Origin of the sequence: Campylobacter rectus (genome assembly GCF_004803795.1) — a bacterium.
GTDB lineage: Bacteria > Campylobacterota > Campylobacteria > Campylobacterales > Campylobacteraceae > Campylobacter_A > Campylobacter_A rectus.
The window spans coordinates 1,609,237-1,723,994 of the sequence record NZ_CP012543.1 but is presented as its reverse complement, the minus strand read 5'-3'; the positions used below and the strand labels follow the sequence as shown (position 1 = coordinate 1,723,994).

General features: G+C 45.7%; 107 protein-coding genes, 10 tRNA genes and 9 pseudogenes (2 of these 126 only partly in view). 76 read left to right on the top strand and 50 right to left on the bottom strand.

What is annotated here, in order from left to right:
• The 3 genes from CRECT_RS08230 to CRECT_RS08220 all read left to right on the top strand — a co-directional run.
• Nucleotides 1-687, top strand: the 3' portion of a protein-coding gene (locus CRECT_RS08230; protein WP_004319533.1) for a hypothetical protein. It extends 354 nt beyond the left edge of the window; the window shows 687 of its 1,041 coding nt (coding positions 355-1,041); the start codon falls outside the window, past its left edge; the stop codon is at nt 685-687.
• 71 nt (nt 688-758) lie between these two features.
• Nucleotides 759-1,157 carry a hypothetical protein gene (locus CRECT_RS08225; RefSeq protein WP_004319637.1) on the top strand — a complete coding sequence of 133 codons (399 nt, stop codon included), beginning with the start codon at nt 759-761 and terminating at the stop codon, nt 1,155-1,157.
• Nucleotides 1,158-1,371: 214 nt separating this feature from the next.
• On the top strand, nt 1,372-2,853 hold the full coding sequence (locus tag CRECT_RS08220; RefSeq protein WP_004319585.1) for a type IV secretory system conjugative DNA transfer family protein: 1,482 nt from the start codon (nt 1,372-1,374) through the stop codon (nt 2,851-2,853).
• A gap of 51 nt (nt 2,854-2,904) precedes the next feature.
• Here the strand turns inward: CRECT_RS08220 and CRECT_RS08215 are convergent, their stop codons facing one another.
• Complete coding sequence (locus tag CRECT_RS08215) at nt 2,905-3,351, bottom strand: helix-turn-helix domain-containing protein (protein WP_004319632.1); 447 nt, start codon at nt 3,349-3,351, stop codon at nt 2,905-2,907.
• A 157-nt stretch (nt 3,352-3,508) separates the two neighbouring features.
• Here CRECT_RS08215 and CRECT_RS08210 point away from each other — a divergent pair, with 157 nt between their 5' ends.
• The gene (locus CRECT_RS08210; RefSeq protein ID WP_039888181.1) at nt 3,509-3,928 is read left to right on the top strand and encodes a hypothetical protein; all 420 of its coding nucleotides are present in this window, start codon (nt 3,509-3,511) and stop codon (nt 3,926-3,928) included.
• Between the two features lie 172 nt (nt 3,929-4,100).
• Nucleotides 4,101-4,469 carry a hypothetical protein gene (locus tag CRECT_RS08205; RefSeq protein WP_039888179.1) on the top strand — a complete coding sequence of 123 codons (369 nt, stop codon included), beginning with the start codon at nt 4,101-4,103 and terminating at the stop codon, nt 4,467-4,469.
• Nucleotides 4,470-4,697: 228 nt separating this feature from the next.
• Here CRECT_RS08205 and CRECT_RS08200 read toward each other — a convergent pair whose 3' ends face one another.
• From CRECT_RS08200 to CRECT_RS08190, 3 genes are all read right to left on the bottom strand, one after another.
• Complete coding sequence (locus CRECT_RS08200) at nt 4,698-5,351, bottom strand: metallophosphoesterase family protein (protein ID WP_004319653.1); 654 nt, start codon at nt 5,349-5,351, stop codon at nt 4,698-4,700.
• Nucleotides 5,348-6,037, bottom strand: coding sequence for a metallophosphoesterase (locus tag CRECT_RS08195; RefSeq protein ID WP_004319563.1), 690 nt, complete (start codon nt 6,035-6,037; stop codon nt 5,348-5,350). Before CRECT_RS08195 ends, CRECT_RS08200 begins: the two co-directional genes overlap by 4 nt.
• A 130-nt stretch (nt 6,038-6,167) precedes the next feature.
• Entirely contained in the window at nt 6,168-6,464 is a 297-nt protein-coding gene (locus CRECT_RS08190) for a hypothetical protein (RefSeq protein ID WP_157752382.1), read from the bottom strand.
• Between the two features lie 287 nt (nt 6,465-6,751).
• On the opposite strand from CRECT_RS08190, the pseudogene CRECT_RS08185 reads away from it, so the two are divergent.
• A pseudogene (locus CRECT_RS08185) lies at nt 6,752-7,561 on the top strand (IS1595 family transposase).
• A 386-nt stretch (nt 7,562-7,947) separates the two neighbouring features.
• Here the strand turns inward: CRECT_RS08185 and CRECT_RS08180 are convergent.
• The 3 genes from CRECT_RS08180 to CRECT_RS08170 all read right to left on the bottom strand — a co-directional run bounded on the left by CRECT_RS08180 (nt 7,948) and on the right by CRECT_RS08170 (nt 13,004).
• Complete coding sequence (locus CRECT_RS08180) at nt 7,948-9,711, bottom strand: ABC transporter ATP-binding protein (RefSeq protein ID WP_004319629.1); 1,764 nt, start codon at nt 9,709-9,711, stop codon at nt 7,948-7,950.
• 2 nt (nt 9,712-9,713) lie between these two features.
• Nucleotides 9,714-11,450: an ABC transporter ATP-binding protein gene (locus CRECT_RS08175; RefSeq protein ID WP_004319587.1), complete on the bottom strand. Its 1,737-nt coding sequence runs from the start codon at nt 11,448-11,450 to the stop codon at nt 9,714-9,716.
• A 447-nt stretch (nt 11,451-11,897) separates the two neighbouring features.
• The gene (locus CRECT_RS08170; RefSeq protein ID WP_004319534.1) at nt 11,898-13,004 is read right to left on the bottom strand and encodes an FtsW/RodA/SpoVE family cell cycle protein; all 1,107 of its coding nucleotides are present in this window, start codon (nt 13,002-13,004) and stop codon (nt 11,898-11,900) included.
• A gap of 52 nt (nt 13,005-13,056) precedes the next feature.
• On the opposite strand from CRECT_RS08170, the gene CRECT_RS08165 reads away from it, so the two are divergent.
• From CRECT_RS08165 to mnmC, 13 genes are all read left to right on the top strand, one after another.
• Nucleotides 13,057-14,073: an RluA family pseudouridine synthase gene (locus CRECT_RS08165; protein ID WP_039888177.1), complete on the top strand. Its 1,017-nt coding sequence runs from the start codon at nt 13,057-13,059 to the stop codon at nt 14,071-14,073.
• Nucleotides 14,003-15,220, top strand: a complete 1,218-nt coding sequence (locus CRECT_RS08160) for a fibronectin type III domain-containing protein (protein WP_227932253.1) — start codon at nt 14,003-14,005, stop codon at nt 15,218-15,220. Before CRECT_RS08165 ends, CRECT_RS08160 begins: the two co-directional genes overlap by 71 nt.
• Nucleotides 15,220-16,398: a tRNA (guanosine(46)-N7)-methyltransferase TrmB gene (trmB, locus tag CRECT_RS08155; RefSeq protein WP_004319602.1), complete on the top strand. Its 1,179-nt coding sequence runs from the start codon at nt 15,220-15,222 to the stop codon at nt 16,396-16,398. Before CRECT_RS08160 ends, trmB begins: the two co-directional genes overlap by 1 nt.
• Nucleotides 16,382-17,053, top strand: coding sequence for a cell division ATP-binding protein FtsE (locus tag CRECT_RS08150; RefSeq protein WP_004319642.1), 672 nt, complete (start codon nt 16,382-16,384; stop codon nt 17,051-17,053). Before trmB ends, CRECT_RS08150 begins: the two co-directional genes overlap by 17 nt.
• Entirely contained in the window at nt 17,040-17,849 is an 810-nt protein-coding gene (locus CRECT_RS08145; RefSeq protein WP_004319542.1) for a cell division protein FtsX, read from the top strand. The genes CRECT_RS08150 and CRECT_RS08145 overlap by 14 nt, the downstream gene beginning before the upstream one ends.
• Nucleotides 17,846-19,096 (top strand): murein hydrolase activator EnvC family protein, encoded by a 1,251-nt coding sequence (locus tag CRECT_RS08140; RefSeq protein WP_004319612.1) that lies wholly within the window; start codon nt 17,846-17,848, stop codon nt 19,094-19,096. Before CRECT_RS08145 ends, CRECT_RS08140 begins: the two co-directional genes overlap by 4 nt.
• A 71-nt stretch (nt 19,097-19,167) precedes the next feature.
• Nucleotides 19,168-19,887, top strand: a complete 720-nt coding sequence (gene pyrH / locus CRECT_RS08135; RefSeq protein ID WP_004319625.1) for a UMP kinase — start codon at nt 19,168-19,170, stop codon at nt 19,885-19,887.
• A 14-nt stretch (nt 19,888-19,901) separates the two neighbouring features.
• A complete protein-coding gene (locus CRECT_RS08130; protein WP_004319634.1) occupies nt 19,902-20,120 on the top strand; it encodes a DNA-directed RNA polymerase subunit omega in 219 nt (72 codons plus the stop codon).
• Nucleotides 20,104-22,305 carry a RelA/SpoT family protein gene (locus CRECT_RS08125; protein ID WP_004319613.1) on the top strand — a complete coding sequence of 734 codons (2,202 nt, stop codon included), beginning with the start codon at nt 20,104-20,106 and terminating at the stop codon, nt 22,303-22,305. Before CRECT_RS08130 ends, CRECT_RS08125 begins: the two co-directional genes overlap by 17 nt.
• 33 nt (nt 22,306-22,338) lie before the next feature.
• Nucleotides 22,339-23,523, top strand: a complete 1,185-nt coding sequence (gene tyrS, locus CRECT_RS08120) for a tyrosine--tRNA ligase (RefSeq protein WP_039888190.1) — start codon at nt 22,339-22,341, stop codon at nt 23,521-23,523.
• Entirely contained in the window at nt 23,523-24,614 is a 1,092-nt protein-coding gene (locus tag CRECT_RS08115) for a nitronate monooxygenase (RefSeq protein ID WP_004319566.1), read from the top strand. The genes tyrS and CRECT_RS08115 overlap by 1 nt, the downstream gene beginning before the upstream one ends.
• Nucleotides 24,598-26,433 carry an N-acetylmuramoyl-L-alanine amidase gene (locus tag CRECT_RS08110; protein WP_004319544.1) on the top strand — a complete coding sequence of 612 codons (1,836 nt, stop codon included), beginning with the start codon at nt 24,598-24,600 and terminating at the stop codon, nt 26,431-26,433. Before CRECT_RS08115 ends, CRECT_RS08110 begins: the two co-directional genes overlap by 17 nt.
• Nucleotides 26,430-29,051 (top strand): bifunctional tRNA (5-methylaminomethyl-2-thiouridine)(34)-methyltransferase MnmC2/FAD-dependent 5-carboxymethylaminomethyl-2-thiouridine(34) oxidoreductase MnmC1, encoded by a 2,622-nt coding sequence (mnmC, locus tag CRECT_RS12695; protein WP_004319605.1) that lies wholly within the window; start codon nt 26,430-26,432, stop codon nt 29,049-29,051. The genes CRECT_RS08110 and mnmC overlap by 4 nt, the downstream gene beginning before the upstream one ends.
• A 931-nt stretch (nt 29,052-29,982) precedes the next feature.
• Here the strand turns inward: mnmC and CRECT_RS13245 are convergent.
• From CRECT_RS13245 to aspS, 6 genes and pseudogenes are all read right to left on the bottom strand, one after another.
• Nucleotides 29,983-30,078, bottom strand: a pseudogene (locus tag CRECT_RS13245) (IS1595 family transposase); the annotation flags it as partial.
• 24 nt (nt 30,079-30,102) lie between these two features.
• A pseudogene (locus CRECT_RS13240) lies at nt 30,103-30,243 on the bottom strand (IS1595 family transposase); the annotation flags it as partial.
• Between the two features lie 362 nt (nt 30,244-30,605).
• Nucleotides 30,606-31,139, bottom strand: coding sequence for a DUF937 domain-containing protein (locus CRECT_RS08090; RefSeq protein ID WP_004319578.1), 534 nt, complete (start codon nt 31,137-31,139; stop codon nt 30,606-30,608).
• Between the two features lie 84 nt (nt 31,140-31,223).
• Entirely contained in the window at nt 31,224-31,742 is a 519-nt protein-coding gene (gene ppa / locus CRECT_RS08085) for an inorganic diphosphatase (RefSeq protein WP_004319576.1), read from the bottom strand.
• A 1,005-nt stretch (nt 31,743-32,747) separates the two neighbouring features.
• A complete protein-coding gene (locus CRECT_RS08080) occupies nt 32,748-33,314 on the bottom strand; it encodes an adenylate kinase (RefSeq protein WP_004319594.1) in 567 nt (188 codons plus the stop codon).
• A gap of 420 nt (nt 33,315-33,734) precedes the next feature.
• Complete coding sequence (gene aspS, locus CRECT_RS08075; protein WP_004319559.1) at nt 33,735-35,486, bottom strand: aspartate--tRNA ligase; 1,752 nt, start codon at nt 35,484-35,486, stop codon at nt 33,735-33,737.
• Nucleotides 35,487-35,578: 92 nt separating this feature from the next.
• Here aspS and CRECT_RS08070 point away from each other — a divergent pair, with 92 nt between their 5' ends.
• The 13 genes from CRECT_RS08070 (at nt 35,579) to mrdA (ending at nt 47,287) form a co-directional block, all read left to right on the top strand.
• Nucleotides 35,579-36,454 (top strand): NAD(+) kinase, encoded by an 876-nt coding sequence (locus CRECT_RS08070; protein ID WP_039888186.1) that lies wholly within the window; start codon nt 35,579-35,581, stop codon nt 36,452-36,454.
• Entirely contained in the window at nt 36,447-37,970 is a 1,524-nt protein-coding gene (locus CRECT_RS08065) for an AAA family ATPase (RefSeq protein WP_004319583.1), read from the top strand. The genes CRECT_RS08070 and CRECT_RS08065 overlap by 8 nt, the downstream gene beginning before the upstream one ends.
• Nucleotides 37,971-38,042: 72 nt before the next feature.
• A complete protein-coding gene (locus tag CRECT_RS08060) occupies nt 38,043-39,296 on the top strand; it encodes a GGDEF domain-containing response regulator (protein ID WP_004319610.1) in 1,254 nt (417 codons plus the stop codon).
• A complete protein-coding gene (locus tag CRECT_RS08055) occupies nt 39,296-40,081 on the top strand; it encodes a TatD family hydrolase (RefSeq protein ID WP_004319571.1) in 786 nt (261 codons plus the stop codon). Before CRECT_RS08060 ends, CRECT_RS08055 begins: the two co-directional genes overlap by 1 nt.
• A 14-nt stretch (nt 40,082-40,095) precedes the next feature.
• Nucleotides 40,096-41,307, top strand: coding sequence for a transglycosylase SLT domain-containing protein (locus CRECT_RS08050; RefSeq protein WP_004319558.1), 1,212 nt, complete (start codon nt 40,096-40,098; stop codon nt 41,305-41,307).
• Nucleotides 41,308-41,347: 40 nt separating this feature from the next.
• Nucleotides 41,348-42,151, top strand: a complete 804-nt coding sequence (locus CRECT_RS08045) for a septal ring lytic transglycosylase RlpA family protein (protein ID WP_050771496.1) — start codon at nt 41,348-41,350, stop codon at nt 42,149-42,151.
• A 1-nt stretch (nt 42,152) separates the two neighbouring features.
• Nucleotides 42,153-42,716, top strand: a complete 564-nt coding sequence (gene hisB / locus CRECT_RS08040; RefSeq protein ID WP_004319572.1) for an imidazoleglycerol-phosphate dehydratase HisB — start codon at nt 42,153-42,155, stop codon at nt 42,714-42,716.
• Complete coding sequence (locus CRECT_RS08035; RefSeq protein WP_004319604.1) at nt 42,713-43,201, top strand: KdsC family phosphatase; 489 nt, start codon at nt 42,713-42,715, stop codon at nt 43,199-43,201. The genes hisB and CRECT_RS08035 overlap by 4 nt, the downstream gene beginning before the upstream one ends.
• Complete coding sequence (gene lptC, locus CRECT_RS08030) at nt 43,192-43,731, top strand: LPS export ABC transporter periplasmic protein LptC (RefSeq protein ID WP_004319598.1); 540 nt, start codon at nt 43,192-43,194, stop codon at nt 43,729-43,731. The genes CRECT_RS08035 and lptC overlap by 10 nt, the downstream gene beginning before the upstream one ends.
• On the top strand, nt 43,728-44,204 hold the full coding sequence (lptA, locus tag CRECT_RS08025) for a lipopolysaccharide transport periplasmic protein LptA (protein ID WP_004319615.1): 477 nt from the start codon (nt 43,728-43,730) through the stop codon (nt 44,202-44,204). Before lptC ends, lptA begins: the two co-directional genes overlap by 4 nt.
• Entirely contained in the window at nt 44,201-44,827 is a 627-nt protein-coding gene (gene yihA / locus CRECT_RS08020) for a ribosome biogenesis GTP-binding protein YihA/YsxC (RefSeq protein ID WP_004319627.1), read from the top strand. The genes lptA and yihA overlap by 4 nt, the downstream gene beginning before the upstream one ends.
• Before the next feature lie 133 nt (nt 44,828-44,960).
• Nucleotides 44,961-45,446 carry a hypothetical protein gene (locus CRECT_RS08015; protein WP_004319609.1) on the top strand — a complete coding sequence of 162 codons (486 nt, stop codon included), beginning with the start codon at nt 44,961-44,963 and terminating at the stop codon, nt 45,444-45,446.
• A complete protein-coding gene (gene mrdA / locus CRECT_RS08010; protein WP_171992706.1) occupies nt 45,443-47,287 on the top strand; it encodes a penicillin-binding protein 2 in 1,845 nt (614 codons plus the stop codon). The genes CRECT_RS08015 and mrdA overlap by 4 nt, the downstream gene beginning before the upstream one ends.
• Before the next feature lie 529 nt (nt 47,288-47,816).
• Here the strand turns inward: mrdA and CRECT_RS08005 are convergent.
• A complete protein-coding gene (locus CRECT_RS08005; RefSeq protein WP_004319517.1) occupies nt 47,817-48,455 on the bottom strand; it encodes a Crp/Fnr family transcriptional regulator in 639 nt (212 codons plus the stop codon).
• A gap of 9 nt (nt 48,456-48,464) precedes the next feature.
• Nucleotides 48,465-48,872, bottom strand: coding sequence for a large-conductance mechanosensitive channel protein MscL (gene mscL / locus CRECT_RS08000; RefSeq protein ID WP_004319525.1), 408 nt, complete (start codon nt 48,870-48,872; stop codon nt 48,465-48,467).
• 122 nt (nt 48,873-48,994) lie between these two features.
• Here mscL and gltX point away from each other — a divergent pair, with 122 nt between their 5' ends.
• Genes gltX through CRECT_RS07985 form a run of 3 tightly spaced genes read left to right on the top strand, consistent with a single transcriptional unit; the run spans nt 48,995 to nt 52,201 of the window.
• Complete coding sequence (gene gltX / locus CRECT_RS07995) at nt 48,995-50,296, top strand: glutamate--tRNA ligase (protein ID WP_004319646.1); 1,302 nt, start codon at nt 48,995-48,997, stop codon at nt 50,294-50,296.
• The gene (locus CRECT_RS07990) at nt 50,293-50,580 is read left to right on the top strand and encodes a YggT family protein (RefSeq protein ID WP_004319535.1); all 288 of its coding nucleotides are present in this window, start codon (nt 50,293-50,295) and stop codon (nt 50,578-50,580) included. The genes gltX and CRECT_RS07990 overlap by 4 nt, the downstream gene beginning before the upstream one ends.
• Complete coding sequence (locus CRECT_RS07985; protein ID WP_039888172.1) at nt 50,564-52,201, top strand: lytic transglycosylase domain-containing protein; 1,638 nt, start codon at nt 50,564-50,566, stop codon at nt 52,199-52,201. Before CRECT_RS07990 ends, CRECT_RS07985 begins: the two co-directional genes overlap by 17 nt.
• Here CRECT_RS07985 and CRECT_RS07980 read toward each other — a convergent pair.
• Entirely contained in the window at nt 52,101-52,595 is a 495-nt protein-coding gene (locus CRECT_RS07980) for a membrane lipoprotein lipid attachment site-containing protein (RefSeq protein ID WP_039888171.1), read from the bottom strand. The two genes, CRECT_RS07985 and CRECT_RS07980, sit on opposite strands and share 101 nt — an antisense overlap.
• A gap of 100 nt (nt 52,596-52,695) precedes the next feature.
• Here CRECT_RS07980 and mobB point away from each other — a divergent pair, with 100 nt between their 5' ends.
• The 5 genes from mobB to CRECT_RS07955 are packed head-to-tail and all read left to right on the top strand — an operon-like array spanning nt 52,696 to nt 57,189.
• On the top strand, nt 52,696-53,178 hold the full coding sequence (gene mobB / locus CRECT_RS07975) for a molybdopterin-guanine dinucleotide biosynthesis protein B (protein WP_039888170.1): 483 nt from the start codon (nt 52,696-52,698) through the stop codon (nt 53,176-53,178).
• Nucleotides 53,175-54,029 (top strand): class 1 fructose-bisphosphatase, encoded by an 855-nt coding sequence (locus CRECT_RS07970; RefSeq protein WP_004319556.1) that lies wholly within the window; start codon nt 53,175-53,177, stop codon nt 54,027-54,029. Before mobB ends, CRECT_RS07970 begins: the two co-directional genes overlap by 4 nt.
• A complete protein-coding gene (locus CRECT_RS07965; RefSeq protein WP_004319561.1) occupies nt 54,026-54,238 on the top strand; it encodes a hypothetical protein in 213 nt (70 codons plus the stop codon). The genes CRECT_RS07970 and CRECT_RS07965 overlap by 4 nt, the downstream gene beginning before the upstream one ends.
• A 17-nt stretch (nt 54,239-54,255) precedes the next feature.
• Complete coding sequence (gene metG / locus CRECT_RS07960) at nt 54,256-56,175, top strand: methionine--tRNA ligase (protein ID WP_004319567.1); 1,920 nt, start codon at nt 54,256-54,258, stop codon at nt 56,173-56,175.
• Between the two features lie 6 nt (nt 56,176-56,181).
• Entirely contained in the window at nt 56,182-57,189 is a 1,008-nt protein-coding gene (locus CRECT_RS07955) for a hypothetical protein (protein ID WP_004319579.1), read from the top strand.
• Between the two features lie 929 nt (nt 57,190-58,118).
• Here the strand turns inward: CRECT_RS07955 and queC are convergent.
• Entirely contained in the window at nt 58,119-58,790 is a 672-nt protein-coding gene (gene queC / locus CRECT_RS07950) for a 7-cyano-7-deazaguanine synthase QueC (protein WP_004319590.1), read from the bottom strand.
• A gap of 487 nt (nt 58,791-59,277) precedes the next feature.
• Between queC and ybeY the strand changes: the two genes are divergently transcribed.
• Together ybeY and CRECT_RS07940 are read left to right on the top strand one after the other, a co-directional pair.
• Nucleotides 59,278-59,694 (top strand): rRNA maturation RNase YbeY, encoded by a 417-nt coding sequence (gene ybeY, locus CRECT_RS07945; RefSeq protein WP_039888044.1) that lies wholly within the window; start codon nt 59,278-59,280, stop codon nt 59,692-59,694.
• Between the two features lie 190 nt (nt 59,695-59,884).
• Nucleotides 59,885-60,259 carry a hypothetical protein gene (locus CRECT_RS07940; RefSeq protein WP_171992705.1) on the top strand — a complete coding sequence of 125 codons (375 nt, stop codon included), beginning with the start codon at nt 59,885-59,887 and terminating at the stop codon, nt 60,257-60,259.
• 38 nt (nt 60,260-60,297) lie between these two features.
• On the opposite strand, the gene CRECT_RS07935 is transcribed toward CRECT_RS07940, so the two are convergent.
• A complete protein-coding gene (locus CRECT_RS07935) occupies nt 60,298-60,453 on the bottom strand; it encodes a hypothetical protein (protein ID WP_157752376.1) in 156 nt (51 codons plus the stop codon).
• Between the two features lie 390 nt (nt 60,454-60,843).
• Here CRECT_RS07935 and CRECT_RS07930 point away from each other — a divergent pair, with 390 nt between their 5' ends.
• Genes CRECT_RS07930 through CRECT_RS07920 form a run of 3 tightly spaced genes read left to right on the top strand, consistent with a single transcriptional unit; the run spans nt 60,844 to nt 63,104 of the window.
• A complete protein-coding gene (locus CRECT_RS07930) occupies nt 60,844-61,935 on the top strand; it encodes a metallophosphoesterase (protein WP_004318895.1) in 1,092 nt (363 codons plus the stop codon).
• A complete protein-coding gene (locus CRECT_RS07925) occupies nt 61,932-62,732 on the top strand; it encodes a phosphatidylserine decarboxylase (RefSeq protein ID WP_004319049.1) in 801 nt (266 codons plus the stop codon). Before CRECT_RS07930 ends, CRECT_RS07925 begins: the two co-directional genes overlap by 4 nt.
• A gap of 9 nt (nt 62,733-62,741) precedes the next feature.
• On the top strand, nt 62,742-63,104 hold the full coding sequence (locus CRECT_RS07920) for a hypothetical protein (RefSeq protein ID WP_004318989.1): 363 nt from the start codon (nt 62,742-62,744) through the stop codon (nt 63,102-63,104).
• Nucleotides 63,105-64,567: 1,463 nt separating this feature from the next.
• Here CRECT_RS07920 and CRECT_RS12690 read toward each other — a convergent pair.
• From CRECT_RS12690 to folD, 14 genes and pseudogenes are all read right to left on the bottom strand, one after another.
• A complete protein-coding gene (locus CRECT_RS12690; RefSeq protein ID WP_227932248.1) occupies nt 64,568-64,705 on the bottom strand; it encodes a hypothetical protein in 138 nt (45 codons plus the stop codon).
• Between the two features lie 696 nt (nt 64,706-65,401).
• Nucleotides 65,402-66,007 carry an HI_0983 family protein gene (locus CRECT_RS07910; protein WP_004318890.1) on the bottom strand — a complete coding sequence of 202 codons (606 nt, stop codon included), beginning with the start codon at nt 66,005-66,007 and terminating at the stop codon, nt 65,402-65,404.
• A gap of 145 nt (nt 66,008-66,152) precedes the next feature.
• Nucleotides 66,153-67,415: a tetratricopeptide repeat protein gene (locus CRECT_RS07905; protein ID WP_227932246.1), complete on the bottom strand. Its 1,263-nt coding sequence runs from the start codon at nt 67,413-67,415 to the stop codon at nt 66,153-66,155.
• Between the two features lie 48 nt (nt 67,416-67,463).
• Nucleotides 67,464-67,730 carry a tetratricopeptide repeat protein gene (locus tag CRECT_RS13235; RefSeq protein WP_081451658.1) on the bottom strand — a complete coding sequence of 89 codons (267 nt, stop codon included), beginning with the start codon at nt 67,728-67,730 and terminating at the stop codon, nt 67,464-67,466.
• Nucleotides 67,727-68,092 (bottom strand): annotated as a pseudogene (locus CRECT_RS12685) (tetratricopeptide repeat protein); the annotation flags it as partial. The gene CRECT_RS13235 and the pseudogene CRECT_RS12685, both read right to left, overlap by 4 nt.
• Before the next feature lie 606 nt (nt 68,093-68,698).
• Complete coding sequence (ychF, locus tag CRECT_RS07885; protein WP_004319073.1) at nt 68,699-69,802, bottom strand: redox-regulated ATPase YchF; 1,104 nt, start codon at nt 69,800-69,802, stop codon at nt 68,699-68,701.
• Nucleotides 69,802-71,259: a leucyl aminopeptidase gene (locus CRECT_RS07880; protein WP_004319001.1), complete on the bottom strand. Its 1,458-nt coding sequence runs from the start codon at nt 71,257-71,259 to the stop codon at nt 69,802-69,804. Before CRECT_RS07880 ends, ychF begins: the two co-directional genes overlap by 1 nt.
• On the bottom strand, nt 71,237-71,842 hold the full coding sequence (locus tag CRECT_RS07875) for a DedA family protein (protein WP_004318912.1): 606 nt from the start codon (nt 71,840-71,842) through the stop codon (nt 71,237-71,239). The genes CRECT_RS07880 and CRECT_RS07875 overlap by 23 nt, the downstream gene beginning before the upstream one ends.
• A 1-nt stretch (nt 71,843) precedes the next feature.
• Nucleotides 71,844-72,392 carry an adenine phosphoribosyltransferase gene (gene apt, locus CRECT_RS07870; RefSeq protein WP_004318906.1) on the bottom strand — a complete coding sequence of 183 codons (549 nt, stop codon included), beginning with the start codon at nt 72,390-72,392 and terminating at the stop codon, nt 71,844-71,846.
• A gap of 21 nt (nt 72,393-72,413) precedes the next feature.
• Nucleotides 72,414-72,743 (bottom strand): membrane protein, encoded by a 330-nt coding sequence (locus CRECT_RS07865; protein WP_004319096.1) that lies wholly within the window; start codon nt 72,741-72,743, stop codon nt 72,414-72,416.
• Nucleotides 72,740-73,180, bottom strand: coding sequence for a ribose 5-phosphate isomerase B (gene rpiB / locus CRECT_RS07860; RefSeq protein ID WP_004318949.1), 441 nt, complete (start codon nt 73,178-73,180; stop codon nt 72,740-72,742). Before rpiB ends, CRECT_RS07865 begins: the two co-directional genes overlap by 4 nt.
• Nucleotides 73,181-73,290: 110 nt before the next feature.
• Nucleotides 73,291-73,944, bottom strand: a complete 654-nt coding sequence (locus CRECT_RS07855) for a site-2 protease family protein (RefSeq protein WP_004319089.1) — start codon at nt 73,942-73,944, stop codon at nt 73,291-73,293.
• Nucleotides 73,941-74,807, bottom strand: coding sequence for a signal peptidase I (gene lepB / locus CRECT_RS07850; protein WP_004319086.1), 867 nt, complete (start codon nt 74,805-74,807; stop codon nt 73,941-73,943). The genes CRECT_RS07855 and lepB overlap by 4 nt, the downstream gene beginning before the upstream one ends.
• Nucleotides 74,808-74,810: 3 nt before the next feature.
• A complete protein-coding gene (gene folD / locus CRECT_RS07845; RefSeq protein ID WP_004318898.1) occupies nt 74,811-75,662 on the bottom strand; it encodes a bifunctional methylenetetrahydrofolate dehydrogenase/methenyltetrahydrofolate cyclohydrolase FolD in 852 nt (283 codons plus the stop codon).
• 82 nt (nt 75,663-75,744) lie between these two features.
• Between folD and CRECT_RS07840 the strand changes: the two genes are divergently transcribed.
• The 11 genes and pseudogenes from CRECT_RS07840 (at nt 75,745) to CRECT_RS07795 (ending at nt 85,167) form a co-directional block, all read left to right on the top strand.
• The gene (locus tag CRECT_RS07840; RefSeq protein WP_004319038.1) at nt 75,745-76,101 is read left to right on the top strand and encodes a c-type cytochrome; all 357 of its coding nucleotides are present in this window, start codon (nt 75,745-75,747) and stop codon (nt 76,099-76,101) included.
• Complete coding sequence (hemL, locus tag CRECT_RS07835; RefSeq protein ID WP_004319026.1) at nt 76,098-77,513, top strand: glutamate-1-semialdehyde 2,1-aminomutase; 1,416 nt, start codon at nt 76,098-76,100, stop codon at nt 77,511-77,513. Before CRECT_RS07840 ends, hemL begins: the two co-directional genes overlap by 4 nt.
• Nucleotides 77,513-77,785, top strand: a complete 273-nt coding sequence (locus CRECT_RS07830; protein ID WP_004318911.1) for an AtpZ/AtpI family protein — start codon at nt 77,513-77,515, stop codon at nt 77,783-77,785. The genes hemL and CRECT_RS07830 overlap by 1 nt, the downstream gene beginning before the upstream one ends.
• Nucleotides 77,782-78,738, top strand: a complete 957-nt coding sequence (locus tag CRECT_RS07825) for a hypothetical protein (RefSeq protein WP_004318917.1) — start codon at nt 77,782-77,784, stop codon at nt 78,736-78,738. The genes CRECT_RS07830 and CRECT_RS07825 overlap by 4 nt, the downstream gene beginning before the upstream one ends.
• A complete protein-coding gene (locus CRECT_RS07820; RefSeq protein ID WP_004318913.1) occupies nt 78,728-79,924 on the top strand; it encodes an MFS transporter in 1,197 nt (398 codons plus the stop codon). Before CRECT_RS07825 ends, CRECT_RS07820 begins: the two co-directional genes overlap by 11 nt.
• 30 nt (nt 79,925-79,954) lie before the next feature.
• Complete coding sequence (fliK, locus tag CRECT_RS07815; RefSeq protein ID WP_004319101.1) at nt 79,955-81,652, top strand: flagellar hook-length control protein FliK; 1,698 nt, start codon at nt 79,955-79,957, stop codon at nt 81,650-81,652.
• An 11-nt stretch (nt 81,653-81,663) separates the two neighbouring features.
• Nucleotides 81,664-81,924: a FlhB-like flagellar biosynthesis protein gene (locus CRECT_RS07810; protein ID WP_390885587.1), complete on the top strand. Its 261-nt coding sequence runs from the start codon at nt 81,664-81,666 to the stop codon at nt 81,922-81,924.
• Between the two features lie 96 nt (nt 81,925-82,020).
• Nucleotides 82,021-82,836 (top strand): annotated as a pseudogene (locus tag CRECT_RS13230) (cache domain-containing protein); the annotation flags it as partial.
• Between the two features lie 351 nt (nt 82,837-83,187).
• A pseudogene (locus tag CRECT_RS13225) lies at nt 83,188-83,697 on the top strand (methyl-accepting chemotaxis protein); the annotation flags it as partial.
• Between the two features lie 107 nt (nt 83,698-83,804).
• Entirely contained in the window at nt 83,805-84,368 is a 564-nt protein-coding gene (locus CRECT_RS07800) for a CheB methylesterase domain-containing protein (RefSeq protein WP_004318926.1), read from the top strand.
• Nucleotides 84,361-85,167 (top strand): CheR family methyltransferase, encoded by an 807-nt coding sequence (locus tag CRECT_RS07795; protein ID WP_004319048.1) that lies wholly within the window; start codon nt 84,361-84,363, stop codon nt 85,165-85,167. Before CRECT_RS07800 ends, CRECT_RS07795 begins: the two co-directional genes overlap by 8 nt.
• A gap of 1,372 nt (nt 85,168-86,539) precedes the next feature.
• On the opposite strand, the gene CRECT_RS07790 is transcribed toward CRECT_RS07795, so the two are convergent.
• Nucleotides 86,540-87,742, bottom strand: coding sequence for an MFS transporter (locus tag CRECT_RS07790; RefSeq protein WP_004319078.1), 1,203 nt, complete (start codon nt 87,740-87,742; stop codon nt 86,540-86,542).
• Nucleotides 87,743-87,781: 39 nt separating this feature from the next.
• On the bottom strand, nt 87,782-88,237 hold the full coding sequence (locus CRECT_RS07785) for a copper homeostasis protein CutF (RefSeq protein WP_004318953.1): 456 nt from the start codon (nt 88,235-88,237) through the stop codon (nt 87,782-87,784).
• Nucleotides 88,238-88,342: 105 nt separating this feature from the next.
• Here CRECT_RS07785 and CRECT_RS07780 point away from each other — a divergent pair, with 105 nt between their 5' ends.
• The 3 genes from CRECT_RS07780 (at nt 88,343) to CRECT_RS07770 (ending at nt 90,248) form a co-directional block, all read left to right on the top strand.
• A complete protein-coding gene (locus tag CRECT_RS07780) occupies nt 88,343-89,263 on the top strand; it encodes an SPFH domain-containing protein (protein WP_004319066.1) in 921 nt (306 codons plus the stop codon).
• A complete protein-coding gene (locus tag CRECT_RS07775) occupies nt 89,260-89,658 on the top strand; it encodes an NfeD family protein (RefSeq protein WP_004318924.1) in 399 nt (132 codons plus the stop codon). The genes CRECT_RS07780 and CRECT_RS07775 overlap by 4 nt, the downstream gene beginning before the upstream one ends.
• An 83-nt stretch (nt 89,659-89,741) precedes the next feature.
• The gene (locus tag CRECT_RS07770) at nt 89,742-90,248 is read left to right on the top strand and encodes an endonuclease V (protein ID WP_004319092.1); all 507 of its coding nucleotides are present in this window, start codon (nt 89,742-89,744) and stop codon (nt 90,246-90,248) included.
• Nucleotides 90,249-91,446: 1,198 nt separating this feature from the next.
• Here CRECT_RS07770 and CRECT_RS07765 read toward each other — a convergent pair.
• A complete protein-coding gene (locus CRECT_RS07765; protein WP_004319090.1) occupies nt 91,447-91,674 on the bottom strand; it encodes a hypothetical protein in 228 nt (75 codons plus the stop codon).
• A 129-nt stretch (nt 91,675-91,803) separates the two neighbouring features.
• Between CRECT_RS07765 and CRECT_RS12680 the strand changes: the two are divergent.
• A pseudogene (locus CRECT_RS12680) lies at nt 91,804-91,981 on the top strand (IS1595 family transposase); the annotation flags it as partial.
• Nucleotides 91,982-92,099: 118 nt separating this feature from the next.
• Here CRECT_RS12680 and CRECT_RS12675 read toward each other — a convergent pair.
• Both CRECT_RS12675 and CRECT_RS12670 read right to left on the bottom strand, forming a co-directional pair.
• Complete coding sequence (locus CRECT_RS12675; RefSeq protein ID WP_257792193.1) at nt 92,100-92,693, bottom strand: ABC transporter ATP-binding protein; 594 nt, start codon at nt 92,691-92,693, stop codon at nt 92,100-92,102.
• A 255-nt stretch (nt 92,694-92,948) separates the two neighbouring features.
• Nucleotides 92,949-93,696, bottom strand: a pseudogene (locus CRECT_RS12670) (ABC transporter transmembrane domain-containing protein); the annotation flags it as partial.
• Nucleotides 93,697-94,275: 579 nt separating this feature from the next.
• On the opposite strand from CRECT_RS12670, the gene CRECT_RS07750 reads away from it, so the two are divergent.
• The 3 genes from CRECT_RS07750 to CRECT_RS12665 are packed head-to-tail and all read left to right on the top strand — an operon-like array spanning nt 94,276 to nt 98,880.
• The gene (locus CRECT_RS07750; protein ID WP_004319037.1) at nt 94,276-95,328 is read left to right on the top strand and encodes a dehypoxanthine futalosine cyclase; all 1,053 of its coding nucleotides are present in this window, start codon (nt 94,276-94,278) and stop codon (nt 95,326-95,328) included.
• Nucleotides 95,325-96,548, top strand: coding sequence for a M16 family metallopeptidase (locus tag CRECT_RS07745; protein ID WP_004319117.1), 1,224 nt, complete (start codon nt 95,325-95,327; stop codon nt 96,546-96,548). Before CRECT_RS07750 ends, CRECT_RS07745 begins: the two co-directional genes overlap by 4 nt.
• Nucleotides 96,538-98,880, top strand: a complete 2,343-nt coding sequence (locus tag CRECT_RS12665; RefSeq protein WP_004318922.1) for a DEAD/DEAH box helicase — start codon at nt 96,538-96,540, stop codon at nt 98,878-98,880. The genes CRECT_RS07745 and CRECT_RS12665 overlap by 11 nt, the downstream gene beginning before the upstream one ends.
• 185 nt (nt 98,881-99,065) lie before the next feature.
• Here CRECT_RS12665 and CRECT_RS13220 read toward each other — a convergent pair.
• From CRECT_RS13220 to CRECT_RS07675, 13 genes and pseudogenes are all read right to left on the bottom strand, one after another.
• Nucleotides 99,066-99,253, bottom strand: a pseudogene (locus CRECT_RS13220) (hypothetical protein); the annotation flags it as partial.
• 1,229 nt (nt 99,254-100,482) lie between these two features.
• Nucleotides 100,483-100,557: transfer RNA gene (locus tag CRECT_RS07730), tRNA-Glu, on the bottom strand.
• 17 nt (nt 100,558-100,574) lie between these two features.
• Nucleotides 100,575-100,650: transfer RNA gene (locus tag CRECT_RS07725), tRNA-Lys, on the bottom strand.
• Nucleotides 100,651-100,653: 3 nt separating this feature from the next.
• Nucleotides 100,654-100,730: transfer RNA gene (locus CRECT_RS07720), tRNA-Asp, on the bottom strand.
• An 8-nt stretch (nt 100,731-100,738) separates the two neighbouring features.
• Nucleotides 100,739-100,814, bottom strand: a tRNA-Val gene (locus tag CRECT_RS07715).
• Nucleotides 100,815-100,829: 15 nt separating this feature from the next.
• A tRNA-Glu gene (locus tag CRECT_RS07710) sits at nt 100,830-100,905 on the bottom strand.
• A 13-nt stretch (nt 100,906-100,918) separates the two neighbouring features.
• Nucleotides 100,919-100,994: transfer RNA gene (locus CRECT_RS07705), tRNA-Lys, on the bottom strand.
• Between the two features lie 3 nt (nt 100,995-100,997).
• Nucleotides 100,998-101,074, bottom strand: a tRNA-Asp gene (locus CRECT_RS07700).
• A gap of 8 nt (nt 101,075-101,082) precedes the next feature.
• A tRNA-Val gene (locus CRECT_RS07695) sits at nt 101,083-101,158 on the bottom strand.
• A 15-nt stretch (nt 101,159-101,173) separates the two neighbouring features.
• A tRNA-Glu gene (locus CRECT_RS07690) sits at nt 101,174-101,249 on the bottom strand.
• Nucleotides 101,250-101,262: 13 nt separating this feature from the next.
• A tRNA-Lys gene (locus CRECT_RS07685) sits at nt 101,263-101,338 on the bottom strand.
• Between the two features lie 212 nt (nt 101,339-101,550).
• Nucleotides 101,551-102,981: a type I glutamate--ammonia ligase gene (gene glnA / locus CRECT_RS07680; RefSeq protein WP_004318891.1), complete on the bottom strand. Its 1,431-nt coding sequence runs from the start codon at nt 102,979-102,981 to the stop codon at nt 101,551-101,553.
• Nucleotides 102,982-103,066: 85 nt separating this feature from the next.
• The gene (locus CRECT_RS07675) at nt 103,067-103,846 is read right to left on the bottom strand and encodes a histidinol-phosphatase (protein WP_004319082.1); all 780 of its coding nucleotides are present in this window, start codon (nt 103,844-103,846) and stop codon (nt 103,067-103,069) included.
• A gap of 126 nt (nt 103,847-103,972) precedes the next feature.
• Here CRECT_RS07675 and CRECT_RS07670 point away from each other — a divergent pair, with 126 nt between their 5' ends.
• The 13 genes from CRECT_RS07670 to rpsP form a co-directional block, all read left to right on the top strand.
• Nucleotides 103,973-104,695, top strand: coding sequence for a hypothetical protein (locus CRECT_RS07670; RefSeq protein WP_004319021.1), 723 nt, complete (start codon nt 103,973-103,975; stop codon nt 104,693-104,695).
• A complete protein-coding gene (locus CRECT_RS07665) occupies nt 104,695-105,954 on the top strand; it encodes a peptidase U32 family protein (protein WP_004318907.1) in 1,260 nt (419 codons plus the stop codon). The genes CRECT_RS07670 and CRECT_RS07665 overlap by 1 nt, the downstream gene beginning before the upstream one ends.
• Nucleotides 105,951-106,448 carry a 5-(carboxyamino)imidazole ribonucleotide mutase gene (gene purE / locus CRECT_RS07660; RefSeq protein ID WP_004319103.1) on the top strand — a complete coding sequence of 166 codons (498 nt, stop codon included), beginning with the start codon at nt 105,951-105,953 and terminating at the stop codon, nt 106,446-106,448. The genes CRECT_RS07665 and purE overlap by 4 nt, the downstream gene beginning before the upstream one ends.
• Nucleotides 106,449-106,458: 10 nt before the next feature.
• Entirely contained in the window at nt 106,459-106,932 is a 474-nt protein-coding gene (locus CRECT_RS07655; protein WP_004318966.1) for a DUF3972 domain-containing protein, read from the top strand.
• A 2-nt stretch (nt 106,933-106,934) separates the two neighbouring features.
• A complete protein-coding gene (locus tag CRECT_RS07650) occupies nt 106,935-107,351 on the top strand; it encodes a GyrI-like domain-containing protein (RefSeq protein WP_004319116.1) in 417 nt (138 codons plus the stop codon).
• Nucleotides 107,352-107,357: 6 nt separating this feature from the next.
• A complete protein-coding gene (locus CRECT_RS07645; RefSeq protein WP_004318902.1) occupies nt 107,358-108,896 on the top strand; it encodes an AbgT family transporter in 1,539 nt (512 codons plus the stop codon).
• Between the two features lie 19 nt (nt 108,897-108,915).
• Nucleotides 108,916-109,800: a glycine--tRNA ligase subunit alpha gene (gene glyQ / locus CRECT_RS07640; RefSeq protein WP_004318951.1), complete on the top strand. Its 885-nt coding sequence runs from the start codon at nt 108,916-108,918 to the stop codon at nt 109,798-109,800.
• A gap of 6 nt (nt 109,801-109,806) precedes the next feature.
• The gene (locus tag CRECT_RS07635; RefSeq protein ID WP_004319119.1) at nt 109,807-110,535 is read left to right on the top strand and encodes a Nif3-like dinuclear metal center hexameric protein; all 729 of its coding nucleotides are present in this window, start codon (nt 109,807-109,809) and stop codon (nt 110,533-110,535) included.
• Nucleotides 110,536-110,544: 9 nt separating this feature from the next.
• Complete coding sequence (locus CRECT_RS07630; RefSeq protein WP_004319124.1) at nt 110,545-111,255, top strand: zinc ribbon domain-containing protein; 711 nt, start codon at nt 110,545-110,547, stop codon at nt 111,253-111,255.
• 9 nt (nt 111,256-111,264) lie between these two features.
• Nucleotides 111,265-112,404 carry a lipid IV(A) 3-deoxy-D-manno-octulosonic acid transferase gene (gene waaA, locus CRECT_RS07625; RefSeq protein ID WP_039888031.1) on the top strand — a complete coding sequence of 380 codons (1,140 nt, stop codon included), beginning with the start codon at nt 111,265-111,267 and terminating at the stop codon, nt 112,402-112,404.
• The gene (locus CRECT_RS07620; protein ID WP_004319107.1) at nt 112,401-113,159 is read left to right on the top strand and encodes a pseudouridine synthase family protein; all 759 of its coding nucleotides are present in this window, start codon (nt 112,401-112,403) and stop codon (nt 113,157-113,159) included. Before waaA ends, CRECT_RS07620 begins: the two co-directional genes overlap by 4 nt.
• 66 nt (nt 113,160-113,225) lie before the next feature.
• Entirely contained in the window at nt 113,226-114,566 is a 1,341-nt protein-coding gene (ffh, locus tag CRECT_RS07615) for a signal recognition particle protein (protein ID WP_004319114.1), read from the top strand.
• A gap of 67 nt (nt 114,567-114,633) precedes the next feature.
• Nucleotides 114,634-114,758, top strand: the 5' portion of a protein-coding gene (rpsP, locus tag CRECT_RS07610) for a 30S ribosomal protein S16 (RefSeq protein ID WP_002951203.1). It continues 106 nt past the right edge of the window; 125 of the gene's 231 nt are visible here — the first part of the coding sequence; its start codon is at nt 114,634-114,636; the stop codon falls past the right edge of the window.

The window sequence follows — 114,758 nt, the reverse complement described above, 5'->3', positions numbered from 1 at the left end:
CTACAAAAAGATCAGTTTGCGGATCTGCTTAGTGGCAAATATATAATAGCTATACTGTCGGAAGGTAGAAATAATAGGGTATGGCTTCCGATAAATGAAAATAATTTTTTGGAAGCATTAGAAGCCGTTTTTCAAATAGAGGCCGATGGGCCGGAAATGCTATATGCACCATTTTTTATTATGATTGATTCGGAGATCAATATGTATGGTGCATTAGAGGCAAAATTTCCTAAAAATCTTTTTGAAGACTTTGCTCTAGGGATAGATAAAATTTGTAAAATCGTGATTGCAAAAAAAATGACCAATCTTGCAAAGTCGCCTCCACCGAGTCCGTCCGCAATGATGTACGCCGCCCCATCACCGGTCAAGTTAGCATCGCCTACAACGGCTTTTTTTACGCAAAATTTAACCTCAAATCCAATCACCCTGATAGACTTCAAAGAAAAAATAGCTATCAAAATCCAAGATAAGACCCTGCATGTCATGGGGCTGTTTTCAGATAAACTAATAGAGTTTTTAAAAGAGTGCAAACATATCTTAAACAAAAATAAGAAAGACGAAATTTTACTCGTTAGTCCAAATGCCAAAGAAGACGAGGAAACGACGGCTCAAATTTTAACCTTTTACTCCATGATGTTTATGCTAAATCCAAATTTCATAAACGATCTATTTCATCCTAAAATGTAGCAGTGGCGGCTTTCAAAAGCTTCTGAAAGACTAAAGCTATAATTCTTGCATATTTTTACAAAGGAGAAGATATGCAAGAACCACAAGATAGCGCGCAAAGCGAAATAGCCGGGAAAAGCGGCGAGGAGATAATCGCCTATATCAAGGAAAAATACGATAAATTTGCCTACGAAACCCAAAACTCCGTCGAGGCGCTAGAGATAAAATTCGTACTAGCAGCGGCCGGTATAGGTATAGACGACCCTAAAGAAACCGTCGAGAGATTACAAGACTGCGTTTCCTACTTTAAGGAAAATATCTTTCCGTGCACCTATTTGCTAAGACAAAGAGCAATAGAATACACCCGCGCTCAAAATACTTTTATAAAATCTATGAATAAGTTTATAAAAAACATCTCCCTTATCAGGCTTGAGGCATTTGTTTTTGGGACGATATTTGGCGTTTTTTTGATGTTTTTGCTGCATTTATAGTAAATTTGGGCGCAAATATTACCGCGCCCTTTAAATTTAACTCAAATTTTTACCTTTCCGCTAAATTTTTTACCTCTTTTGCCTTATTTTTCTCAAATTTGCCTCTATTTTTTTAAACTCAAATTTTAATCAAACCCCGACAGGCGCGTCATTCAAAAGCTTCTGAAAGAAAGATGCGACAATTCCATCATAATTTCAAAACAAAGGAGAAAAGATGAGACCGATAGGTTTTTTAAGGTACGAAGAGGGAGAGCAAAGCTCTGGCGAGATAGGATTTGCCAAACAAGAAGAAGACGCGCAAATTTGCAAGGGGGGCAATCTCATAATCCCTTGCAACTTCACTCACGCTGCTATCATCGGCGAGACTGGTTGCGGCAAAACTACTTCGATGATATATCCAAATTTGCTCGACAGGATGCAGCGAGGACACGGGGTATTCGTGTTTGATTACAAAGGTTGCGAAGAGAGCGCGGTTAAGGCTCTGGCTAAAAGAGCGGGCAGGTTAAAAGACGTCGTCGTGGTCGGAACGTTTCTTGGTGAAAAGATAAATTTGATAAAAGATATCTCGGGCAGAGACTTTAAAAATACTACTAGCGCTCTTATGAAAACCATAGATAGTTTTTGGCAAGAATACGGCGCAAATTTGACGCTGAGTATATTTAACTTTTTAAAAGCATTGGGCGAATTTACGGACATCGTTGGAAAACATAACATAAGGGGTTTTGCTCAAGCCGTCCGCCTAAGCGACGCATATCCGTTCAATATCCACACTATAAGAAATTTGACGCAGGATATTTTAAAATTTACCGAATTTTTAGCAAGCGTTAACGGCGACTTGAAATTAAACCTAGACCAAGTCGTAAACGAGAAAAAAGAGGTTCGCTTGAGGCTTAAAGATCTGCTAGCGTCTAAGCAAAATTTGAGCGATATTATGGGTAGATTTGACCTTACTAAAGCAAAAAACGACGAAAAGGTAATAAATGACTTTAGAAATCTCTCCATCATGGCTACCGTTATCAACGAACTAGCCGACGACGAGACGGTAAACGCTGATAAAAACAGTATCTCGCAGTATCTAAACGAAGGCAAGATAGTTGTGTTTAACGCGATAAACTCAAGTAGCCAAACCTTGGCTATGCTTTTAGATAGCTTTATTCCGAGCTTTATCAAAAGAGCCGGCGGGGAAAATTTGATCCCTATTAGCTTATTTTTGGACGAAACGGCAAAAATCGCCGGCAAAAACTCAAATTTTCACGAGGAAATTTTGCGCCAAAGCAAGGTCGAGCTCATTCTCGCCTTTCAAAACGAATCTACTCTAAAAAAGGAGCTGGGATATGATAAATACGAAGCTTTGATAGGAAATATGGTGGACATATATCTGATGAAAAACAAAAGCTTGTTCACTATCGGCTCGGGCGCGGTAAACTGCTCTAGACTAAAGCCTTTTGAGTGCTTGCATGACGGCGAGAGAAATTTACTCAAGCCGATGTTTATAGACGAGGTCGAAAAGCGCGAAGCGGCCTATGAGTTTGAGCTCATAAATAAACTACAAGAAAAAATGCTCGAAAAAAAAGCCAAAGGATGCGTGATGAAATTTAGCGAATGGCATTTTAGAAACGGGCAAATAACTCTCGTGGACGTAAAGAGCGGAAAGGAAAAAATCGGTGAGCTAAAAGATAGCGTGCTGGGAATTTAATGCGGCAGGGGCGATGGGTAGTTGCGAGGCCTAAGTCGTGATTACGGCATACTAGAGTCTGTTCAAATTTATATCGGAGAGCTGCTTCATGCTTTGGACGCATATTTCCTTGTTCTTTTCAAGCACGCCCAACACGCGCTCCAAAAGCGGCTCGGAGGCATACTCGCAAAGGCTAAGTAGCTCCATGATGAGCTGATTTTTACGGTTTAGCGCTGAGCTTTGGCTTTGCTTGTTTAGTAGCTCTTTTAGAAGATCAGTCGAGTTGTCGTCGTCTAAAAATAGCTCTTGCTCGCTAACCTCAAGAGCCTTGGCGATAAATGGGATTAGCTCGGCTTTGATCTCTCTGTTGCCGCTTAGGTAGTTGTATATAGATGGTATCGACGGACTTTCGCCGCTACTTTTCAGGGTCGGGTTTAGAGAAAGAAATCTATTCAAAAAGTCTTTTTTCTTTAAGCCCTTGTTTTTTAGGATCTGATTTATACGCTCGTATATTTGCATAATTTATCCTTTGCGGGTAATTTTAAAATTATATTGAGCGCGATTATGCTATTAGAAATATTTATTCTATACGGCAAAAATTGATAAATTTTAGTATCCTGCAAGAATAATTTTTATAAAAATTATTCATTGTTTTAAATTTATTTAGGAGATTTTTATGAAAAAGTTGTTTTTAGTTTTTGTTTTATTGTTTGGCGCGTCGTTTGCGTTTGGAAAAGATGCGCCGATAGACATAAGATTTGTGCGCAAGAATAATAACGTTAATTATATTGAGATAAAGTCTTTATATAATGGTTCTTTAACTGTTGACCTTTCTAAATCGACAGTTAATGATGGAGAATGTATGCTCATAGATTATGAAAAAGTATATGCGGCGCTTGCTTCAACACTTCTTTCTATGTTTACCGGTAACGACGCATTTGACGAAGTTACAAATGAGGGCGTTAGGCAAATCCCGGATCAAAGAGTAGTGAGGCTTGATTTTGGTGAGACTGTTGGATTTAACACTGTGGATTGCGCTGTAGAAAATATAAAAATAGTAACAAGCAAGGGCACATTTAAATTTAATCTAAGGTGATCTTGGCAACAGATCGTGTTTATTTTAATTTATAGGAGGAAAATTTTATGTTAAAGTTTAAGTTTTATTTTTTTGGGTTTGTAAATTTCGTTGCTTTGGTTTTTATACTTAGTGCTTTGACGGAATGGAAATTTGAGGGTATTTTAATTGCATCAATGTTTTTTAGCTTTTTTTGACTGCTACACAAATCACAATCATCGATGCTAAAAAAACAAAAAAGAAAGAGCAAAGACTTGAATATTTAAAAAGCATATGTCCTGATATTCCAGCTTTTCATTTACAGCGCATAAATTATCAGATATTAGGACAAGTGAGCGCATGCGAAGAAGATTCTTTGGATACCGATATTAACATTAGGGAGCAAGCTGTTAAACTGGGCGCCAATGGCTTAGTGGTAGAAAATGAATCAACAAACTCTAGAACTGTTTACGGCGATGCTAAAGTAACTAAAGGATTTTTTGGTGGGGTAAATGTAAAACAAAAAAGAGATACTTATATTAACACCAAAATCACGGCTTATGCTTTAAAAATATATAAATGACGTTATGGCTATATATTACTGGGTAAAATTTATTAATACCCTGTTTTAAAATATAAAGCCCTAAGTATTGTTCTTGATATTATTTTACAATGTAACAGTCAGTATTTATCCTGTTTATTTTATAGTTGTAGCGAGATTTGAGATAGCCGATTAAAGGCTATCTCAATATGCAAATACTCCTAGTATTTCAGTGGTATCAATATATTTTTAACCATTAAAATACATTCTCTATGTATTATTTTTTTCTAAAACCTCTTTTATCCTTGCGCTTCTGCTCTCTACGCTATCTTCTTCGCTAAACATCCTGTGTTTGCGATGTTCAAAAAGCGGTAGCTCTTTAACGAAACCATAAATTTCCTCAAAGCTCAAAATCTTGCCGTGCAGGTCGTAGCCGACGTTTAGTGCCTTGCTTTTTATATTTGCGATATTTGCGTGGATGTGGCCGTATAGCTGGATCGCACCGTGGTGACCTGCGTTCCACTCGGCTAGCGGATAGTGAAAGAGCACGAGGCGAAATTTATCCTGCCCGTGCTGCACCGTTATCTCTTTGTATTCGCAAATCTCCTCAAACAGCGCGTTGCCGTCCTGTTTTTTTATGGATAACAGCTCGTCTTTATGCTTTTTTATCGCCTCGTCGTGATTGCCCAGCACTAGGACGTGCTTGCCGTTTAGCTTGCTAAATATGGATATATTGGTCCCCATATCCTTGTGAAAGCTAATATCACCTATGTTATAGACCGTATCGCAGGGATTTACCCTCTCGTTCCAATGGCGAATGAGCGCGCTATCCATCGCCTCCACGCTAGAAAAGGGCCTAAAGCACGGATGAAATTTCATGATATTGCTATGTCCGAAATGCAAATCGGAGGTAAAATAAATCATTTTTGCTCCCTTAAATCCGCTTCAAATTTCTCGCCGCTTTTTATCTCCATTATCTCTAGCCTTTTAAAAAATACGGCTCCCACGTCCATAGAAAAGACGTTATTCGTGCGCCCGGTTATCCTATTTTCTTTGCTTGCGACGTGCCCGTGAAATATCTGCTTGCCCGTATTATTGCCCTCCCAAAACGGCTCTATACTCCACAGTACGTAATCCTCGTCCTGCTCCTCTTCGCTTTTGCCGCCGTCAAAGGCTGCGTGGACGAATATGCTTTTTTCAGAGCTTACTACGTGGGGCATATCGCTGATAAAGTCCTTGAGCCACGAGAGCGCGAAACTGTTTAAATTTCGCTTGTAGATCGATCTTTTGGTTTTGTCGCCGCCGTTTCTAAGCCAAATTTGATGATCTAGCGCGTCGCCGCCGAAATACCCGTCCATCATCATTTTCTCGTGATTTCCCAGTACGTGGATCAGCGCGTATCCGTTTCTAATAAGCTCGGCGTATCTTTTATAAAGTCCGATCGTATCCTCGCCGCGGTCGCAGCTGTCGCCCAGGATTATAACCAAATCGCTTTTTGTTAAATTTATCTTTTCAATCATCAGCTCAAAAAGCCCGAGGGAGCCGTGCAGATCGCCGAATACGAAAATCCGCGCGTAATCATCTTCGTTTATATGTTTTATCTTTATCATTTTTGGTTCTTGCGTTAAATTTGTGGAAAATTTCGGGTTAAGTTTTGTATAAAAGTAATGGAATTTTATTCATATAAGATAAAAATCGGCTGAAATTTGCGTAAACTAACACAAATTTCAGCTGCAAAGATTATTTCAAGTGTACGCCCACGCTGTTTCTGACAATTTCTTCCAGCTCTTCTATCCGCTTTGAGTCGTGCGGATGAACAAATTCGTAGCTCTTGATGCGAAATACCGCATCGTCCTCGTCTCCGTCTAGGTAGTATTGGACAAAACAGTAGTAACCGTGATCCGAAAAATAAGATGTCTCAATGAAGCACAAGTATTCTTCTGCTTCTTCGTTAAGCTCTATTTTTTCCAGCGTTTCATCGCTATTCTCCCACATCCAAATGTCGTTTGGCAGCTTAAGCAAATGCGTGTTAAGCATATCTTGCGCCGCAACTTGAAAGTACTCACCACAAAAAACGATACTGCAGTTCTTAAAAAAATCTGCGTATTTAGCCATAGGCTCTCCTTTTTTAAAAGATATGAGAACAGTGTATCGAATCGAGAAAATAGATGCAAGCAAAAATGGCCTGCGCATGAGAAAAATCGTTAATTTTTTATAATAATTTAGGCTCTCTTTAACTTAAGCTCACACAAAGGAGCAGTAAGTTACGATGAGAGCTATGTTCTTGAAAAGTAACGAGCGTAGCGAAGTTAAAAAACAGGTATATAGTCCGTTCAAGAATTTCTGAAGCTAAATTTAGAGAAATTCTAAAGTACTTCACGGAGGATATAGAAGCATCAAAGATATAGAATTTAACTAAAATTTCAGAAGCAACCCTATGTAAAATCTTTAGAGAAATGAGAATTCTTACGTCTAAAGAGTGTGAAAAGATATCTAAGTTTTCAGGCGAGATAGAGATTGATGAAAGTTACTTCGGATCTAAAAGAGTAAGAGGTAAGAGAGGTAGAGGTGCAGCAAATAAAACTCCAGTGTTCGGTATGTTAAAGCGTGACGGCAAGGTCTATACTTAGATAGTTAAAAACTGTTCTGCAAAATGAACTGATACCTATACTATCGCAATTTAGCGAATTAGACGAGAGCGTTATTTATTCTGATTGCTGGAAAGCTTATGACGGATTGGTTGATTACGGAGCCAAAGCCCACTACAGAGTGAAGCACTCTAAAAATGAATTCGCTAATGGTAAAAATCATATAAACGGTATAGAAAACTTTCGGCTACGACTTACGTTGCTACTGTAAGCAGAGTGGGGGATATGCTAAACACAGATTATCTAAATTTAAAGGGATCTTCTCAAGCGTAGGGCGGTAGCGATCTTAGGAAAGCTAAGAAAAGAGAATTTCTTGCTACGCCTAAAGGAATGCGTTTTGCTCTACTTCACTGTATTCGTAGCTTTTCAAGACGCAGCTACGAGCTAGAGTTTAGGCACGATACCAAAACTACACAGGAAAACTTATATCAAAATCTCTTAAAATTAATAAGAGGTCTTGCAAGTAGCAACGCAAGTCGTAGCTAAAGTCTGCTTGGCAATTGAATCTTCAAACGATACGGCATATCGGCGACGATCTCTTTACCCTAAACAAGGCTCTCTTTAGGCGCGACGAATTTATGTTTATTTATCAAACGCCCGATCGGTGCCCCGAAAGATGCGTCGGTTTAGGCGGCACGAGGCCGCGATTGATATTAGAGCGAATATGTTGCCGCAAAGATGCGTTAAAAAGGCTTGCTTTTGGGTGCGGACGTTGCGAAATTTGCGCGAAGTTCGGGCTTTGGGCGAGATTAAATTTTTAAGGCGTTATCGTTATTTTCGGGCGCATTTGTCCGCGCGCCAAATTTTCTCTAAAACCATTATGCGAACTATGCACCCGCGAACTATCCTTACTAAAATAACGGCTTTTTACGCTATTTATCTTTTATTTTCCAAATTTTAGCATTTTGCTGCGCTCGCCACATCTCGTAATATTTCCCGCGAGCCTCTAGCAGCTCTTCGTGAGTGCCGCGCTCTACGATCTCTCCCGCGTCGAAGACTAAAATTTGATCTGCGCTAGCGACGGTAGAGAGGCGGTGAGCGATCACGACGACGGTTTTATTTTTGGTTAGCTCGCTCACGGCTTTTTGCACGGCTAACTCGCTGGTCGTATCCAGCGCCGCGGTAGGCTCGTCCAGGATCGCTATCGGAGCATTTTTTAGGATCGCTCTGGCGATGGAGATTCTTTGTTTCTCGCCGCCGCTTAGATTTGCGCCGATCTCGCCGACGCGAGTATCTAGTCCCTGTGGCAATCTAGCGATAAATTCGCCGCAGTTTGCCGCCTCGGCCGCCTCCAGTATCCGCTCGTGCGAAGCCTTCGCGTCTGCTGTTTTGATATTGTTTTTTACCGTATCGTCAAAAAGATAAACGTCTTGAAATACGATGCTTAGGCATTTTAAAAGTTCTTCTTGTGGGATATTTTTCAAATTTACTCCGCCTATTTTTATGCAGCCTTCCTGCGGATCGGCGTAGCGCATCAAAAGCCTCGCCGCCGTGCTTTTGCCGCTGCCGCTAGACCCCACGATAGCGTTTAGGGTGCCGGGCTTTATCTCAAAGCTCACATTTTTTAGCGCGAGATCGTTTTGTCCGTCATAGGCGAAATTTACGCCGCTAAATTCAACGTTAAATTCGTTCGGGACGCCACGAGGCTCGCTGGATTTTAGATCCTTCGCATGTAAAAGCTTATTTACGTGTTTAAAAGCGACGTCCATAAGATCAAACACCGACGATGCCGCCAACAGCAAAGAAAACGGCTCGAGCAGGCTTGAAAGCGCTATTAAGGCGGCGCAAAGGGCGGCTAGGGAGATTTGTCCGTGTAAATTTAAATACGCTCCGATGCTTAAGCAAACGCACATAAGAACCGTCACTACCGAGTTAAAAGCCAAAGTAGGGGCCGCAGATAGTGCGAGGGATTTTAGCTGGATTTGGCGCACGCGCTCTATTTGTTCGTTTAAATTTTTAGCGTTTTGCCCGACTTTATCGAGCGATTTTAAAACGCCTATTCCTTGGACGTATTCGATGATTTGCGATTCAAGCTCGGCGTTAGCTGCGGCAAATTCGCTCCTTTCTTCGACGGCGAGCTTGCGCCTGAGCCTATAAATAGGCGCCGCCAGAGGTAACGTAAAAAGCATAATAGCGGCCAAAACGGGACTGGCGAAAAAGCTCGCGATAATAACGATAAAGCCGATAATAACGGGCTGTAAAAACATCGTCGGCGCCATATTCATAAACATCACCGACTCGTCTACGCTAGCGGTAAATACCGCGCTTAGTTCGCCTGTTTTATACTTATGCACGCTTTGAAGAGGCACGGACATCAGCTTGTTTCCCAGTTTTTTTCTAAGCTCGTAGCCGACTTTTATAAAAGTATCGCCGTGATCGTAATACGAGCCTTTAAATTTAAACGCGCAAAAACAAACGCAAAATATCCCCATTAAAGCTAGGCTAAGATACGCTCCGTCGCTATTTCCCGCTGTTATGGAAGCTAGCAGAGGATAAAAACAAACCAAAAACGCCCCCTCGAAAACGGCCGCTAAAATCGAGCAAAACAGGCTTTTTAGATACTCTTTTTTATATTTGCCCGCGATTTTTACGATGATTTTAAAAAGTTCGCGAATGGAAGTAAAATTACTTTGCATTTTTATCTCCTTACATTCCAAATTTGCGTCTGCTCAAAGTCGCGCCATAGCTTCGCGTAAGCTCCTTCTAGCGAGATAAGCTCATCGTGAGTGCCGCTTTCTACGATCTCGCCGTTAGCGAAAACTAAAATTCGGTCAGCGTTTTTTATAGTCGAAAGACGGTGCGCTACGACGATGACGGTCTTGTTTTTTATCAAATTCGAAACGGCTTTTACGATTTGCTCTTCGCTTTGCGGATCAACAAACGCCGTCGGCTCGTCCAGGATTATTATCGGCGCGTCTTTTAGTATCGCCCTTGCTATCGCGATGCGCTGTTTTTGTCCTCCGCTTAGTTTCGCTCCTCGCTCGCCGACTATCTCGTCGTAGCCTTTAGGCAGACTTTCTATAAACTCGTGGATATTGGCCGCCTTAGCCGCCGCTATGACCTCTTCTTTGTCGGCGTTAGGCTTTGCTTTCGCGATATTTTCATATATGCTTTCGTTAAATAAAAACGTATCTTGAAAGACGAAAGATATCAAATTCGTTAAATTTCGCGGCGCGATCTCTTTTACATTTACGCCCCCGATCAAAATCTCGCCCTCGCTAACGTCGTAATATCTGGCCAGCAGCATCGCGGCGGTGCTTTTACCCGCTCCGCTAGCGCCCACCAGCGCCGTTACGCTGCCCGCGCCGGCTTTAAAATTTACGTTTTTTAGAGCCGGCTCGCTAGCATTGGGGTATTTAAAATTTACATTTTTAAACTCTACGTCGCTTGAGGCGGGCTCTTTTGGCGAAGGGCAAACGGGAAGCGCAGGGATGCTTAAAAAGCTTAAAATACTTTCCGCCGATATTTTCGATTTCATTATGAAATTTCTAAGCATCATAACGGGCATAAAGCAGCCCACCAGCGCCGTTCCCGTCAGCATCGCGCCCGTAAGATCGCCTAAATTTAACGAGCCGTTTAGATAAAATATCGCGGCAAAAACGCCGAGGGCGAGATAAGTCGGCACGGGCGAGAGCGCCGCAAAGCCGAGCCGCGAAGGCACGGACGAGAAGCTTAGCCACTCGCGTAGGCCGTCGGCGTAATCCCGCAAAGCGTCGTCGTATCTTTTGAAAGTATTTTCGCCGCTGTTAAAAGTGCGCACGACGGACATAGCTTGGACGAATTCGATTATCGAGGCATTTATTTTGGCTTGATTGTTGTTGTAACGTTCTTGGTATTTTGCGTTGTCTTTAAAAGCGAAACTTATCGTGACGACGCCCAAAAGAAACATCGCCGAAGCTACCAAAAAGAGCCGCCAGTCAAACCACGCCAGAGCCGCGAAAGACGCGATGGGCGCGACCGATACGGAACCGATGCTAGGCGTTGTATCCGCAACATAAGCGTGCAGGTTCTTGACGTCGTCGAGCATTATCTTTTTTATTTTGCCTGTGCCTAAATTTAGCGTTTCTCCGTAAGGAATCGCCGCAACGTTAGCCGAAATCCGCATACGCAAAATTTGCTCTAGCTTAAACGCCGCTTTATGCGAGACGCCCAGGCTTATCGTCCGCAAAAGCATCTCTGTAAAGACGAACGCAAATGCCGCGCCTAAAAAAGTAAAATTCATTTCGTCTCGCGACAAAGCTTCGATCGCAAGCGCGAACGCGATGAACGCCGAGACCTTGCAAAGCGCGCCGAGGCCGGACAAAACGACGGCTAGCTTGATCTTGCCCGCTACGGGACTCATGATCTCGTTTAAAGCATTTTTGCCTTTTCTCATAAAACTTCCTTAAAATTTTATTCGTATATCGGCGATCTTGATATCCGTTATTAAGAATTATAGCGAAATTTTTAGTTTATGTTTATCCGGAGTTTTGTTTTTTATCTATTTTTTAATAGAACCTAGCCACCGAATTTAAAAAGAAAATATGTCAAAAGACGCAAACAAAACCGAGCTAACGCGAGAGATAACGCAATCCTCTAAAAAAGATTTAAAGACAAAAGCGCCTGCGCTAGGCTTTTTGTTTCGCCGAAAATAATCTCAAATTTATTCAAATTTTAATCAAAGCCACAAATTTTCCCTGCGCTCCGCTTGAATAAAAATCAAAATTTGCCGCTTTGGCTTTTGTAAAACCGTCTCAAATTTCGCTCCGAGCCTAGCTAAATTTGCGTAAAATTTAGGGCAAAACTTAAGCGGTCGAATTTGAAAAGCGAGCCCCGAAACTCGCTAAATTTTAAATTTGACCAGCCTATACATCGGATCGAAGCGAAAAGTGAGTAGATTTTGCAATATCCCAAACAGGCTCATAAAGGTCACAAAGCTGCTGCCGCCGTAGCTGTAAAAGGGCAGCGGGATGCCCACCACGGGTGCAAAGCCGATCGTCATCATGATATTTATACTCACGTAAATAAAAATAAGTATCCCGATCCCCGACGCCATCGTTTGCGTAAAATAATCATCCTTTAGCCCGTAGTTTAGGCTAAGCAAATGAGCTATCAGCGCGCCGTAAAAGCCAAGTAGTGCGAGTCCTCCGTAAAATCCGTATCGCTCGATCGTGTATGCGAAAATAAAATCGCTAGTTGAAATCGGCAAAAATTTAAAATGCGTCTGCGTCGCCTCGTCTTTTGGCTTACCCTTTAGTCCGCCGCTGCCGATAGCTATGATGCTCTGGCGCACGTGGTAGTTGGACTCCTCGCTTAAAAAATCGGTAATGCGCTTTTTTTGATAATCGTGCAAATTTTCGTATATCACGGGCGCAGAGAGCAAAACCCCGGCAAATATCACGACCCAAATTTTTTTATTTACTCCGATGATAAAAAGCACGGCGTAGCCGACGATGAGCAGTATCAGCGCGGTGCCCAGATCGGGCTCTTTTAAAATCAGCACGAAAGGCAAAAGGATATAAAAACTAAGGCGTAAAAAGTCCTTGAGGCCGTAGCCGTTTTCTTCGGGCGGGCGCTGTTTGATGAGGTAGCCTAGCATCAGTAGGAGTGCTGGTTTCATGATCTCTGAGGGCTGAAGCGTAAAGTGGATAAAAGGAAACTCGAGCCATCTTTTCGCGCCCAGTTTGCTCACGCCGAACAAATCGACGCTGATAAGCAAGACGATGCAAATCCAGTAAAATAGCGGTATGAGCCAGGAGATCTTGCGAATAGGAAGTAAAAAGAAAAATAAAAACGCCGCTAAACCGACACCAAAATAGACAAGCTGCTTGCCGGCTAGGATAGAATTTGCCTCAGAAACCAAAATGTATGATAAAATAATAATAGGAAGTATCAAAAACGGCTGAACGAAGTCAAAATGGGTTAAAATTCGCCTATCGAGTCTTATCAAATTTTTGCCTTTTTTGGGCGATTATAGCATTTTAAAGGAAACAAATCTAAAAATGACGGAAAAAGAGATCAAAATTTGCGAGAGCGCGCAGGCTAGGGCTGACGCGTTTTTGGCGGCCGAGCTAAACGTCGCTAGAAACCAAGCGCTAAATTTGATAAAAAGCGGACTGGTTAGCCTAAACGGCAAGCCGCTAACTAAGCCATCGGCGAAGCTAAATTTAGGCGATGTTTTGAGGATCAAATTTGAGCAAAGCGAGCAAAACGCGGCTAAATTTGAAGCGGAATTTGAAGTACCGATCATTTACGAGGACGAGGATTTGCTCGTGCTAAATAAACCGGCAAATTTAGTCGTCCATCCCGCTCCTAGCGTCAAGGAGCCCACGCTTGTGGACTGGCTCGGGGCAAAGGGGTTTTTGCTGTCAAATTTAAGCGGGCAAAGCAGAGCGGGCATCGTGCACAGGCTGGATAAAGGCACTAGCGGAGCTATCGTCGTAGCTAAAAATAACGCCGCTCACGCCGCGCTTTCAAGCCAGCTAAGCGATAAAAGCATGGGGCGCATTTATCTGGCGCTAACCGATCTGCCGCTCAAGCAAAACTGCACCGTCTGGCGAGCTATCGGACGAAACCCCGCTAACCGCCTAAAAAAGGCGATCGTCCCAGACGGCCGCGCGGCAAAAAGTGCCTTTGCGAATCTGCTTTTTAGCGAATTTGACGGCCCTGCGCAGAGCAAAAACGCGGGCGTAAATTTGATCGCGGCAAAGCTTTTTACGGGTAGAACTCATCAGATAAGAGTGCATCTAGCTAGCCTAAACCGCCATATTTTGGGCGATGCTTTATACGGTTTTAAGAGCGAAAAGGATAAAATCGCCCGAGTAATGCTTCACGCCTACGGGCTGTATTTCACGCATCCGCGCACGGGCGGGCAAATGAGTTTCGTCGCGCCTATCCGAGATGATTTTAGTGAAATTTTACTGAGTAAATTTAGCAAGGAGAATATAGATGAAAAGATTGATTTCATGGGGCTTAGCGAGCTCTTTAGTCATTGTGATGAGTGGATGCGTATCATCTAGCGCGCCAACGCAAATAAATGCAAATTTGCCGACTATTCAAAATCTAAAAACCATCAGCGATATGACCGAAGTGGGCTTTGAGTGGACGCCTACTCCGACCTCAAACGTCGCGGGCTACTATCTGTACCGCTCAAATCCAAACGAAAACAACGGCAAGATGAAAGTTGTAGCCGATATAAAAGACCGCTTTGCCAGCCACTACGTGGATGCAAATTTAGCTCCCGAGACGACTTATTCGTACGAGATGAGAACATATAGCGAAAACAAGCAAATCTCGGATGTAGGCGTCGTTATCAGCGCTACGACCAAGCCGCTTATAGACTCCGTGCCTTTCGTTAGAGCGCTCACGAATTTACCCGAGCGCGTAAAGCTCATCTGGAGACCGCATCCGGACCTTCGCGTGGCGTCATATCTCGTCGAAAAAGCCGACATAAGTAAAGAAAACTGGCGGCAAATAGCCGAGATAAAAGGTAGATTAAATGCCGAATTTATCGATAATGACGTGAAATCGGGCAGAAGCTATAAGTATAGGGTTTTCGTTAAAACCAATAACGGCACCGTCTCAAAACCCAGCCAGATCATAGACTCCACGACGAAGCAACTCCCAAGCGAGGTAATAAACGCCCAAGCCACCAAAAATGCGCCTAAAAAGATCATTTTAACGTGGGACAGCGTGGCTAGCGATGATTTTGGCTACTATAAAATTTACAGCACTTCGAATAAATTTTTACCATACACTTATCTGATTAAAACCACTTCAAATAGCTACGAGGATCTCATAAACGAAAACGGTGCGACCAGATACTACAAAATCACTATCGTCGATAAGGACGGCTTGGAGTCTAAAAAGCCCGGCGAGCCCGTCGTCGGGATGACGCTTGCGGCTATCGAGGCGCCCGTTATCTCGTCTATCGTGGGCGATAGCACGGCGGTTAAGCTAACTTGGGATGCATCCGAAAAGGCGCAAAGCTTTACCGTGATAAGAGAAGGCGGCGGAAGCGAGCAGAAATTTACAAATATAACCGGCAATGAATTTGTCGATAATAGCGTTGCTTACGGGCAAAAATATAGCTACAAGGTGATCGCCGTCGATGAATACGGCATAAACTCCGACGCCTCTGCTAAAGCCGAGATCGCTATCGAATAATGCCCAATTTCATAGCTAAAAAAGTAAATTTTACGCCGAAAGAGTGCGGCGAGATAAGCTTTTTGTGGGAGGCTCGCGGTAGGCAGGGCGTTAGCCTTATTTATACCAAAAGCTCTAGCGAGGAGTTTTTTATCACGCTAAAAAAGCGCGAAGAGGACTGGGTCGTAAAGGGCGAGAAGCTAACGAAGCCCGCTAAAATAGGGCTTTTGCAAAATGCTTTGGTTAAATTTAAAGAGCTTTATTGCGAGCAAATTTTAAGCGAAGCTATCGCGGTAAAAAATACGCGCCTCACGCAAAAAGACTCGGCGATCTTTGACGTAGGAGAGCTGCTGGAAAATTTAAGGCAGAGCGAATTTGAGAGCAAATTTATCGAGATCGGATTTGGTTCGGGCAGGCACTTGCTATTTCAGGCGGAAAATAACCCAAATACGCTGGTTATCGGCATCGAGGTTTATAAGCCTTCGCTCGAGCAGGTCGCAAAGCTGGCCAAAACGCGAAATCTAAATAACGTTATGCTCGTAAATTGCGATGCGAGGCTGCTTTTGTCGCTTATCGAGTCAAATTTTATAGATAAAATTTTCTTGCATTTTCCGGTGCCTTGGGACGACGCTCCTCATAGGCGCGTAGCCTCGGCGAAATTTGCTCTGGAGTGCGAGCGAACGCTAAAAGCGGGCGGTAAATTTGAGCTAAGAACCGATAGCCGCGAGTATGCGGACTTTACTTTGGCTCAAATTTTAGATCTATGCAATGCCGACGTTCAAATTTACAAAAACCGCGATCTAAAAGTAAGCAGTAAATACGAAGACCGCTGGAAAAGGCATCAAAAAGATATTTACGACGTTATCTTTACCTGCGAAAAGCAAAGCGAACCTAGAGCAGGTCAAGGCAAGCTAAAATTTGAAAACGGCTACGATGCGAGCAAGATCGCGGCTAAATTTAGCAACCAAACGATTAAAAAGGATGATTTTTTCTTGCATTTGGAGGAAAAATACGAAAAAGACGGCGGCGAAATTTTACTTCGCGCAGCGTTTGGTGCATTTAACGCGCCCGAGCACTGCTATGTTTTGCTCGGCGAAAAAGGCGCGGAATATTTTATAAAAAAGCCGCTCGTTACGGCTGAAAATTTAAAGGCGCATCTTGCGTTGAAGGAGTATTTGGCGGATGCAAAAAATAATTAGCGCAAGCGGGCTTTGTCTAGGATACGAGGGCTGCGAAAAGCTCATAACGGACGCGGAATTCGACATTTACGCCAATGATTTCGTTTTTATCACGGGGCAAAGCGGTAGCGGCAAATCGACGATTTTAAAATCATTTTACGGCGAGATAAAACCGAGCGCGGGCTCGCTAAACGTTTGCCTGACCGATATGATGAATCTAAGCGGGCAAAATCTCGATAAACTAAGGCAGCGCATCGGCGTGGTTTTTCAAAACTACCGCTTGATAAGCGAGTGGAATATCGAAAAAAACGTGATGTTACCACTGATGATAAAAGGCCTTAGCGTTAATGTTTGCAAAAATCAGGCAAATAAGCTTTTAAAGCACGTAAATTTGCTCCACAAAGCGCACAAATATCCAAACGAGCTAAGCGGCGGCGAACAGCAGCGAGCGGCGATGGCCAGGGCGCTCGCGCATAATCCGAATTTACTTCTTTGCGACGAACCGACGGGCAGCCTCGATGAATACTCAAGCGACGTCATTTGGGGGCTTTTGCGCTCGGCAAAGGAGTTTTTAGGCACCTGCATCGTAGTCGTTACGCACAGAGTGCCAAGCTCGCTTAGGGTGTCTTATAGGCATCTTACGATAGAAAACGGACGCATACATGAAATCCTTTAAAAACCATCTGGGCGTGATAATTCCGCTCGTTGCGCTACTCGTGGGCATCCAGTTTATCTTGCTGGCGGATAGGGTAGTGGGCGAATATGAAGCCGTGATGAACAAAGACTACAGCATCATCATCGTGAGTCAAAACGAGCTAAACGTTACCGACATAAGGCCGCTGGTTTATACCTTCGAATCACTGGAACCGCTTAGCTCAAAGCCTGTGCTAGAGAGGCTTGCTAAAGATATCTCATCTAAAAACATCGCCGTTTTGCAAAACGCCTTGCCTAAATTTTACTCGCTTAAGCTAAACGCCTTTCCGAGCACGCAATATATGCAAAAAATAAAGGATAGAATCTCAAAGATTAGCGGCGTAAGCAGAGTTGAGACCTTTTCAAAAACGCACGATAAAATTTATAAAATTTTGCAGCTGATTAAAAATATATCGGCGATATTTTCTGCTCTAATCGGACTAATCGGACTTATGCTCATCTCAAAACAGATGCGAATTTGGCTATATGAGCACAAAGAGCGCATCGAGATAATGACGCTGCTTGGCGCTCCGTCGTGGCTAAAATCGGGCGCGCTATACAAAACCGCATTGTTTGATTCGTTTATAGCGACCGTTGTGGTTGTAGTTTTTTACCTGATTTTGCCCGATTTGCAACCCATTAAAGACGCGGTGACCGAGCTAAATATAAATTTTCCCGCCATAGATGTGTTTTACGAGGGCGGAGTGCTATTTGGCGTTTCGCTGGCGATTAGCTTTTTTGCCGTTTATCTCGTGATGAGAAAAGCAAGGACGATATGAGAAAAATTTGGGTTTTGCTGGCTGCCGCATTTTGCCTAAACGCAAGCACGGGCGAAAAGATAAAAAATCAAACGACATATCTTGAGTCCTCAAAAGAGCTTGAAAAGCAGCTAAATAAAAAGCTGGACGACCTAGCCGGCGATATCCTTGGCGGCGAAAAAAGCGTCAATCAAACCGACGATAAGATGAAGGAGCTCATCATGCAAATAGCGCAGCTCGAAAATAGCGTCAAAAGCGCTAGCGGCGAGCTTGACGAGCTGGTAAAGCAAAATAAAGATCTCACGCAAAGTCAAAAAGATATCCAAAAAAGCATCGTGCGTATCATCTCAGACGAGTTTTCCTTCGATCTTATAATGCCAAAAGAGTATGAGGAAGGCGTAGATAGTATCATCGCGACCGAAATTTTAAGCAAGCTAAACTCGGTGCTAAAAGATGATTTTAACGAGCTTGCCAAGCAGTATGAAAGCACGCAAAATTTGATAAAAACTCAAAACGATAAGATAGAAGGCATAAAATCAAATTTAAAAACCTTTAAATTTAAGCAAGCCGAGCTCGTTTCTTTGCAGTATAAGCAGGTAAAAACTCTAGCGAATTTAAAGCGCGATAAAGAAATTTATCAAAAGCAGCTCTCGCGCCTGCAAGCTCAGCAAGACGAGATCAGAAAGACGTTAGAAGAGCTAAAAATCGTCGCAAAAAGAGAGAGCGAGGAGGCTAAAAAAGCTCTAGCCGCGCAAAAAGCCGCCAAAGCAAAAAAGCAAAAAAACAAGAAAAATCAAAAAGGCGAAGCCGTCGCAAGCGCACCTGAAGGCGACGTGAAGCAGTTTGGCTCGAGCTATCAGGCTAGCCTTGTGAAAAAATATAGCGGCGAAAAGACGATCGCGCCGTTAGATAGCTTTACCGTCAAACAAAAATTCGGCAACTACGTCGATCCCATCTACAATATCAAAATTTTTAACGAATCGGTCGTGCTAAGCTCAAATTTAGCGAGCGCAAAGGTGAAAAGCGTCTTTAGCGGCAAGGTGGTTTTCGCCAAAGAAACCGCGATGCTAAATAAAGTCGTCATCATCGAAAATCCAAACGGTATTCATACGATTTACGCGCACCTTAGCCAGATAGCGCCCACGATAAAAGTGGGCGCGAAGGTGCAAAAAGGCTACGTCATCGGGCGCGTAGAGCGCGATCTGACCTTTGAAGTAACGCAGAAAAACTACCACATAGACCCCTTAGAGCTAATCAGCCTAAAATAGTACTTACGCGCTAAGATTAGCAAAATTTAAAGCAAATTTGGCTAGAATCCGAAAATTTAAGGAGATGAAAAATGGAGAAAAAAAAGCGAATTTTGGTTAAATTTTCAGGCGAGGCGTTAGCCGGAGATAGCGGCTTTGGCATAGACAACGCAGTGCTTAAATTTATCGCAAAGCAGATCAAAGAGCTCGTCGAAAACGGCATCCAAGTGGGCATCGTTATCGGCGGAGGCAACATCATACGCGGCGTGAGCGCGGCTAGAGACGGCATCATAAAGCGCACCAGCGGCGATCATATGGGCATGCTGTCTACCGTGATAAACTCCATCGCGATGAGAGAGGCTTTAGAGAGCGTGGGTCTTGACGTGCGCGTACAAAGCGCGATAAAGATGGAAGCTATCTGTGAGACCTTCATCGTCGGACGCGCAAACAGACACCTCGAAAAAGGCCGCGTCGTGATCTTTGCCGCAGGCACGGGAAATCCATTTTTCACTACCGACACGGCGGCTACTTTGCGCGCTATCGAGATTGATTCGGATATGATAATAAAAGCTACGAAAGTAGACGGCGTTTATGACAAAGACCCGCATAAATTTGACGATGCGACGCTGCTAAAAGAGCTAAACTACGAGCTTGCGATGAGCGATGACATAAAGGTTATGGATGATACGGCTATCGCGCTAGCTAAGGACAATTCGCTCCCGATTTTGGTGTGCAATATGTTTAAAGACGGAAATTTATTAAAGATCATACAAGGCGACGAGAGCGCGTTTTGCTCTATCGTGAGAAATTAAATGAAGGAGAATAAATGAGATCTGAAGAAGTAGCGGCAAGGGCTCTAAAACTAGTCGGAGACGATAGATACAAACTCGCTTTGGCCGTAGCAAAAAGAGCCGAAGCTCTAGCCGGCGGTGCAAAAAGCCTGCTTGATATCGACGTTAGCAAGATGAAATTCGCCGATATCGCCTTGCGCGAGATAGCCGAGGGTAAAGTGGCTTTAGAGGGTATAGTTGAAGCAGCTAAATAGCGGATTTTTACTAGAACAACTAATCGATGATATAAGCGACTGCAAGGATGTCGCGCAGGCTAGAAGGTTGCTTAGCACGCTTGCAAATTTTACGCCGAATTTAGAGCGCGCCATCGAGTGCTGCGTCATCTCGCATGCGGGGCAGTTTAGAAAGAGCGGTGAGCCGTATGCTATCCATCCTATTTTGGTAGCTTGCATCGTGGCGCATATGGGCGGGGGCGAGGATATGATCGTGGCAGCCCTGCTTCACGACGTGGTCGAGGATACGGATAGGTCGATAGAGAGCGTGCGGGGAGACTTCGGCGAAGGGGTCGCAAAGCTGGTCGAGGGGCTAACTAAAATCGTAGCTATCAGAGAGGACAAGCTAGCAAGCTCGGAGTCAAACGAGCGTCTGGCAGCGTCTGCGATGACTTTTCGTAAGATGCTGCTCATCTCTATCGAGGACGTGAGAGTGCTGGTAGTGAAGCTTTGCGATAGGCTGCACAATATGCTCACCCTAAAGGCTCTGCGCCCCGAAAAGCAAAAGCGAATCGCCGAAGAGACGCTGATGGTTTATGCTCCGATAGCGCATAGACTAGGCATTTCGTCGATAAAAAACGTGCTCGAGGATCTTAGCTTTAAATACGCTTTGCCCGAGGAATATAAAAAAATAGACGATTATTTAAACGAGCATAAGCAGCAGCTCGTGCTAAAGCTAAACGCATTTACCGATAAAATTTTTCAAATTTTGCTCGAAAACGGCTTTAGCGAAAGCGATTTTGAGATACAAAAGCGCGTCAAGCATCACTACTCGATCTATCTGAAAATGCAGAGAAAGGGCATCTCGATCGAGGAAGTGCTCGATCTACTCGCCGCGCGCGTACTGGTTAAAGAGCCGCAGGATTGCTATTTGGTGCTTGGAAATTTGCATATAAATTTTAACCCTCTGATCTCTCGTTTCAAAGACTATATAGCGCTTCCTAAGCAAAACGGCTATCAAACGATACACACGACGATATTTGACAATAAAAGCATATTTGAGGTTCAAATTCGCACCTTTGATATGCACAAGACCGCAGAATACGGCGTCGCCGCACACTGGAAATACAAAAGCGGCGGTTTTTTAAACCCTAAACTCGACTGGTTAAGCGACATCAGCGGCATAGAAAACGGTATGGAGGAAGTGGGCGAAAACCCCGAGGAGCTCTACGAATACGCAAAAGACAGCCTTTATGTCGAAGACGTCGCGGTGTATTCGCCAAAGGGCGATATATTCACGCTTCCGCGAGGCGCGACGGCGCTTGATTACGCTTACGAGATACACACGCAAGTGGGACTATATGCTAAAGAAGCCTATGTAAACCGCGTGCGAGTACCTCTGCTAACGGAGCTAAAAAACGGCGACATCGTAAGTATCGTAACGGGCAATGAGCCCAAATACCGCTGCTCGTGGTTGCCCAGCGTAAAAACAGGCAAGGCTAAGGCCACGATACGCTCTTATTGCAAACAAAAAATAAGAGATATAAACAACATCGTCGCAATCGAAATTTTAAGCGGCATTTTCGCTGTGCCTTCAAAAACTATCGAGCAGTGGCTGGAGACCGAAAATTTGACTAAAAGAATTTTTAGGGCCGCATTTGACTCGGTGTATCTGCAAGACGTGGTAAACGCGCTTAAAAAATACGTAAAAAGAGACCGCCCGTTTGCTATCGCGATGACGGACAAATACAACGTCAAAAAGCAAAAATTTGAAAACATCGTGATTTACTCAAATCACAAAATAAACAGCGTCGAGTTTGATTATTGCTGCAATCCAAAGCGCGGCGACGATATCGTGGGCTTTAGAAACTACTACCACGTTACTGTCCACCACAAGCTTTGCGAGCGATTTATGAAGCTGGCCGAAGAAAAAAACGAGATGATCTTCGTCAAATGGACGCGGGTCGCTCCGCATAGATTTAAGATTATATTAAGTCTTGAAAATAGGCGCGGGTCGCTGGCGGAGTTTTTAACATATATGGCGAAAATGCAAATCGACCTCGTAACTATCAGCCTTACCGAGACCAGGGAGGCGACGGCGGATCTTTTTGAATTAACGATCGAGCTTGGCGAAAATTTGAACGTAAATGAGATAAAAGAACGGCTAAAAGACCGTTACAAGATAATAGAATTCGTATCGCTAGACGACGCGTATGGACATAATTAAGGAGAAAAGGTGAGTGTAAATTTAGACAAAATAATGAGCGATATAAAAAAGGGTGTCGCCGAGATTATAGATGAGGAGCGCGTTGCAAATTTAGTAAAAAACTATTACGAAAAGGGTGAAAATTTCTACGTTAAAGCGGGTTTTGATCCGACGGCTCCCGATTTGCACCTGGGTCACACCGTCGTGCTTCAAAAGATGGCGTTTTTGCAAAAACACGGCGCGATAGTGCAGTTTTTGATAGGCGATTTCACTGGACAAATCGGCGATCCTAGCGGCAAAAGCCAAACGCGAAAAAAGCTCGACCGAGAGACCGTGATGGCAAACGCCAAAACCTACGAAGAGCAGGTTTTTAAAATACTTGATCCGCAAAAAACCAAGCTAATGTTTAACTCGCGGTGGCTAAACGAACTGGGGGCTGCGGGCATCGTGGAGCTAGCCAGTACCTTTGCGGTGGCTAGGATGCTCGAGCGAGATGATTTTGAGAAAAGATACAAAAGCGGCGCATCGATCTCGATCAGCGAATTTTTATATCCGCTCCTTCAGGGCTACGACAGCGTCGCGATGAAGTGCGATATCGAGATGGGCGGCACCGATCAGAAATTTAACCTGCTTATGGGCAGGACCTTGCAGCGAATTTACAACGTCGGCAAAGAACAAGCCGTCATAATGATGCCGCTTTTGGAGGGGCTTGACGGCGTGAATAAAATGAGCAAGAGCCTAGGAAACTACATCGGCGTGACCGAGGGGCCAAACGAGATGTTTGCTAAAATTTTAAGCGTGAGCGATGAGCTGATGTGGCGCTGGTACGAGCTTTTGAGCGAAAAAAGCGCGGAGAAGATCGCAAATTTAAAATCGGACGTAGCTAGCGGCAAAGCTCATCCAAAAGCCGTAAAAGAAGCCCTTGCGCTTGAAATCACGACCAGATACAACGGCGAAGCGGCGGCAAAAGAGGCAAAGGCCGAATTTGACCGAGTGCATTCGCAAAATTTGATCCCCACCGAGATGGAGGAGTTTGGGCTAGCGGCTCCGGTTTGGATCGTGCACGCGCTCACTCACTGCGGCCTGTGCGCCAGCAGCTCTCAGGCGCGCCGAGATATCGCAGCAAATGCTGTGAGCCTAAATCAAGAAAAGATCGCTGACGAGCAGCTAAAGCTGGGCGTGGGCGAATATGTTTTGCAGGTAGGCAAGCGTAAATTTGCAAAACTAAAGGTGACCTGATGCAACCGGTAAAAATCGGAAAATACGAGATAAAACATCCGATAATCCAAGGCGGAATGGGGCTTGGTATCAGCTGGGACAAACTGGCCGGAAGCGTCAGCCTAGAAGGCGGTTTGGGCGTGATAAGCTCGGTGGGAACCGGATACTACGAAGGGCTAAAATATGTATCCAAAGAGCTAAACTCAAAGCCCTACGGCAGCCAAAATTTCTATTCGCGAGAGGGACTAAAGGCCGTCATCGACAACGCGCGTAAAATTTGCGGCGACAAACCGCTCGGGGTTAATATCCTATATGCCAGCAACGACTACGAGCGCATCGTAAAAGACGCCTGTGATCATGGCATAGACGTGATCATCACGGGAGCGGGACTACCTACGAATTTGCCCGAATTTACCGAAGGTTTTCCGGACGTCGCTTTGGTGCCTATCGTATCCTCGGCAAAAGCGCTAAAAATCATCTGCAAACGCTGGCAGGGGCGCTACGGCAGGCTCCCTGACGCGGTGGTGCTCGAAGGACCCCTTAGCGGCGGGCATCAGGGCTTTACCTACGAGCAGTGCATCGATCCCGCGTATAGTTTGGACAATTTAATAACGCCCGTTAGCGAAGAGATAAAGCAGTGGGGCGATTTTCCGCTCTTTGCGGCGGGCGGCATCTGGGATAAAAACGATATAGATAGAGCCGTCTTGCTTGGCGCAAACGGCGTGCAGATAGGCACTCGCTTCATCGGCACGCACGAGTGTGACGCTAGCGAGGAGTTTAAGCAGGTGCTACTAGCAGCCAAAAAAGAGGATATAGAGCTGATCAAAAGCCCCGTCGGCTATCCGGCGCGCGGCGTCAGGACAAATTTGATAAATCTGGTCGATAAACGTCAAGGTCCGAAAATCAGCTGCGTAAGCAACTGCGTGAGCCCGTGCCAGCGCGGCAAAGAGGCAAAAGAGGTGGGATACTGCATCGCGGATAGACTTTACGACGCCTTTGCCGGGCGCAAAGAGACAGGGCTGTTTTTCACGGGCGCGAACGGATACAGGCTAAACGAGATAATAAGCGTGAAAGAACTATTTGAAAAACTGATAAATGGCGAAGATAATTAGAAAAATTTTTATAATTTTATTTTTGGTTGCCGCGGCGTTTGCGAACGATAACTTTTTTGATAAATTCGACCGCGAATTTGACGGCGCAAATGGCAAAAAAAAGACGGAATTTCACCAAGAATTGCGCGTACTATATGTCAAATCCATCATGCGCAACGACAAAGAGCTAACCGCAAAGTCGCTACAGCGTTTGATAAAAAGCGCTAAAGTTTTGGGGCTTGACACGAAGTCGTATGAAAAAGAGTTAAAAAGCTTGCCGCAGCCAAAAGCCGCACCTGCACCGAAGAAAGAAAAAGAGGCGCCAAAACCTAAGCAGGCCGAGGCAAAAGAGCAAAAAGAGGCTAAACAAAAACCGGCCGAGCTAAAGCAGCTATCCGCGCCCGTAAATAAGAAAAAATCCTCCGAACAAGGCAAACTGGCCTTAGTGTCCGTGGTTAGAGGCGGGGATAGTTTGGAGCTGAAATTTAACAGACCTCTAAGCGGTAGCGATATAAATAAATTTACCTTAAATCAAAAGGGTCTATATCGAGATATATACGAATTTAAGGGTGTTTGGAGTCCGGGAACGGTTGAGAGCATAAAAGGATTTTTGGTCGATGAGGTGCGCATAAGTCAGTTTAACGCTCAAACCGTAAGGGTGGTCTTTGCGAACAAATTCGAGATAAATTTAAGGCTAAGAGCCGAGGATAAATCGCTAGTTTTTAAAAAGGCCGCACCCGCGCAGGAGCAAAAATCCGTAAAAAAGGAAAAATTAAGCTCTAAGCAAGCCGCCGCAAAAGAAAATAAGCAAAAGTCTCAAGCTGCGCCGAAGCAAAATGCGGAAAAGACGATAGATCTAAAACAAGCTTGGACGCAAGCCGGCCAAACGACCGAAAAGAAAAAGGGCGAACAAGCTAAACTAACGCCAAAACAAGAGCCCTCAAAAACCGCGACAAAACCAAAACCCAAAATAGCGCAAACGCCGCAGCAAAAACCCGCTCAGCCTCAAGCCCAAAATCAAAAGCCGACCCGACAAAAACAAGAAAAAGCTCAGGCTAAAGCGGATGCCAAAAATACTCAAAACGCCGCTAAAAAAGAGGAGCAAGAGACGCTTTTGCCGCCCGTAAAAACGGCAAGCGCTAAGAAAGTCCAAAGCGCTAAAGGTAAGGTTATCGTCCTTGACGCGGGGCACGGAGGCGACGATCCGGGCGCGATAAACGGCTCGCTAAAAGAAAAAAACATCGTGTTAAGCATCGCTCAAAAGGCGGGCAAAGAGCTCCAAGGACGCGGCTACAAGGTTTATTATACGCGTAGCAAGGATAAATTTATCAACCTTCGCGACCGCACGAAATACGCTAACGACAAGGCCGCCGATCTTTTTATCTCTATCCACGCAAATGCCGCGCCGAACAAGACAAAGGCGGCGACTATGCACGGCATCGAGACGTTTTTCCTCTCGCCGGCTCGTTCCGAGCGCAGTAAAAACGCAGCCGCGCTGGAAAACAAATCCGACATCGAGGAGATGAATTTTTTCTCCAAGCAGACCTTTTTAAATTTCTTAAATCGCGAAAAGATCATCGCTTCAAACAAGCTTGCTATCGACGTTCAGCGCGAAGTTTTGGCGCGAGCTAAGTCGGTAAGCTCAAAAGCCTCCGACGGTGGCGTTCGCGAGGCGCCCTTTTGGGTGCTGGTAGGCGCGCTGATGCCTGCGGTGCTGCTTGAGGTCGGCTACATCACTCACCCGGGCGAGGGCGAGCTCATAAATAACTCAAAATATCAAGACGCCCTAGCCAAGGGGCTCGCAAACGGCGTGGACGTTTATTTTTCAAACCAACGATGAAAAGCGCTCGAGTCGTTTTTAAAGGCGGTATCCCGTTTAGTCCCGAATTTGACGACATTTACTTTAACGCAGACGATCCCATAGGCCAGAGCGAGTATGTTTTTAGCTCCGTTTTTGATGAAATTTGGAGCAAAAAGAGCGAATTTAACGTGCTTGAGACGGGATTTGGCGCGGGGTTAAATTTCCTCTGCGCCTTTAAAAGATTTAAAAACTCGGATAAATTTTTAAATTTCGTCAGTATCGAAAAAATGCCGATCACTAAAGATGATCTAGCCAAAATTTACGCGAATTTTAGCGAGCTTGCGGACGTTTCTGGCGAGCTTTTGGACGCCTATCCTCCGCTTATTCGCGGATTTCACAGGCTAAATTTAGCCCCAAACGTTACGCTTACATTGTGCTTTGGCGACGTTGCCGAGGTTTTGGACGAGCTTAGCTTTATCGCGGACGCCGTTTTTATGGACGGCTTTGCTCCCGCTAAAAACGAAGCTATGTGGAGCGAGCGGATTTGCGGTAAAATCGCAAATTTATGCGCATTCGGTGCTAGCGTTTGCACGTATTCGGCCTCGGGCGCGCTAAAAAGAGCCCTGCAAAATAGCGGTTTTGAGGTAAATTTACTCAAAGGCTACGGCAAAAAGCGCGAGATGCTGCGGGCCAAATTTGCGAGCGGACGACAAGCCGGGAGCGAAATTTGGTTTAGTAGGTTCGACCCCGCGAGCAGGGCTGCGCCAAAGACGGCGCTAGTTATCGGCGGTGGCGTAGCGGGCTGCGTTTGCGCGTTTAAGTTGCGCGAGCGCGATTTAAAAGTCACGATCGCCGAAAAGCGCGGCGACATCGCGCTAAACGGCTCTGGAAATCACTGCGGGATTTTGATGCCGCTCATCACGAAACCAACCGTAAATTTGGGCCGCATGCATATGAACGCGTTTTTGCAGGCGGCGCGCTTTTACGGCCAAAACCTCGGCGCCCAGGAGATAGAGTTTTGCGGCGCGACTGACTACGCGTATGAGCGAAAGACGCTGGAGCGCTTTTACGAGTGGCGAGAATTTGACGCGGATAACGGCGTTTTTGAGCTAAAATTCGAGGGCGAGCCTTACGCTAGCGCGTTTATTTTTAAGGGCGCAAAAGCTCGTCCTAGAAAAATGTGCAAGGCGGCAAGCGCAGGCATAAAAACGCTTTTAAACTGCGAATTTACGGGCTTTGAGACGCTTGAGGGCGGCACGGTTAGGGCGCACTTTAAGGACGGACAAAGCATCGACGCCGACGTACTCGTGCTTGCTGTCGGTAGCGAGAGTATGGAGCTCTTTGCGGACTACGACATCAGGCTTAGCTCCGTGCGCGGCCAGGTCACGCATATCGAGCCTGCCGTCCGGACGTCTGCGCCTTTTAGCGCCAAAGGCTACGTTTGCCCGCCTGTCGATGACGTGCAGGTGATCGGCGCGACTTATGATAGAAATCTTTTTTTGGACGAGCCGCGCTCTAGCGACGACGAGAAAAATTTGGCCGACGTCGCCGAGTTTTTAGGCGGCGAATTTGCGGAAAGCGAGCGAGTAAATTTAAGCGGCGAGCAGGATCAAAATTTAACTATCGGCCCAGACGGCGACGCTAAAAACGCGGATCATTTAAAAACAAATAACAGTAGCGTAAATTTAAACGAAAACACCGATAATGTGGAAATTTTGCGCGGCGCGATCGCGGACGAAAAAATCATCCGCAAATTTAATGACGAGCCGATAGATGTCGCGTCTCTTGCGAACGGTGAAAATTCGAGCGAGATAAAAACGGTTGCGACAAGCGATAAAATTTCGCTTACGCGGGAGTTTGGCGAAATATCACCCGCCTCGTTCGCATACGAAACAAGTGTCGAAAAATGCGCTAGCTCAGAGCATCTTTTAGGCGTAAAATTTATAAACCAAATCAAAACCGTAAATAAAAATCTGCCGGATTTGGCAAAAAACGTGGGAAAAGCAGACGGTTTTAAGTCGTCAAATTTTACAAAAATAAGCCCTTTGGCAAATTTGCAAAGGCCGATGAACGCAAAGGATGCCGTTAAAATCGGTAAAGATGCGAAATTTGTCTCGGCGGGCTCGGCGGAGTTCTTAGATTCGTCAAATTTGGACAAGCGAGCCGAGTCTTTAAATTTGACAAGTTTAAAGCGGCGGACCGATCGTTTAAATTTGCTAAATTTGACTGAAAACAAAGATGCGGACTGCTCGGCACAGACGTATGATGCGCCAAATTCGGCTATGCCCGAAAATCTCTTGAACGCTGCAACCAAAACCCCGCCCAATATCCGAATAATCGGCTCAAAAGTCGGCTATCGCAGTTACAGCGGCGACCGTTTTCCGCTCATCGGACGACTTTACGACGAGGATTTTTATAAAGACGCCTACAAGTCGCTGCTTTGGACGAAAAATAGGCCAAATCCGTCTCCAAAATACGTGCCAAACGTCTATGCGAGCACCGCTCACGGCTCGCGCGGGCTTTGCACGGCGGTGCTGGGCGCCGAGCTCGTCTGCGATCTTATTTTCGACCGTCCGCTTTGCATCGAAAAATCGCTTTTTGACGAGCTTCATTTGGCAAGATTTCTCGTTAGAAAGCTCAAAAAAGGACTAAGATAGGCGGAAATTTTACGGGACGATTTGGATAAATTTGATAAAAATATCTCGTCTTTAGCTTAATTTTGCTTAAAATTTGCATAATTCCACTCTTTTTTCTGCTTTTTAAGCCATAGCGAGCATTGTTTAAAATATGGCAATTTTATATTTGCGCCGATTTGGATTTTAAATTTTATTTAATGCTCGTTAAAATAATTTTATCTAGCGAAGAGAGTTTCTAGAGTCGCTAAAAATGCTTGCCTTTTTGGCAAATTTTAGATTTTTTCGGTGCTGGAATTTATGTTTGCGCGATAAATTCCATTACGGCTAAAATTTGAAAATTTATTTTTGTGCCCAATTTTATTTATCGCCGAATTTTTAAATTTTGACGCGGTCTCTTTAAAGTTTGTTTATTTGTTAAAATTTCCGCGATATTTTTAAATTTGCCTTTGAGCCAGTTCGGTTTTAAGCTGCGCGGATCGCCGAGCCCAAAGCCTAGCGGCCGTGCCGATAAATTTACCTCGTAAAGTCCGCTATTGCGGCATTTGCCCTAAAAATAAGCGCTTAACCTTTCGTTCGGCGCAGCAAACGGATGTGTATTTTAGCGAGAGTTGTAGTTTGATAATCTCAATCGTCGCCGCGCCGGCTTGTTTTGCCTCCGGTTTTATATGGCGCAGAGCGCGCAAATTCGGCACTGCTTGCCGCGATAAATCGGCCTGGACTTGCCGCGCCGCCGATACGAATATTTATCGGTCCGTCGGCTTTTTAATGCGCCTAAGCTCTAAACGGTAACGGCATTATTTTTGTCGATGCGAGTAAAATTTACAAGAGAAAATATGATATTTAGTGCGATTTGGTGATTAAAATTTACCGTTTGCAGATGGGATTTTAAGTAAAACAACGAATTTGTAGGCGTTTGCGACAAGCGAGTCTTCTAACGGTAATTAAATATGGCTCAAGATAAGTTAAGCGGATTTTCTCTTATCATCTTTAACAGTTTCTGATATAAGTTTTCCTGCGTAGTTTTGGTATCGTGCCTAAACTCTACTTCGCTATGCTCGTTACTTTTCAAAACCTCACACTCTTTAGACATAAGAATTCTTATTTCTCTAAAGATTTTACATAGTGTTGCTTCTGAAATTTTAGTTAAATTCGATATCTTTGATGCTTCTCTTGCGAAATACTTTAAAATCTCTCTAAATTTAGGCTCTAAAATCTAAAAACGGACTATATGCTTGTTTTTAAATTTGCCATGCTCGTTACTTACAAGAACATAGTACCCATCGTAACTTACTGCTCCTTTGCGTGAGCTTAAGTTAAAGAAAGCCTTTTATTTTTTTAGCAAACCGTAAAAGTTTTGGCAACCAAATATAAGGTTTGCCGCCCGGTCGCTGCATCTTTAAAATTTTTAAAAAAAGCCGAATTTTTTATCGTAAATGGCAGAAATTATCGTAAACGGTAGAAATTTTGGTATGCTGCACTATAAAAATCGTAGTGCGAACGAAAATTTAACGAACGGTAAAAGAGCGTTTTGTAGACCGCTTGCAAGATTAAAGGCCTAAAACAGGCGAAATTCGCCTATTTTTTACCGAGAAAATCGCCCGCAATCCTAAAAATATCATCGACTATCGAGCCGTCTTTGTTCTGATCTAAAAACCGTATGAGCATCGACATAACGGAGCCGTTGTCTGCCGAGCCTTGCAAATTTGAGGTTTTTAGTTGATTATTTAGCATGTCCGCAATCATCGGTGCGATTATCGGCAGCAGGGTTTTTATGGAATCTGCGCTGATGCCTAGCTGCGAGCCGACGTTGCCGGCGAGGGCTTTGCTGTTTTCTTTCGAGCCCGTTAGCACTCCCAACAGCTCGTTGCCCTCGGCGACGCTGATGTTTTGCGGGTCGCTTTTCATCTCGTCTAGGTTTGCGCGGCGGATCATCTCGAGGAAATTCGACGAATCCGCGTCCGATTTAAAATTTTCATTCGCTCTTTGCATAAAAATAGGCGCGATCTTGGAAACTACGGCCTCTACGTCGTTTGCGCCTAGTCCGCTTTTTTGCGACATCGCATCTAGCACGCCGCCGGAGCCGCCTAAAAGTAGCTTTAATATATCCATTTTTACCCTTTTTATTTTTTCGCGAGTTTAAAATTTTGCCGCCGCTTGTTTAGAAAGAGGCGGCCAAGCAAGCCTGAGGGCGGCTTATTTGTAGTTTTTGATCGCCGCGTCCAGGATATCTTTTGCAGCGTCAGCGCATTTAAATTCTTTTACTTTGACCCATTTATTCGGCTCAAGCGTTTTGTAGGTCTCGAAGAAATTTTTGATCTTATTTAGCGTCGCCTCGGGCAGGTCTTTATAGCTCTTGATCCCGTCAAATCGCGGATCAATCTTGGTGACCGGTACGGCTAGTAGCTTCTCATCCATACCCGCTTCATCCTCCATCACGAGCACGCCGATGAGGCGGCACGGGATCACGCTGCCGGCTTGCAGAGGGTATTCGTTTAGCACCAAGATATCGGCAGGATCGCCGTCGGCTGCGAGGGTGTTTGGCACGAAGCCGTAGTTTGCCGGGTAAAACATCGCCGAGTATAGCACGCGATCGACCACGACCGCGCCGCTATCTTTGTCGATCTCGTATTTGATGTTCGAACCGTATGGGATCTCGATCACGGCGTTGATTTTGTCCGGGTTTGAGCCTGCTTTGATTTTTGAAACGTTCATTTTAATCCTTTGTAAAGCTCTTATCTCGCGGCGTTTTTGCGGCTTTGGCCTAGTGAAATTTAGCGTTAAATTTGAGCTAAATTTCGCCGACTTATAAAACGCTTTGAGATGTTTGCCTTGAAATTTAAATAAGCGATTATATAAAATCTCGGCTAAATTTGGAGTAAAACGAGAGTTTGGATTAAAATTCGGCGGGTTTTTGAGGCGGCGAATTTCGCTTGCTCAAATTTAAATGCATAAAATTTTAGGACGATTTGATGAGCGCCGAAAAAATCGATGATTTATTCATTAAGCGGCGGTAAATTTAAGAGCAAAGGACGAGTTGGTTGATGAGGGGAGGCGTCGTTTGCGCTTTAAAATGGCAAAAACGGATTAAATAAGCTTGATAAGAGGATTTAAATTTTTCAAATTTGAGCGGCTCTCGCGCGTTGATACAAGGCATGCAAAATTTAAAAAATCTTAGGAATTTCGGTTTGCCGGCGAAATTTGTTTTTTGAGGATTTAAATTTGACGTAGCGGGTTTTGTGCGGGAGATTTAATTTTAGATAAATTTAAAAGGCGGCGGTCGCCTAAAAATTTTGCATAATCAAAATTTCGCAAAACTCTTGTCGATCTCGCCGCAGATGCATACGAGCGTGTTTTTGGCGGTTGATCCAAGCTTATGGCGTCGCCGTTTTTATCGGCAAACCGGTAATGCTTAGAGAGGCTAATTTCGGAGACGATCTTTCTTTGCGGCGCAAAAACGTCGCTAGGCGTAGAGAGACTGCTTTTGCGGCGGCGGCCGCCCGCACGGTGTTTTTGCCGACTAAGCGCTGCATTTTGGTTGTCGGCGGGACTCGTAAATCCGTCCATTATAAATGCCGTGCTTACAAGAACGGCCGAAGCGATATTTTTGAGCATTTTTTTATTTGAAATTTGAATTATGCGGTGGATTTTAATGATATTTCGCAAACGTTTGTTGATTTTATATAAGTTAATTTTAGAGTCCGAATTCGGACTCTAAAATTATAAGGCGTTGATGAGCTGTTTGATGTCGGCGACTATGGGCTCGATTGCGCGCTCGCCATTTACGATATAGAGCAGATTTTTGCTTTTGTAAAATTTACGTATCGCTTCGATCGGCTCCAGATAAACCTTCATACGGTTATTAAAAACCTCGTTGTTGTCGTCGGCTCCGCGTGCTCGTCCGAGTACTCTCTCGCGTGCGACGGCTTCGCTAACGTCCACTTCGATCACGCCTTTTAGCGCGATCTCGCTTTGCGCGGCTAGCACCTTGTCTAGCTCGGTCATCTGCTCGACGCTACGCGGATAGCCGTCGATGATGACGTTTGATTTGTTCGAGCTTTTGATCGCCGAGACGATTGCGTTTACGACGACGTCAAGCGGGACTAGGTTGCCCTTTGAGATGAAGCCGTCGATTAGTTTGCCAAGCTCTGAGCCGCTGGCAACCTCTGCGCGAAGTAGATCGCCGGTCGAGAAGTGCGCAAATTTGGCATCTTCTTGTGCGATTAGCGATGCGTCGGTGGTTTTGCCGGAGCCCGGAGCGCCGATGATTAAAAATAGTTTTTTCATAAAATTTCCTTTAAAACGGCTTGTCTTTTTTGCTTATACTTCGTTGAATTTTAACTTTTAGCTTGATGAACTATATGTTCTATCTGCGCTTAAAAATTAAAATCCGCCTCGTCTAAGCGAAAAATACTTTGCCTTCATTTTTACTATAAATTTTAAAGCGGAAGTATTTAATACTTTGCTTTCCTATGGTCGCAACTACAAACAGAAGCGACGAAATTTCTTCGCAACATTTAAATTTATCGCAAGATACTTCGCCTTTTCTTTAAAATAAAAAATAAAATTAAATAAATTTTGTAGCGGAAGTATCGCCAAGCTAGACTAGGCGGTTTTAAAATTTAAGCGTGCGCTAGGCGTATAGCCTGCGGAGCGCCAAATTTTAAAACCAACGACGTATAGCGCGGTGAGACGACGCTTTTATGCTTATTTTTCTTTTTCTCGCAGCCTTAGCCCTAATTCTCTCAACTGCTCGCCGCTAGCTTCGCTAGGCGCCTTAGTTAGCGGGCACTGAGCGCGCTGGGTTTTAGGGAAGGCGATGACATCGCGGATCGAGCTGGTTTTATTTACCAGCATATTTAGCCTGTCAAAGCCGATCGCTATACCGCCGTGCGGAGGCGCGCCGAAGCTTAACGCATCGAGCAAGAAGCCGAATTTCTCGCGTTGCTCGGCTTCGTCGATACCTAGCAGCTTAAATACCTTTTGCTGAACGTCGTTTTTGTGTATCCTCACGCTGCCGCCGCCAAGCTCATAGCCGTTAAGCACGACGTCGTGAGCGACCGATAGGATGTCTTCGAGATCGGGCTCGTCGATGTTTTTAGGCATAGTAAACGGATGGTGCATAGCCGAGTAGCTGCCGTCGTCGTTTTGCTCAAACATCGGGAAATCAAGCACCCACAAAAACTCCATTTTGTTTTGGTCGATGATACCCATTTGCTCGGCAAGGAAAATCCTAAATCGCCCCATATAATCAAGCACGACTTTTTTCTTGCCGGCGCCGAAAAAGACGACGTCACCGACCTTTAGCTCGCAGCGCTCTACGATCTCGTCAAGGTCGCTTTGCTCGAAAAATTTACAAAGCGGTCCTTTTAGCCCGTTCTCTTTCATCTGGAAGTAGCCAAGGCCTTGAGCGCCGAATTTGCGGACGAATTCCTCAAATCTATTCATCTCGCGCTTACTAAAGATATTATCGCCGTTTGGCACTTTTAGCGCTTTGATGCGGTTTTTCTTAGGCTCGCTTGCGATTTTGCTAAAGATTTCATTGCTGGAACGCGCGAAAATGTCGATAACGTCGTTCATCTTTAGATCGTAGCGCAGATCGGGCTTGTCGCTGCCGTAGCTCTCGGTCGCTTCTTTGTAGCTCATACGGCGAAAAGGGATTTGGATATCGTATCCGCATGCGGCAAAGACGTCTTTTAGCATATTTTCGGCCATATTTAGGATATCTTCTTGCTCGATGAAGCTCATCTCGATATCTATCTGCGTAAATTCCGGCTGTCTATCGGCGCGCAAGTCCTCGTCGCGGAAGCATTTTGCGATCTGGAAATATTTATCAAAGCCTGAGCACATCAAAAGCTGTTTAAAAAGCTGCGGGCTTTGCGGCAGGGCGTAAAACTGACCCGGATATACGCGGCTAGGCACTAGATAGTCTCTGGCGCCCTCCGGCGTCGCGCGGGTTAAAATCGGCGTTTCAAACTCGATAAAGCCCATTTTATCTAGGCTGTTTCTGGCCGCGATCGCCGCTTTTGAGCGCATTTTAAAGATATTTTGAAGTTTTTCGTTTCTAAGGTCCAAAAATCTGTATTTTAGCCTGATGTCCTCATTTACGCTCTCGTCGCCGATGACGAAAGGTAGCGGCTCGCTCGGGTTTTCGACGATTACTTCGTCTGCGACTACTTCGATCTCGCCCGTTTTTAGGCGCGGATTTACCAGGCCTTCGCCGCGAGCGCGAACCTTGCCTTTTATCCTTAGCACGTACTCGTCGCGAACGTGCGATGCGACCTCGTGAGAGCTCTTGCTATCTGCCGGATCGCAGACGATCTGGATCAGTCCCGTGCGATCGCGCAGGTCCAAAAATATAACGCCGCCGTGGTCGCGGTAGGTATTTACCCAGCCGCAAAGCGTAACTTCTTTGCCTATGTCGGCACTGCTTAAATCAGTGCAGTAATGGCTACGCATTTTCACTCCTTTTGCTGTTTTTAACGCGCCATTATACTAGAAATTTGCTTGCGCACAGCTTTTTTAAAACAAAATGTGATAAAATCAACCTTATGAAAAACGAGAATTTACTGCTTCCAAAAGAGGTGAAAAAAGTCGGCGTAGTCGCTAAAATAAATGCCGATTTGGCCGGCAACATAGAAATTTTACGTGAGATTTTGGCTCGCTACGGCACTCAAATTTTACTCGAAAACGCCGCGGCCAGACACTTAAATTTAAAAGGATACGAGATACGCTCGCTAGCTAAAAAGTGCGATTTTTTGATTTCGCTCGGAGGCGACGGCACTATTATCTCTCTTTGTCGCAAAACGGCCGAGATTTCGCCTTTCGTGCTGGGTATCCATGCCGGTAGGCTCGGGTTTTTGACCGATATCACGATGAATGAATGCGAGAAATTTTTCGCCGAGTTTTTTGCGGGCAAATTTGAGGTCGAGACTCCTTTTATGCTTGACGTTTTTTTGCATAAAAAAAGCGGCGAAATTTTACGCAAGATCGCCTTTAACGATGCGGTTATAGCGGGCGAAAAATCAGGTTCGATGACGCATATAGAGGCTTTTTGGAACGAAAAATACTTTAACGCGTATTTCGGCGACGGCGTCATCGTCTCCACGCCGGTTGGCTCGACCGGATACAATATGAGCGCGGGCGGAGCTATCGTCTATCCGCTCAGCGACGTTTTTGTGGTGACGCCCGTTTGCTCGCACTCGCTCACGCAGCGTCCGGTAGTGCTTCCGCGCGGATTTGAGATCAAATTTAAAACCGCAAGCGCGGCGGTGCTGGTGATCGACGGGCAGGACAGGTATAAAATGAGCGAGCTTGAGAGCGTGAGTATGACGCTAAGCGCGAACACGGCGCGGCTAATCCGCCATGTCGGCAGAGATTATTTTCAAATTTTAAAAGAAAAATTACATTGGGGCTATAATGATTGAGCGGATTTTGATAAAGCAAAATTTGAGTTTTGAAAACGTCGAGTTAAATTTCGGACGCGGACTTAGCGTATTTACGGGCGTGAGCGGCGCGGGCAAATCAGTCCTGATGGGCTCGATAATGGCGGTTTTGGGGCTAAAAGATAGTGAAGCAAAGCTGATCGAGGCCGACGTCTCGCATAAATTCGACCTTGAAGAATTCGGTCTTGAGAGCGAGGAGATAAATACCTTTAAGCTTTTTCGCGACAAAACGACGCGCTACTTTATAAACTCGCAAGCCGTTTCTAAAAAAAATCTCGCCAGCATCGCCAAAGAGCACGTCAAATACCTATCCGCAAAGGAAATAAACGAATTTGAAAACGAGAGATTTTTAAATTTGCTAGATAGCTTGCAAGCGAAAAAAGACGCTAAATTTAATGAGACGCTTGGCGAATGTAGGCTCAAATTTGACGAATTTAGCCGGATCTCGCGCGAGCTGAAAAAAATAATCGACGAAGAAAAAAGAGTGGAGGAGCTAAAGGAATTTGCCTCTTTTGAAATCAATAAAATAGAGAGCGTGAGCCCGAAGATCGGCGAATTTGACGAGCTGATGGAGCTAAAAAAGCGCCTGAGTAAAAAGGATAAAATTTTAGAAGCGTGGAATAGGGCGGAGCAAATTTTTAATCTCGAGCAGGCCGTGACGGACGCGCTAAACATCAGCGATATCGATAGCGGCTTTTTTGAGGAGGCGATGAACGAGCTGCGAGTGGCGCGCGAAAATCTAAACATGGACGAGCTGGAAGACGTGGATGTGGGGGGCGTGCTGGACCGCATCGAGGCGATAAACTCGCTCGTGCGTCGCTACGGCGGCGAGGAGGAGGCTTTGCAGGCGTTAAAAATGCGCAAGGCGGAGCTAGCAAGATACGAAAATATAAGCTTTGAAAAGAGCGAGCTGGAGCGTAAATTTAAGCAAAATGAAGCCGCGGTAAATGCGCTGGCGGACAAAATCAGTCAGGCTCGCGCGGCAAATTTAAAGGAGCTTGAGTCGCTCATAAATTCGTTTCTAAAAGAGCTTTATATGAGCGAGATTTCATTAAAGATAAATAGCAAAACTCTTGACGCAGCCGGCAGAGACGAGGTAAATTTGAGCCTAAACGAGACGGCGCTAAAAAATCTAAGCTCGGGCGAGCTAAACCGCCTAAGGCTAGCTTTTATCGCGAGCGAAAGCAAGATCACCGGAGGCGGCGAGGGCGTCATAATCTTAGATGAAATAGACGCTAATCTAAGCGGAAAAGAGGCGATGAGTATCGCAAACGTGCTGCTAAATTTGGCCGAATTTTATCAAATTTTCGCTATCTCGCATCAGCCGCAGCTCAGCTCAAAAGCAAACGCGCATTTTTTGGTCGAAAAGCGCGGCGAAATCTCGAACGTAAGGGAGCTAAAAAGCGAGGAGCGCGTGAGTGAACTAGCCAGAATGATAAGCGGCGAGCGTATCACGGAGGAGGCGATAAATTTTGCGAGGCAGCTTTTGGTAGTTTAAGTTTGGCTTAAAATTTATGTTTAAAAAAGAAAATAAATGGTATATTTGCGAAAAATTTGAACGAGACGATAAATGGAAAAAAATAAAATTTTAATAGTGGAAGACAACAAGGCTCTGGCCAAGCTGATCGCCAAAAAAATGGAAGATAAGGTCGAAATGGATATCGATATAGCGCACAGTTTGGCCGAGGCGCAGGCGTTTTTAACCGATCCGAAAGAATATTTTATCGCGCTGCTTGATTTAAATTTGCCCGATGCTCCAAATGGCGAAGTCGTAGATTACGTCATCTCAAAAGGCTTGCCTAGCATCGTGCTAACGGGCAGCATGGATGAGGCTACCAGAGAGAGCTTTATCCATAAAGACATCGTGGACTACGTCTATAAGGGCAATATGGACGATATAAATTATATATTTCGGATCATCAACCGTCTCAGCAAAAATAGACAATACAAAGTAATGGTCGTCGAGGATTCGGCGCCTTTTAGAAGCGCTCTTAAAAAAATCCTAACCAGCCTCCAGTTTCAGGTATTTACCGCCGCTCACGGCGAGGAGGCGATGAATTATTTCACCGATAATCCGGACATCAAGCTCGCCCTTTGCGACTACAGGATGCCCGTAAAAGACGGCCTTGAGGTGCTAAAAGAGATAAGAGCTATCGGCGATAAAAATCAAATCGGCGTTTTGATGATGACGAGTCCGAGCGAGAATGTAAACGGCGCGATATTTTTAAAAAACGGCGCAAACGACTTTATCGCAAAGCCTTTTGTGAAAGAAGAGCTCATTTGTAGGGTAAACAATACTATCGAAGCGATGGAAAACATAAACCAAATAGCCGATTTTGCGAATAAAGACTTCCTGACCGGCGTTTATAATAGGCGGTATTTTTACGAAAATATGAACGAATACGTCGCTTACGCCGAGGAGCATATGGAGCCTTACGTCGTAGCGATGCTGGATATCGACCATTTTAAAAAAATAAACGATACTCATGGGCACAATAGCGGCGATAAAGTGTTAAAAACTCTAGCCAAAAAGCTGATCGACGAGACCAAAGGCGATGATTTGATAGCGAGATTCGGCGGGGAAGAATTTTGCATTATTTTAAAAGATATCTCGAACGAAGATGCGGTTAAATTTTTCGTAAATTTAAGAGCGAATATCGCAAACTGCAAGGTGCAGCTAAAAAAAGAGCAGATAAGCTTTACCGTTTCTATCGGAGTGGCATTTAGCAGGAGTGATTATAGGCTGGACGAGCTTTTGGAGCTTGCCGACGAGGCTCTTTATAGGGCGAAAGAAAACGGACGAAACAGAGTAGAAATAGCCTGATGATAATAGACACGCACTGCCATTTAGATGATAAAAGCTTTGATAACGACATAGCGCAAGTTATCGCAAATGCCCGAGAAAACGGTGTCGGTGGAGTGCTGATACCGGGTGCTGATATTAATGATTTACCAAAAGCGGCTAAAATAACGCGCGAATTTGATAATGTATTTTTTGCCGTCGGCGTTCATCCGTATGATAAGGATGAATTTGACGCGGACGTGCTTTATAAATTTGCAAAAGACGAAAAATGCATCGCCGTGGGCGAGTGCGGACTTGATTATTTTCGTCTGCCTAAAGACGAAGATAAAAAAGAGTTCGAAAAAAAGGAGCAAAAGCGCGTATTTAGGGTGCAACTCGATATGGCGGCGGAGTTAAATTTGCCGGTCGTTTTGCACATCAGAGACGCGAACGAAGATAGTTTTAATATCTTAAAAGAGTATGCAAGCAGGTTAAAAAACGCGGTTTTGCACTGCTACAACGCGTCGCCCTTGCTTTTAGAGCTTGCGAAAATGGGCGAATTTTACTTTGGTATCGGCGGGGTTTTGACATTTAAAAACGCGAAAAATTTGGTTCAAATTTTGCCTCAAATTCCGCGAGATAGGCTTTTGCTTGAAACCGACGCGCCTTATCTGGCGCCAGAGCCTTTTAGAGGCAAGAGAAACGAGCCTGCTTTTACACGGTTGGTTGCCGCAAAGATGGCTGAAATTTTAAATTTAAAAGAAGAAGAGATAATGGAAATAACGACTAAAAACGCGAAGAAAATTTTTACGAAATTTAACACGTAATTTTAAGGAGAAAAATGAAAATCTTTAGAGTAGCAATGCTGTGTCTGGCATGTATGGGGTGGCTTTTTGCCGCCGCAACCAACAAGGATGCAGATCAAACCCAAAAGATGATATTGGAAGAATTCGACATAGATGCTAAATTTTTAAAAAGCTCTCACTACGCTTCTATAAAAAATTCCATCAAAGACGGTAAAAGAAAAGAGTTTGCCAGGACCGTTAAAAACGGCTACAAGCACATCCCGGTGCTTCAAAAAATCATAAAAGAATCAGGTATCCCGGAATCGTTTTTGTATCTTGCTATGACGGAGTCCGGGTTTTCAAACCACATAGTTTCTAAGAAAAAAGCCATAGGAATTTGGCAGTTTATGGAGTCTACGGCGAAACTTTACGGCCTTAGAGTCGATAAATATACCGACGAGAGAAAAGACCCCGTAGCGGCTACGGCGGCAGCTACGAAATACCTGCAAAGCCTCAAAAACGATTTTGGCAAATGGTATCTTGCGATGATGGCGTATAACTGCGGCGAAGCGAGGTTGAGAGCAGGGATAAGAAAGGCCGGAACTACTGATTTGGCCGCGCTGCTCGATGATAAAAAAAGCTATATCCCAAAAGAAACAAAAAGATTCGTAAAGAAAATTTTAACCACCGCGCACATCGCCAAAGAGCAAGACGATTTGCTCGCTAAAACTCAGGCTTTAAGCGGCACGAACGGCATAGAGCTATCAAAGATAAACGTCCCGGGTGGCACTACGTTAATGGAGGTCGGGGATAGCATAGGGCTTAGTCTAAAAAAGATGAAAGAATACAATATGCATTTAAAATTCGTCTATACTCCGCCTACGGAAAAGCCTTATTATCTCTATATCCCGGCAAATAAAACGAAAATGTTTAGCGATAACTTCGAAGTGGCGCAAAATAGAAAATTTGAAATTTATACCGTCAAAGAAAACGACACTATCCTAAGCATCGCCGAAAAAACTGGCGTAAATCACAAAATCATAAAAGAATACAACGGCCTTGCCTCAAACGAGATCAAGCCTAGCCAAAAACTAGTCATTCCAAGCGAACAAAATGTCAATTACTTGGCTCAATACATAGTAAAAAGCGGCGATACGCTGGGCGAAGTTTCGCAGAAATTTGACGTGGCGCTCGAGGATCTAAAAGAAGCCAACACGCTTATGAGCTCAAACGGTTCGATCGGAGCTAAACTTGCCGCAACCGAGTAGAGCTAAATTCGTATTTTTTAGCCTATTTTTAGTATTTTTTATGAGCGGCTGTTCGTTTTTGACCTTGCCTTTTGGCGGGATCACAGGCGGCTCAAAAAAAAGCGGCAAGATAAACAGTTCAAGAAGTATGCATGAGGCCACTATGCGCCCATACACCATAAATGGAAAGACCTACTATCCCACCGTCGTAAAGGTCGGCGATAGAGCCAGCGGCATAGCCAGCTGGTATGGCCCCGATTTTCACGGCAAGAGGACGTCAAACGGCGAAATTTACGATATGCACGCTATGACGGCGGCGCACAAGACTCTGCCGATGAACACGATGGTGCGCGTGACGAATATAAAAAACGGTAAAAATATCATAGTTCGCATAAACGACCGCGGTCCTTTCGTCGCGGGGCGCGTGATAGATCTGTCAAAAACGGGCGCGGTGAAGCTTGACGTATTTAACGCCGGCACGGCTCCGGTTTTGCTCGAGGTCGTAGGTTTTAACGGTAGCGTCGGCGGAGCGGTCGCCACGTCGGCTAAGCAAGGCTCAAAGCAGCCGGGCTCGCAAAAGCCGAGCGTCCAGGCTAAAGCGCAACCGCAACAACAGCAAGCATTCGTGGGCGGTATTTTCATGGTACAAATCGGCGCGTTTAAAAATTTAAGCGGCGCAAACGCTTACAAACGGCAACACGGGGGTCAATACGGCAACGGCGCTTATGATACCGTTATAAAGTCCTACGAGCTTGACGGCGGTAAAATTTATAGAGTATTTATAAGCGGCTTTAGAAGCGAAGAGGAAGCCAAGGATTTCATAAGCGCCGGGCACATATCGGGCGCCTTTTTCGTGAGGGAATAAAATGCAAAGAAAGACAAAAGAGACGGACATCAGCCTAGAGCTTGAAATTTACGGTAGCGGTAAAGGCGAGATAAGCACCGGTATAGGCTTTTTCGATCATATGCTAGAGGCCTTTTGCAAGCATGCGCTTTTTGATATGAAGCTCGTTTGTAAGGGCGATTTGCATGTTGATTTTCATCACAGCGTAGAGGACGTAGGTATCGTCATCGGGCAAGCTTTGCGCGAGAAAATTTATCCGCTTAGCGGAGTAGAGAGATTTGGCGAAGCGACGGTGGTGATGGACGAGGCGGCGGTAAACTGCGCCCTTGATCTCTCAAATCGCCCGTTTTTGGTTTATGAAAGCATAAACGAAGGCAAAGTGGGCGAATTTGACGTCGAGCTGGCAAGCGAATTTTTTCAGGCGCTGGCATTTAATGCCGCAATCACGCTACATATCGCTAAAATTCGCGGACGAAATTCTCATCATATTTTGGAGGCCGGCTTTAAAGCCTGCGCCGTCGCGCTAAGAAGAGCTCTGGCTAAAAACGCCAGAGTCGGCGTGCCTAGCACGAAAGGCGTGCTGTGATAGAGATTGTATTTTTAGACGTCGACGGGTGCCTAACCGACGGTAAGATCGTTTATAGCCCAAACGGCGACGAGCTTAAATTTTTTGACGTCAAGGACGGATACGCTATCGAGAGCTGGCTAAAACTCGGGAAAAAAGTCGCTATCATCACGGGCAGAAGCTCGCCCATCGTCGAAAAAAGGGCGCAGGATCTAAAGATAACGCACGTGCATCAAGGCGTTAGCGATAAATTTGAAACCGCAAAGCAAATACTTAAATTTGAAGGGCTCGAGTTTAAAAACGCCGCAGCCATAGGCGATGATTACAACGACTACAAGCTGTTAAAAAGCGTCGGATGGAGCTTTAAGCCAAAAAATGCGATTAAAGAGCTTAAAGTAAAAACGAAGCTTAGTCGCAAAGGCGGCAACGGCGCGGTTCGCGAGATGATAGAGATGCTCATCCGTAGCGAAGGGCTAAAGCGAGAGTGGGCCAAGCGTTGGTTATAAGGATTTTTTATTTAGTCGTTAGTGTTTTTAGCGTGGCGATGGTTTATTTGGCGATCGAGGAGCCTTATTACAGCGAGCTTTTAAACGGCGGCGAAGTAAGTGCGAATATGCAGATGAATGCGGTTACGGACTACGAAATGAACGCTACGACAATAAGCGCAAGATACGAGGCCGACACGTGGAACAGATATCCCGAGTTTGACGAATTGGTAAAATTTAGGGCGGAAATTTTTAAAGGCAATAAAAAGCATAACGTTAGCTCGAACAAGGCGTTTTATAACGGCGGACGCATCATACTTCAGGGCGATGTGCACTATGCCAATAACGAAAATTTAACCTTTGTCTCGGAGGAGGTCGTTTATAGTACGGCTACGAAAGTGGCGACCACGCAAAAGCCTTTTATGATGACGCAAAACGAGGATAAAGTAGTCGGTAAGGCCCTAGTTTATGACTTTGAGCTAAAAAAGGCGTATATCAAAAAAGCGTTTGCTATGATAGAGCAAAATAAAAAAGACAGGACAAAGAAATGATAAAATTCGGTTTTAAAAAAGCGGTTTTGGCTTTGATGCTGGGCGCTTTGCCGCTCTTAGCGGAGCAGGTGGAGGTTACCGCAGATGAGTTTTACGCGGATGAGGGCAAGCAAATAAGCGAATTTAAGGGTAACGTAAATATCAAAAAAGGCAAAGATACGCTCACGGCAAATTTAGCGGTGATATATTTTGATAAAAAGCGAAATCCGCTAAAATATGTCGCTTCGGGCAACGCTAAATTTAGAGTATTTATCAAAAACAAAACCTACGACGGTAGCGGAAACGAGCTGATTTACGAGCCTGCGCAAAATCTCTATACGATAAACGGCAACGGCTTTTTGCATGAGATACAAACCGATAAAAAAGTTTATGGTGAAAAGATCACGGTCAATCAAAATAGCGGTACTTACAACGTAAACGGCAGCAAAAAGGAGCCGGTTAAATTTATCTTTCAAATCGAGGATAAAAAGTGATCCGTGTTTTAAACGCAAAATTTCTCATCTCGGCACCCGATATCTCGCTAGCTCCGCCCGCAAATTCCAGCGAAGTGGCGTTTCTCGGGCGCTCAAACGTAGGCAAAAGCAGCCTCATAAATGCTTTGGTTAATCAAAAAGGCTTAGCCAAAAGTAGCTCGACGCCCGGCAAAACGCGCCTTATCAATTTTTTCGAGGTCGAATATGCGCGTGGTATCAAAAACGAGCAGGACGAAGTTAGCGAGGAGAGGGCAAATTTGACCTTTGTGGATCTGCCCGGCTTTGGCTATGCTAAGGTCGCTAAAAGCATGCATGCGCAGTGGAGAAAAAACCTCGACGAGTATCTAAAATTTAGAGCCAACATCAAGCTTTTCGTCCATCTCATCGACTCGCGCCAGTTTGATATGCAAATCGATAGGGACGTGAATGATTATCTGCAAAGCTTCCTGCGCCCCGACCAAAAAATCCTAAATTTTCTCACCAAATCGGACAAGCTAAATCAAAGCCGAAAAAGCGCGGTTTTAAAGGTCTATCCGGGTGCGCATTTCGTTTCGGCGCTTAAAAAAACCGGCATAGAAAAGGCAAATGAGCTTATATTTTTAAATGCGCTGGGGCTGCGATGAAATTTGATAGCTTAGAGTCTCGCGCTTTAAATTTGATTAGGAATTTTATATCGGTGTTTATAAATTTAGCCTCCGCAAAAGCCGAATTTATAAAATTTGACGTAAATTTATAACGATGCGAGCGGACCTAGCTATGCGAAGACTGAGTGCGGAGAAGCGATTTTTAAAACAGCTCGCTTGGGTCGCTTTTCTTGCCCTTTATCAGAGCATAACGACTGTTTTTACGCACCTGCCGCCTCTTATCGGGATATTTTTCACCTATATGATCGTGCTGACCTTGCAAAAGCAAAAGACGCTCAAAGGCTTTGGCAAAGAGTGGTATTTTTGCCTGTTTTACCTTACTTTTGCCGAGCAGGCGCACGGATTTGCCTTGTTTTCGGCGACGATCGCCTTTATGCTTTTTTATTATTTTATGTCCGACTGGCTCATCGTTACGCTAAAATCAAGAGAGCTTTTGGCGGTCGGATTTGTCGCTAGCGGCTACGTTTGGACGTGTGCGACGAGCTCTTTTATCTCCTATGCGGCAAATTTACCGATGCTAAATTTTGACTACGAGTATCTCATCTACATCGGCGTAGAGTCCGTTTTGGCGGTGGTTTTGTTTAGGGGACGCCTATGAGGATGCGCATAGTGTTTGGCATCATATTTAGCGTTTGGGTGCTTTTGCTGGTTCGCGTCTATTATCTTAGTGTCAGATCAAACGACTTTTACGAGGAGATCGCCGAGCAAAATGCGGTAAAAACGCAGTATCTAGCTCCGGTGCGCGGACTCATTATGGATGTTAAAGGTCGCCCGATGGCGGTAAATCGTCTCGGCTTTTCCGTCGCGATAAGACCTCATCTAAACGGCAAAAGGGCTGAAATTTTAGACGCCGAGCTTGAAAATTTGCAAAATTTATTCGAGGATTTAAATATCACGAAGCTAAAGCGCGAATACGTAAAAACCGACTCGCCCTACAACCAAGACTTCATTCAGATTATCGATTTTATGGACTACGACAAAATGATACCGCGTATCGCGGAGCTCTCGCTGCGCGAAAATTTAGAGATCAAACCCGCCTCAAAGCGCCACTACCCCTACAACAGCCTAGCTTCCCATATCATCGGCTACGTCGGCCGCGCAAATCAGCAAGACATCGACTTTGATCTCGTCGCAAAGCTAACGAGTCACGTCGGTAGAAGCGGTACCGAGCGCTTTTACAACTCCGTTTTGCAGGGGCAAGAGGGCGTGCGAAAGGTAAAGGTAAATGCGCTAAATCAAGAGATCGAGGAGATCTCGGTGAGCTATCCGCAAAGCTCAAACATCGCCCTTAGCATCGACCTTGAGCTGCAAAAATATATCGAGGAGATTTTCGGCGACAACGCGGGCGTCATCATCGTGATGGACGTAAAAGACGGCTCGATACTGGCTGCGGGTAGTTTTCCGGAGTATGATCTAAACCCCTTTGTCACAGGCATCTCGCAGGCCAAGTGGGACGAGCTCGTTAAAAGTATCGATCATCCTTTTACGAACAAGCTCGTAAACGGCCTTTATCCGCCGGGCTCGGTCATAAAGATGGGCGTGACGATGGCGTTTTTAGATACGGGCAAGATAAGCCGCTCCGACGGGTATTTTTGCTCGGGCTCTTTTGAGCTTGGAGGGCGAAATTTCCGCTGCTGGAACATCTACGGACACGGTTTTATGGATATGAACTCGGCTATCCGCGAGAGCTGCGACGATTATTTTTACAAAGGCAGCTTAAAAGTGGGCATCGATGCCGTAACGCCGGTCTTGGAGCGACTGGGTTTCGGGCAAAAAAGCGGCGTGGATTTGCCCAATGAATTTGTCGGTATCGTGCCCGGACGCGAGTGGAAGATGCAAAAATACGCCCAGCCGTGGTATCAGGGTGAGACGCTCATTACCTCGATCGGGCAGGGTAACTTCCTCGTGACGCCGATGCAGGTGGCGCGCTATACGGGCATCCTGGCTACGGGCAAAAATATCGTTCCGCATTTTTTGCACGGCATAAACGGCGAGAAGGTCAAATTTGAGCCTGCGGGCGATATCCTCACGCCGTTTGAGAAAAAGCAGCTGCCCTACATCCAAAAGGCGATGTATGAGGTCGTAAATCACAAAAAAGGCACGGCGCACAAGTATTTTAAGGATGCCAAGCTCACGCTCGCGGCAAAAACGGGCACCGCGCAGGTCGTGGGCATCTCGCAGGCCGAAAAAAAACGTATAAAAGAAGAAGATATGGAGTATCTGCGCCGCTCGCACGCATGGGTCACGACATACGGGCCGTATGAGGAGCCTCGCTATGTCATCACCGTCATCATCGAGCACGGCGGGCACGGCGGTTTGGCTGCAGGGCCTCTCACGGCTAAAATCTTTAACAAACTGCTTGATATGGGTTACATCGACAAAAAATACGAAATCACTTCGCTAGCCGATACCGAAGCCGCCCAAAAGAAGAAAAATTAAAATTCGAGTTTAAATTTGACGTTAAATTTCGCTTTTGGCGACGGCGAATTTAGCCGCGGGCGCTTTAAATCCTTTTAGATGCGATTATTTAAATTTGACCGGCCGTGCTTTTAAATTTTTAACTGCGACGAATGCGAGCAAAATTTGACCTGAAAAACGGTAGTTTGAGCTTTAAGGCGAGTTGTTTTTATGCTTTCGCGCTAAGTTAAAATTTCGCAAATTTTAAAACTTAACTTTTGGGCGCGGCGGCTTAAATTTTACCTTCGGTTTTTCGGTGCGCGCTTAAATAAAATTTGACGAAAATTTTATCGCTTTTACCTCGGCGGTCTTTAAAATTTCCAAATTTAGCGTCGAATTTGCATTTGAGCGCAGCCGAATTTTAAAATTTGAGCCGATTTGCGGCAGTTAAATTTGTGAAATCTCATTATACGCTCGGCCGAAAACAATCGAAATTTGAGTTAAATTTTACGCTGACGCATCCAAACTTGCGATTAAAGGCGGATAAATTTGGCGTTTAGGTTGGGTTGATTTAGCTCTCAAACATCTTTGAAAGCTCATTTGTAGCTATATCCAAGATTTCGTTATTTGCATCCAGCGCTATTAAATTTTGCGCCTTAAATTTCGCTAAAATCCTCGAAAACGTCTCGGGCGTGATGTTTAGGATGGATGCTATTTTGAAGTGTTTTAGTTCGTTAAAAAGATCGGCGTTATTTACGAGAAATCTCGCGACTTTGGCCTCGGAGTTTAGCACGAGTTCTTGGTGTATCAGCTCGCTTGTGATTTTTAGCTTTTGCGAGAGCGATTTTATGATTTGCAGCGAGACGTGCGGGTTTGATAAAAACTCGGCGTAAAATTTGTCGTAATCGATCTTTAACACTTCGCCGCCCGTTAAAAAGACCGCCGTCGCCGGAAATTTGATATTTTCGAAATTTGCAAGCTCGGCGACCAAACCTATCCCGTTAAACTGATGCATAAAAATCTCTTTGCCTTTTGGGCCGATTTTATAGAGTTTGATCGAGCCTTTTATGAGGAGGTGGAGCCACCTTGACTCCTCGCCCTCCATAAATAAAAACTCGCCTTTTTTATACTTTTTTAAGATGCTAATGTCCTTTAGCCTTTTTAGCTCGGCCTCGTTTAGTCTTTGAAAAAACGGGATTTGCTCTAACATTTTGCCTTCTTATTTATTTTTTAAAAGATCTCTGATCTCGGTTAGAAGCGCGACGTCCGCAGGTATCGGAGCGGGTTCTGCGGCTTTTGGCTCTTCGACTTTTGGTTTTTTGAGCGAATTTATAGCCTTAACGACGCAGAAGATACAAAACGCGATAATCGTAAAATCAACCATCGTTTGTATAAACGAGCCGTAATTTACCGTTACGGCGGCCGTATCGCCCACTGCTTCTTTTAGCGTAAATTTTAAATCCGTAAAATTTACGCCGCCGGTTAGCACGCCTACGACGGGCATTATGACATCGCCGACTAGCGAACTAACGATCTTGCCAAAAGCTCCTCCGATCACGACACCCACGGCCATATCTATAACGTTTCCACGCATCGCGAACTCTTTGAATTCCTTGACGAAACTCATCTTTTTCCTTTGTTTTAAATTTGTTCTTTAATTATATTTATTTTAGCTTCACGCAAAATAAAAAGGCGAATTAAATACTTAAAATGCTATAATCGCCCCAAAATTCAATAAGGAAAAACAAAATGTATCGTTTTGCGCCGTCGCCGACCGGCGATATGCACCTTGGAAATTTAAGAGTTGCGATCCTAAACTACGTCTGTTCGCTCCAGGATAAAAGCGGCTTTATCATCCGCATCGAGGATACCGATAAGGAGCGCAATATCCCGGGAAAAGACAAGGAAATTTTAGAAATTTTAGAGCTTTTCGGTATCAAATGGGACACGCTTTATTATCAAAGCAAAAATTTGAAATTTCACCGCGAGTTTGCGGCAAAGCTTTTGATAGATAAAAAGGCGTTTTCGTGCTTTTGCACCGAAAGCGAGCTGGAGGCTAAAAAAGAAGCCGCCAAGGCTAGAGGCGAAGCCTACCGCTACGACGGGACATGCGAGCATCTAAACGATAACGAAGTGCTAAATAACCAAAAACCTTTCGTTGTGCGTATGAAAAAGCCGCTATGCACGATGAAATTTAAAGACGCGATAAAAGGCGAGATCAGCTTTGAGCCTGAAAATGTCGATAGCTTCGTTATCATGCGGGCTGATTTTACTCCGACTTATAACTTCGCCTGCGCGGTCGATGATATGCTAGAGGGTGTCACTTTTGTCATCCGCGGCGAAGATCACGTCAGCAACACGCCAAAACAAGACCTCATCCGCGAAGGCCTAGGCTACGCGCAAAAGATAAACTACGCCCACCTGCCTATCATCCTAAACGTCGAGGGCAAAAAAATGAGCAAACGCGAGAACGAAAGTAGCGTAAAATGGCTGCTCTCTCAAGGCTTTATGCCAGAAGCCATCGCAAACTACATCGTCTCGTTAGGCTACAAGGCGCCGGTTGAAATCTTTACGATCGAAGAAGCGGCGCAGTGGTTTGATATCTCGAAGGTTTCGGCGTCTCCGGCTAAATTTGACGTCAAACAGCTTGAGCACATCAACCGCGAGCACATCAAAAGAGCAAGCGATACAAGGCTAGCTGCACTAATGAGCATAAAGCCCGAATTTGCCGCGCTTGCTAAATTTTACACGCAAGAAAGCAGCCTACTAACCGAGATAAAAGCCAAGGTCGATGCGATTTTTGCGAGCAAATTTATCCCGGATGAGTTTAAGGAGGGCTGCGAGGCCATAAAAGCCGCCGCAACTTCGTTAAATTTGAGCGAATTTGGCGAATTTAACGAGCTAAAAAAGGCCCTTATGGACGCTACGGGATTAAAGGGCAAAGGCTTTTTTATGCCGCTTAGGATTTTGCTCACGGGAGCAGAACACGGCCCCGAGCTTAGCGAGCTATATCCGCTTATAAAACCGTATTTAAAGGAAATTTTACGATGATATTTTCGGTATTTTTAGAAGCGATCGGCGGCATCTTGCACATCGTTATCAGCGCCTACACGTGGATCATCATAGGCGCGGCGATCATAAGCTGGGTGCGCCCAGATCCCTATAATCCTATCGTGCAGCTGCTCTACCGCCTCACCGAACCCGTCTATGCCGCTATCCGCCGCGTGATACCGACGGTTTTCGGCGGCATAGATATAGCGCCCATTATCGTACTTTTGGCGCTTCAGTTTATAGATAGATTTTTCGTAAGGCTTATGTTTGCGTATGCTGCTTAAATTTATACTGCCCGCGATTTTTGCGGCGGCGGCGTTTGGCGGCGTGAAAACTTACGAAGAGATAAAGGACGAACCGAAGGGCTTGGCTAAGGATTACTATTTCTATCGCCTCTTAAAGGAGGGCAACTATACCAAAGAGCATGCGCAAATTTTAAACAAAGACGTCTTTCGCCGAGCAGGCGTGCTGGCAAAAGAGCTAGCCGTAATCCTACCGCCCAAAAAAGCTAAAGGCGTATGCGATAGCGTGGGTGCGAAAAATATCCTCGACGCCAACGTAACCTGCCAAAAACAGCGCCTTAGAGTGCCTTTTATGATGAAGCTAAAAAAACAAACGAGGCAAAAGCTAGCGGATAAATTTAAAAACTCCGACCCGCTTCTTTACCGCCGCTTGAGCGCGCTAAACGCCAAGCGTCCGGAGGACGAATTTGCCAAATTTAACGACGCGGACGCGTTTTTGGTTTATTTTAAGCAGTCCTCGCGCAAAGATAAATTCGAGAAAAAATTCGATGCGAATTTTATGGACTTGCTCGCTTTGAAAAAAGATTTTCACGTGCTTGCTAACAGCCTAATAATCGATAAAAAATCGGCTAAATTTAGGCAAAATTTTCTCGCGATAAAGGAAACCGAGCTCGCCGGTAAGGACGCTTTTATGCTCGGTATCAACGCGGTTTTGTTAAATTCGCCAAAAGACGCGGCGAGGTTTTTTGCTAGAGCCGAGGTGGCCTTTGATAGGCAAGATAAAAAAGATAACGCCGTTTTTTGGCTCTATCTGCTAAGTAAAGACAAAAGCTATATTGAGAAGCTAAATCAAAGCCGCGACGTAAATATCTACACTCTTTACGCAAATGAGCTAACAAGCGCCGACCCCGCCGCAAACATCGTCTCGCCGACGCCTACGAAAGAAAAGGTAGCGGGCTACGACATAAAAGACCCGTTTTTGTGGCAAAAGACCTTTAAGATAATAAAAGAGATGAGCGCGCAGGACGCCGCAAAATACTCTGAAATCTTTAATACCAAAGAGACGCTGGGGCAGTACGCCTATCTGATGGAAAAAGCGAGCGGCTACAAGGATAGCTACTTCGTTATGCCGTTTGTTGGTGAGCTAGAGGACGTAAATGCGACTAGAAAGGCGCTTCTTTACGCTATCGGCAGACAGGAGAGTCGCTTTATCCCGGCCGTCATCTCTACCTCTTACGCGCTTGGTATGATGCAGTTTATGCCGTTTTTAGCTAATCACATCGGCAAAAAAGAGCTGCAAATCCCGAATTTCGATCAGGATGATATGTTTGACCCGCGCCTTGCGCTAAAATTTGCCAATCATCATCTTGATTATTTGGAGAAATACCTCTATCATCCGCTTTTCGTCGCTTACGCGTATAACGGCGGTATCGGCTTTACTAAAAAGATGCTTCAGCGAGGCGACCTTTTTAACGGCGGCGCTTACGAGCCCTTTTTGTCTATGGAACTCGTGCCCTTTGCCGAGAGCCGCGAATACGGCAAAAAGGTGCTTGCAAACTACGTTATTTATGCACGGCTTGTCCGTTCCAGTACATCGATTTCGACACTTTTTGAAAGCTTAAAAACGCCTGTCTTGACGGATAAATTTCGAACGCAAGGTTGATTTTATCGCTTAAAATCTCGGGCGTGCCGACCTCGAAATACTGTGCCCACGGCACCTCAAAGCTCACCTTTTCTAAAAGCGGATCGTCCGCGGCCAGGCGTCTAACCGTGATGCCTCGCTGCGAGCCGTTTGCGACGAAGCTCTCCTCTAAAACTTTGACATCTTTGGGATGCACGGCCACGACGAATTTCTCTCTTTTTTGCTCGCCCGCAAGCTCGCTGTAAATCGGGTTTAGATAGGTCGCGACGATGAGGATGTTGGTTTGCGCATCGATGATCTCAGACTTGCTCGTGTATGCTAAAAGCTCGTTTTTTAGCGGTTCATGGATATATTTTTTATCCGCGCAGCCGGCTAACGCCAAAATAAAACTTAAAAAAAATACGCTCTTTTTCATTTTAAAACCTCGCTAAATTTGGCCTTATTTTAGATAAATTTTGCTTTTAAAAAGCCTAAATTTGCTATAATCCGCGTAAATTTCAAAAATTCGGAGAAAAATGAAAAAAGCGGCGATGGCGTTTTCGGGACCTTCAAATAGCGGCAAAACCACGCTTATTTTAAAGGTCGCCAAAAAATTTATCAATGACGGACTAAAGGTCGTGATCGTCAAGCATGACCCGAGCAATAAGGCGAGATTTGACGTCGAGGGTAAGGACAGCTACAAATTTAACCAAATCGGCGCGGATGTCGTGGTCATAAGTCCGACGCGCACGACCTTTTTCTCGCAGGAGAGCAAAAGCATCGAGGACGTCGTAAAGATGGCGGGCGAGTTTGATCTACTGCTAGTCGAGGGGCTAAAAACCCTACCGCTGCCGCGCATTAGCGTGTTTAAAGATGAGATAAACGAGGATTATCTTAGTTTTTCAAATGCGATCGCAAGCTATAAAAAAGACTACGTCATAGATAAGCCCAACTTCGATCTGGACGATACGCAAGCTATCTGCGAGTGGATACTAAAAAACGCAAAGGTTTTAAAATGAACGAAATTTTTAATACGATTAAAAAGATCGCCGTAAAAATCGGCGAGGAGATAAAATACGCCGATCTAGGCTACACGGATCACGCCAACGCCACGGGCGACACGCAGCTAAAACTAGACGTGAGAAGCGACGATATCATCACGGCCGAGTTTGCAAATTTAGCCTGCATAAAAGCGCTCGTTAGCGAAGAAAAAGAGGATATGCTGGCTCTAAACGAGAGTGCTAAATTTATCGTCGCCTACGATCCGCTAGACGGCTCTAGCCTAGTGGACGTAAATTTTTCTATCGGCTCGATTTTCGGCATTTATGAAAACGAGCTAACGCCGCAAAATCTAAAAGCCGCCGCCTACGTCGTTTACGGCCCGCGCCTAGAGCTAGTGCTTTGCGAGGGCGAGACGGCTCCCGCGCTTTACCGTCTGGGCAGGGACGGCGAGTTTAAATTTATCAAAAATCTATCGCTCGCGCAAAAAGGCAAGCTAAATGCCACCGGCGCGACGCAAAAGGGCTGGAGCGAAACTCATGCTAAATTTATCCGCGAGCTGTTTTTGCAGGGATATCGCCTCAGATACTCAGGTGCTATGGTGAGCGATCTGCATCAAATTTTGCTAAAAGGCGGCGGGCTTTTTAGTTATCCTGCCACGACCGACGCGCCAAAGGGCAAGCTAAGAGCGCTATTTGAGGTGCTACCGTTTGCATTTATCTACGAGCGCGCGGGCGGTGCGACTAGCGACGGTTACTCGGCAACGCTTTTTGATATGAAAGTGGAGAAAATCCATCAAACCACGCCTTGCTTTTTCGGCTCCAAAGACGAGATAAATTTACTGCATAAATTTTATGGAAGCGCGAAATGAGCGAGCACGCAGCGGACGCAGCTCAAAAAGACGAATTTGAGCTGGAGCTTGAGCGCCAAAGAGAAATTTTACAAACTTGCCAGAGCGAAAAGGGGCTAAACTCGTGCTTTGCCTGCGAGGCGATGTTTGAGTGCAAAACCCGCAAAAACTACGTAGACGCCGTATATATCTCGATGTCCAAAGGCGACGGCGGCGGATTTGATTTTTAAATTTAAAAAGGAAAAATATGAATACGACTTATATTACGACTCCGATTTATTACGTAAACGACGTGCCACACATCGGACACGCATACACGACCGTGATAGCCGATACTGTAGCGAGATTTGCGAGGCTAAAGGGCGATGATACGTACTTTATGACCGGTACCGACGAGCACGGGCAAAAGATCGAACAAGCCGCCGCAAAAAAGGGCTACACGCCGCAAGCCTACGCCGATGAGATAAGCGCGAAATTTAGGGAGCTGTGGGATAAATTTGAGATCAGCTACGATCATTTTATCCGCACGACCGACGACTATCACAAGCTCACGGCGCAAAACGCGTTTCTTAAGATGTATCAAAAAGGCGACATCTACAAGGGCGAATACGAGGGATACTACTGCGTTAGCTGCGAGAGCTTTTTTACGCAGACTCAGCTTTTGGAGGACGAGAGGTGTCCGGACTGCGGCAGGCCGACGAATTTGGTGAAAGAGGAGAGCTATTTTTTCAAACTTTCAAAATACCAAGACGCGCTGCTAAAATGGTACGAGGAGAACGAGGACTGCATCGTACCGCGCGGCAAGAAAAACGAGGTCATCAGCTTTGTAAAAGGCGGCCTGCGCGACCTATCGATAACGCGCACGAGCTTTGAGTGGGGCGTGAAGCTGCCTGCTAGTCTAAACGAGCCAAAGCACGTGATGTACGTCTGGCTGGATGCGCTCATAAACTACCTTAGCACGCTTGGCTACACGCGCGGCGATGACAAGATGAACTACTGGAAGGGCGCGACGCATATCGTAGGCAAGGATATTTTGCGCTTTCACGCGGTGTACTGGCCGGCGTTTTTAATGAGTCTTGATCTACCGCTGCCTCGCTGCGTCGCAGCTCACGGCTGGTGGACGAGAGACGGCGAAAAGATGAGCAAAAGCAAGGGCAACGTCATCAACCCAAGCGAGGTCGCAGACGCGTACGGACTGGAAAATTTCCGCTATTTTATGCTACGCGAAGTGCCGTTTGGACAGGACGGAGACTTCTCGCAAAAAGCTATGATCGAGCGCATAAACTCCGAGCTTAGCAATGATCTTGGCAATCTTTTAAGCCGTATAGTCGGCATGAGCGAAAAGTATTCGGACTTTGAGATAAAGGGTGAAAATTTACGCAAATTTTACGGCGAGGTTTTAGATAGCGGCAACGAATACTTGCAAAACGCTATCAAAAATTTAGAGAGTTTCGCCACGAATCGCTACCTTGAGGAGCTCTTTAAGGCGCTAACGCTCGCAAACGCGTCGATAGCTAAATTTGAGCCGTGGAATCTAATGAAAAACGGCAAAAAAGACGAAGCAAACGCGCTCGTGTCGCTGTGCGCGAACCTGCTGGCTCGCGTGGCCGTCCTGCTAAGCCCGGCGATGCCAAGAACCTGCGAAAAGATCGCGCAGACGCTTGGTTTTGAGATCTCGACGGCAACTTATGAAAAAATCATCTTAAACAACGAAATTTTGGACTTTAAAGCGCAAAAAACGCAGCCGCTTTTCCCGAAAATCGAAAAAGAGCTGATGGCGACTGCGGTGCCGAGCGTAAGCGAACCTGCTAAAACCGCCGCCGCGCCGCAAGAAAAATCGGATGCGAAAATAAAAATCGACGACTTTAAAAAATGCATCATAAAAGTAGGCACCGTGCTTGAGTGCTCAAATATCGAAGGTAGCGAGAAGCTGCTTAAATTTAAGATCGATCTTGGCGAAGAACAGCCGCGTCAAATTTTATCGGGGATTGCCAAATTTTACGCTCCTGAGGGTCTCGTCGGCAAGCAGGTCTGCGTGCTGGCAAACCTAAAGCCGGCTAAAATTTTTGGCCATATATCAGAGGGCATGATCCTTAGCGCAGAGGACGGATCGCTGTGCCTCATCGCGCCGACCGCTACGGTCAAAAACGGATCAGAAATAGGCTAAAACAGCGTGAATATCGAAAACCTAAGGCGCCTCATCAACGGCGAAGCGCTAAATAAACCAAGCGTCAGCGCCGTGGAGGGCTTTGCGTTTGAGAGCAAGAACGTGCGCCAAGGCTACGCCTACATCGGGCTTGGCGCAGGCGCGGACGAGATAGCCGCGGCCGTCGCAAACGGCGCCTATGCCGTGCTCGTCGAGCAAAGATGCGAAGTCATCGATCCCGAAGTCGCCTTTATCAAGGTCGATAGCCTGAGTGCCGCGCTGATGCGGCTAATGCGCTTTGAGGCCAGCTACAAAAATCTCAAATTTTGCTCCGTTAATCCCGTACAAAAGGCCTTGCTCGCGCGTATGAGCCTAGGCAAAAACGCCGGCGGCAACGCAGCCAGCTTGCTTCCTGAGGATGCAACGCAACTTTTTATAAAGATAATGAAAGCGGGCACGGGGGATCTATTTTTCACGGGCGATCTTAAAATTTTATCCAAGATCGCGCCGCTTTACGACACCGTCTTTAGCGATGTGGACGCGGTTTGCGCGCAGGGCGGCTCGCTGTTTGCCTCCAGCGTCGTTTGCGAGGGCGTTTATTATCCAAACTTAAATTTTCCAAAAGTTTTCATGCACTATCTTTGCGGACTTTTGAGGTATCTGATCCGCGCGGGCTTTTCTTTTAAGCTCGGCGACACGCGAAATTTGGGGCATTTCGAGCCTATTTTTATAAATAAAAATTTTCGCGTCGTGCCTTTTGGCGCGAGCTCTCAGGCCTTTATCGCAGAGAGCGATGACGAGCTTTTTGATATGGAGGTGGCGTTTCTCGCGCGAAATTTTAGCGGCGGCATCGAGATCTGCGTGCCGGAGGATTTTGCTGGAAGCGCGGCAGCTACGATGAGATTTAAGGAGCTTGCCGAGCTAAAAAATCTTTCAAATTTTCACTACGCGCTCGTTAAATGCCAAAAAGAAGAGCTTGAAGCGATGCTAAATTTGGCCGCGCCCGAGCCTGATTTGTTCGGTGAAATTTTATAAAAACTCAAATTTAGCGCGTATTTTGAGCCTTAACTTTCTCGCAGTCGCAAATTTGATTTAATCTTTAATTTATCCGCTCGCTATCGCCAAATTTGTCGTTAAATTTGATTGATTAAATTTCGCTCGCAAAAGCTTTGATACGAATTTGAAAAATATTTAATTTTATTCCAAAATTTGAAGGACGGAAATCGTCAAATTTCGCCAAGCTCGGCTCAAATAACCGCCCTAGTCGTGTTGCTAAACTCTAGAGACAAAGCGACAATGATGCAGACGAATTTAAGCAACGCGCTCGGTATCTCTGCGGTCAATTGCGGCGGTTTGGATTTTGGTTAAATTAGCCATCCGCTTCGCAAAATCATAATTAACGGTGATTTGCGTATCGTGATCTTTTAGCTCAGGATGTCCCGCGGTTTCTACTGCGACCTTGTACTCCGGGCTTTAGTTTTTGATAAAAAAGCGCTCTTGCAAAAGCAAATTTGACGGTTATTTGTGCATCAACAACGTTATCTGATATGATCCTGTCGTCATAGCCTTTTAGTTAGCTGAAATTTTAAAGGCGGCTTGGGGAAATCGTAGTTTTTGCCGGAGCGGAAGTATTTTTGCATCAGTTTATCGCTGGTATCCGGGTCGAGCTTTGTTTGTAGTGGAATGCCGTAATCTATGGATACGAAGATTTTTCAATCCTCGCGAGGAAATCCGCCTTATTTCTTTTTTTGCTTATGTCGATAGGCTTAGCGACGGAAGCGGCCGGTACATCGCTGGAGCCTAAAATATACGGCCGGTCCGCGTAAATAGCCCAAAAACCGCGCCGCTGGCGCAAGTAAATGAGTGCTAGCAGTGAGATAAATACGGCGGAGATCAACTTTTTGCTCTTTCAAATTTACGGCGATTCGGTTTACGCAAATATTTAAACCGCACGCGTCCAAATTTTACTTTAAATTTGCGTATTTTATCCTATCTTTTTCGCCCGCAAGCTCAAATCCTCGCAGTCTCAGGCGGCAGCTATCGCATTCGCCGCAGGCCTCGTCCTCGAGCTCGTAGCAGCTCCACGTTAGCTCCAGCGGAGAGCCAGCCTCTAGCGACTTTCGCACGATGCCGGCCTTGCTTAAATTTACCAGTGGCGTCTCTATACGCAGGCTAAAATCCTTTGAGGTGCCGGCATTCACGGCGCTTTCTATCTTGGCGATAAAATCCGCCGTGCAGTCGGGGTAGCCCGAGCCGTCCTCCTCGACGATGCCGATGTATAGCGCCTGCGCACCCTCTTTTTCGGCTAGCGCGGCGGCGATAGAGATAAAGATACCGTTGCGAAACGGCACGTAGGTGCTAGGGGTGTCGGGCTTGGCGCCGTCTTTACGGATGGCTAGGTTCTCGTCCGTTAGCGCGTTGCCGCCGATACTTGCTATAAAATGGGCGTCTAAATTTACCTTTTTTAGCGCGCCGATACGCTCGCAGATCTGCTCAAAGGCTAGCTTTTCGCGCTCCATCGTTCGCTGTCCATAGTCAAAATGCAGCGCGACGATCTCGTAGCCTGCGCGTTTAGCGAGGACGGCGCAGAGGGTGCTGTCCATGCCGCCGCTCATTATGCAAACCGCTTTTTTCACTTTTTCTCCTTTTTTCGGCTTGTCTTTTGAGCGCTTTTTGCGGATTTCGTTAAAATTTGACTCGATAGGCTACATGCCTTATCTTCGTCAAATTTTAACTTCAAAACCCCAAAAATCATCTCAAAATACTTCGCCTTGGTTTTCCTATTTAAACTTGAAGTCAAATTTACGAATTTCAGCTTTAAATTTTTATTCACTGAGACCCGCACTTTGAAAATGTCAAATTTGCCTCCATTAAAATTTACAAAACCCGCGATGCTTTGCTCGCAGAGCAAAGCTATGTCGCCACCTTGAACGTGCAGTGGGGTAGGTGGGGGCTTGGGGGCGGAAGGGGCGACGCTTCGTAAGTAGAAACCCCTTCCGCCTCCAAAGAAATAGAAAAATTAAAATTTGACGCCGATACCGTTTTTAGCAAATTTGGCTTTATTAAATTTGACCAAAATTTTCGCTAAAATCATACTCAAATTTTACTAAAGGAAAGCCAAAAATGATACTTTGCGAGGACGATTATCCGAGGATCTTGGATCAAATTTGCGACTATTTGACCGCGGGCGAGGTGGAGCTAAGCTTTGTGGATGCCGAGGAGATGAAGGAGATAAACGTCCGCCAGCGCGGCATCTACGAGACCACGGACGTGCTGAGTTTTCCGCTTGAGATGCAGCTACACGCGCCGCTTGGCTGTATCGTGATAAACACCGAGCTAGTCGCTGCTAAAGCCGCCGAGCTGGGTCACTGCGAGGATGACGAAACGGCGCTGCTTTTCACGCACGGACTGCTTCACGTGCTAGGCTACGATCACGAGAGCGACGCGGGCGAGATGAGGGCGAAAGAGTGCGAAGTGATCGAGAAATTTAACCTGCCAAAGAGCCTCATCGTGCGAACGGAGGATGCGGGCGATGAGTGAGCCGAATTTGACGCGCAAGGCGCCGGACGACGAGCTGGCGGACTTGCCTGAAAACGTCAAGCTCGACGAGGGCGAGGTCGTGTTGTATAAATATTTATGTTCTATTAGATTTTTTTGCGTGTTGAAAATTATTGCTTTTACCTTATGCGTGTGGGCTTTTTGTAGTTTATTTTTAGAGAGTGGAACGTTTATGAAAATATGCGTTGTATGCAGTACTACTCTTTTTCTTATGGCAACATATCGCGAAATCAAGAATTTTATCTACGAAGGATTTTATGTAACAAATAAGCACTTAATCACTTATAATGGTAAAAAAATAAATTTAAATGATGTATGGTTTTTAAAGGGCGGTTCGGCCGCTTATCATAAGGTTGATTTTTACGAGAACAAAAACTACATACAAGATTGTTTATATGATTATGAAAACGATGATTTGGACGGCTTTTTGACGGCTTTGTATGAGGTTTCGGGCAATAGATATATTTTGCAGTTTGGCTCGGAAAAGATTAATACAAATGCTTTAGAATCTAACGGCGTGACATTTATAAAATTAATTCAGGAGTAGCCGAATTTAGCTCCTTTTGCGTCAAATTTACGGGTACGTCAAATTTGCGAGCCGAATTTACCTTGAGCGATCAAATTCGAGCCCGTTTTGCCGCTAAATTTACTCTCAAATTTTAGATAAATTTTATCTCGCCGTCGCCAAATTTTGCCGAAACAAAGCCGCCCGCTACAAATCAAATTTATCCCAAAACGCATCCCGCAAAGCCGTAAATTTATCGCCGAAATGATCAAATTTGCAAAATAAAGAGCAAGCGCACTCAAAACCAAAGCAACGCGAAAGTTAAATCTAACGGAATAAATCGCCGTTCGTGCGCGTCGCCCTCACCGCGTAAAACCGCCGCCGGTAACGCGCTCATCGCTACTTAAATCATAGGGCGAATTTGTCGCTTATACGCGCCGCTTAACTTAAACAAATATTCGGCTGCGCATTTCATTGCGCCCGAAACATCTGCCTTTAAAATCCAAAATCGCCCGCCTCTGCGTTTAAATTTCCTCAAATTTGCCGCGCGCAGTGGTTAGATATTTAATAATTTTGGCTAAATTTACGAAATGTTTTATGTTCTATCGTCTTTAATCATTATTTTTATGAATTACGTTTCTTATCGCGGGCTTTTCGCGGATGCCGCGCTCAGGCCGCTTGCCGCGTATAAAAGGGCGCTTGGGCTGTTTTTCCTTACGCTTGCCATCGGCGGCGTCGCGCTTGCTTTTTCGCTGCGGTTTAACTTTTTGGGACCGAGCCTTCGCATCGCCTGTTCGCTGATGCTGGCGCTGACGTTTATTATCTTTTCGTTCGTGCTATTTACGAACGTCGTAGCCTTTGCCGCCCGTCCTGTAACCAAGCGCGCGTTTAGCGAGAGCAGGCGTAAATTTTTGCGCCTTTATCTTGACGTCACGATACTTATCTTGGCGTTTAGCTACTTTTTTAGAGGTATCTTTAACGCCGTAAAATTGCCCGAAGTAAAAGCCCAAGATATCGAGCTAAAGGGGCTAAAGGACGAGCTAAAAATCGCGGTTTTAACGGATATTCATCTGGGCGATTTTTTAGGAGCGGACTTTGCGCGAGCGGTAACTAGACGCGTAAACGAGCTGGACGCCGACGCAGTCGCGATTGTGGGCGATATCGCCGACGTGAAGCCGCATCGTTTGGCCGAGTTTATCGCGCCATTTAATGAGCTAAAGAGCAAATACGGCACCTTTTACGTGCCGGGCAACCACGAGTACTATAACGGCATAGACGGCACGATGAAAGTTATCCGCGAGACGACGAATTTTAAAATTTTAGGCAATGAAAACGCGCGAGTGGGCGGAGTAAATTTAGCCGGCGTTTATGATATCATCGGTTTAAGGTTTAAAGCGTACGAGCCTGATCTGGTCGCGGCTCTGGACGGTCGCGACGTAAATTTGCCTACCGTTTTGCTCGCTCATCAGCCTAAATTTTTAAAGTACATGGACGAAAGCGCGCCCGTGGATCTGGTCGTGAGCGGACACACGCACGGCGGGCAGATTTTTCCGTTTTCGCTGCTGGTAAGGCTGGATCAAAAATACGTCGCCGGGCTATACCGCGCGAACAAAAAAACGCAAATTTACGTTAGTCGCGGAGCCGGATTTTGGGGGCCGCCGGTGCGCGTGATGGCGCCTAGCGAGATTTCGTTATTAAGACTAAAAGGAGTTGTATGAGGGGACTTATTTCTAGGATATTTGGGTTTGTGGCGGCGGTTAAATTTCCGAGATTTGTGCAAACCTTTATCAATGAAAAATACGTAAGCGGCTTTAAAATCGACATGAGCGAGTTTAAGCAGCCAAAGGAATACGAGAGCCTCACGGCGCTTTTTACCCGCGAGCTACAGCGTCCGCGAAATTTCGACGTTTCGCCGCAGGCCTTCATCAGTCCTAGCGACGGCACGTGCCTGGAGCTCGGAGTTAGCAAGGAGCTAAAGGCGATCAGCGTCAAGGGCCACGAGTACGGTATAGCAGAGCTTCTGGGCGATAGTATGGACCGCAGTGAGCGAGACGCTGAGCTAGAGTACGTAAATATCTACCTAAGCCCGCGCGACTATCACCGCTACCACGCGCCTTGCGATATGAGGATTTTATCCGCGCTCTACGTGCCGGGCGAGCTATATAGCGTGGCCGTTAGCGCGCTGCTAAAGGTGCCGAATCTATACGCCAAAAACGAGCGCGTGGTGCTAAAATGCAAGCTTGCAAGCGGCAAAAAGATGTGGCTGGTCTTTGTCGGCGCGCTAAACGTGGGCAAGATGAAATTTGATTTTGACGCGCGCATACAGACTAACGCCTGCGCCGGTAACGTCGCGCTTTATGAATACGAAAATTTAAGCGCGAAAAAGGGCGAGCAGCTGGGGATGTTTGAGCTGGGCTCGACGATCCTCATCCTTAGCGAGCAGGGCGCGGTCAAATTTGATCTAACAGCCGAGCAAAAGCTAAAATACGGCGACAAAATAGGAACTATCAACTAAGGAGGCGCAATGGGAACGCAGCTAGTCGAACAAAACGAGCTAAAAGAGACGCTGGAACTAAAAGAGCGCATCGAAAACAACACCGTCGTCGAGCTCTGGGAAAATAGCGAGGACTACGAGCGCCTAGCCAACGCGACGCGCAAGACCATGCGATATATCAACGATGAGCAGATAAAGAGCTTTGCCGATGCGCTAAATCAAACGAACGAAAAGATATTAAATTTGACCTTCGAGGGCGTGAAAAAGCATCACGAAAAGAAATTTGAGCAGATCAGAAAAAGGCAGAAAATCTACGTCGCTTCGGCATTTGCGGGTGGCGTTTTGATCGGTGCTTTAGCGGTTTGGGTGGCGTTTAGGATTTTTGCGGGATAATCTGTGCTTGCTTTTGGTTTTACGTGTAAGTCGGTTTGCATTTTGGCTAAAAGAGCTAAATTTAACGCGCCTGCTTTTCTGGCTTGATTATGACGCGAGCTTGCATGCCGGCTAAAAGGCTTAAATTTGAGATTTGCGAACCGCCGCGAATTTGATTTTAGTTGCGGCGGTCGCAAACTCGATCGCCGCAAATAGTTAATTTTCTTGCGTTTGCGCGAACGTTTCGGCTCTAAGTTTTGCTTTAGGCAGCCGAATTCGGCATTTTGATTTTTAGGCGCGATTACGAAAATTTCTTTTTTAAAAATTTGAGCTTTACGACGCTATTTTGCTTGGCTTTTGGTTAAGGCAAATTTAGCTTTGATCTAAGCTTGCAGCGTAAGAAGAAGCGTAAAATTTTGCAAAGATAGCCGCTTTTTCGTGCTAAAATGCGTTGTTTGTAGATTTTTAAAAGATAAATTTACTCAAATGCGCTTCAGCGATAAATTTTAAAATTTAAACCGAAACAAAAGCGCTCGATTTTACGGCGGCTTTGTTAAATTTTTGGCTCTAGCGCGCCATCCGAGTAAAATTTACCGTTTAAATTTATATTCGTATCACCGATTTTGACTAAGTAAAATGAAATTTTGCCGTAAATTCGGGCGGATTTGGCGCCGACAAATTCGGCTTATGAAAATTTGACGCGTAAAAATCAAGTATTGAATTTAAAATCGCTTTAAACGAGCTTTAGGCTGACGGCCGGACGGTTGTGAGCAAGACGGCAAAACCGCTCAAAATATAAAAAAGCCTGCGCGGTCGATTTCTTAAATACGGCGAGCAGCCGACACCTTGCGGTAGACGTGTGATATTGGCGGGCGATTTTAAAAAGCTCGTAATCGTGGCATCGAGCGGATATTTCGTAAAAGCTAGCGAGCCTGGCGAGGAGTCTTGCTAAACAGGCGGAGCAGGGGCGGATATGGCTTTAGCGGCTGCTAATTTAGCAATCAGGCAAAAACGTTAACTTGCCGACTAGGCGAGTATTTTGTGAACGTATCAAACGGCTAAATAAACCTTACGGCAAGGCTGCTTGGCGCCGGAGCGACTTTTGAAAACTCGTGCAAAATTCGACAAGCGAAAGCTCAAAATAAATGCCCAATTTAAAACGCTAAAATTAGGATGAATTCCGCTCGACCGAGCGATCAAATTTCACGGGAAAACCAGCTCAAACAAAACTCAAAGTCTAAATTTTATTTTTTTCGCAGCGTATCTTATTATCCGCTGCGTGTTTTCGTTTTGCTAGCTTTGCCGGCGTATGAGCAGCTTTTTGCGGCAGCGAAATTTATCTTTAGATAGCCCACGGCGATGTTTGCGATCGAAGAGCACCTCGTCCCTTAAGTGTCTCCGGCACCGAAAAACGGAGCGCGGGTAGCCAACGAAAAGCTCTAGTCCGCTAGTTTGCGACGGTTTTGGTAGCAGGCCTTCCGGCGCTAGCCTACGCAAACAAAATTTGACGAGCGCGCCCACTGCGTCATAGTTTTTAGCGAGTCTTGCGTGTATTTTTTGATAAAGGCGCGCACCGCATACTCGTCCGTGCCGCGCTTTGCGATCTTGGCGACCGCGCTCACCCAGGTTTTAAAGTCGTTTAGGCCGTAAATTTCGATGTTTTACGGGCGGCAAAGTCCGGTGAAAATGCTTAAATACGCCCGTTTCGTTTGGACTTCTCTCGCCTAAATCGCGATCAAAATCTCCGCCGCGCGCCTAAAATCCGCCCCCAAAAGTTCATTAAGCGCGTTTTCGTGCGCCAAAAACCTTTGTAAATAGTCAAAATTCGGCGTGTTCGCCGCGATTTGCCCGCAGTAGCGCTAAGCGTCAAATTTGGGATAAACGGACTTTATCCTTCGCGATAAAATTTGCGCTGAATTTTTCAAATGCTTTGCAGGATCGTCGTTTTAATTTTAGTAAAGCTATCATTTTAGCGTAAATGCGGCGTCAAATTCGGCGCAGTTTGCCGGCAAAAACACAAACGAAGACGGCATCCGGCGATAAATTTACGCAAACCGTGCCTAGCCGAGAGCCGAGGATGAGAGTAAAATTTGCCGCCGAATAATCAAAAAAGTAGCAGCGTCAAATTTGTCCTTAAATTTGACTATTTTTGTAAATAAAATATTAAATTTGTCGCCGTTATGCCCGTCAAATTTAACGGCACACGCCAAGCAAAGCGTCAAATTTGACGTAGTTTCGCGGCTAAATTTAAATATCCGCCCGCAAAAGAGAGCGCTAATTTTGGCAAAAACTCGGATTTGACGCTCAAAAGTAAATTTTTATTTACACTCGACTTGCGGCATCTGCGCTAAAAATATCGGCATTTTTTGCTTGATGAGAGCGGCAAATTTATCCTTCCGAGCGCTGTTTGGAAACTTTAGCGCGTAGTGCACGACTCTAAGCCCGCAGTTAAGGCGCTTGGCGTGGATTAGATTTATCTCGTAGTTGTCAAAATCAGGGTTGCCCGCGATCGGCTCGTAGATCGTGTAGCCTTGATACTCTTTATCATTTAGAAATTTAAAATCATATTCCGCTTTACCGTATTTGCCGTCTTTTAAGCCTTTTACGACTATGTCCCGATACTTTTGAATATCCATATCGTAAATCGTGACGCTCGTTAGTTTGGTCCATTTAAAGCCCACCTGCTCGCTTGGTAGGTAAAATTCCGCCGTTCTGCTATCTTTGTGTTTTAAGACGAATTTATCGCCGTCTATCGTGATTTTTTGAGGCAGCTTTACGTCATTAAGAGTTTTGTTAAACATAGACAAGCCGGCTTTTTTAGATGTATTTTCCGGTGCGATCGGCTTGGGATCGCTTTGCCAAAAAGCGCAGCCTCCAAGCAAAATAGCCGCAACTACGGCAAACGAAACGGTTTTAAAACTCATATTTTCTCCTTTACGGTTGATTTTTTAAATTCCAGACACTTTTTAGCTAGCCCCGCCTCGCACTCTTTTTCATGCAGCTTTTGCGCCTTTTGGCGTAGCGCGGCGGCTTGCTTTTTATCGCCGCTCTCAAGACGGCGCGCTAGATTTAGGCATCCGCGCGCGTCGCCGGCTTCGCAAGCCTCGCGAAAAAGGCTCTCGGCCCCTCGTTTTCGTCCGCCTTTATCGCTTCGCCTATGCCTCTTTCGTAGATCGCGCCCAGGTTCGTGCAGGCCGGTTTTAGCCCGTTGTAACAGGCGATCCCGTAAAAGTTAAAGGCTTTTGCTATATCTTGCGGCGCGTCCGCACCCTCAAAATACGCGTCCGCTAGGCTCTCGCAAGCATCCAGCCGCCAAAGCAGGCAGGACTTTTCAAAAAGCTCCAGAGCGCGCGGAACGTCCTTTTTTACGCTGCGCCCCCAAGATAGCATCTCGCCAAACTTGGCGCAAGAAGCTCCAAATCCGCCTTCGCAGGCCTTCTCGTGAAATTTTACCGCCTGCTCGCTATCTTGCCGCGCTCCGCCGAGCCCCTTTGCGTAGAGCTCTCCTAGCGCCGCACAGCCGTTTGCTACGCCCCTGTCGCACGACTCTTTGCCTAGCTCGTAGGCCGCCTCAAACTGCCCGTTTTGATACTGCGCCCAGCCGCCCTGTAGCTCGTCTAGGCGCTCGCTGCCGCCGCATTTGTAGGCATTTGCGGCGCAGGCCTTGTTGTAGTAGGATCTAGCAGCCTTGATATCCTGCGCAAAACCCGCCTCGCCGTCCTCGTAAAGCCTGCCTAAAGCCTCGCACGCTTCGTAAATTTTGCCCTCGCACGCAAGCGAGTAAAATTTGAGTGCGTTTTTCGAGTTTTTCGCGGCTTCGTCGTTTGTGCCCGTCCAGCCGTCCGCGTACATGCCGCCTAGATAGTAGCAAACTACGGCGTATCCGTGCTCGCAAGCTTTTACGTAGAGGTATAGCGCCTTGCTTTCATCCGGCGCGACGCCAACGCTCGCTTCGTAAATTTGAGCTAGATTATAGCAGCTTAAACCAAATCCTTTTTCGCAGGCTTGCTCAAAAATAGCGGCGGCTTTGGCGTGTTTGCCGCTATTTTGGTGTAGCGAGGCTAGGCTGTCGCAGCCTCTTAGCTCGCCCGCGTCGCAAGCTTTTTGGTAAAATTTACCGGCTTTTTCGTCATCTTGCTTTACGCCTCTGCCGCTTTGGTATAAAAACCCAAGCCTTACGCATCCGCGCGCCTCGCCTGATTCGCATGCTTTTTGCCAAATTTTTGCCGCCGTTTTTTCATCGCCCGCGTCGTAGGCGATTTGAGCTTCGTCCGTCAAATTTGCGAGGGCGAAATTTAGCGCAAAAAGCAGTAGTAAGAGCTGTTTTATCATCGCGCTCCTTTGTTAAATTTTACTAGCTTTATTTTTCTCAAATTTAACCTATTTTGCTTCTTTGTAGAGTTTGCAGCCTAGATTCTCGCCCATTTGGCAGACTTTTGAGTAGTACTTTTTCGCCGTTTGCAGATCTCTTTGTGCGCCTAGACCATCCTCGTATAGGATGCCAAGCAGCATGCAGCCCGTGGGATGGTTTTGATCGCATGATTTTTTATAAAACTCGGCCGCTTTTTTGTAGTCTTTTTTGACGCCCTCGCCGCCATAGTATGCCTTGCCGATAAAAGTGCAGCCCTGAGGTTGCCCGCGTCGCACGCTTTTTTGGCTAGTTCGTTTGCTTTTTTGACGTCTTTTTTCACGCCGCGACCTTGTCTGTACTGGATGGAGAGATTGTTACACGCGGATGCGCTGCCTAGGTAGCAGGCTTTGTCGTAGAGCTTTGCGGCTTTGGCATCGTCTCTTGCTACGCCTTCGCCTTCTTCGTATAAAAATGCTAGATTAAAGCAGCCGCTAGCGATATTTTTATCGCATGAGGTTTTTAAAAGCCTTGCCGCGTCCTTAAATTGCTTTTCCTTGTAGGCAACTATGGCGTCGCCCTGGGCTTTGGCTCCTTCGAAATTTATTTGAGCGCAGAGTAAATTTAATGCGGTTGCGCAAACGGCTATGATCTTTTTCAAATTTTTTCCTTAAATCTAGCGCGAGTCAAATTTGAGCTACAAAACCCGCGCCGAGCTAAATTTAACCGCATCTTTAAAGACTAAAATTTTATGGTGCGGTTACTAGAGTAGCCAAGATGCCGACGCAAAAATTTATCTTGCCCGCGCTTAGGCTCGTAAGCTGCGCGGCAAGAAAGGAAGGGCGGTCAAATTTAGCCCAAAACCGCTCGGCCCGAAAAGTCAAATTTGACCAATTTGTGGTTCGTCGCTACGCAGCGCAAAACGATATGCTCCGCTTGCTTGCTTCTAGCGGTCGCAATTGCTAAAACGCTACCGCTACAAAGTACTTCGGCACGGATACCTTGTGCTCCTGCGCTCTTTGAGAAAGCAGTTTGCATCCTATGAGTTGTTGTTTGCGGACGAAACTCGGTAGCGAAAAATAGCGGCAAAAGGGTTAAATTTAACCCCAAATCAAGCCTGCCGGAAAGTTAAATTTAGCCCGCTTTGAGAGAGCTTGCCGCTACGAATCTCGAAGCGATATGCCCTGCTCGTTTGTTTTAGCGCGGACGCCTTGCTCCTGCGCTCTTTGAGAAAGCGGTTTGCGCTCCCGCAAGCAACGCTCCGCCTTTAAACGTTAAACCTGAAATGCATTACGTCGCCGTCTTGAACGACATAGTCCTTGCCCTCTAGGCGCATTTTGCCGGCCTCTTTGGCCGGGTTTTCGCCGCCGCAAGCGATGTAGTCCTCGTAGCCGATGACCTCGGCTCTGATAAATCCTCGCTCAAAGTCGTTGTGGATGACGCTGGCGGCTTTTGGCGCTTTCCAGCCTTTTACGATCGTCCATGCGCGCACCTCGACGACGCCTGCGGTAAAATAGCTGATCAAATTTAGCTTTGCAAACGCCGTTTTGATGATCTTTTCTAGGCCGCTTTCGTTCGTGCCTAGCGAGCTTAAAAACTCGTGCGCCTCTTCGTCGCTAAGTCCGACGAGCTCCTCTTCGATCTTAGCGCAGAGCTTGATAACCTCGTGTCCCGAGCGCGCGGCAAATTCGCGAAGCGCCTGCACGTATTTGTTATCCTCCGAGATGCCGTCCTCACCCACATTTGCGCCGTAGACGACCTCTTTTGCGCTGAGCAATCTTAGCTCTTTGTTTAAATTTATAAACGCGTCCTCGTCCTTGCCGCCGAAGCTGCTCGCGCTTTTGCCGTCGTTTAGGTGAGCTAGCAGCGCGTTTGCCGTCTCTAGCGCCTCTTTCGCGCCTTTTGCGTTCGCTTTGGCTTCGCGGGTTAGGCGCTCGATTTTTTTGTTTAGCTGCTCGATGTCGGCGAGGATGAGCTCGGTCTCGATGATTTCGACGTCTCGCACGGGATCGACGCCGCCTTCTACGTGCGTGATGTTTTCGTCTTCAAAGCAGCGCACGATGTGCAAAATCACCTCGGTCTCGCGGATGTTTGAGAGAAATTTATTTCCCAGCCCCTCGCCCGTGCTTGCGCCCTTTACGAGCCCCGCGATATCGACGAATTCGATAGTCGAGTATTGGATTTTATTTGGATTTACGATTTTGGCTAGCTCGCCTAGGCGCTTGTCGGGCACCGGCACGACGGCTTTATTCGGCTCGATCGTGCAAAACGGATAGTTCGCGCTCTCGGCGTTTTGCGCTTTCGTTAGTGCGTTAAACGTGGTTGATTTGCCGACGTTTGGCAATCCTACGATACCTACTGCTAGTCCCATTACAGCTCCTTTGCCATAGCGCATAGATAATAAAGATTCATCCGCACGCCAGCTCCCGTCGCGCCTGCTTTATTATATCCCCATGCTTTTTCGGTGTATGCGGGGCCTGCGATATCTTGGTGCATCCACTTGTCTTTAAACTCGTCTTTTATAAATTTATCGAGGAAAAGTCCCGCCGTGATCGCGCCGCCGTAGCGACTGGACGCCGTGTTGCTGACGTCTGCGATCTGGCTTTTGATTAGCTCGCGCAAGTGCGGGTTAAACTCTAAAATCGTAGTTAGCTCGCCGCTTTTTGCCGCTTTTGCTTTAAATTCCGCCTTTAGCTCCTCGTTGTTACCCATTATGCCGCTTGTGTATTCGCCAAGTCCGACCACGCAAGCGCCCGTTAGCGTCGCCATGTCGATGAGGATATCGGGCTTAAAATCCTGCGCGTAGCTAAGGCAGTCTGCGAGCACCAAACGGCCCTCGGCGTCGGTATTTCGCACCTCGATGCTAACGCCGCTGCGAGAGATCAGCACGTCGTCCGGTTTATAGGCGTTGCCGCCGATCATATTTTCCGTCGCGCCTAAAATCGCGTGAATTTCAAACGGCAAATTTAGCTCCGCCGCGCCTTTTATGATACCCATCGCCGCAGCCGCACCGCTTTTATCGGCCTTCATCGTCAGCATATAATCAGCCGGCTTTAAGCTAAGCCCGCCGCTATCGTAGGTTAGCCCCTTGCCGACGAAGATTACGCGCTTTTTCGCGTCTTTTGGCTTATAGATGAGGTGGATGAGGCGAGGCGGATGGACGCTGGCTCTGTTTACGGCCAAAAATGCGTTCATCTTTTCTTTTGCGAGGAATTTCTCGTCGTAAATTTTGCAGCTTAAATTTGGATAGTTTTTGGCCAGATTTTGCGCCTCTTCCGCCATTTTTTGCGGAGTGTAGATTTCGGGTATTTCATTTACGACGTCTTTGGTGAAATTTGTCGCCGTAGCGATTATCTCGCCGTGAGTTAGGCCAAGCCGAGCCTCTTTTGCGTCAAATTTGACGTCGTTAAATTCCTCCGAGCTAAAAATAATATCTTTAAGCGCGTAAATTTCTTTTTTTTCTTTATACTTGTTAAATTCGTAAGCTCCCAGCAAAAAGCCTTCCGCAAATGCCTGAAAGCTCGTTTTTGCGCAGCCGCAAGCGCTCAGATACGAATTTAGTTTCACCGTTTTTACGTTTAGCGTTTTTAGCGCGTTATAAGCTTTTGCCGCACTCAGGCGAAATTCCTCGAAATTTAGCTTATTTAACGGCACGTAAAGCCTTGCTTGTTCGGTTAAAAGCAAGATGCTCTCGCCTTTGTAGTTGGCGAATTTAAACGCCTTTTCGTCTTTTATAAATTTATGTTTTAGATCTTTATCTACGACGAAAATCAGCTCCAAATCGGCTTTGATTTTGCTTAGTTTTTTATTGATTATTTGCAACCGCATTTCTGTGTCTCCTCTCATTTAAAATTTTATTTTCTATGCGTCTAAAACCCCAAAGCAAAATGCCCAAAAAGAGCGCGACTATCGGCACGGCGACGTACCAGTGCTCTTTTGCTTTGTGCAGGATATCAAGTATGTGCTCACCTAAAATCCACGCAGGGATTATCGTGATCGCGGCCCAGCACCACGCGCTTATCAGGTTTATAAAGGCGTATTTTTTCGCGCTATAGCCCGTTAGGCCGATACACATCGGGATGATGACGCGAAAGCCGTACATATAGCGCTGCATAAAGATGATCGGCCAGCCGTATTTTTTCAGCATTATGTGCGCGATGGCGAATTTGCGGCGCTGGGTGTGAAGCTTTCTGGCTATGTATTTTTTGTTATAGCGGCCTAGATAAAAGTAAATTTGATCTCCGACGAAACCGCCCAGCCCCGCGATAAAGATCGCCGGCACGATGTGCATATGCGTCGTGTGCGCGAGGATGCCCGCCATTATGAGAGCCATTTCGCCTTCCATTATACACCATAAAAAAAGTATGATGTAGCCGTACTCGGTGAGTAATTTTATAAAAAATTCTTCCATTTTAAAGCTCTAATATGCTGTAAATTTTAGTAAGCGGGCGTAAAATTTCGCTACCGCCCAGATCCTTTAAATCGATTAAAAAGCAAGCTTCAACGCACTTTGCGCTTGTTTGATTGATTAGCTCTACGCTTGCTTTGGCAGTGCCTCCCGTAGCGATTAGATCATCGATCAAAAGCACCTTTGCGCCTGCTTTTTCACCGAATGCGTCGATGTGCATCTGCACTTCGTCCACGCCGTATTCTAGGCTGTATTTTTGCGAGATCGTGATGTAGGGCAGTTTTTTGGGCTTTCTGATCGGTACGAAAGGCAGCCGCAGCCTAGCCGCTAAAGCCGCTCCAAATATAAATCCGCGCGACTCGATGCCACATATAAAGTCTATATCGGCGTCTTCGTAGCGAGCCGCTAGGTGATCGATTAAAAAATTAAACGCTTCTTTGTTATTTAGCAGCGTCGTGATGTCGCGAAATACTATGCCCGGCTTTGGAAAATCGTTTATACAGCGGATAGAATTTAATAAAAATTCCTTCCCCGCTTTGTCTAGTTCTTTCATTTTTTTGCCTTTAAATTTGATTTATAGCAGCGCTTCGATTTTGCCCTCCAGCTCGCGGATGCGCTGGCGGAGTTTGTCGTTTTCCAGGCGGTACTGCGAGTTTCTGGTGCGAAGGGCGTTGGCGTCGTTTTTGACTTTGTTTAGCTCGTCGGTGAGGATGTCGATGTTGCCAAGACCGCGCTGGAGCTGGATTTGCAGCTTGCGTATGACGACTTCGGTGTCTTGGAGGTTGTTTTTCATAAAATCGCGCGTCGCACGCTCTTTTTTAAGCAAGGTTTTAAAGTAAAACACCATAACGGTGAGGTAGATACAAACGCAGATCAAAACGGTGAGCACGAGCCAATCGGTCATTTCTCGCCTCCTAGCTTTTTCACGCGTCTTTCGTGTCTGCCGCCAGCAAATTCGGTAGCAAAAAAGGCTTTTATCGTATCTGCCGCGACCGCGTCGCCGATCGTTCTAGCGCCCATGGCTAGCACGTTTGCGTCGTTATGCTCGCGTGCGAGCTTTGCCGTGGTGACGTCGTGACAAAGCGCGCAGCGAACGTGCGTATGGCGATTAGCCGCGATACTGATGCCGATACCCGTGCCGCAGATTAGCACGCCGTATTCGTTCTCGTGCCGTAAATTTTGCGCCAGAAGTGCGGCAAAATCGGGATAATCGACGCTATCTTTGCTATGCGTTCCTAAGTCGCATACACTAAAACCTTCGTTTTTTAAAAGCTCGCAAATTTGCGCCTTAAGATCAAAGCCCGCGTGGTCGCTCGCGATAAAAATTTTGTCTATTTTCATGAAATTTCCATAAGCTAAAAAATGCTTAATTATAGCAAAAAAGCATTAAAGTAAAATTTCGCCGCGAGCCTTTAGGAGCGAAATTTGGGCTAAATTTTAAAATTTGCCGTTTACAAAAACATCCTCATGATCATGACGGCATATCGTATCGGCTCGAAAAAATAATCTTTTAGCGGCGAGATCACGATGATAACTAGCGCGATAAAGCCGTATCTTTGTATGCTGTTTAGCCAGTTTGCCGCGCCGTGAAGCCCGAAAATGCGTAAAAGATATTCAAGCGCTTTCGAGCCGTCAAGAGGCGGGATAGGGTAGAGGTTAAAGAGGGCTAGGACTAAATTTACGGCTGCGAGCATGAAAACAAACTCCGCTACCGTGCTATCAAAAAAGCCATCAAAACCGATCAATTTAAACGCGCAAAACGCTAGCGCAAAAAGGGCGAGGTTGTATGCGATGCCAGCAAGCGCGACGAGGGTAGCGGCCTTGTAGCCGCCGTTATAGAGCACCGTGCGTAAATTTATAGGTACGGGTTTAGCCCAGCCAAACGTCACTCCAGTGCTAAGATACATGAGTGCGGGCACTACGATAGTGCCTAGCGGATCGACGTGTTTTATGGGATTTATGCTGAGCCGCCCCAAATTTTTAGCGGTCAAATCGCCGTATCTATACGCCGCATATCCGTGCGCGATCTCGTGCCCGACGACGGATATAACGAGCACGGCGACTAGGATCGCAACCTGAGCGAAGTCGATGTTGTCAAGGTTCATTCGATCTTGTTTCCGTCGTTTTTAGCTTCTGCTCTGGCGCCATCTAGCAGCTCGGGCGAGTTTTGTATAAAATCCACGCTCTTGCCGACCCTGTTCCATCTGATTTTGTATTCGTCGTCCCAGCTAAAATATACAAACCAAGGCTTGCCGACGATATTTTTGTATGCCACGGGGCCCCAAAAACGGCTGTCGTTTGAGTGGTCGCGATTGTCGCCGATCATGAAAAACTCGCCTTCCGGAACCTGAAAATAAAATGCGTTAAACGGATAGTTGCCCGTTTTTGGCAGCTCGCTCACGATAACGGGTTGCATGGCGAATTTGCCCGCGTTTAGGTAGTTTACGGCCAGTTCGAATAAATTTACCTTCTCGTCGTAGTGGATACCGCCGAATTTATAGGGTTCTTTGACGAAAAGTTTGCCGCCGAATTTAACGATATCTTTTTCGTCGAAATTCGCCTTTATAAACTCCTCGCCCTCGTGCGGGTGTAAAAATAGCGCCTTTTCGGTAAATATCACTTCATCGCCGCCGACTGCGAAATTTCGCTTGACGTAGTGGATCTTTTCATCGTGCGGATAGCGAAAAACCACGATATCGCCGCGCTGCGGTTTGGCTCCCTCGATGAGGTGGCCGTTACCGTTAAAATCGGGCAAAATCTTGACCTCTATCCACGGAATGCGCGGGGTCGAGATGCCGTAGCTAAATTTTTTAACGAAAAGATGATCGCCGACTAAAAGCGTATCCTTCATCGAACCTGATGGTATCACGAAGGCCTGCGCGACAAAGAAAATCACGAGCAGGACGATGATGACCGTGCCCGTCCAGCTGTTTGAAAAATCCAAAAATTTATTAAACGCTTTTTTCAAAATTTATGCCTTTTTCGCGCGGTTTTTGGCTGATTTTATGGTGTTTGACAGCAGCATCGCGATAGTCATCGGACCTACGCCTCCCGGAACTGGCGTTATAAACGAGCATTTTGGAGCTACCTCGTCAAATTTGACGTCGCCCTTTAGCTTGCCGTCGTCCATACGGTTTATGCCTACGTCGATTACCACCGCGCCCTCTTTAACCATATCCGCCGTTACGAAATCCGCCCTGCCGATGGCTGCGACAAGGATATCGGCGTCTGCGCAAATTTCTTTTAAATTTCGCGTTTTGCTATGCGTCACGGTTACGGTCGCGTTGGCGTTTAGCAGTAGATTTGCCATCGGTTTGCCCACGATGTTGCTGCGTCCGATCACGACGGCGTTTTTGCCCTCTAAATTTATATCGTAGGCTTTAAAAATTTCCATTATGCCTAGCGGCGTGCACGGTACGAAACCGTCAAGTCCGCTAGCTAGCTTGCCGACGTTTATAGCGGCAAAGCCGTCCACGTCTTTTGCGGGGCTAATGGTTTCTAAAATTTTATTCGTATCGATGTGTTTTGGTAGCGGCAGCTGCACTAATATGCCGTCGATACCGTCGTCTAAATTTAGCACGTCTATTAGCGCGATTAGCTCGCTTTGCGTCGTGGATTCGCTCAGGCGGTGCATCACGCTTTTTATCTCGCAGGCTATGCAAGCTTTTTCTTTGGCCGCGACGTAGGTTTGGCTGGCTTTATCCTCGCCGACCAGTATCACCGCAAGGGCCGGCTCTATGCCTTGATTTTTCAAATTTAGCGCTTCAAATTTTACTTTTTCCTTTACCCGCGCGCTTACGTTTTTTCCGTCCAATATCGTCATTTGCGTCCTTTATCGCATTTTAATCACAAAAGTTGTATGATAGCTAATTTTAGATTAAATTTACGAAAAAGCGAAAGATTTTATGAAAATTCGGCTGATTTTTTGGCTGTTTTGCGCAGCGTCGTTTGCGAGCGATTTTATCACGAAAACCGAATACGCAAAGATGCTCTATCAAAACCCGCGCGGCATCGGCTGCGACAAGTGCCACGGCAGGGGCGGCGAGGGCTCGCTCATATCAAAGTATAGGCATTTTGATAAAAAAACGAAACAGGTCATCGACGACGAACTAAGGGCGCCGCAAATAAACAATCTTGATTTTAAGACCTTTAAAGAGGGCGTGCTAAGCGCTAGAAGCGTGATGCCCAGCTACTTTTTAACCGATGAGGAGATAAATTTGCTTTACGAATACGTAATAAATTTCAATAAGGATAAAAAATGACGAACAAAGAAGCTTTCGAGCTAGCCAAAAAGTATATCCCGGGCGGCGTAGATTCGCCGGTCAGGGCATTTGGGAGCGTGGGCGGAGAGCCTTTCGTAGTAGAGCGAGGCGAGGGCGCGTATCTGGTTGATATCGAGGGGAAGCGCTATCTGGACTTCATCCAGAGCTGGGGGCCGCTTATCTTCGGGCACTGCGATCCCGATATCGAGAATGCGGTGATAGCGACGGCTAAAAAGGGGCTTAGCTTCGGTGCTCCGTCAAATTTAGAAACGAGGCTTGCAAAACTGATCTGCGACGAGTTTAAAAACGTCGAAAAGGTGCGCTTCGTAAGCTCCGGCACCGAGGCTACGATGAGCGCTATCCGCGTAGCGCGCGGCTTTAGCGGTAAGGACGGACTCATAAAATTTGAAGGCTGCTATCACGGGCACAGCGACGCGCTTTTGGTAAAAGCAGGTAGCGGCGCAACCACCTACGGCAACGCCTCTAGCGGCGGCGTGCCTGCGGACGTGGTGAAAAACACCTATCTGGCGCGCTATAACGATATAGAAAGCGTGCGAGCGATATTTGAGGCAAATAAAGGCAAAATCGGCGCGCTGATAATCGAGCCTATCGCGGGAAATATGGGACTCGTGCCTGCGGATAACGAGTTTTTAAGAGTGCTTAGGATGCTTTGCGACGAAAACGGCGCGGTGCTGATTTTTGACGAGGTTATGAGCGGATTTCGCGCGAGCAGGCACGGGTCGCTCGAATTTAACGACATAGAGGCCGATCTGGTGACGTTCGGTAAGGTCATCGGCGGAGGCTGCCCGGCGGCGGCGTTTGGCGGAAAGGCGGCGATCATGGACTGCCTAAGTCCCGAAGGCACCGTATATCAGGCCGGCACGCTAAGCGGCAATCCCGTAGCTATGGCCGCCGGCATCGCAAGCCTAAGTAAAATTTTCGCAGACAATGAGCTTTACGAGCGGCTAAATAAGCTAGCCGTCCTGCTCGCCCACGGACTAAAAAGCGTCGCCGTCAAGCACGGCATCGCGCTGCAAACGACGGTGCGAGGCTCGATGTTCGGCTTTTTCTTCACGGCAAGCGAGGTCAAAAACTACGACGATGCGTTAAAAAGCGATACCAAGCTTTACGCCAAATTTCACGCCAAGATGCTAAAAAAAGGCGTTTATCTCGCGCCTAGCCAGTTTGAGACGGGCTTTATCTGCGCCGCGATGAACGAGGAGGATATCAGATTTGCCGTTAGAGCCGCCGACGAGAGCTTTGACGAAATAAGTGCGGAAATGGCGGGCGACAATGAAAAGATGCGTGAGATCAAAGCAAGGATCACCGAGCTCGAAGAGCGCCTAAAAGAGGCCAGACAAGAGCGTGAAGCGATACAAGAGCAGATAAAAAATAGCTGGGGATTTGCCTGATGGCGAAGATAAATTTAGGCGAAGTGGTAAAAGGCGCCGAGCAGCTAAGCCTAGGCATCTCTATCGTCGTAGCGCTCGCGATCGGAGCGGGGTTTGGCTACTGGATGATGAAGGAGACGGGCTGGACGTGGACTTTGTTTGCGGGCGTCGCCGTCGGTATCGCCGCAGCCGCGCTAAACGTCAAAAAGGCCTATGACGCGCAGATAAAGAGCCTTGAGGAGCTAAAAGATAGCGGTAAATTTAAGCCCGCAAAGGACGAGGACGATGAGTGAATTTTAGGCTGCTTGCCGTTTACGGCGCGTTTGAGGCTTTGCTTTTACTTAGTTCGGCTTTTTTTGGGCGGGCATGGTTTTACAGCTCGCAGACGGCTTTTTTCGGTTCGCTTTTAGTGCTGGCCGCGACATTTAGAGCCTACAAAAAGCGCGTAGAAAACGGCGTGCGAGACTATGACGCCTTTGCGGACGACGATATAGACGAATGGGGCGAAAATCACGAGGAGTTTCCTGACCGCCCTCAAAGCGCTAAATTTGACGGGTATGACCCGCACCGCGAAAATGCCGAGCCGTCGGACGCGTCAAATTTGAGCGCCTACGCAAAAACGGACGCGGAATTTAGCCTAGCCGCGGAGCTAAATTTAAAAGATAAAAACGAGCGGGTTAAATTTGACGAGAATCTAACGGAGCAAGCCAAAGGTGAAAATTTAAGCAAACAGGCTAAATTTGACGCTGCGGACGGCTCAAATTTAAGCGAGCGAAATCGGGCGCTAAAATTTGAGAAGCAAAATTTAAACGAAAATGGCGGCGACAAAACGGTAAAATTTATTCAGACTAGCGGACAAGGTCGAAATGAGCGGGTTAAATTTGATAAGGCAAAAGACCAAAACGAAGTCGCGCAAGACAAATTCGACGAGCTAAATTTAAATGATGCAAACCAAGGCGATCAATCGAATTTAAGCCAAGCAAGCAAGCCAAATTTAAACAAATCAAATCAAAAGGACCAAGCTCGGCCGTCCAAAAAGCGAAATTTCGTGCAAAATTTGAAGCAAAATTCGCCAAATTTCTTCACCGCTTTCGTGCCTTTTCGGCTGATCGCGTATGCGGTTTTGGTCGTCGGGTTTTTGGCGTTAAAAAGACATAGCAACCTTGATATTGCCGCATTTTTGATCGCGCTTGCGGTTATGCCCGCGGGCGCTTTGATATATGGAGTGAGAAGCAATGAAAATTAGCTCGGCGATGACGATAAAATCGATGTTTGCACTATTTATCGGGATGTCTTTTTTGTTTGTGGGCAACGGACTCATCATCAGCTCTGCCGGCGTAGAGCTAAAAAAAATGGGCGCGGACGAGGTGCAAACGGGCTTTGTGATCGCGACGTTTTTTATCGGGGCGATGCTTAGCACTATCTTTTCGCACAAGATCGTCTCTAAAGTCGGCCACATCAGGAGTTTCGGGATATTCGCGTCGCTTTTCGGTATCGCGGCGATGTTTCACGACTTGAGCGCAAATTTATACCTCTGGGCGTTTTTGCGCGGGTGTCTGGGGTTTTGCTACTACTCGATCTTAATGATAATCGAAAGCTGGCTCAACGCGCGCGCTAGAAACGAAGTGCGCTCGCGGGTGTTGGCGTTTTACGAGATCACGTTTTACGTCTGCTTTGGGCTTGGTATCCTCGTGCTCTCGCTAAATTTATCCACCTCGCACGTCTTTTTGCTAAGTGCGGCGTTTATTTTATTTTCTAGCATTCCGTTAAATTTGATCCGCATCAAAGAACCGCCGATACCCGAAAAAAAGAGCGTCTCGATCCCAAAAGTCTTTACTTTGGTGCCTTTGGCGCTGATCACCAGCATCGTCGCAGGGATACTGGTAAACGGCTTTTTCACGATGGCTAGCGTTTATGTTTTGTTGCAAGGATACGGCGCGAAGGAGGTTTCGTTTTTTATGACCGTGGCGATGATGGGGGGCTTTATCGCGCACTCGCTAATAGGCGGTTTTTCGGATAAATTCGGCCGAAGACCCGTGATAATGTGCTGTGCGGGCGTGTCGCTGTGCGCGGCAACGGTGTTTTTGATACTAAAGCCATCTATTTACGCACAGTATGTCTTGTCGTTTTTCCTCGGTTCGGGCGTTTTTTGCCTCTACGCGCTCGCTCTTGCCCGCGCCAACGACGTTTTAAAGCACAAAAACCAAGGCGTCGAAGTCGGCCGCGCGATACTTTTTAGCTACTCTATCGGCTCGCTTTTTTCATCCGTGATAATGGGCGCTAGTATGAAAATTTGGGGTTTTGACGGCTTTATGTGGGTTTATGTGGCGCTTCTTATATTTTTGATCGCATTTTGTTTCACGCAAAAAACTGTTCCGGCTCAGAGCCGAACAGACTTTGAGCATAGTCCCGGCACGATGGCCAATAACTAATGAAAATCTCAAATTTGACGATATAACTGTATGGAATCGGTAAATAACGCGCCAAGCTCGCAAATCGCAACCCAGGCCGCCCTCGGCGGCGCACTGCCAAAAACCGGCGGCGTCCCCGGCGCAAACGCAGGACAGACGGGGCAGGCGGGCGAAATCAAAAATCTTTTTAAAAATCAGCCCGCACCCGCGCAAAATTTGGACTCCGAGGTCGCGGATAACGCCGTAAAAGACCTGGATAAGCTCGTAAATAAGCTCTTAAACGAGTTAAAATCAAGCCCTGCGCAGGCCAAAGAGCTCGCCGCGCAGGCTAAAAACCTTCAGCTCTCGCCAAATCTCGCAAAAGATATGAAAAGTCTCGCGGCTCTTGCCGAAAACGAGCCTGATCTAAAGGAATTCGCGCTTAAACTAAAGGAGTTTTTAAAGCCCGTCGCCGAGCTAAAAAACGCGCCGCTAAACGAGCAGATAAAAAGTTCGGGCATTATGCTAGAAGCAAATTTAAAAGACGCGCTAAACGGCAAATTTAACCTGCCCGGCGCGATAAATAAGCTGTTTGGCGATATAAAAAATCTCTCAAATCAGCAGCTTTTGGAGCAAATTTGGACGCTAGCTAAGGACGATAGCCTAAGCACGAAAGAAAGCTTTGCGAGGCTTGATCAAATTTTACAAAACGCTAAAACCGCGGCCAAAGATACGCTAGCAGGCTCGCCTTTTAAACAGCTGTTTGAAATCGCGGATAAGCTTGAAAACGCGGCTAAATTTATGGATAAACAAGCAAACGCGATGAGCGGCAGCGGGCTAAGCCTAAACGAAAAAACGCTAAACAACGAGCTAAATAAAATCTCGCAGCTACTAGCAAACGCGGGCGAAAAAATGCAAAATTTAAGCAGCGAAAAACTAAGTCAAAACAGAGGCTTTGCTTTAAATTTCGCCGAGTTAAAAAGCGCGATAAAGCAGCTGTCGGATGAGATTAGCGCGCTTGCGGGCTCGCAGGATAAATTTAACGATTTCGCGCAAAAAATCGCCCGAGATGGCGCGGAAGGAAGTGAGGGCGCGACGCTGCAAGACAAGTTGCAAAATGCGGCTAGAAAGTTAAATTTCGCCCTGCAAATCGCCGATAAAGCTGGCTTTGAAGCAAAAAATAATCTCGATGAAGTCGGCAAGCTGATAAAACAGCAAAACATCGCTCGAGCCGAGCTTGGCGCCGTGACGCCAAAAAGCGCCGAAGAAACGGCAAAAATCCTGCAAAACGACGTAAAAGGTACGCTTTTAAATATGCAGTCAAAGTCCCCGGACGCTAGCCCTGTAAAAGACGCCGCCTCAAAGCTGCTCGCTCAAATCGAGATGCACCAGCTGGCCTCCGCGGTCGCAGGCGGCGTGCAGACCTATCTACCGTACGTCTGGGAGGGCGTAGAGGGCGGAAATATCAGATTTAAGCAGGGCAAAAAGCAAAAACACTACGCGCAAATCGATCTGAATTTTCAAAATTTCGGCCAAATCAACATAATGGTCGCGCTTAGCGAAAACAAATACATCGACCTTGCGATCGCGACGCAAAAAGAGGAGTTTAAAGAGCTCATTTTAAGCGGCGCGAAGGAGCTAAAAAGGGCTATCGGCGAACAGGGGCTCATTGTTTCGAATTTTAGCCTAAAAACTATGCCAAAGCTGCGCCTTAGCGGCGTTTACGGCGGTCTGGATACGCTTGATATGGGTTTTGATAAAAAGGCGTAAATTTGGCAAAAATGCAAAAAACTAAAAAAGCCGTCGCGTTAGGCTACAACCGCCAAAAAGATAACGCCCCGAAGGTGCTGGCGACGGGTTCGGGCGAAGTGGCGAAAAATATCATAAATCTAGCCAAATCCCACGACATCCCGATCAAAGAGGATGCCGATCTGGTCGAGATTCTAAGCAAGGTCGATCTAAACGAAGAGGTCCCGCCCAATCTCTATAAAGCCGTCGCTGAAATTTTTAATTTTTTATATAGAATGACTAATAAAAAATAAATGCAATAAAATTTTATGTTTTCTGCAACTTTTTGTTTATTTTTCGCTATAATTGCGCTCAAATTTTAAATAGGTTACAAAAATTGGGAGGCTACCATGAAAATTTCCACCAAAATAGCCGCGATGATCGTGATATCGCTTGCTATTTTATTTGCTGCGCTTGTTTTTGAAAACAAGTTAATAAGCGATAAGAGTATCGCCTATACTAAACAAGAGCTTATAGTCTCTTTAAAAGAAGACAAAAAAGTCGCTTTGCAAGAAGAAGTGGACATAATAAGTTCTTTCATAGAGACCGTAAAACGACAGTATCAGGCTACTAACATTAGCAACGAAGAGACTACGACCGATATTTTGGCGTATACGGAAGCTATTAAATTCGGTTTGGGCGGATACGTGATAATAATAGACGATAAAGGTCAGATTATATATCATCCGAATGCGGAGATGTTTAAGCAAAATTTGACGGATATAAACGGATTTAAATATGTAGATAAACTTATCGAGACGAGCGTTAAAGACGAGTATGTAGAATACGCTTTGTTGGACACTAATACGAAATCTCCGGTCAGAAAGATCGCAAATAGTAAAAAAATAAACGTCGGCGGCAAAGATATGATATTTATCATTACGGCCAGTATGGAGGACGCATACGCAAGAGCCGACGAACTGGGTAAAAACATGGAAAAGGCGGCAAATGACGGTACTAAAACCTTTATAATGATGGCGCTTGGCATAGCCGTAGCCGTTTTGATTTTGACTATGCTTTATTCAAGAGCTTCTATAACCAAGCCTTTAAATACCTTAATAGATAGAGCCAGAAATCTTTCGAGCGGCGACGGCGATCTGACTAGAAAACTCGAGATAAACGGTAAAGACGAGATCGCTCAAGCGAGCGAAGCTATAAATAATTTTATAGAAAAAGTTAGAATTTTGATAAGCGACGCTAAGCATCTATCTTCGGAAAACAGCTCTATAGCAAACGAGTTAAGCTCTACATCCTTACAAACGGGCAAACGCGTAGAGGATTCGACCCTTATCGTAAATAATACGACTCAAAAAGGCGAAGAAATTCAGTCGTTTATGAAAAACTCCGTAAGCTTTGCCGAAGAAAGTAAAACCGAGCTGCAAAATGCCAGCACGCACATCAAATCGGCCAATAAAGCTATAAAAGAGCTTGCGGATCAAATAACCAATTCCGCTCAAGTAGAAAGCGAAATGGCCGTAAAAATAGAACAGCTTAGCCGCGATGCGGAACAAGTAAAATCAGTGCTTGACGTTATAAACGATATCGCCGATCAAACAAACTTGCTTGCGTTAAATGCCGCTATAGAGGCTGCAAGAGCGGGCGAACACGGCAGAGGTTTTGCCGTCGTCGCGGATGAAGTCAGAAAGCTTGCCGAACGCACTCAAAGTTCATTGGTGGAGATAAACGCCACCATCAGCGTTATAGTGCAGGCTATAGGCGATAGCAGCGAACGAATGAGCGCAAATTCAAAAACCATTCAAGAGCTCACAAACGTAGCAAATCGCGTAGAAAATACGATAAACGTAATGAGCGAAGCAATGAATAAAGCCATAGGAATGTCGGATAAGACGACCGAAGATTTCATAAATACGGGCAAGGGTGTAAATTTGATGATGGAGGGAATCTCTAATATAAATCACATTGCTACCGAAAATGCAAGAAGCGTAGAAGAGATAGCGGCCGCGGCGGAACATCTAAATAAAATGACCGATACGCTAAATAATAAGCTAGCCGAATTTAGGACCTGATTTATCTAAAGCGGAGCCTTAAATTCAAGGCTCCAAAAAACTCGGCTAAATTTAATATAAATAAATATAAAATAGCCCCGAATTTAACTCATAAAAACGGAACGAATTTGAAACAAAAATTAGTCTTAGTCGGCGCCTCGACGGGCGGTCCGGGACATCTAAAGAAGCTATTTAAGGGGCTTGAGCTAAAAGGCGCCAGTATCATTGTTGCCCAACATATGAGCCTCATGTTTATCCCTAGTTTTATAGCGCAGTTTGACAAGGAGTGCACCGCCGAAGTGGTGATGCTAAGCACGCCTACGCAGCTTAAAAGCGCGATATATATCTGTGAAAAAAACTCCGAAATAATCTCAGCTAGCCCTCTAAAGGCAGGCATTTGCTCGCCTATGAAAGAGACTACGTATAACCCAAATGTAGACGTTCTTTTTCACTCGGGCGTGCAGGCTTGCGAATTTGCCGACGTTATGGCGATACTGCTAACAGGTATCGGCGATGACGGCGCGAAAGGGCTAAACGAGCTATACAAGGCGGGCGCTAAATGCGTTGCCGAGAGCGAAGAAAGCGCGATTGTTTACGGTATGCCAAAGCGCGCGAAAGAGATCAATGCAAATTTAAAGTCGCTCCCGATCGGCGGCATAAGAGCGGAATTGGAAAGGTTTTTAAATGCTTGAAAATGCAAATTTGACGCCCGCTCCCAGCGATGCGGCGGGACTAAATAAATTCGTCGATGTCATCAAAAATATGTGCGGCGTGGATCTGGAGTCCAAAAAGGAGATGATAAAGCAGCGCCTAGCTAATTTCTGCCAAGCAAACGGCATTTCAAGCTTTGAAAATTTGAGCTCGAAAATCGTCGTAGACCGCACCTTAAGGCAAGAAATCCTAAATCTCATCACGACAAACGAGACCTATTTTTACAGAGAGCTTGCCCAGCTGCAAGCCGCGATTTATTACGCTAAAGAGGAGCTGTCTAGCGCGCGTATCCTTTGCGCGCCGTGTTCGAGCGGGGACGAGGTGTATTCGCTGGGTATGCTCGCGCACTCAAATTTGCTTGACACGAGCCGCGTTAGCATCGTGGGCATCGACATAAACTCCGAGGCTATCGAAAGCTGTAAGAAGGGCGTTTATAGCGAGCGCTCCTTGCACCGCTTAAACGACAATCAAAAAAACATATACTTCACGAAATGCGACGGCAAGTATGAAATCAAGCGTGCGATGCTGCCTAGATGCGAGTTTAGCGTGACGAATATCTTTGACGATTCGATCTTTAAGCTCGGTAAATTCGACATCATTTTCTCGCGAAATATGATGATTTATTTTAATGAAGAGTTTAAGCTAAGAACCGTCGAGCGCTTTCATAAAATTTTGAGCGATCACGGCAGGCTCTACGTCGGACACGCCGATCTGGTGCCTTATACCGCGCTTTATAAAAAGCATATTTCAAACGGCACGACTTATTACGCCAAGGCCTAAGCGGGTTAAATTTGGGCCGATACGATGCGCGAGCCCTGGCTAAATTTTAAAAATTCGCACCAAATTTGAGGATAAATTCGGTGTAGCGGCCGATTCGGTCTCGTTTTAATTTTATTCAAATTTGATTTATTTTGGCGGATAAATTTAGGCGGGCAGACGGCTATCTTTTTGATACGAACGGTAAATTTGCGCTTGTTTTTCGTTAAATTTGCCCGCTTGTTTGCAGATTTTCTTACACACTAAATTTACGCTGTTTTTTGCTAAATTTTATGAAGGCCGATTTTTTACGCAGGCCAAATTTGGCGCGAATTTATCCCTCATAAACCCTCTCGTTTTTGCTATTTTTATCAAAATTTGCGCACAGGCTCGCATCATCCGCAAAATTCGATCGCGGATAAATTTACGAAAATGCCGGAGAAAGGCGGCTAAATTTAAGCCGCTCGCGTGAAAAGCTAGATTTGCGCCTCTTTTTGCGGATTTGCTTGTGCGGGCTAATTTTAAATCGCACTGTTTTTACGAGTCGCCAGGACGGGCGAGGTCGGGGTGAAAACGGATGGCCGGAGATAAGTTTTTTGTTTATCGCAAAGCAAGCAAGCGGACGGATGGGCAAACGGATTAATTTAGCTTAAAATTTAGGCTAAATTTTTAAAAACTGCATGCTTCTTAGACTCTGCAAGCGGTAAATTTAGGTTAAATCTTGCCGGATTTATGCCGTATCCGCAAAGAAACGGCTCCTTGCTTAAGGATAGCGAACCATAAATTCAGCGTCAAATTTAGCTCAAATTTTGGTCGTTTCCACAAAAAGCGGGCTCAAGATAAGTTAATCGGATTTTTAGCTGCGACTTGCGTTGCTACTTATAAGACCTCTTATTAATTTTAGCACAATATGATAAGGTTTTTATAAAAACATCGCTTCGTGAGCGTTTCGCTTGTTTTATCATTATATCTAAACTCTACTTCGCTACACTCGTAGCTTTTCAAGACGCAGTAACGAGCGATCTCTAGCTATTAGGCGACGGTAGCTAGCGAAGCGACGCTAAGCGAAGTAAAATACCGGTGTTTTGTTTGCCGCTCCTCTATCTCTCTTGCTTCTTACTCTTTTAACTTCGCTACGCTCGTTACCTAAAAGCACATCGATAAAATGATAGTTTAAAACTCTTTTGAAAGTTTTTAACTTATCTTGAGCCAAAGAGTATTTAAAAGCGAAGTCGGCGTGCGGCAAATTTAGACTAAATTCGGCATCAAATTTAGTCTAAATTTTTATGACCTTTCGTAAAGCGGCGCAGAGACGAGGCGGTCTTGCGACAAAGCGAAATTTTATCCCGCAACACTGAAAAACGCAGCTAAATTTAGATTAAAGCATACCCAAATTTTACGCCAGCTCGTCTTTGTAAATTTTACGCACGGCAAGCCAGTAAAATGCTCCGAGGATAAACGCGCAGCCCATCAGCGCGGTGATCTGCGCGAGACTAAGCCCCAGCTCGAAAAGCAATCCTATGCCTCCCGATACCGCAGCGCCGACGGCTAGGCAGACCATATCGTTGTAGGCGATGATGCGGCCGTAAAATTTGGGATCGCACTTTTGCTGGATGAGCGTGTAAGTGTAACTCCAAAGCGTCGAGGTAAAAAATCCCGCACACAAAATGCCGATAAATCCGAGGTAAAAGTTAAATTGCAGCGCGCTCCAAGCCATGATACCAAGCCCGTGACCGATGTAGATATAAACGAGGCTGGCGTTTGAGACGAATTTGCTAAGCACGAGCGGGCCCATCATAAGGGCGAGCGAGCGGCAGGCGTTTATGTAGCCGATTATTAGCGAAGTCGAGAGCAGGCCCGCATACGGGTAATCGGCCAGCAACGCCACGAGTGCGTCGTAGCTGGTTACGCCCACCACCGCGTGAAGCATGATGAGGTGGGCTATGAGCGGATTTTGTTTGATGTATTTTAGGCCGTTTTTTAGCATCTCGCGGATTTTTTCGCCACCTTTTTGAGCTCTTACGGCGATGTCCGTTTTTAGCAAGATCGTAAGCGCAACGCCGTAAAGAGCGCAGTCAAGCAAAAAGGCGCTTTTGATCCCGAAAAAATGGATATAAATGCCCGCTAGCCCCATACCCGCGGTGTATGAAAACGCCCAGATGAGCGAGTGGATCTCATTTGCGGTTTTTAGGTCGTCTTTGTTTAAAATTTTGGGGAAAAGGCTCATCTCGACCTGAAAATACGTTCCGCCGGCTCCGACTCTGATAAATATTATCGCAAAAAGCAACCACATCAAGGAGAGTTTGTCGATAAAAACGAGCATAAAAACCGTCACCATCTCTACGACCGTGAGCGCTATTAGCATCGGTTTTGGGCTAAATTTATCCGCTACGATACCGCTAAAAGGCGATAACAGCACGCCCGGCACGAAAGCTAGCGCAGCCGCCGCCGTGATAGCCCAAACGGGCGCGTCAAGCTCGATAAGCAGCGTGAAAATACCCGTGTGCGAGAACCAAACGCCGAAATAACAAATCAGCTGTATGAGCGAGAGGCGCGCGAAAACGGGCTGGGTTTTTAGTAGGTCGATAAATTTACTCATTTTGGGCTTCGGGTTAAATTTGAGCGCTAAATTTGCCGCTTAGTTGGCTTCTAGCTTTTTGTAGATGCGCTCCTGAGCGAAATTTTCTTTGATAAAGCTGTTTTGGTTGCTGATCTGGCGAAGCGTATCGCCGCTAATCTCGAAATTTAACTTTTCGCGGTATTGATTCGTCACTCTTAGGGTGTTGCCGGCTATCTCGTAAATGCCCGTTTGCAGCTCTCTTTGAGCGATCTTTTTTTGATAAATGGTATCGATCTTAAACGTCCCGTCGGCAGAAATCGTAAAGACGCTTTTTGAATCCTTGCCACAGCCGTCACAAAGCACTTTTGCCTCATAAACGCCGACTAGATTTTCTTTGTCTATTTGGGCGCCGCACGTTTCAAAGACCTCCGTGCCGCCGCATTTTTGGCTATTTACTGCGCTATCGCTTGCGTTCTTGCTCGCCGCACAGCCCGCAAATATCATCGCCGCCGCTAAAAACAGAATATTTTTCATTATTTTTCCTTAAATTTTGGCTAATTATACTAAAAATTTCGGCTTGGGTGCTGACTTTTTAGCAAAAAACGGCTAAAATTATGAAAATTATTTCAAGGAGCAGTTATGGAAGACAGTATCCCGTTTATCGTATTTGCCGTGGTCGTGCTGGCCTTTGCGGTTTTGTTTTTAAAATCCGGTATCAAGATTATCTCGCAGTCCGATATTTATATCGTCGAGCGTCTGGGTAAATTTCATAAGGTGCTTGACGGCGGATTTCACATCATTATCCCGCTTGTAGATCAGATCCGCGCGCAGATCACCGTGCGCGAGCAGCTGGTAGATATCTCAAAACAACAAGTTATCACGAAGGATAACGTAAATATCAGCGTCGACGGTATCGTGTTTTTAAAGGTCGTCGACGGCAAAATGGCCCTATATAACGTCGATAGCTACAAACGCGCGATCGCAAATTTAGCTATGACGACGCTAAGAGGCGAGATAGGCGCGATGAACCTTGACGATACGCTCAGCTCGCGCGACCGCCTAAACTCCGCGCTGCAAAGAGCGCTCGGAGATGCCGCCGATAACTGGGGCGTAAAGATCATGCGCGTCGAAATCTCCGAAATTTCCGTCCCGCACGGCATCGAAGAGGCGATGAATCTGCAAATGAAAGCAGAGCGCGAAAAACGCGCGATCGAGCTAAAGGCGCAGGCTGAAAAAGAGGCACTCATCCGCAACGCCGAGGCGTTAAAACAAGAAAAAGTCCTGCAAGCCGAGGCTATCGAGCGTATGGCCGATGCGAAAAAATACGAGCAAATCGCGCTAGCTACGGCTCAAAAAGAGGCGATGGATATGATAAACGAAAGCATGGCGCAAAACGCAAAAGCCGCCGAGTTCCTACTCGCGCGCGACCGCGTCGGAGCCTTTAACGAGCTAGCCAAAAACGGCTCGAAAGATAAAATTTTAGTCCCTTACGAAGCGACCGAGCTCATCGGTTCTCTAAGCGTTTTAAAGGACTTTTTGGGCGCTAGGGCGGCAAAATGATACCCGTGTACTTGATGCTGGCTGCAGGCGTGGCGCTCATAGCGCTCGAGTTTATGCTGGGTAGCTTTTTCGTACTATTTTTCGGACTTGGATTTTTAGCGGTCGGAGTTTTGGGATTTTTTATCGATATCGCTTGGGAGTATCAAATTTTACTCATCGCTACCACCTCGCTAGTCTTGCTTTTTGCGCTTAGAAAGCCGTTAAAGGCCAAATTTAATTCGCACGAAAACGAAGTTAAGGACGACTTTTTAAACGAGAGCGGCGATGGCGAGATCAGAGAGGGGATGGTTTATTACAAGGGTACTTTGTGGCGCTACGACGGAAATTTAGCCGAGGGCACAAAGGTGCGCGTGCTTGGCACCAAAGGCAATAAAGTCGTTTTACAGCGAGATTAAATTTGAGCTTTTGAGGCGACTTTTGATGCTTTAATCCAAGTCGCCTCTTTCGTGCTGCTAAAATTTAAACGAAAAGGATAGCGGTGAAACTTGCCGTAGATGCGTATTATGTGGGAAGCAAGGCTAAAGTCGTAGGGGTTTTGTTTGAAAACTTTAGCGACGAAAAGCCGATCAAAACCATCTCGAAAGCAGTCGGCGACGTGGCGCCCTATGAGAGCGGAAGCTTTTATAAAAGGGAGCTACCGTGCATCGTCTCGCTTTTGCAGGATCTTGATGTGCGGGATATCTCGCTCATCGTGATCGACGGTTTCGTTTATCTTGACGACGAGGGCGGATACGGTCTGGGCGGGCATTTATACGAGCACTTGGAGCGCAGAGTGCAGATCGTGGGAGTAGCTAAATCGCCTTTTAAAGGTAGCTGCAAGCTCGTAAGAGAAATTTGCAGAGGCGGTAGCAAAAGGCCGCTTTTCGTTAGCGCGATCGGTATGGATATAGACGAAGCGGCACGGCTCGTAAAGGGGATGAGCGGCGAGTTTAGGATGCCCGGCTTGCTTAAAATTTTAGACGACGAGACTAAAACAGAATTTTAATAAATTCATCGAGAACGGCCACCGGATTTAAGCGGATAGCTTAAAAATTTTTTATTCTGACGGCGATGAAATTTTGACGTCGTTTTTGTTTTCTTTGCCGCATTTATGACATTTTAAATTTCAGTTTAAAATTCGCAACCGTAAAAAGTCAAATTTGACGCCTGCAAGCTTAAATTTTAGTTAAAATTTAAAAAAGGCTAGTTAAATTTAATATTTATTTAACTGTTGATGCTTTTTAAAAATGGATTTATAGCGACTATATCGCCGATTATCATCACGATATCGATAATTGCAGGCAGATCAAGCTTCCTTATAAAAAGTAGGTTATCGCTGAGACGAAGACTAAGTCTGCTCCCGACCAAATAGCGTAGTCGATGTCTGCCGAAATGTATCTAAGGACTACCGAAAGCGAGTAAAAATAAAATTCCGAACAAAAACGAGTGAACCGATTTGCGAGGCGTTAAATTTGAGAAAAATGCGATAAAATCGGCCTTTAGGTTTAATTTTCTAAAAAATCAAAAATAAAAAAAGATTAAAATTTGCCGCGAAAGTTTAAAGTTCTCTTTTTTACGCAGCTAAAAAACGGAATTAAATTTGTAAAATTCGGGCAACGGAGCAAAGTAAATTTGGTATATTAAAAGATGAAAAAGCGGCGGCTCAGTTAAATTTTCGTTTTAAAAAGTCTAAGAATGAAGCAAAAAGAGATTGCGACGAGCGACGAAATTTGCAGCTAAAATTTGTGGGCATAGCGGTGTTTTGACGGTTTTAAAATTTAAGCCGACTTCGGACTTAAACTTTTAATTTCGACTAAAAGCAATCAAAAAACAAAAGAGTAGTCAAATCTGACCTCGGTCGCCTTTAAATTTCAATATTTATGATGCAAACGACACGCGTTTTGTCATTTGAATGGTTTTTACCGTATTTTTGCTCATATCGCCGCAGCGCTGCGCGCATTCTTGCGCCTTGTTGCCTTTTGCGCATTGTTTCGAGTCGGTGCAGTCGCCGCGTTAGGACAGAGCCCTTTGCTTGCACTATGATGAGAACGGTCTCGCGTCGCGCCTTGATGCTTGCGCATTTGGCGCTTACGACGCCTTGATGCTGGTAGTTTGCCTATTGGCGTAGCGGTGCTTTTGCGTGTTTTGCTCGGCAGTAGTCGGTTTATTTACCGCGCATCCGACAAAAACTAGCGCCGAAATCATCATCTAAAACTAAATTTTTCACTTCTGCCCTTTAGTTTAAAATGTTTTGCGATTAGCGAAATTCGTTTGGGATTTTTTCTAAAATTTGGATAAAAATTTGAGCAAAAACAGATGAAAATAAAATTTAAAAGAGCTTTTGTATTAAATTTGTCGCAGTTTGCAAGTGTGCAACTCGCCTTTTTGACGGCGTAGTCCGGATCGGTGCAGCAGCGGACGAAAATAATCAAAGACTCTCTTTAGCTTCAGCAGCGGCAAGCTACGATGAGAACTATATTCTTATAAAATAACGAGCGGTCTCAAGCCTTTAAGCGACAGTAGTCGGTGAAGCGACGCTAAGCGAAGGTAAAAACAAACGCATAGTCCGTTCAAGAATTTCAGAGGTTAAATTTAAAGAAATTTTATGGTATTTCTGCCGATATATAAGCCATAAAAATAGTCCGGTTCGCTAATACTTCTAGATTCTCCGTCAATAAAATTCTAAAAAATATTGGAGTTTTATTGTCCAAAGAGCGTGAGAAGATAAGCAAATTTACTCGTAACTACTTCTTGAAAAGCTGCGAGTGCAGCGAAGATGAACTATCCGGCATCTCGTATTTTATCACGGCTTTTGCTTTTTCATCATTATCTGCATATATTTTCATTTGGAAAAAGATCACTCATAGGCATCCTTTCGTATGTGTATGGTTTGATCTGTTATGCGGTTAAGCTTATCATTGGTGCTATGAGTACAAAAAATAATAGTCCAGCCGTCTTCTTTTAGTCCTTTTAATGTTTCTATTATGATATCTTCATTATCCGTATCCAACGATGATGTCGTTTCATCTAAAATTAAAATTTTAGAATTCTTAAGAATAGCCCTTAAAAATGCTACTCTTAGTTTTTCTCCGCCCGAAAGCTTATTGCCGCCATCGCCGATTAGTTCATCGTTGTCCATATGATCCAAATTAAGTTTTTTTAAGTATGGCAAAACCCTGTTCGTATCGTATCCGCAATCCGGATAAAAAATATTTTTCAAAACGGTATCATTATGTAAAAATACATATTGGCCGCAATAGGATATAATATTTCTTAGCTCGATATTAGAGTATGAATTGATATCTTTTCCGTGGATAAAAATCATACCGTCATCAACTTTATATAAACCTATCAATGCTCTTACTATCGATGTTTTGCCGCTTCCGCTTTGTCCTCTTATTTGTATAAGTTCATTTTTGTTGCACACAAACGATATGTTGCTTATTAGCACTTTATCGTCTATTTTTATTTTTAAATTTCTTACCAAGATTGGATGGTTTATGTTGTTTTGATTTTTTATTGCTATGTTTTTTTCTTTTTCATCTTCTATTTCTAAGAATTGTAAAATTTTTTCAATTGAAACAATTGATTTTTGTATCGTTTGCAGGTAATTAAATACATTTCTTACCGGATTATAAAATCTATATGAGTAGTCGGAAAAGACTACAATCGTTCCGACTTCTAGCAGTCCGAGATTTATTTGGTGTATGGCATACAATAAAACCAAACAAATACCTATCGTCCTAAGACATCCTTCGATAGGCATAAAAATCGATAAGCTTTTTATGCCTATTTTTCTATTGTTATACGATATTTCCGATAATTTATCAAACCGCTCGCATTCCGTTTTTTCGGCATTAAACGACTTTATGGTTTCATACCCGCTTAATAATTGCTCTGCTGCAACCGTCATTTTAGAGTCCGCTTCTTGAGAAATAGACGAAGTCCGTTTTTGTATTTTAGCTGTCTTTATGCTAAATATGTAAATAAAAGGCATCACAATAAGTAGTATCATAAAAATCATAGGTTCGATATATTAAAAATATGGAAATGAAAATAAAATCAAAAACATCGCTAAAAATGGTATAAAACGGTCTTTCAAATATATATTCAAGCCTCTGAGTGTCGTTCATTAGAATATATATTAAATCGCCTTTTGAGCGTTTCGTAATTTCTTTAAAGTCTATTTTGGTTAATTTCTTAAATAATTCTTTTCTTACGTTAATAATTATGTATTGAGCGGTAGTAATGGCTATATAGCAAAAGAAATTTCTAAAAATAATAAAAAGAATCGACGAAAGTAAAAACAAAACGACTCCGGCGACGGCTAAATTATATTTTGCAGGGGATTCTACAAATATTTTAACAAAGTCATAAATAAATCCGCTAAAAGTATCCTTGGAAAGAGAAGTGACGGTAAAGCCAAGAAACCAAGAGGGTAAAACCGCTAGCATAGATGAAATGATTGCCATAATGATACATATGGACATAATGTATTTTGAAGTTTTTGAAATTTTAATTATTTTTAATATAGCCTTCATATTCAAATTTATCCTTGTAAATTCAAAAAACGGGACATAATGGCTTGTCTTTGCGATAAATTATCTATATAAAACCAAACCCCATCCGGCTCAAAACAATTTCTCTTATATACATACGACTTTTATCTTGAGACCCTGCGGGATTATAACCAATCATCTTGATTTTGACAAAATGTTGTGTAGGCTCACAATACACGGCGCTTTTTATGGTTATACTCCACGGGCGTCTTATATCCAAGCGAAGTATCGCGTCAAATTTACCACAGTCTGCGAGCGGGTAAAATTTAGCTACCTGCGGCCGATGAGTCGGCTTTTTGACGGTATAACCCGGACAAGCGCGATAGCAAGCGCAAAATAATCAAAATTTTTAGCTTTGTCGTTAAATTGTTTAAAAAATGCACAAAACGGCAATCTGAAAGTATTAAAAAACGCGAATTTATCAAAGATAAAAGCATTTTTCGCTAAACTCGCGTAAAAATTTAAAGGAAAAATTTGACTAGACTAAGCGCGGATGAGGCGGTAAATCTGATAGAAAATGCCGAATTAAACGAGCTTGGAGCGATGGCTTTGGCGCGCAAACGAGAGCTACATCCCCAGGGCGTCACGACCTTTATCGTGGATAGAAATATTAATTACACGAATGCGTGCTGGGTGGATTGTAAATTTTGCGCGTTTTACCGCGATCATAAGGACGAGGATGCCTATGTGCTGGGCTTTGACGAGATAGGGCGTAAGATCGAAGAGCTCATCGCCATCGGCGGAACGCAAATTTTGTTTCAAGGCGGGGTGCATCCGAAGCTAAAAATCGAGTGGTACGAGGATCTGGTGGAATTTATCGCGAAAAACTACCCGAGCGTCGCGATTCACGGATTTTCCGCCGTCGAGATCGACTATATCGCGAGGATTTCGCGCATCAGCACGAGGGAGGCGCTGCGTAGGTTGCGAGAAAAGGGACTCTACTCTATGCCCGGCGCCGGAGCCGAGATACTAAGCGACCGCGTCCGCGACGTGATCGCGCCTAAAAAATGCGACGTGCAGACGTGGCTGCGCATCCACCGCGAGGCGCACGAGGAGGGGCTAAAAACGACGGCTACGATGATGTTTGGCACCGTCGAAACTACGCGCGAGATCGTGGAGCACTGGGAGCATATTAGACGCTTACAGGACGCTACAAACGGCTTTCGAGCGTTTATCTTGTGGAGTTTTCAGGGGCTAAACACGCGCCTAGCCGCCGAGCACCCCGAGATCAAAAAGCAAAGCTCGAACCGCTATTTGCGCCTGCTTGCCGTCTCCAGGCTGTTTTTGGACAATGTACCCAACATCCAAAGCAGCTGGGTCACGCAGGGCAGCTACATCGGGCAGCTGGCGCTGCTGTTTGGCGCAAACGACTTGGGTAGCACGATGATGGAGGAAAACGTCGTCAAGGCCGCGGGCGCTAGCTACCGAATGAATCAAGACGAGATGATACGTCTCATCAAAGACATCGGCGAAAAACCCGCCAAACGCAATACCAATTACGACATTTTAGAAAGGTTTTACGAATGAAAATCATAAATTTAAAAGCTAAAAATCTACAAATCCCGGCCGTTTTTGAGGCCGGCAAAACCCTGCCCGTGGTGAGCCTTAAGCTTATTTTTAAAGTCGCGGGAGTTTGCGCGGAGGAGAAGGCCGGACTGGCTAAATTCGTCGCGAAAATTTTCGACGAAGGCACGCTAAGCAAGGGCGCGTCGGCGTTTGCTAAAGAACTTGAGATGCGCGCGATCAACCTATATGCGAGCGCCGGATTTGAGACGTTTTCTTTTGAGCTAAACTGCCTAAAGGAGCACTTTTTTTTTGCGCTTGCAAAGCTAAAGGAGCTTTTGGATGAGCCGAATTTGAGTCAAAAAAGCCTTGAAAAAGTGCGAACCTTGACGCTGGGCGAGATTTCGGGCAACGAGAGCGACTACGACTATCTAGCCAAAACCGCGTTAAATGAGCTGCTTTATCCGGGCACGAATCTGGCAAGACCTAGCATCGGCACGAAGCAAAGCGTAGAAAGCATCACGCTAAAGGACGTGAAAAATTTCATCGCTAGCAAGCTTGATCTAGCCAATTTATTCGTCGTTCTAGGCGGCGAGGTAGCGCCGGAAGAGCTAAATTTGGATGAGGTTTTAAGCTCGTTAAAAGTAGGCGAACCGCGCGAGCTAAAGCATCTAAAGACCAGCGAGAAATTAAGCGAAAAAATCATAATCAAGCCTAGCGAACAGGCTTATGTTTATTTCGGTGCGCCTTTTAGCGTCCCTTGCGAAGAGCGCTTTAAGGCCAGGGTTGCGACGTTTATCCTCGGCGACGGCGGTTTTGGCAGTAGGCTGATGGAGGAGATCCGCGTGAAGCGAGGGCTCGCGTATTCGGCGTATGCTAGGAGCGAATTCGCGCTTAGTTACTCGCAAATTTGGGGTTATCTGCAAACCAAAAACGAGAGCAGAGACGAGGCGGTCGCGGTCGTGAAGGATGAGTTTAAAAAATTCGTCAAAAACGGCGTGAAGGCGGGCGAGCTAGCGCAGGCCAAAAGATTTTTGCTGGGCTCTCAGCCGCTTCGCCAAGAGACGCTTTTTAACCGCCTAAGTATCGCTCAGGGCGAGTTTTACAACGGCTTTAAGCTAGGAAATTTTAAAGACGAGTTAGAAAAAATCTCAAAGCTGAAACTTGCCGAGCTAAACGCGTTTATCGCAGAGCACGCGGAGATAGAAAAGCTTAGTTTCGCCGTGCTTTACAATGAAATTTGATGAAAAAGACAGAGTAGATCTAAAAAAAATCGGCGTAACCACTCTGCTCGACCTTGCACTTAAGCTTCCTAAAAGCTTCGAGGATACGAGCCTGGCCGCCGCGCCAAAAGACGGGCACGTCAGCATCGCCGTAGAGATAAAAAGCGCATATCGTCAGGGCGGGATGCTGCACGCGCAGTGCCGATGCGAGGCATGGGGGCAAAGCGTCAAAATCGTGATTTTTAACGCCAAGCCCTGGCACTACGGCGCTTTTAAAGTCGGCAAGAGCGTGTTTGTGAGCGGCAAATGCGCCTATGCCTACGGCTCGTGGCAGCTAACCAACCCCAAAATCGTCACGAAAATAAACGAAATCATACCAAAATACAAACTTTCCCTTAGAGACGATTCGTTTAAAAATTTGATCCAAAAATACGTAAATTTGCCGAATTTACTCGCAACCGGGCTTTTGCGCGAAGAGGCGGAGTTTTTGCTTGGTTTGCACAGAGGGGATGAAAAAAGCGCCCGAATGCTGGAGGCTCTCGTGCGAGAAAAAGCGGGCGAAGACGTGCTAAAATTCGTTGAAATTTACAACTACTTAAAAAAGCTAAATTCTAAAAAAACTCATTTTAAGGCGCCTAAAATCAAGCTTTTTAGTATCTCGGAATGGCTAAAAAATTTGCCGTTTGCTCCCACAGACGATCAGTTAAATGCTATCGCCGATCTGCGCTCGGATTTTGGTGGCGAGGAGGCGGTGCGACGCGTCGTGATGGGCGATGTGGGCAGCGGCAAGACGCTTGTTATGCTAGCCGCCGCGCTTAGCGTCTATCCCCGTCCCGCGCTCATCATGGCGCCCACGTCGATACTAGCCGAGCAAATTTACGCCGAAGCGGTGCGTTTGCTGCCTGATTTCATGCGGATAATGCTTATCAAAAGCGGCGACAAGCCCGAATTTGACGGCGTAAATCTCATCATAGGCACGCACGTTTTGCTCTATCAAAGCTTGCCCGCCGCGCCTTTGGTGATGATAGATGAGCAGCACCGTTTCGGCTCGAATCAGCGCGAGAAAATCAACGCTCTAGCTAGCGGAGGTCTGTGGCAAAACCCGCAGCTTGACGAGGTGGAGAGCAAATTTGACGGCGAAGAGAAGGTGAAATTTGATAACGGCACAAAATACGAAAACGGTAAAAATGTCCTTTTAGCGGCGGCAAAACATAACGGCGAAATTTTAAATTTTGCCGAAGCGGACGGCAAATTTGATAAACTTGGCATAGTAAAAATCGGCAAGCTAAGCGGTGAAAATTTTAGCGAAAAACAAATCTGCAACGACGAAAATGAAGGTAAATTTAGCGAGACGCTCAAAAATAAAGATGAAAGCGATGAGATACTCGGCGGTCAAATTTACAGCGAAAATAGCGTTAAAAGTGTAGAGAAATTTAACAAAACTCTCGGCGACAAATTTGCAAGCTTGGCGACAAAAGACGCGGGCGACGGGCGAGAAAATTTAAGCCCGTCAGAAAAAAGTAACGGACTGAAAAATTTAAGCACGGACAAAAAAGGCAATGATAAAATCCGGAGCGCGCAAAAAAATGGAGCTAAGAGCGTAAATTTGCGCGAATCTAACGAGCCGAGAGCTCACGTGGTGCAGTTTTCGGCAACGCCGATCCCGCGCACGCTAAGTATGATACAAAGCAGCTTTGCGGAGTTTAGCTTCCTGCGACAGATGCCTTTTGAAAAGCATATCCACACGCAAATTTTACAAAGTGCGGACTTCGGCGAGCTGTTGGCGCACATCAAAGCTCAAATCGCCAAAGGCAGGCAGATTGCCGTGATCTATCCGCTGGTTGAGAGCAGTGAAAGCTCGAACTATCAGGGGCTGGAGGATGCGCAGGATTTTTGGCGGGCGAATTTTGCAAACGTCTATGTCACGCACGGCAAAGACAAGGAAAAGGAGCAGGTGCTGCGCGAATTTCGTGAGCGGGGCGACGTACTGCTCTCGACGACGGTGGTCGAGGTCGGCATCTCGCTGCCGCGGCTTAGTACGATCGTGATCGTGGGCGCGGAGAGACTGGGGCTAGCGAGCCTACATCAGCTGCGCGGGCGCGTAGGGCGAAACGGCGGGAGCGGATTTTGCTTTTTGTTTACCAAGCTCAAAAGTCCGCCGACGCGCCTAAGGGAGTTTTGCGAGACGCTGGACGGCTTTAAGATCGCCGAGATAGACCTCAAAAATCGCCAAAGCGGCGACATCCTAAACGGCGCGTTTCAGCATGGCGCGACATTTGAGTATTACGACTACGAGGAGAACATCACGCAGGCCGCAAAAAGGAGGCTGGAAAATTCCGTCAAATTTGGCTAAAACGGCAAAAATCGACCGCTTTGTCGGGGCTTTTGCCGTAAATTTGAAATTTTAAACAGAGGTAGAAAATTTATCGGAGTTGATTTAAAAAATAACGCGAAAGGATTGCGATAAAAATCCTTTAATTATCAAAGATAATCCTTAAAAACGATTAAATTATGGCTCAATTAAACTTAATTGGATTTTTAGCTGCGACTTGCGTTGCTACTTACAAGACCTCTTATCAATTTCAACAGTTTCTGATATAAGTTTTCCTATGTAGTTTAAATTCGCATTCCTTTTGGTGCAACAGAAAATTCTCTTTGCTTAGCTTCCTTGCGGTCGCTACACTCGAGAAGATACTTTTAAATTTAGATAATCTATGTTTAGCATATCTAATCTATGTTTAGCATATCTCCCGTCTGCTCTACTTCGCTACACTCGTAGCCTTTCAGGAGGCAGTAGCAAACAAAGTGAAGCTAAGCACAAGACCTCTTACTCTTTTAGATCCGAAGTGGCTTTCATCTATTTCAAAGCAAGCGAAAGCGGTGCTGCAGGCAGGTTTATAAAGCGAAGTTTTCTAGGCGGGCTTGCGAGCTGGAAATTTCACCTGAAAATTTACTTATTTTTAACTTCGCCACGCTCGTTACTTTTCAAGAACATAGTTCTCGTCGTAACTTACTACTCCTTTTGTATAAGCTTAAGTTAAAGAGAGCCAAATTATTTGCATCTGTTTTTATATATTAGCGACTTTTTGAGTATTTTTCGAGTTGCGCAAACACTATGCTGGACCGCAAAATACGGCATTTTTAAAAGTCGGACGCTACTTGACTAAGAAAATTTTGGGCGTATTTGCCAAACGGCAAATTTTTGCCTGTTTTGTTGATATGCACTGCCGAAGCGGCTATATTTATGCTTAAATTTCGTCTTAAATTTGACATTTTTTATGATGCGGCGCTGATCTGCGAAAAATGTCGGACTTGCGGGCTTTGATACTAACGCGCAAGATGGCTCTAGCAGGACGGATGATGGGGGTAAGAATTCGGTCAAGCGCGTTTGTCGGGCGACTAATAACAAAAATACGACTAAAATTTAAAAAGCGTAATTATTTTTGTTGCTTTTGGGCGCACTGCGGAGTTTTAAAAAGCGGATGCAAAGAGGATGCCGCATATTTAAATTTGTATAAGCATCCCTACAAACTCAAAATATTTATTGCGCCGAGCGTCTTGTTTGGGTGTTAGGCGGATTAGCCGAAGGATATGCGAGAGCTTGGGGGGCGGTATTTTTATTTTTTCTTGATTTTTGCTTTGTTTTAAATAGCGCTCTTTTGGATGAATAAAATTTTAGCTCCGAAAGCGGCTGCTTTTATTGGCCTTAAAACAGCATTTAAAAAAGACTATATTTGCTGCAGTTAATTTGGGTCGGCGTAGAGATTGCCTTTTTTATTTTAGATTTGGGAGCTAGCGAGAGCCAATCGGCTCTCTTGGATGGGGCCTTTACCAAAAAAACAATAGCCTTTTTGTATCAAACGACAAAAACTTGATTTGGCGAGATCGAATTTTTGAATCGAAGCAATCTACTATTGAGCTTTTATTGAAAGTTACGGGATTTTAAAAATCGGATTGGTGACCCTTACGAGAATCGAACTCGTGTTACCAACGTGAGAGGCTGGTGTCCTAACCGCTAGACGAAAGGGCCAACAATGATTAAAGCAGTGGTGCCCCGTGTAGGGTTCGAACCTACGACCCCATCATTAAGAGTGATATGCTCTACCAACTGAGCTAACGAGGCAAATGGCGCAGCGGACGGGGCTCGAACCCGCGACCTCCGCCGTGACAGGGCGGCATTCTAACCATCTGAACTACCGCTGCACCTAAAATGGTGGTCGCTATAAGACTCGAACTTATGACATCCACCTTGTAAGGGTGGCGCTCTACCAACTGAGCTAAGCGACCAAAAAGACTAAATCGTGGCGACCCTTAAAGGATTTGAACCTCTGTTGCTACACTGAGAGAGTAGAGTCCTGGGCCACTAGACGAAAGGGTCTAAAAATAAAAAATGGTGTCCTGTGCTGGACTCGAACCAGCGACCCCTTCATTAAAAGTGAAATGCTCTACCGACTGAGCTAACAAGACAAATGGCGCAGCGGACGGGGCTCGAACCCGCGACCTCCGCCGTGACAGGGCGGCATTCTAACCATCTGAACTACCGCTGCACCTAAAATGGTGGTCGCTATAAGACTCGAACTTATGACATCCACCTTGTAAGGGTGGCGCTCTACCAACTGAGCTAAGCGACCGAAAAGACTAAATCGTGGCGACCCTTAAAGGATTTGAACCTCTGTTGCTACACTGAGAGAGTAGAGTCCTGGGCCACTAGACGAAAGGGTCTAAAAATAAAAAATGGTGTCCTGTGCTGGACTCGAACCAGCGACCCCTTCATTAAAAGTGAAATGCTCTACCGACTGAGCTAACAAGACAAATTTTTTCAAAAAACGAAACGTAATTATATATAAAAAAGGCTGATTTGTCAAGATAAAAGCCGCTGTTTTTAAAATATAACCGTAGATTTTATTTAATTTATTAAAATTTTTATTCGATAAAATCGCGGAAGGAGTTAAATTCCAGCTAAATAAAAAAGCGCGAAATTTGACTCCAAAAAGCTAAAGGGGGATTTTATAATCCCTTAAATTTAGCAAGAAAAGCAGGTTTTAAACTCATACGCCGTCGGTCTTGCCTCATACGGCCACACCTGGCTTTCAAATTTATAATGCTGATAATCATCGATAAAGGTCTCGGTCATTATCGGGCGGAGGTATTCGTTGTCGCGGATGAGCGCCTCTAGGCTGCCTCGTAGCGTATGCGGGAGCTGCTCGATGCCGCGTTCGCGGATCTCATCGAGATGTAGTTTAAATAAATTTTCATCCATCGGGCCCACAGGCTCCATTTTGTGCTTTACGCCGTCAAGCCCGGCCATCAGCATCGCCGAAAAGGCCAAATACGGGTTTGCCGTGCTGTCTGGAAATCGCATTTCCGCGCGCACCGATTTTTCGCCCGAGCCGTATGGTATGCGGATCGAGGCCGAGCGGTTTTGACTGGAGTAGGTGAGTATCGACGGTGCTTCAAAGCCCGGGATTAGGCGCTTATAGCTGTTTGTGCTAGGGTTCGTAAAGGCCGCGACGCTCCTTGCGTGGTTTAAAATCCCGCCGATATACCAACGCGCGAAATCGCTTAAATTTGCGTAGTTTCCCTCGCCGTAAAATAAATTTTTACCGTCCTTCCATACCGACTGATGCACGTGCATACCGCTGCCGTTGTCGCCGTAGAGCGGTTTTGGCATAAAGGTCGCCGTCTTGCCGTTTAGATGCGCGACCATTTTGACGACGTATTTGTAGATTTGCACGTTATCGGCGGCTTCGACTAGGGTGCCAAATTTTACGCCGATCTCGCCCTGCCCCTGCGCGACCTCGTGGTGTCCGACGAAGACCTCGAGCCCTACTTGCTCTAAAACCTGCATCATCTCTGCGCGCAGATCGACCATACTATCGGTCGGTTGCGTCATCAGATATCCGCCTTTTCTACGCGGCCGGTGGCCCGTATTGTAGCTGTCGGTAAAATCTTTGGCGTCATTCCACTCGCCCTCTTCGGTATCGACTTCATACATCGCGCAGTTTGGGCTATCGACGATTTTTACGTTGTCAAATACGAAAAATTCGTTCTCCGGGCCAAAATACGCCGCGTCGCCCATACCGCTTTCTTTGATGTAGGCCATCGCTTTTTTGGCTATCGAGCGCGGGCATTTTTCGTAAATTTGACCCTTGTAAATGTCGTAAATATCGCAAAAAACGACTACCGTAACATCTGCAGTAAAGGGGTCTAAAAAGGCGCTGGTAGCCTCCGGGCACATTAGCATATCGCTTTTATCTATCGGTTGCCAGCCGCCCAGCGAGCTCGCATCCATCGGCACTCCGTTTTCAAAATGCTCCTTCTCTACGGATTTTATGTTATACGTGATACTGTGCCAAGCGCCGTTCATATCGGTAAATCTAAAATCCACGAATTTGACCTCGTGTTCTTTGCAAAAATCAAAAAAATGATCGACGCTTTTTACAAATTTTCCCATTTTTCGCTCCTGTGTTTATTGATTTCGTAATTGTATCATAAAATTTTACTTTTAAGATTAATTTAAATAAAATTTTCTACCCGATCTAAAATTTTACAAATTCCCTGTCGCGATTTTTAAATACCGCGCACTTGCTAAAGCCCAAATTTCTGGCGATTTGCTCGCATTTTTCGCCGTTTAGACCGACTTGATCCTTTGCGTGCGCGTCAGAGCCAAACGTGATAGGTATGTCTTTTTCGGCGATCATTTCTAGTAAATTTATGCTCGGATACTGTTCGCCGATGGGTTTTCTAAAGCCCGCTGCATTTATCTCGACCGTCAAATTTGCCTTTTTTATAGCGTCAATAGCGTCTTTAGCGAGGATTCTAACGTCGGTTTTTGGCATAAATTTAAACACCTTTAGCAAATCCAAATGCCCAACTATGTCAAATTTGCCCGACTTTGCCATCTTTTCGATATAGTAGAAATAATCCCGCCAAATTTGATCTATGTCGCGCTTTTCGTATTCGCCGATAAATTCGGGATTGTCAAAGCCCCAGCCGCCTAAAAAATGTACCGAACCGATGAGATAATCGACCTCTCTAGTTAAAACCCGCTCATCCATAAAGCCTTCTAAAAAATCGACTTCGTAGCCGAGCAGGATTTTGATCCGCCCGTCAAATTCGTCTCTGAGGCGTAAAATTTCGCTCTCGTAAGAGGGCATTTGCGAAAAATCCATACGATACGCTTCGTCAAATTTCATCGGCGCGTGATCGCTAAAACCGAAATACTCGCAGCCCGAATTTATCGCGCTCAAAACATACTGCCTGGGCTCATCTACGGCGTGTTTGCAAAGCGGGGTGTGGTTGTGCAGATCGACTCTCATTTTTATCCTTAAATATTTTGCAAATGCTACCTAAAATTTGATAAATTTAAGGATAAAATTTTGCTTTTTAAACTTACATTTCATTAAATTTATATATAATCAGCCCAAATTTAAATAGGAGTTTTTATGACGCAAGAAGAACTTGACGCCTTGATGGCGGGCGATTTCGAGGACGAAGAAATCGGCGAGGAAAAAACGGAAGAAAAGGCGCCGCCTGCGGAGGAAAGCGTTAAAAAAAGCAACTCCGTATCCGGCGAGCAGACGATGAGCTACGAAGGCGCCGAGATGCGCGTATCTCCTAATATGCCATGGCCTCCGCCTCCACCGACGGACGATCACAAGATGGTTCATCAGCTAGACGACGTCACTAAGGACAGCGAAGAAAAAGCTACGCAGATGTTTGATAAGCTCGATGCGATCAATAATTTCTTGATGGACGCCGAGAGCGGGCTTGGCGATATAGCCGGCGGCATAGAGGCTAATATAGAAATTTTTACGAAACTGCATAAAAAATTTCCTAATATCGCGACTTTTTCCGAGGCTCTTAAAAAAAATAGCGAGCTAAAAAATGCGGCAGAAACGACGCTGGATAACGTCAGAATGGCGGAAGACGAGATAATGATGGCGATGGATATGATGCAGTATCAAGACATCCATCGTCAAAAGATTGAGCGCGTCATCAACGTCATGCGCGCGCTTAGCAAGTATATGAGCAGTCTGTTTGAGGGTAAGATCGACGACGAGAAGCGCGTATCCTCGGCCGTGCATATCGCAGGCGATACTCACACCGAAAATCTCGTCAGTAACGACGATATCGAAGCGCTGATCGAAAGTTTGGGCAAAAAATAGTGCTAAAGCCCGAGCTTTTATCTCCCGCGGGAAATTTAACCAAGCTAAAAATCGCGCTAGAATACGGTGCGGACGCGGTTTACGCCTCGGTGGCGAGCTTTTCGCTTCGCACGCGTTCGGCGCGCGAATTTAACTTAGAGAGTTTTAAGGAAGCCATCGAATACACGCACGCAAAGGACAAGAAATTTTACGCGACGGTAAACGCTTTTCCTTTTAATTCGCAAATCGAGTCGCTAAAACGCCACCTGCAAACGATATCGGCGATGAAGCCCGATGCCTTTATCGTCGCGACTCCGGGCGTGATGAGCCTAGCAAAAGAAATAGCCCCCGACATCGAGATCCACCTCTCTACGCAGGCAAACGTTATGAACGCGCTCGATGCCAAAATCTACCACGAAATGGGTGCAAAACGCATCGTAGCAGCACGCGAAATGAGCCTAAAAGACGTAGTGAAGATAAAAGAGCAAATCCCGACGCTGGATATCGAAATTTTCATTCACGGCTCGATGTGCTTTGCGTATTCGGGGCGCTGTTTGGTTAGCTCCGTGCAAAGCGGCCGCCAATCAAACCGCGGCAGCTGCGCAAACGACTGCAGGTTTAAATACGAACTTTACGCAAAAAGCGATGAAAGCGGGGTTTTATTTCGCCTCGAGGAGGACGAAGGCGGCACGCATATAATGAACTCCAAAGACTTAAATTTATCCGCGCACATCAAAGATATCATCGAAAGCGGCACGGTCGATAGCCTAAAAATCGAAGGCCGCACGAAAAGCGAATACTACGCCGCCTGTGCGACTAGAGCATACCGTATGGCCGTCGATGACGCTATGGCTGGCAAATTTGACGCGCAAATTTACGCCGGCGAGCTAAATACGCTAAAAAATCGCGGCTTTACCGACGGCTACTTGGTAAATCGTCCGTTTGAAAAGGCTGATACGCAAAATCACGCCAGCAGCCTAGAGGAAGGCACTCATCAGGTAAATGCTTTGACTTTAGACGGCGAGTTTTTTAAATGCAAATATAAAATTTTCCCGGGTAGCGAGTATGAGATCGTAGCGCCCATAGGCTCGCAGATAGATGAGCGCGAGAGCGAAATCTCTCAAATTTTCGGTCGCAACGGTAAGAAATTTATCAAATTTAAAAAACTCGTAACCAAAAAAGGCAAAGAGATCGCCGAGATCCACAGCGGCAATGAAAACGAAGTAAATTTGGGCGCTAGGCTGCCTAAATTTAGCTTTTTAAGAGAGGAAATAAAATGAAATTCGTATCTATAATAATGGGAAGCAAGAGCGACTACGACGTAGTTAGCGAGGCGGCGAAAGTGCTTGAAAAATTTAATGTCCCTTATGAGCTAATCATCAGCTCGGCGCACAGAAGTCCGAAGCGAACGAGCGAGTATGTCGCTGCAGCCGAAGAAAAGGGCGCGCAGGTATTTATCGCGGCTGCCGGCATGGCAGCGCATCTAGCGGGCGCTATCGCGGCAAACACCACTCGCCCCGTGATCGGTATCCCGATGGGCGGCTCGGCGCTTAGCGGCGTGGATGCGCTTTATTCGACCGTGCAGATGCCCGGCGGCATGCCCGTAGGCACCGTGGCTATCGGCAAGGTCGGCGCGGTAAACGCAGCCTATCTGGCGCTACAAATTTTGGCCCTAAACGACCTTAATCTGGGCGACGCGCTAAAAGCCGACCGAGCGGCGAAAGCCAAGCAAGTAGAGGAGGACTCGGCGAAGGTGGAAATTTTACTCGCCTAAAGGAGCAAAGATGCAGACATACTTAAATATCGACGAATTTTGCAAGCTCGTGCACCTGGAGCGCGAGGTGATCGAGGGGATGATAAACCGCGGCGTGTTAAATACGAAAGAAGAGGGCGGCGAGATCCTCATAGAGGCTAGCCAAGGCACGATGAGCGTGGTGCCTAGCGTCGTGGCCGTGCCGGCTCCGCAGATCGGCGCGGACGGTTTTAGCTTCGTAGAAAAGACGATCGGCACGATACTGAATTTACACGAAAAGGTGCTTGATGCTAAAGACGAGACGCTAGAGACCCTGCGCAACGAAAATAAATTTTTAAAAGAGGCGTTAATCTCGATGCAAGAGCTTTACGACGAGGATCGCCGCACGGTCGAGACGCTAACGTCGCAGCTAAAAAATTCGCAAGAAGAAGTCGAGTTTTTAAAACGAAAATACAAACTTATGTGGAACAAAGCGGTTGAAAATTTCAAAGACGACAAGGAATAGGCGTGGAAATTTTAGCGGTAGAGGGCTTTAAAATTTACGGACTAAAAACTCGCACCAAAAACGTCGACGAGATAAGCTCTAGCGGTAAAATCCCGGCCTTGTGGGCTAAATTTACAAAAGAATTTTATGACGGCAAAAGCGAAATTTACGGCGTTTATTGTAGTTACGAAAACGGCGTAAATGGGCTTTACGATTTATTTATCGGTACGAAGTCGCTTTGCCCGGGCGGCGAAATTTTAGAGATAAAAAGCGGCAAATACGCTGTTTTTAGCTTTCCGAGCGAGCCGCAAAACGTAGCAAGATTTTGGAGAAAAATTTGGAAATATTTTGAAGGCTCGAAGCTAAAAAGAGCCTACGAAACGGATTTTGAGCTTTACGGTAGCGACGGGATAAAAATTTATATCTCGGTTTTAGATTAGGACAAAATGGACAATAAAAATAGCGAATCAATCTTAGGCTTTATCGAAAAATTCGGCAACAAGCTGCCTAATCCCACTATGCTTTTCGTCTATCTTTCGGTTATTACGATTTTGCTATCGTTTGCGCTAGAGAGACTCGGCGTTGGCGTCAGCTATCAGGCTATCAAGGACGGGCAGATCTCGCAGCTAAGCGCAAACGTCGTAAATTTGCTCTCAGCTGATAGCATCAGGACCTTTGTCTCGTCCATGCTTAAAAACTTCACCGGTTTTTATCCTCTTGGCGTGGTTTTTGCGATCATTTTAGGTATCGGCGTGGCGGATAAGGCCGGGCTTTTATCGGCGCTGGTTAAAAAAATCGCCCTAAAATCGTCTAAAAAATGGGTGACGCCGATCGTGGTTTTTTTGGGCATTATGTCAAATGTCGCCTCATCGGTCGGCTACGTCGTGCTGATACCGCTCGGAGCGATTTTATTTGCTGGCTTCGGGCGCCACCCTATCGCGGGACTTGCCGCGGCTTTTGCGGGCGTTAGCGGCGGCTGGTCGGCAAATCTGCTAATCGGCACGAACGATCCGATGTTTGCGGCGTTTTCTACGCAGGCGGCCAGCGTGCTAAATCCCGACTACGTCGTTTTGGCTACGGCAAATTGGTATTTTATGATCGCATCGACCTTTTTGATCGTGATGGTAGGCTCTTTTGTTACGGATAGGATCGTCGAGCCTAGGCTGGGCAAATTTAGCTTTGATGGGGCGTTAAATTTGCACGAGCGCGGCGAGATCAGCGCAGAGCAAAAGCGAGGGCTAAAATTTGCCCTCATCGCGTCGGTTATTTTCGCGATCCTTTTGCTAGCGGCGCTTTTACCGTCAAATTCGCTCTTTGGCGCAAAAGAGGGCGAGAGCTTTACGAAGTCCGTTTTTATGCACTCTATCATCATTTTTATGATGCTATTTTTTATAGTAGCGGGCGCTGCATACGGAGCTGGAGCGGGGACGATAAAAAACAGCGGCGACGCGGTCAAATTTATGGAACAAGCCGTCGCCGAGCTATCGGGATTTTTGGTTTTGATATTTTTCGCGGCTCAGTTTACCTATCTCTTTAACGCCTCAAACATCGGGCTGGTACTGTCGATAAAGGGCTCGGTTTTCTTAAAAGATATCGGCTTAACCGGGCTTAGCCTAATTATCGTTTTTATAGTCGTGATCGCGTTTATAAATTTATTTATCGCCGTGGATTCGGCTAAATGGGCGATGATGGCGCCTATTTTCGTGCCGATGTTTATGAATCTAGGCCTCTCGCCCGAGCTAACGCAAGCCGCGTTTAGGATAGGCGACTCGACGACGAATATCATCACGCCTTTGATGCCGTTTTTCGTGCTGATAGTGGCGTTTATGCAGCGCTACGACAAGGGGCTGAAAATCGGCTCGGTAGTCTCGATAATGCTGCCTTACACGGTCGCGTTTTTGATCTCGTGGGCGGCGCTGATGTCGGTTTGGTACGTTTTGGACCTACCTTTGGGGCCGGGCGCGATTATACACTATCTAAAATAAATTTTAAAAAGGAAGAAAAATGACGTTTTCAGAGATTATTTTGACGTTGCAAAACTACTGGCGCGAGCAGGGTTGCGTGATACTGCAGCCATACGATATGCCTGCGGGCGCGGGCACCTATCATCAGGCGACTTTTTTAAGGAGCCTCGGGCCAAAGCCGTGGGCGACGGCGTACGTTGCCCCATCTCGCCGCCCGACCGACGGTAGATACGGTGAAAACCCAAACCGCCTGGGTGCTTATTATCAGTTTCAGGTGCTCATTAAACCAAGCCCGGAAAACATACAGGAGCTTTATCTAAAAAGCCTTGAAAAGCTCGGGTTAAATTTGAAAAATCACGACATCCGCTTCGTCGAGGATAACTGGGAGAGCCCGACGCTGGGCGCTTGGGGGCTAGGCTGGGAGGTCTGGCTAGACGGTATGGAGGTGACGCAGTTTACGTATTTTCAGCAAGTAGGCGGCATCGCGTGCGAGCTGGTTTCGGCTGAGATCACCTACGGCCTTGAGCGTCTTGCGATGTATCTACAAGACGTAAATAGCGTCTATGATATCGTTTGGGACGATAGGGGCGGCAATATCGTGACCTACGCCGACGTGCATAAGCAGGGCGAATTTGAGTGGAGCAAATATAACTTTGAAATCGCAGACGTAGATATGCTATTTCGCCAGTTTGAAAATGCATTCGGCGAGTGCAAACGCTGCCTGGAGGCTAAAATTTCGCTGCCTGCGTATGATTATTGCATGCTTGCGGCGCATACGTTTAACGTCCTTGACGCGCGCGGAGCGATCAGCGTAACGCAAAGGCAAGACTACATCCTAAAAATCCGCGAGCTGGCCAAAGAGTGCGCGCTGACGTATAAAGCCGGCATCGATGCCGCAGCCGAAAACGGTGCGAAGGGCGAATAAAATTTGATGAAAATCGGCGAAATTTATAAAATTTTAGACGAGATTAGCCCGTTTGCGAGTCAAGAGGAGTGGGATAATAGCGGGCTGCTCGTGGGCTCGTTTGAGGCGTGCGCGCAGCGCGTTTATCTTAGCCTTGACGTCGACGACGAACTTTTGGACGAAGCGCAGCCAAATTCGCTTATCATTACGCATCATCCGCTCATTTTTAAAGGGCTAAAATCGCTAAATTTGGACAAATATCCAAGCAGCTTAATCGCAAAAATGATGGCTAAAAATTTAAGCCTGATCGCGATGCATACCAATTATGATCTAAGCCACTTAAACGAGTACGTGCTAAGCGAAATTTTGGGTTTTACGCCAAAGGGGCGCGATGGATTCTTGCTTTATGCGGATGTAAATTTGAGTTTTGACGAGCTTTGCGTGTCGGTAAAAGATAAATTTAAACTTGAAATTTTAAGAGTCGTAAAGGCGCAGAAAAACGAGCGTATCGGACGGCTTGCGCTTTGCACGGGAAGCGGCGGAGATCTGATAGGCGAGGTGCGGGCGGATGTGTTTTTAACCGGAGATATCAAATACCACCAAGCGCTTGAGGCCGCACATAATAATTTAAATTTGATAGACATCGGACACTTTGAGAGCGAGCGGTATTTCGGGGAGTCGCTTGCAAAATATTTGCAAAATTTAGCGATTCCTACTATAATATCCAACTCAAAAAACCCGTTTTCATACAGTTAAAGGAAAAAAATGAATAAATATTTAGAACAATTAGTCGAGCTCTCGACGATCGACAAAGATATCGACGATTTTACGCCGCGCCTTGAGAAGGTTCAAAGCGTTTTAAAATCGACCAAGGACGAGCAGGCGGCGATTTTAGCGCAGATCGAGGATGCGGCTACGAGCGTGACCGAGCTAAAAAATCAAAAATCTCAAACAAACGCTCATATAGCCGAATTTAGCGCAAAAATCAAAGACGTCGCCAAAAAAAGCAACTCCGCAAAAACCGAAAAAGAGATAAAAGCGCTCCAGTTGGAAGACGAGCTGGCCAAAGAGCAGCTAGAGGCCGCAAACGAAGAGGTCGAAAGGCTCGAAAAAATCATAGATAGCAAAAATGCGCTCAAAAGCGAGCTTGAAGCGAAGGCTGCGGAGCTGGGCGAAAATTTGACCAAAATCGAGAGCGAAATTTCGGCCGAAGTTGGCGCTATCGAGCAGCAAAGGGCTGAAATTTACGCTAAAAAAGATAAGTTAGTCGGCGAGATGAATCAAAAAATCTTGACCTTTTACGAAAAGATCCGCAAATGGGCGCATAACACCGCCGTCGTGCCGGTCAAAAAACAGGCCTGCTACGGCTGCTTTATGCAGATAAACGACAAGACTTATTCTGCCGTCATCAAGGGCGAAGACATCGTGACCTGCCCTCACTGCGGCCGAATTTTATACAAAGAAGCGGCGAACTAGCCTTTAAATTTGATAATAATTTATTACGTTTTAGTCCTCGCGGCGTTTGCCTTGGGGGCTTTACCGCTTGCGATTTTAGCTTTTAAAAAAAAGTACAGAGCCTCGATCCCCGCTAGATTTTTTTTGTTTAAAAATCCCAAATTTGACGCCTCGCGCGTGCATTTTCATGCGTGTAGTTTCGGCGAGGTGCGTTCTATCGCGCCGCTAGTTAGTAGATTTAAAGACGCGGCCGCAGTCTCGGTCGTAACCAAAACCGGTTTTGACGAGGCGAAAAAGATCACGCAAAATACGCGCTTTTTGCCGTTTGAGATATTTTTACCGTTTTGGCTAAAGCCTGCTAAAATAACGGTTATTTTTGAGGCCGAGCTTTGGCTGGGGCTTGTTTTTTGGGCTAAATTTAAGGGCTCGCGCGTCATTTTGATAAACGCTAGGATTTCTGATAGGAGCTACAAAAGCTATCTAAAATTTGGCTTTTTTTACGTGTATTTGTTTAAATTTATAGATAAAATTTACGCCCAAAGCGATCTGGATAAACAGCGCCTAGAGCGGCTCGGCGCCAAAAATATCGTCGTTAGCGGCAATATAAAATCAGCTTTTTTGCCAAATCCGAGTCAAATTTACGCCAAACCAAAAGAGCGCGCGATCGTGCTAGCTAGCACTCATGCGGGCGAGGAGGGGCTGATCTTGCGCGAGTTAAATTTGAGCGCAAACGATAAGTTGATACTCGTGCCGCGCCATCCTGAGAGGTTCGGTGAGGCAGGCGAGATTTTGGCTAAATTTGCCGCAAAAAACGGACTAAAATTTGCTAAATTTAGCGAAGCCAAAAATTTTGACGCGCAGTGCGTGCTGGTCGATGCGATGGGCGAGCTGGTAAATATTTACAAATTTAGCGACGTCGTCGTGCTCGGCGGTAGCTTCGTGCCAAACGTGGGCGGACACAATCCGATCGAGGCGGCGCAGTTTGAAAACGTGGTGATAAGCGGGGAGTTTATATTTAATCAAAAAGCCTTGTATAGCGCGGTTGACGGCATAAAATTTGCAAAAGCGGATGAGATAAGTTTGCTTTTAAGGCAAAATTTACCCAAAGCAAAAATCGTCGCCAAAGGCGATGTAAGCGAGATTTTAAAAGATATTGAGGAAAATTTATGAAAGAAGAAAAAGCCTATAAGCTGCTGGCGATCCAGGAAGGCATCTCAAACAACGAGGCAAAGGAGCTGATTGACGCTGGGCTGGTTAGCGCCAAAGGGCAAAGGATCGCCGTGGCGCGCACGGTTATGAGCGCGGCGACTAAATTTAACGTGCAAAAGCTGCCGCGCCCAAGCGTGATTTTTGAGGATGAAAACCTGATCGCGGTTGATAAACCGGCATTTTTAACGTCGGAAAAAGTGAGCGAAATTTATAAATTTCCGCTTCTTCACAGGCTTGATAAGGAAACTAGCGGCGTGCTGTTACTCGTAAAAAACGAGGAATTTCAAAAAAAAGCGATCGAGGAGTTTAAAAACTGCCGCGTAAAAAAAGAGTATGTCGCAGCTGTAAAAGGCATCGTGAGCGAGGAATTTAGCGTAAACGAACCTATAATCACGCTAAAAAACAGAGGCGGAGCGTTTTCTAAAATCTCGCCAAACGGCAAAGATGCGCTCTCCATCGTGACGCCCGTGATGGTCGCAGGCAAAAAAAGCCTCGTAAAAGTCGAGATAAAAACCGGCAGAACTCACCAAATCAGAGTGCATCTAAATCATGCGGGATATGGGATCGTAGGGGATGAAAAATACGCTAAAAATAAAGCCGCTAGAATGTATCTGCATGCTTATAAAATCGAGCTTTTGGGATATAAATTTAGGTCAAATTTAAGCGAGGATTTTAATAGGCTCGGTTTTGAAATTTCAAGAAATTTTGAGATTTAAAGAGCGATAAAGCTTAAATTTATTAAAATACGCCCTTTAACCATAAATATAAATAAAAGGTAGAATGTGTTTGAACAAATCAGCGAGTCGTTTCGTTTAGCCGTTAGTAAAATTCGTTTCGTAGATGACGAAAAAGCGCTAAATAACGCGCTTGACGTGCTTAAAAAAGCGCTACTGAAAGCCGATGTTCATCACAAAGTTACCAAAGAGTTGCTAGCTCTCATCGAGGCCGATCTAAAGCAAAGCGGGATAGGTCAAAAGCAGTTTTTAGACGCTATAAAGTCAAATTTGACAAAGGTTTTAACCGCGCCGGGCAATCAAGGCTTTGTCTTTGCGCCCGTAGCCCCTACGACCGTGCTGATGGCGGGCTTGCAAGGTAGCGGCAAAACCACTACCACGATAAAGCTGGCTAATTATCTAAAACTTAGAAAGAAAAAAGTTTTGGTCGCGGCGTGCGATTTGCAGCGCTTGGCGGCCGTCGAGCAGCTTCGCCAGCTCTGCGAAGCAAACGAGATAGAGCTTTTTAGCATAGAAAACGAAACCGATCCGCTAAACGTAGCCAAGCAAGCGCTAGCTAAAGCAAAAAGCGGACTTTACGACGTGCTTTTGGTCGATACCGCAGGACGCCTGGCGATAGATGAAGTTTTGATGAAGCAGATAAAAGATATCAAATCAGCGCTCCAGCCGCATGAAATTTTCTACGTAGCCGACGCTATGAGTGGGCAAGACGGCGTTAAAACGGCTAGCGCATTTAACGATGCGCTAAAAATAAGCGGCGTGGTGCTAAGCAAATTTGACTCGGATAGCAAAGGCGGCGTAGCTATCGGCATAGCAAAACAGCTAAATATCCCGCTTAGATTCGTTGGTATCGGCGAAAAAGTCGGCGATATGGAGAGCTTTATCCCCGAGCGTATCGTGAGCCGCATAATGGGCGAGGGCGACTTGGCGACGTTGGTTGAGAAAACTAGCGCCGTAATAGACGAGCAAGAAGCAAAAAGAATAAATAAAAAGATCAAAAAAGGGCAGTTTAACTTTAACGACTTTTTGTCGCAAATGGAAAGCGTCAAAAAGCTCGGAAATATGAAAAGCCTTATCGGAATGATACCGGGGCTATCAAGCGTCGCAAATCAGATAAAAGATATCGACCTTGATAACTCGAAGGAAATTTTGCATATCAAAGCGATGATAAATTCGATGACGCAAAAAGAGCGTGAGAATCCTGATTTATTAAACAACAGCCGAAAAAGACGTTTGGCGGCCGGATCCGGACTATCTCAAGTAGAGGTAAATCGCTTTTTGAAGCAGTTTGAAAACGCATCGAAAATCGCAAAGAGATTTTCCGGCAAAGAAGGCTTAAAAGGGCTTGGAAATTTACTAAACCAAGCTAAAAACGCTCGCCCTAATTAAAGGGCTTAAATTTGGCTACGAGCGTGGCTAAATTTAAGCCTATTTAAAAAACACAAGGAGAAATATAATGGCAACAGTAGTAAGACTAACGAGAATGGGACGCAAGAAAAAACCTTTTTATCGTATAGTCGTAACGGATAGTAGAAAAAGAAGAGACGGCGGCTGGATAGAGTCGATCGGATACTACAACCC

Excerpts from the sequence above, each read along its gene's own strand:
- CRECT_RS07905 (WP_227932246.1), bottom strand. The coding sequence starts at position 67,415 with ATGATAAAACAGCTCTTACTACTGCTTTTTGCGCTAAATTTCGCCCTC.
- CRECT_RS08045 (WP_050771496.1), top strand. The coding sequence starts at position 41,348 with ATGAGCGGCTGTTCGTTTTTGACCTTGCCTTTTGGCGGGATCACAGGC.
- CRECT_RS07645 (WP_004318902.1), top strand. The coding sequence starts at position 107,358 with ATGGACAATAAAAATAGCGAATCAATCTTAGGCTTTATCGAAAAATTC.
- CRECT_RS07745 (WP_004319117.1), top strand. The coding sequence starts at position 95,325 with ATGAAAATCATAAATTTAAAAGCTAAAAATCTACAAATCCCGGCCGTT.
- CRECT_RS08195 (WP_004319563.1), bottom strand. The coding sequence starts at position 6,037 with ATGATAAAGATAAAACATATAAACGAAGATGATTACGCGCGGATTTTC.
- hemL (WP_004319026.1), top strand. The coding sequence starts at position 76,098 with ATGACGAACAAAGAAGCTTTCGAGCTAGCCAAAAAGTATATCCCGGGC.
- trmB (WP_004319602.1), top strand. The coding sequence starts at position 15,220 with ATGCCCAATTTCATAGCTAAAAAAGTAAATTTTACGCCGAAAGAGTGC.
- CRECT_RS07670 (WP_004319021.1), top strand. The coding sequence starts at position 103,973 with ATGACGCAAGAAGAACTTGACGCCTTGATGGCGGGCGATTTCGAGGAC.
- CRECT_RS07780 (WP_004319066.1), top strand. The coding sequence starts at position 88,343 with ATGGAAGACAGTATCCCGTTTATCGTATTTGCCGTGGTCGTGCTGGCC.
- CRECT_RS08115 (WP_004319566.1), top strand. The coding sequence starts at position 23,523 with ATGCAACCGGTAAAAATCGGAAAATACGAGATAAAACATCCGATAATC.
- aspS (WP_004319559.1), bottom strand. The coding sequence starts at position 35,486 with ATGCGTAGCCATTACTGCACTGATTTAAGCAGTGCCGACATAGGCAAA.
- CRECT_RS08060 (WP_004319610.1), top strand. The coding sequence starts at position 38,043 with ATGGAAAAAAATAAAATTTTAATAGTGGAAGACAACAAGGCTCTGGCC.
- pyrH (WP_004319625.1), top strand. The coding sequence starts at position 19,168 with ATGGAGAAAAAAAAGCGAATTTTGGTTAAATTTTCAGGCGAGGCGTTA.
- ybeY (WP_039888044.1), top strand. The coding sequence starts at position 59,278 with ATGATACTTTGCGAGGACGATTATCCGAGGATCTTGGATCAAATTTGC.
- CRECT_RS07775 (WP_004318924.1), top strand. The coding sequence starts at position 89,260 with ATGATACCCGTGTACTTGATGCTGGCTGCAGGCGTGGCGCTCATAGCG.
- CRECT_RS07830 (WP_004318911.1), top strand. The coding sequence starts at position 77,513 with ATGGCGAAGATAAATTTAGGCGAAGTGGTAAAAGGCGCCGAGCAGCTA.
- mnmC (WP_004319605.1), top strand. The coding sequence starts at position 26,430 with ATGAAAAGCGCTCGAGTCGTTTTTAAAGGCGGTATCCCGTTTAGTCCC.
- CRECT_RS07635 (WP_004319119.1), top strand. The coding sequence starts at position 109,807 with ATGAAAATCGGCGAAATTTATAAAATTTTAGACGAGATTAGCCCGTTT.
- CRECT_RS07630 (WP_004319124.1), top strand. The coding sequence starts at position 110,545 with ATGAATAAATATTTAGAACAATTAGTCGAGCTCTCGACGATCGACAAA.
- CRECT_RS08080 (WP_004319594.1), bottom strand. The coding sequence starts at position 33,314 with ATGAAAAAACTATTTTTAATCATCGGCGCTCCGGGCTCCGGCAAAACC.
- CRECT_RS08225 (WP_004319637.1), top strand. The coding sequence starts at position 759 with ATGCAAGAACCACAAGATAGCGCGCAAAGCGAAATAGCCGGGAAAAGC.
- CRECT_RS08190 (WP_157752382.1), bottom strand. The coding sequence starts at position 6,464 with ATGCTTAACACGCATTTGCTTAAGCTGCCAAACGACATTTGGATGTGG.
- ppa (WP_004319576.1), bottom strand. The coding sequence starts at position 31,742 with ATGAACGTTTCAAAAATCAAAGCAGGCTCAAACCCGGACAAAATCAAC.
- CRECT_RS08200 (WP_004319653.1), bottom strand. The coding sequence starts at position 5,351 with ATGATTTATTTTACCTCCGATTTGCATTTCGGACATAGCAATATCATG.
- CRECT_RS12665 (WP_004318922.1), top strand. The coding sequence starts at position 96,538 with ATGAAATTTGATGAAAAAGACAGAGTAGATCTAAAAAAAATCGGCGTA.
- mscL (WP_004319525.1), bottom strand. The coding sequence starts at position 48,872 with ATGAGTTTCGTCAAGGAATTCAAAGAGTTCGCGATGCGTGGAAACGTT.
- folD (WP_004318898.1), bottom strand. The coding sequence starts at position 75,662 with ATGACGATATTGGACGGAAAAAACGTAAGCGCGCGGGTAAAGGAAAAA.
- glyQ (WP_004318951.1), top strand. The coding sequence starts at position 108,916 with ATGACGTTTTCAGAGATTATTTTGACGTTGCAAAACTACTGGCGCGAG.
- CRECT_RS08070 (WP_039888186.1), top strand. The coding sequence starts at position 35,579 with ATGAAAAACGAGAATTTACTGCTTCCAAAAGAGGTGAAAAAAGTCGGC.
- rpiB (WP_004318949.1), bottom strand. The coding sequence starts at position 73,180 with ATGAAAATAGACAAAATTTTTATCGCGAGCGACCACGCGGGCTTTGAT.
- CRECT_RS08220 (WP_004319585.1), top strand. The coding sequence starts at position 1,372 with ATGAGACCGATAGGTTTTTTAAGGTACGAAGAGGGAGAGCAAAGCTCT.
- CRECT_RS07620 (WP_004319107.1), top strand. The coding sequence starts at position 112,401 with ATGAAAGAAGAAAAAGCCTATAAGCTGCTGGCGATCCAGGAAGGCATC.
- metG (WP_004319567.1), top strand. The coding sequence starts at position 54,256 with ATGAATACGACTTATATTACGACTCCGATTTATTACGTAAACGACGTG.
- CRECT_RS07875 (WP_004318912.1), bottom strand. The coding sequence starts at position 71,842 with ATGGAAGAATTTTTTATAAAATTACTCACCGAGTACGGCTACATCATA.
- purE (WP_004319103.1), top strand. The coding sequence starts at position 105,951 with ATGAAATTCGTATCTATAATAATGGGAAGCAAGAGCGACTACGACGTA.
- CRECT_RS08210 (WP_039888181.1), top strand. The coding sequence starts at position 3,509 with ATGAAAAAGTTGTTTTTAGTTTTTGTTTTATTGTTTGGCGCGTCGTTT.
- mobB (WP_039888170.1), top strand. The coding sequence starts at position 52,696 with ATGAAAAAAGCGGCGATGGCGTTTTCGGGACCTTCAAATAGCGGCAAA.
- CRECT_RS07820 (WP_004318913.1), top strand. The coding sequence starts at position 78,728 with ATGAAAATTAGCTCGGCGATGACGATAAAATCGATGTTTGCACTATTT.
- CRECT_RS08140 (WP_004319612.1), top strand. The coding sequence starts at position 17,846 with ATGAGAAAAATTTGGGTTTTGCTGGCTGCCGCATTTTGCCTAAACGCA.
- CRECT_RS07930 (WP_004318895.1), top strand. The coding sequence starts at position 60,844 with ATGAATTACGTTTCTTATCGCGGGCTTTTCGCGGATGCCGCGCTCAGG.
- CRECT_RS07855 (WP_004319089.1), bottom strand. The coding sequence starts at position 73,944 with ATGAACCTTGACAACATCGACTTCGCTCAGGTTGCGATCCTAGTCGCC.
- CRECT_RS07935 (WP_157752376.1), bottom strand. The coding sequence starts at position 60,453 with ATGCGTTTTGGGATAAATTTGATTTGTAGCGGGCGGCTTTGTTTCGGC.
- CRECT_RS07925 (WP_004319049.1), top strand. The coding sequence starts at position 61,932 with ATGAGGGGACTTATTTCTAGGATATTTGGGTTTGTGGCGGCGGTTAAA.
- CRECT_RS07790 (WP_004319078.1), bottom strand. The coding sequence starts at position 87,742 with ATGAGTAAATTTATCGACCTACTAAAAACCCAGCCCGTTTTCGCGCGC.
- CRECT_RS08055 (WP_004319571.1), top strand. The coding sequence starts at position 39,296 with ATGATAATAGACACGCACTGCCATTTAGATGATAAAAGCTTTGATAAC.
- ychF (WP_004319073.1), bottom strand. The coding sequence starts at position 69,802 with ATGGGACTAGCAGTAGGTATCGTAGGATTGCCAAACGTCGGCAAATCA.
- CRECT_RS08110 (WP_004319544.1), top strand. The coding sequence starts at position 24,598 with ATGGCGAAGATAATTAGAAAAATTTTTATAATTTTATTTTTGGTTGCC.
- CRECT_RS07795 (WP_004319048.1), top strand. The coding sequence starts at position 84,361 with ATGCTTGAAAATGCAAATTTGACGCCCGCTCCCAGCGATGCGGCGGGA.
- lptA (WP_004319615.1), top strand. The coding sequence starts at position 43,728 with ATGATAAAATTCGGTTTTAAAAAAGCGGTTTTGGCTTTGATGCTGGGC.
- CRECT_RS08165 (WP_039888177.1), top strand. The coding sequence starts at position 13,057 with ATGACGGAAAAAGAGATCAAAATTTGCGAGAGCGCGCAGGCTAGGGCT.
- mrdA (WP_171992706.1), top strand. The coding sequence starts at position 45,443 with ATGAGGATGCGCATAGTGTTTGGCATCATATTTAGCGTTTGGGTGCTT.
- CRECT_RS08065 (WP_004319583.1), top strand. The coding sequence starts at position 36,447 with ATGATTGAGCGGATTTTGATAAAGCAAAATTTGAGTTTTGAAAACGTC.
- gltX (WP_004319646.1), top strand. The coding sequence starts at position 48,995 with ATGTATCGTTTTGCGCCGTCGCCGACCGGCGATATGCACCTTGGAAAT.
- CRECT_RS08050 (WP_004319558.1), top strand. The coding sequence starts at position 40,096 with ATGAAAATCTTTAGAGTAGCAATGCTGTGTCTGGCATGTATGGGGTGG.
- CRECT_RS07810 (WP_390885587.1), top strand. The coding sequence starts at position 81,664 with ATGCAAAAAACTAAAAAAGCCGTCGCGTTAGGCTACAACCGCCAAAAA.
- CRECT_RS07920 (WP_004318989.1), top strand. The coding sequence starts at position 62,742 with ATGGGAACGCAGCTAGTCGAACAAAACGAGCTAAAAGAGACGCTGGAA.
- CRECT_RS07965 (WP_004319561.1), top strand. The coding sequence starts at position 54,026 with ATGAGCGAGCACGCAGCGGACGCAGCTCAAAAAGACGAATTTGAGCTG.
- CRECT_RS08150 (WP_004319642.1), top strand. The coding sequence starts at position 16,382 with ATGCAAAAAATAATTAGCGCAAGCGGGCTTTGTCTAGGATACGAGGGC.
- CRECT_RS08215 (WP_004319632.1), bottom strand. The coding sequence starts at position 3,351 with ATGCAAATATACGAGCGTATAAATCAGATCCTAAAAAACAAGGGCTTA.
- CRECT_RS07980 (WP_039888171.1), bottom strand. The coding sequence starts at position 52,595 with ATGAAAAAGAGCGTATTTTTTTTAAGTTTTATTTTGGCGTTAGCCGGC.
- CRECT_RS08175 (WP_004319587.1), bottom strand. The coding sequence starts at position 11,450 with ATGAGAAAAGGCAAAAATGCTTTAAACGAGATCATGAGTCCCGTAGCG.
- CRECT_RS08160 (WP_227932253.1), top strand. The coding sequence starts at position 14,003 with ATGAAAAGATTGATTTCATGGGGCTTAGCGAGCTCTTTAGTCATTGTG.
- CRECT_RS07785 (WP_004318953.1), bottom strand. The coding sequence starts at position 88,237 with ATGAAAAATATTCTGTTTTTAGCGGCGGCGATGATATTTGCGGGCTGT.
- hisB (WP_004319572.1), top strand. The coding sequence starts at position 42,153 with ATGCAAAGAAAGACAAAAGAGACGGACATCAGCCTAGAGCTTGAAATT.
- CRECT_RS08130 (WP_004319634.1), top strand. The coding sequence starts at position 19,902 with ATGAGATCTGAAGAAGTAGCGGCAAGGGCTCTAAAACTAGTCGGAGAC.
- CRECT_RS07840 (WP_004319038.1), top strand. The coding sequence starts at position 75,745 with ATGAAAATTCGGCTGATTTTTTGGCTGTTTTGCGCAGCGTCGTTTGCG.
- CRECT_RS07990 (WP_004319535.1), top strand. The coding sequence starts at position 50,293 with ATGATATTTTCGGTATTTTTAGAAGCGATCGGCGGCATCTTGCACATC.
- CRECT_RS08090 (WP_004319578.1), bottom strand. The coding sequence starts at position 31,139 with ATGGATATATTAAAGCTACTTTTAGGCGGCTCCGGCGGCGTGCTAGAT.
- CRECT_RS08015 (WP_004319609.1), top strand. The coding sequence starts at position 44,961 with ATGCGAAGACTGAGTGCGGAGAAGCGATTTTTAAAACAGCTCGCTTGG.
- glnA (WP_004318891.1), bottom strand. The coding sequence starts at position 102,981 with ATGGGAAAATTTGTAAAAAGCGTCGATCATTTTTTTGATTTTTGCAAA.
- CRECT_RS07940 (WP_171992705.1), top strand. The coding sequence starts at position 59,885 with ATGAAAATATGCGTTGTATGCAGTACTACTCTTTTTCTTATGGCAACA.
- CRECT_RS08005 (WP_004319517.1), bottom strand. The coding sequence starts at position 48,455 with ATGTTAGAGCAAATCCCGTTTTTTCAAAGACTAAACGAGGCCGAGCTA.
- CRECT_RS07675 (WP_004319082.1), bottom strand. The coding sequence starts at position 103,846 with ATGAGAGTCGATCTGCACAACCACACCCCGCTTTGCAAACACGCCGTA.
- CRECT_RS08145 (WP_004319542.1), top strand. The coding sequence starts at position 17,040 with ATGAAATCCTTTAAAAACCATCTGGGCGTGATAATTCCGCTCGTTGCG.
- CRECT_RS07865 (WP_004319096.1), bottom strand. The coding sequence starts at position 72,743 with ATGACCGATTGGCTCGTGCTCACCGTTTTGATCTGCGTTTGTATCTAC.
- CRECT_RS07910 (WP_004318890.1), bottom strand. The coding sequence starts at position 66,007 with ATGAGTTTTAAAACCGTTTCGTTTGCCGTAGTTGCGGCTATTTTGCTT.
- CRECT_RS07655 (WP_004318966.1), top strand. The coding sequence starts at position 106,459 with ATGCAGACATACTTAAATATCGACGAATTTTGCAAGCTCGTGCACCTG.
- fliK (WP_004319101.1), top strand. The coding sequence starts at position 79,955 with ATGGAATCGGTAAATAACGCGCCAAGCTCGCAAATCGCAACCCAGGCC.
- apt (WP_004318906.1), bottom strand. The coding sequence starts at position 72,392 with ATGAAAGAACTAGACAAAGCGGGGAAGGAATTTTTATTAAATTCTATC.
- CRECT_RS08180 (WP_004319629.1), bottom strand. The coding sequence starts at position 9,711 with ATGCAAAGTAATTTTACTTCCATTCGCGAACTTTTTAAAATCATCGTA.
- tyrS (WP_039888190.1), top strand. The coding sequence starts at position 22,339 with ATGAGCGATATAAAAAAGGGTGTCGCCGAGATTATAGATGAGGAGCGC.
- CRECT_RS07970 (WP_004319556.1), top strand. The coding sequence starts at position 53,175 with ATGAACGAAATTTTTAATACGATTAAAAAGATCGCCGTAAAAATCGGC.
- CRECT_RS07880 (WP_004319001.1), bottom strand. The coding sequence starts at position 71,259 with ATGCGGTTGCAAATAATCAATAAAAAACTAAGCAAAATCAAAGCCGAT.